Annotated in this window: 107 protein-coding genes, 1 tRNA gene and 1 riboswitch (2 of these 109 cut by a window edge); of the genes, 58 read left to right on the top strand and 50 right to left on the bottom strand. The window is 68.9% G+C overall.

Annotated features, from left to right (window positions below):
* On the bottom strand, positions 1-824 hold the 5' portion of the coding sequence (locus tag ACFQU4_RS05475; RefSeq protein ID WP_377487852.1) for a LysR family transcriptional regulator. It extends 52 nt beyond the left edge of the window; only the first 824 of its 876 coding nucleotides appear in the window; it begins with the start codon at positions 822-824; the stop codon falls past the left edge of the window.
* Positions 825-885: 61 nt separating this feature from the next.
* Between ACFQU4_RS05475 and ACFQU4_RS05470 the strand changes: the two genes are divergently transcribed.
* On the top strand, positions 886-1,800 hold the full coding sequence (locus ACFQU4_RS05470) for a zinc-binding dehydrogenase (protein ID WP_377487850.1): 915 nt from the start codon (positions 886-888) through the stop codon (positions 1,798-1,800).
* A 2-nt stretch (positions 1,801-1,802) separates the two neighbouring features.
* Complete coding sequence (locus ACFQU4_RS05465) at positions 1,803-2,642, top strand: LLM class F420-dependent oxidoreductase (protein WP_377487848.1); 840 nt, start codon at positions 1,803-1,805, stop codon at positions 2,640-2,642.
* A gap of 10 nt (positions 2,643-2,652) precedes the next feature.
* Here the strand turns inward: ACFQU4_RS05465 and ACFQU4_RS05460 are convergent, their stop codons facing one another.
* Positions 2,653-3,900 carry a GNAT family N-acetyltransferase gene (locus tag ACFQU4_RS05460; protein ID WP_377487846.1) on the bottom strand — a complete coding sequence of 416 codons (1,248 nt, stop codon included), beginning with the start codon at positions 3,898-3,900 and terminating at the stop codon, positions 2,653-2,655.
* A gap of 107 nt (positions 3,901-4,007) precedes the next feature.
* Complete coding sequence (locus tag ACFQU4_RS05455) at positions 4,008-5,285, bottom strand: alpha-L-fucosidase (protein WP_377487844.1); 1,278 nt, start codon at positions 5,283-5,285, stop codon at positions 4,008-4,010.
* Positions 5,286-5,586: 301 nt separating this feature from the next.
* On the opposite strand from ACFQU4_RS05455, the gene ACFQU4_RS05450 reads away from it, so the two are divergent.
* Complete coding sequence (locus tag ACFQU4_RS05450; RefSeq protein ID WP_377487842.1) at positions 5,587-6,549, top strand: hypothetical protein; 963 nt, start codon at positions 5,587-5,589, stop codon at positions 6,547-6,549.
* Between the two features lie 90 nt (positions 6,550-6,639).
* On the opposite strand, the gene ACFQU4_RS05445 is transcribed toward ACFQU4_RS05450, so the two are convergent.
* The 8 genes from ACFQU4_RS05445 to ACFQU4_RS05410 form a co-directional block, all read right to left on the bottom strand.
* Complete coding sequence (locus ACFQU4_RS05445; RefSeq protein WP_377487840.1) at positions 6,640-7,056, bottom strand: type II toxin-antitoxin system VapC family toxin; 417 nt, start codon at positions 7,054-7,056, stop codon at positions 6,640-6,642.
* A complete protein-coding gene (locus ACFQU4_RS05440) occupies positions 7,053-7,325 on the bottom strand; it encodes a type II toxin-antitoxin system VapB family antitoxin (protein WP_377487838.1) in 273 nt (90 codons plus the stop codon). Before ACFQU4_RS05440 ends, ACFQU4_RS05445 begins: the two co-directional genes overlap by 4 nt.
* Positions 7,326-7,357: 32 nt before the next feature.
* A complete protein-coding gene (locus ACFQU4_RS05435; protein WP_377487836.1) occupies positions 7,358-8,284 on the bottom strand; it encodes a carbohydrate ABC transporter permease in 927 nt (308 codons plus the stop codon).
* Between the two features lie 2 nt (positions 8,285-8,286).
* On the bottom strand, positions 8,287-9,222 hold the full coding sequence (locus ACFQU4_RS05430) for a carbohydrate ABC transporter permease (RefSeq protein WP_377487834.1): 936 nt from the start codon (positions 9,220-9,222) through the stop codon (positions 8,287-8,289).
* Between the two features lie 5 nt (positions 9,223-9,227).
* Positions 9,228-10,646, bottom strand: a complete 1,419-nt coding sequence (locus ACFQU4_RS05425) for an extracellular solute-binding protein (RefSeq protein WP_377487832.1) — start codon at positions 10,644-10,646, stop codon at positions 9,228-9,230.
* Positions 10,647-10,790: 144 nt separating this feature from the next.
* A complete protein-coding gene (locus tag ACFQU4_RS05420) occupies positions 10,791-11,927 on the bottom strand; it encodes a Gfo/Idh/MocA family protein (protein WP_377487830.1) in 1,137 nt (378 codons plus the stop codon).
* 13 nt (positions 11,928-11,940) lie between these two features.
* Positions 11,941-12,510, bottom strand: a complete 570-nt coding sequence (locus tag ACFQU4_RS05415) for a GNAT family N-acetyltransferase (protein ID WP_377487828.1) — start codon at positions 12,508-12,510, stop codon at positions 11,941-11,943.
* A gap of 71 nt (positions 12,511-12,581) precedes the next feature.
* Entirely contained in the window at positions 12,582-12,752 is a 171-nt protein-coding gene (locus tag ACFQU4_RS05410; RefSeq protein WP_377487826.1) for a hypothetical protein, read from the bottom strand.
* A gap of 141 nt (positions 12,753-12,893) precedes the next feature.
* On the opposite strand from ACFQU4_RS05410, the gene ACFQU4_RS05405 reads away from it, so the two are divergent.
* From ACFQU4_RS05405 to ACFQU4_RS05390, 4 genes are read left to right on the top strand one after another with little or no spacing between them, the layout of a single operon-like run.
* The gene (locus ACFQU4_RS05405) at positions 12,894-14,246 is read left to right on the top strand and encodes a PLP-dependent aminotransferase family protein (protein WP_377487824.1); all 1,353 of its coding nucleotides are present in this window, start codon (positions 12,894-12,896) and stop codon (positions 14,244-14,246) included.
* A gap of 33 nt (positions 14,247-14,279) precedes the next feature.
* Positions 14,280-15,272: a D-alanine--D-alanine ligase gene (locus ACFQU4_RS05400; protein WP_377488775.1), complete on the top strand. Its 993-nt coding sequence runs from the start codon at positions 14,280-14,282 to the stop codon at positions 15,270-15,272.
* Complete coding sequence (locus ACFQU4_RS05395; protein ID WP_377487822.1) at positions 15,269-16,021, top strand: SURF1 family protein; 753 nt, start codon at positions 15,269-15,271, stop codon at positions 16,019-16,021. Before ACFQU4_RS05400 ends, ACFQU4_RS05395 begins: the two co-directional genes overlap by 4 nt.
* A 2-nt stretch (positions 16,022-16,023) precedes the next feature.
* Complete coding sequence (locus ACFQU4_RS05390) at positions 16,024-16,386, top strand: DUF3817 domain-containing protein (protein ID WP_377487820.1); 363 nt, start codon at positions 16,024-16,026, stop codon at positions 16,384-16,386.
* 6 nt (positions 16,387-16,392) lie between these two features.
* On the opposite strand, the gene ACFQU4_RS05385 is transcribed toward ACFQU4_RS05390, so the two are convergent.
* The 10 genes from ACFQU4_RS05385 to rpmH form a co-directional block, all read right to left on the bottom strand.
* Positions 16,393-16,866 (bottom strand): hypothetical protein, encoded by a 474-nt coding sequence (locus tag ACFQU4_RS05385; RefSeq protein WP_377487818.1) that lies wholly within the window; start codon positions 16,864-16,866, stop codon positions 16,393-16,395.
* Between the two features lie 118 nt (positions 16,867-16,984).
* Positions 16,985-17,929, bottom strand: coding sequence for a ParB/RepB/Spo0J family partition protein (locus ACFQU4_RS05380; RefSeq protein WP_377487816.1), 945 nt, complete (start codon positions 17,927-17,929; stop codon positions 16,985-16,987).
* Positions 17,926-18,699, bottom strand: a complete 774-nt coding sequence (locus ACFQU4_RS05375) for a ParA family protein (protein ID WP_377488772.1) — start codon at positions 18,697-18,699, stop codon at positions 17,926-17,928. The genes ACFQU4_RS05380 and ACFQU4_RS05375 overlap by 4 nt, the downstream gene beginning before the upstream one ends.
* Positions 18,700-19,497: 798 nt before the next feature.
* Complete coding sequence (locus ACFQU4_RS05370; RefSeq protein WP_377487814.1) at positions 19,498-20,352, bottom strand: phosphotransferase family protein; 855 nt, start codon at positions 20,350-20,352, stop codon at positions 19,498-19,500.
* Between the two features lie 2,982 nt (positions 20,353-23,334).
* A complete protein-coding gene (rsmG, locus tag ACFQU4_RS05365) occupies positions 23,335-23,955 on the bottom strand; it encodes a 16S rRNA (guanine(527)-N(7))-methyltransferase RsmG (protein ID WP_377487812.1) in 621 nt (206 codons plus the stop codon).
* The gene (locus tag ACFQU4_RS05360) at positions 23,952-24,563 is read right to left on the bottom strand and encodes a protein jag (protein WP_377488769.1); all 612 of its coding nucleotides are present in this window, start codon (positions 24,561-24,563) and stop codon (positions 23,952-23,954) included. Before ACFQU4_RS05360 ends, rsmG begins: the two co-directional genes overlap by 4 nt.
* Before the next feature lie 107 nt (positions 24,564-24,670).
* On the bottom strand, positions 24,671-25,690 hold the full coding sequence (gene yidC, locus ACFQU4_RS05355; RefSeq protein ID WP_377488766.1) for a membrane protein insertase YidC: 1,020 nt from the start codon (positions 25,688-25,690) through the stop codon (positions 24,671-24,673).
* A gap of 45 nt (positions 25,691-25,735) precedes the next feature.
* Positions 25,736-26,029: a membrane protein insertion efficiency factor YidD gene (yidD, locus tag ACFQU4_RS05350; protein ID WP_377487810.1), complete on the bottom strand. Its 294-nt coding sequence runs from the start codon at positions 26,027-26,029 to the stop codon at positions 25,736-25,738.
* Positions 26,026-26,394: a ribonuclease P protein component gene (gene rnpA / locus ACFQU4_RS05345; RefSeq protein WP_377487808.1), complete on the bottom strand. Its 369-nt coding sequence runs from the start codon at positions 26,392-26,394 to the stop codon at positions 26,026-26,028. The genes yidD and rnpA overlap by 4 nt, the downstream gene beginning before the upstream one ends.
* A 15-nt stretch (positions 26,395-26,409) precedes the next feature.
* The gene (gene rpmH / locus ACFQU4_RS05340; RefSeq protein ID WP_377487806.1) at positions 26,410-26,547 is read right to left on the bottom strand and encodes a 50S ribosomal protein L34; all 138 of its coding nucleotides are present in this window, start codon (positions 26,545-26,547) and stop codon (positions 26,410-26,412) included.
* Between the two features lie 520 nt (positions 26,548-27,067).
* Between rpmH and dnaA the strand changes: the two genes are divergently transcribed.
* The 3 genes from dnaA to gnd all read left to right on the top strand — a co-directional run bounded on the left by dnaA (position 27,068) and on the right by gnd (position 31,272).
* The gene (gene dnaA / locus ACFQU4_RS05335; protein ID WP_377487804.1) at positions 27,068-28,633 is read left to right on the top strand and encodes a chromosomal replication initiator protein DnaA; all 1,566 of its coding nucleotides are present in this window, start codon (positions 27,068-27,070) and stop codon (positions 28,631-28,633) included.
* A gap of 550 nt (positions 28,634-29,183) precedes the next feature.
* The gene (gene dnaN, locus ACFQU4_RS05330) at positions 29,184-30,344 is read left to right on the top strand and encodes a DNA polymerase III subunit beta (protein WP_377487802.1); all 1,161 of its coding nucleotides are present in this window, start codon (positions 29,184-29,186) and stop codon (positions 30,342-30,344) included.
* Between the two features lie 31 nt (positions 30,345-30,375).
* Positions 30,376-31,272, top strand: coding sequence for a phosphogluconate dehydrogenase (NAD(+)-dependent, decarboxylating) (gene gnd, locus ACFQU4_RS05325; protein ID WP_377487800.1), 897 nt, complete (start codon positions 30,376-30,378; stop codon positions 31,270-31,272).
* Positions 31,273-31,536: 264 nt separating this feature from the next.
* Here the strand turns inward: gnd and ACFQU4_RS05320 are convergent, their stop codons facing one another.
* A complete protein-coding gene (locus tag ACFQU4_RS05320) occupies positions 31,537-32,016 on the bottom strand; it encodes a GNAT family N-acetyltransferase (protein WP_377487798.1) in 480 nt (159 codons plus the stop codon).
* Between the two features lie 48 nt (positions 32,017-32,064).
* Between ACFQU4_RS05320 and recF the strand changes: the two genes are divergently transcribed.
* The 3 genes from recF to ACFQU4_RS05305 all read left to right on the top strand — a co-directional run bounded on the left by recF (position 32,065) and on the right by ACFQU4_RS05305 (position 34,693).
* A complete protein-coding gene (gene recF, locus ACFQU4_RS05315; protein ID WP_377487796.1) occupies positions 32,065-33,204 on the top strand; it encodes a DNA replication/repair protein RecF in 1,140 nt (379 codons plus the stop codon).
* 73 nt (positions 33,205-33,277) lie between these two features.
* Positions 33,278-33,763: a DUF721 domain-containing protein gene (locus ACFQU4_RS05310; protein WP_377488763.1), complete on the top strand. Its 486-nt coding sequence runs from the start codon at positions 33,278-33,280 to the stop codon at positions 33,761-33,763.
* Between the two features lie 51 nt (positions 33,764-33,814).
* Positions 33,815-34,693: a TerC family protein gene (locus ACFQU4_RS05305; protein ID WP_377487794.1), complete on the top strand. Its 879-nt coding sequence runs from the start codon at positions 33,815-33,817 to the stop codon at positions 34,691-34,693.
* A 71-nt stretch (positions 34,694-34,764) separates the two neighbouring features.
* Here ACFQU4_RS05305 and ACFQU4_RS05300 read toward each other — a convergent pair whose 3' ends face one another.
* Positions 34,765-35,862, bottom strand: a complete 1,098-nt coding sequence (locus ACFQU4_RS05300; RefSeq protein WP_377487792.1) for a glycoside hydrolase family 172 protein — start codon at positions 35,860-35,862, stop codon at positions 34,765-34,767.
* Positions 35,863-36,083: 221 nt separating this feature from the next.
* On the opposite strand from ACFQU4_RS05300, the gene ACFQU4_RS05295 reads away from it, so the two are divergent.
* From ACFQU4_RS05295 to ACFQU4_RS05250, 10 genes are all read left to right on the top strand, one after another.
* Positions 36,084-37,070, top strand: a complete 987-nt coding sequence (locus tag ACFQU4_RS05295; protein WP_377487790.1) for a LacI family DNA-binding transcriptional regulator — start codon at positions 36,084-36,086, stop codon at positions 37,068-37,070.
* Between the two features lie 123 nt (positions 37,071-37,193).
* Complete coding sequence (locus tag ACFQU4_RS05290; RefSeq protein ID WP_377487788.1) at positions 37,194-38,201, top strand: NADP-dependent oxidoreductase; 1,008 nt, start codon at positions 37,194-37,196, stop codon at positions 38,199-38,201.
* 19 nt (positions 38,202-38,220) lie between these two features.
* Positions 38,221-39,087 carry an alpha/beta fold hydrolase gene (locus ACFQU4_RS05285; protein ID WP_377487786.1) on the top strand — a complete coding sequence of 289 codons (867 nt, stop codon included), beginning with the start codon at positions 38,221-38,223 and terminating at the stop codon, positions 39,085-39,087.
* A gap of 36 nt (positions 39,088-39,123) precedes the next feature.
* Complete coding sequence (locus ACFQU4_RS05280) at positions 39,124-39,846, top strand: SDR family oxidoreductase (RefSeq protein WP_377488760.1); 723 nt, start codon at positions 39,124-39,126, stop codon at positions 39,844-39,846.
* A gap of 44 nt (positions 39,847-39,890) precedes the next feature.
* Positions 39,891-40,502 (top strand): TetR/AcrR family transcriptional regulator, encoded by a 612-nt coding sequence (locus tag ACFQU4_RS05275; protein ID WP_377487784.1) that lies wholly within the window; start codon positions 39,891-39,893, stop codon positions 40,500-40,502.
* Between the two features lie 75 nt (positions 40,503-40,577).
* Complete coding sequence (locus ACFQU4_RS05270) at positions 40,578-43,079, top strand: GH116 family glycosyl-hydrolase (RefSeq protein WP_377487782.1); 2,502 nt, start codon at positions 40,578-40,580, stop codon at positions 43,077-43,079.
* A gap of 33 nt (positions 43,080-43,112) precedes the next feature.
* Positions 43,113-44,783, top strand: coding sequence for a hypothetical protein (locus tag ACFQU4_RS05265; RefSeq protein ID WP_377487780.1), 1,671 nt, complete (start codon positions 43,113-43,115; stop codon positions 44,781-44,783).
* A 139-nt stretch (positions 44,784-44,922) separates the two neighbouring features.
* Positions 44,923-46,281 (top strand): hypothetical protein, encoded by a 1,359-nt coding sequence (locus tag ACFQU4_RS05260; protein ID WP_377487778.1) that lies wholly within the window; start codon positions 44,923-44,925, stop codon positions 46,279-46,281.
* On the top strand, positions 46,278-46,907 hold the full coding sequence (locus tag ACFQU4_RS05255; RefSeq protein ID WP_377487776.1) for a hypothetical protein: 630 nt from the start codon (positions 46,278-46,280) through the stop codon (positions 46,905-46,907). The genes ACFQU4_RS05260 and ACFQU4_RS05255 overlap by 4 nt, the downstream gene beginning before the upstream one ends.
* Positions 46,904-47,623, top strand: a complete 720-nt coding sequence (locus tag ACFQU4_RS05250; RefSeq protein WP_377487774.1) for a hypothetical protein — start codon at positions 46,904-46,906, stop codon at positions 47,621-47,623. Before ACFQU4_RS05255 ends, ACFQU4_RS05250 begins: the two co-directional genes overlap by 4 nt.
* Here the strand turns inward: ACFQU4_RS05250 and ACFQU4_RS05245 are convergent.
* The gene (locus ACFQU4_RS05245; RefSeq protein WP_377487772.1) at positions 47,620-48,321 is read right to left on the bottom strand and encodes a hypothetical protein; all 702 of its coding nucleotides are present in this window, start codon (positions 48,319-48,321) and stop codon (positions 47,620-47,622) included. The genes ACFQU4_RS05250 and ACFQU4_RS05245 overlap by 4 nt on opposite strands.
* Positions 48,322-48,666: 345 nt before the next feature.
* Between ACFQU4_RS05245 and gyrB the strand changes: the two genes are divergently transcribed.
* The 3 genes from gyrB to ACFQU4_RS05230 all read left to right on the top strand — a co-directional run bounded on the left by gyrB (position 48,667) and on the right by ACFQU4_RS05230 (position 54,712).
* On the top strand, positions 48,667-50,757 hold the full coding sequence (gyrB, locus tag ACFQU4_RS05240) for a DNA topoisomerase (ATP-hydrolyzing) subunit B (RefSeq protein ID WP_377487770.1): 2,091 nt from the start codon (positions 48,667-48,669) through the stop codon (positions 50,755-50,757).
* Positions 50,758-50,837: 80 nt separating this feature from the next.
* The gene (gene gyrA / locus ACFQU4_RS05235) at positions 50,838-53,471 is read left to right on the top strand and encodes a DNA gyrase subunit A (RefSeq protein WP_377487768.1); all 2,634 of its coding nucleotides are present in this window, start codon (positions 50,838-50,840) and stop codon (positions 53,469-53,471) included.
* Between the two features lie 653 nt (positions 53,472-54,124).
* A complete protein-coding gene (locus tag ACFQU4_RS05230) occupies positions 54,125-54,712 on the top strand; it encodes a DUF3566 domain-containing protein (protein WP_377487766.1) in 588 nt (195 codons plus the stop codon).
* A 96-nt stretch (positions 54,713-54,808) separates the two neighbouring features.
* On the opposite strand, the gene ACFQU4_RS05225 is transcribed toward ACFQU4_RS05230, so the two are convergent.
* The gene (locus tag ACFQU4_RS05225; protein WP_377487764.1) at positions 54,809-55,624 is read right to left on the bottom strand and encodes a phytanoyl-CoA dioxygenase family protein; all 816 of its coding nucleotides are present in this window, start codon (positions 55,622-55,624) and stop codon (positions 54,809-54,811) included.
* A gap of 71 nt (positions 55,625-55,695) precedes the next feature.
* Between ACFQU4_RS05225 and ACFQU4_RS05220 the strand changes: the two genes are divergently transcribed.
* From ACFQU4_RS05220 to ACFQU4_RS05190, 7 genes are all read left to right on the top strand, one after another.
* Positions 55,696-56,508: a helix-turn-helix domain-containing protein gene (locus ACFQU4_RS05220; RefSeq protein ID WP_377487762.1), complete on the top strand. Its 813-nt coding sequence runs from the start codon at positions 55,696-55,698 to the stop codon at positions 56,506-56,508.
* Positions 56,509-56,581: 73 nt separating this feature from the next.
* Positions 56,582-56,655: transfer RNA gene (locus ACFQU4_RS05215), tRNA-Ile, on the top strand.
* A gap of 93 nt (positions 56,656-56,748) precedes the next feature.
* Complete coding sequence (locus ACFQU4_RS05210; protein WP_377487760.1) at positions 56,749-57,462, top strand: VOC family protein; 714 nt, start codon at positions 56,749-56,751, stop codon at positions 57,460-57,462.
* A 2-nt stretch (positions 57,463-57,464) separates the two neighbouring features.
* Entirely contained in the window at positions 57,465-57,938 is a 474-nt protein-coding gene (locus tag ACFQU4_RS05205) for a GNAT family N-acetyltransferase (protein ID WP_377487758.1), read from the top strand.
* A gap of 94 nt (positions 57,939-58,032) precedes the next feature.
* A complete protein-coding gene (locus ACFQU4_RS05200; protein ID WP_377487756.1) occupies positions 58,033-58,884 on the top strand; it encodes a hypothetical protein in 852 nt (283 codons plus the stop codon).
* On the top strand, positions 58,877-59,305 hold the full coding sequence (locus ACFQU4_RS05195) for a PIN domain-containing protein (RefSeq protein ID WP_377487754.1): 429 nt from the start codon (positions 58,877-58,879) through the stop codon (positions 59,303-59,305). Before ACFQU4_RS05200 ends, ACFQU4_RS05195 begins: the two co-directional genes overlap by 8 nt.
* Positions 59,306-59,474: 169 nt before the next feature.
* Entirely contained in the window at positions 59,475-60,431 is a 957-nt protein-coding gene (locus ACFQU4_RS05190) for a hypothetical protein (protein WP_377487752.1), read from the top strand.
* A 24-nt stretch (positions 60,432-60,455) separates the two neighbouring features.
* Here ACFQU4_RS05190 and ACFQU4_RS05185 read toward each other — a convergent pair whose 3' ends face one another.
* Positions 60,456-60,893, bottom strand: coding sequence for an HIT family protein (locus ACFQU4_RS05185; protein WP_377487750.1), 438 nt, complete (start codon positions 60,891-60,893; stop codon positions 60,456-60,458).
* 82 nt (positions 60,894-60,975) lie between these two features.
* Here ACFQU4_RS05185 and ACFQU4_RS05180 point away from each other — a divergent pair, with 82 nt between their 5' ends.
* On the top strand, positions 60,976-61,548 hold the full coding sequence (locus ACFQU4_RS05180) for a DinB family protein (RefSeq protein WP_377487748.1): 573 nt from the start codon (positions 60,976-60,978) through the stop codon (positions 61,546-61,548).
* Entirely contained in the window at positions 61,548-62,579 is a 1,032-nt protein-coding gene (locus ACFQU4_RS05175) for a hypothetical protein (RefSeq protein WP_377487746.1), read from the top strand. The genes ACFQU4_RS05180 and ACFQU4_RS05175 overlap by 1 nt, the downstream gene beginning before the upstream one ends.
* Here ACFQU4_RS05175 and ACFQU4_RS05170 read toward each other — a convergent pair.
* The gene (locus ACFQU4_RS05170; RefSeq protein ID WP_377487744.1) at positions 62,539-63,507 is read right to left on the bottom strand and encodes a phosphotransferase enzyme family protein; all 969 of its coding nucleotides are present in this window, start codon (positions 63,505-63,507) and stop codon (positions 62,539-62,541) included. The genes ACFQU4_RS05175 and ACFQU4_RS05170 overlap by 41 nt on opposite strands.
* Positions 63,508-63,690: 183 nt before the next feature.
* Here ACFQU4_RS05170 and ACFQU4_RS05165 point away from each other — a divergent pair, with 183 nt between their 5' ends.
* Entirely contained in the window at positions 63,691-64,209 is a 519-nt protein-coding gene (locus ACFQU4_RS05165) for a hypothetical protein (RefSeq protein ID WP_377487742.1), read from the top strand.
* Between the two features lie 2 nt (positions 64,210-64,211).
* On the opposite strand, the gene ACFQU4_RS05160 is transcribed toward ACFQU4_RS05165, so the two are convergent.
* On the bottom strand, positions 64,212-64,841 hold the full coding sequence (locus ACFQU4_RS05160) for a hypothetical protein (RefSeq protein ID WP_377487740.1): 630 nt from the start codon (positions 64,839-64,841) through the stop codon (positions 64,212-64,214).
* Between the two features lie 189 nt (positions 64,842-65,030).
* Here ACFQU4_RS05160 and ACFQU4_RS05155 point away from each other — a divergent pair, with 189 nt between their 5' ends.
* The gene (locus ACFQU4_RS05155; RefSeq protein ID WP_377487738.1) at positions 65,031-66,755 is read left to right on the top strand and encodes an ABC transporter ATP-binding protein; all 1,725 of its coding nucleotides are present in this window, start codon (positions 65,031-65,033) and stop codon (positions 66,753-66,755) included.
* Here the strand turns inward: ACFQU4_RS05155 and ACFQU4_RS05150 are convergent.
* On the bottom strand, positions 66,749-69,250 hold the full coding sequence (locus ACFQU4_RS05150) for a glycoside hydrolase domain-containing protein (RefSeq protein ID WP_377487736.1): 2,502 nt from the start codon (positions 69,248-69,250) through the stop codon (positions 66,749-66,751). The two genes, ACFQU4_RS05155 and ACFQU4_RS05150, sit on opposite strands and share 7 nt — an antisense overlap.
* 70 nt (positions 69,251-69,320) lie before the next feature.
* Entirely contained in the window at positions 69,321-69,647 is a 327-nt protein-coding gene (locus ACFQU4_RS05145; RefSeq protein ID WP_377487735.1) for a hypothetical protein, read from the bottom strand.
* Between the two features lie 113 nt (positions 69,648-69,760).
* Positions 69,761-69,873, top strand: a riboswitch (SAM riboswitch).
* A gap of 213 nt (positions 69,874-70,086) precedes the next feature.
* On the opposite strand from ACFQU4_RS05145, the gene ACFQU4_RS05140 reads away from it, so the two are divergent.
* Complete coding sequence (locus ACFQU4_RS05140; RefSeq protein ID WP_377487734.1) at positions 70,087-70,569, top strand: cysteine dioxygenase; 483 nt, start codon at positions 70,087-70,089, stop codon at positions 70,567-70,569.
* Entirely contained in the window at positions 70,566-71,027 is a 462-nt protein-coding gene (locus ACFQU4_RS05135) for a rhodanese-like domain-containing protein (protein WP_377487732.1), read from the top strand. Before ACFQU4_RS05140 ends, ACFQU4_RS05135 begins: the two co-directional genes overlap by 4 nt.
* Here the strand turns inward: ACFQU4_RS05135 and ACFQU4_RS05130 are convergent.
* From ACFQU4_RS05130 to ACFQU4_RS05110, 5 genes are all read right to left on the bottom strand, one after another.
* Positions 70,978-72,159: a DUF418 domain-containing protein gene (locus ACFQU4_RS05130; RefSeq protein ID WP_377487730.1), complete on the bottom strand. Its 1,182-nt coding sequence runs from the start codon at positions 72,157-72,159 to the stop codon at positions 70,978-70,980. The genes ACFQU4_RS05135 and ACFQU4_RS05130 overlap by 50 nt on opposite strands.
* A gap of 83 nt (positions 72,160-72,242) precedes the next feature.
* Positions 72,243-73,244, bottom strand: coding sequence for a LacI family DNA-binding transcriptional regulator (locus ACFQU4_RS05125; protein ID WP_377487728.1), 1,002 nt, complete (start codon positions 73,242-73,244; stop codon positions 72,243-72,245).
* Between the two features lie 15 nt (positions 73,245-73,259).
* The gene (locus ACFQU4_RS05120; RefSeq protein ID WP_377487726.1) at positions 73,260-74,144 is read right to left on the bottom strand and encodes a carbohydrate ABC transporter permease; all 885 of its coding nucleotides are present in this window, start codon (positions 74,142-74,144) and stop codon (positions 73,260-73,262) included.
* Entirely contained in the window at positions 74,141-75,127 is a 987-nt protein-coding gene (locus ACFQU4_RS05115) for a carbohydrate ABC transporter permease (RefSeq protein ID WP_377487724.1), read from the bottom strand. Before ACFQU4_RS05115 ends, ACFQU4_RS05120 begins: the two co-directional genes overlap by 4 nt.
* Complete coding sequence (locus ACFQU4_RS05110) at positions 75,127-76,461, bottom strand: ABC transporter substrate-binding protein (RefSeq protein ID WP_377487722.1); 1,335 nt, start codon at positions 76,459-76,461, stop codon at positions 75,127-75,129. Before ACFQU4_RS05110 ends, ACFQU4_RS05115 begins: the two co-directional genes overlap by 1 nt.
* Before the next feature lie 503 nt (positions 76,462-76,964).
* Here ACFQU4_RS05110 and ACFQU4_RS05105 point away from each other — a divergent pair.
* The 4 genes from ACFQU4_RS05105 (at position 76,965) to ACFQU4_RS05090 (ending at position 83,156) form a co-directional block, all read left to right on the top strand.
* Positions 76,965-78,521, top strand: a complete 1,557-nt coding sequence (locus ACFQU4_RS05105) for an alpha-N-arabinofuranosidase (RefSeq protein ID WP_377487720.1) — start codon at positions 76,965-76,967, stop codon at positions 78,519-78,521.
* A 34-nt stretch (positions 78,522-78,555) separates the two neighbouring features.
* The gene (locus tag ACFQU4_RS05100) at positions 78,556-80,793 is read left to right on the top strand and encodes a family 43 glycosylhydrolase (protein WP_377487718.1); all 2,238 of its coding nucleotides are present in this window, start codon (positions 78,556-78,558) and stop codon (positions 80,791-80,793) included.
* A gap of 97 nt (positions 80,794-80,890) precedes the next feature.
* Complete coding sequence (locus ACFQU4_RS05095; RefSeq protein WP_377487716.1) at positions 80,891-81,817, top strand: glycoside hydrolase family 43 protein; 927 nt, start codon at positions 80,891-80,893, stop codon at positions 81,815-81,817.
* 22 nt (positions 81,818-81,839) lie between these two features.
* Complete coding sequence (locus ACFQU4_RS05090; RefSeq protein ID WP_377487714.1) at positions 81,840-83,156, top strand: family 43 glycosylhydrolase; 1,317 nt, start codon at positions 81,840-81,842, stop codon at positions 83,154-83,156.
* Positions 83,157-83,500: 344 nt separating this feature from the next.
* On the opposite strand, the gene ACFQU4_RS05085 is transcribed toward ACFQU4_RS05090, so the two are convergent.
* On the bottom strand, positions 83,501-84,004 hold the full coding sequence (locus tag ACFQU4_RS05085; protein ID WP_377487712.1) for a GNAT family N-acetyltransferase: 504 nt from the start codon (positions 84,002-84,004) through the stop codon (positions 83,501-83,503).
* Positions 84,005-84,075: 71 nt separating this feature from the next.
* Between ACFQU4_RS05085 and ACFQU4_RS05080 the strand changes: the two genes are divergently transcribed.
* Positions 84,076-84,603 carry a hypothetical protein gene (locus ACFQU4_RS05080; RefSeq protein ID WP_377487710.1) on the top strand — a complete coding sequence of 176 codons (528 nt, stop codon included), beginning with the start codon at positions 84,076-84,078 and terminating at the stop codon, positions 84,601-84,603.
* Here ACFQU4_RS05080 and ACFQU4_RS05075 read toward each other — a convergent pair.
* A complete protein-coding gene (locus tag ACFQU4_RS05075; protein ID WP_377487708.1) occupies positions 84,576-85,811 on the bottom strand; it encodes a DUF418 domain-containing protein in 1,236 nt (411 codons plus the stop codon). The two genes, ACFQU4_RS05080 and ACFQU4_RS05075, sit on opposite strands and share 28 nt — an antisense overlap.
* 102 nt (positions 85,812-85,913) lie before the next feature.
* Positions 85,914-86,930 carry a LacI family DNA-binding transcriptional regulator gene (locus tag ACFQU4_RS05070; protein WP_377487706.1) on the bottom strand — a complete coding sequence of 339 codons (1,017 nt, stop codon included), beginning with the start codon at positions 86,928-86,930 and terminating at the stop codon, positions 85,914-85,916.
* Between the two features lie 162 nt (positions 86,931-87,092).
* Here ACFQU4_RS05070 and ACFQU4_RS05065 point away from each other — a divergent pair, with 162 nt between their 5' ends.
* The 5 genes from ACFQU4_RS05065 to ACFQU4_RS05045 are packed head-to-tail and all read left to right on the top strand — an operon-like array spanning position 87,093 to position 91,827.
* Positions 87,093-88,289, top strand: a complete 1,197-nt coding sequence (locus ACFQU4_RS05065; protein WP_377487704.1) for an ABC transporter substrate-binding protein — start codon at positions 87,093-87,095, stop codon at positions 88,287-88,289.
* On the top strand, positions 88,286-89,197 hold the full coding sequence (locus tag ACFQU4_RS05060) for a carbohydrate ABC transporter permease (protein ID WP_377487702.1): 912 nt from the start codon (positions 88,286-88,288) through the stop codon (positions 89,195-89,197). Before ACFQU4_RS05065 ends, ACFQU4_RS05060 begins: the two co-directional genes overlap by 4 nt.
* Complete coding sequence (locus ACFQU4_RS05055; protein ID WP_377487700.1) at positions 89,197-90,015, top strand: carbohydrate ABC transporter permease; 819 nt, start codon at positions 89,197-89,199, stop codon at positions 90,013-90,015. Before ACFQU4_RS05060 ends, ACFQU4_RS05055 begins: the two co-directional genes overlap by 1 nt.
* Positions 90,016-90,050: 35 nt before the next feature.
* Entirely contained in the window at positions 90,051-90,830 is a 780-nt protein-coding gene (locus ACFQU4_RS05050) for a ThuA domain-containing protein (RefSeq protein WP_377487698.1), read from the top strand.
* Entirely contained in the window at positions 90,823-91,827 is a 1,005-nt protein-coding gene (locus ACFQU4_RS05045) for a Gfo/Idh/MocA family protein (protein ID WP_377487696.1), read from the top strand. The genes ACFQU4_RS05050 and ACFQU4_RS05045 overlap by 8 nt, the downstream gene beginning before the upstream one ends.
* Here ACFQU4_RS05045 and ACFQU4_RS05040 read toward each other — a convergent pair.
* Together ACFQU4_RS05040 and ACFQU4_RS05035 are read right to left on the bottom strand one after the other, a co-directional pair.
* A complete protein-coding gene (locus tag ACFQU4_RS05040) occupies positions 91,811-92,197 on the bottom strand; it encodes a hypothetical protein (RefSeq protein WP_377487694.1) in 387 nt (128 codons plus the stop codon). The genes ACFQU4_RS05045 and ACFQU4_RS05040 overlap by 17 nt on opposite strands.
* Positions 92,194-92,718: a PadR family transcriptional regulator gene (locus ACFQU4_RS05035; RefSeq protein WP_377487692.1), complete on the bottom strand. Its 525-nt coding sequence runs from the start codon at positions 92,716-92,718 to the stop codon at positions 92,194-92,196. Before ACFQU4_RS05035 ends, ACFQU4_RS05040 begins: the two co-directional genes overlap by 4 nt.
* Positions 92,719-92,831: 113 nt before the next feature.
* Here ACFQU4_RS05035 and ACFQU4_RS05030 point away from each other — a divergent pair, with 113 nt between their 5' ends.
* Positions 92,832-93,659: a phytanoyl-CoA dioxygenase family protein gene (locus ACFQU4_RS05030; protein ID WP_377487690.1), complete on the top strand. Its 828-nt coding sequence runs from the start codon at positions 92,832-92,834 to the stop codon at positions 93,657-93,659.
* A 7-nt stretch (positions 93,660-93,666) separates the two neighbouring features.
* Here ACFQU4_RS05030 and ACFQU4_RS05025 read toward each other — a convergent pair whose 3' ends face one another.
* Both ACFQU4_RS05025 and ACFQU4_RS05020 read right to left on the bottom strand, forming a co-directional pair.
* Positions 93,667-94,047: a hypothetical protein gene (locus ACFQU4_RS05025; RefSeq protein WP_377487688.1), complete on the bottom strand. Its 381-nt coding sequence runs from the start codon at positions 94,045-94,047 to the stop codon at positions 93,667-93,669.
* 16 nt (positions 94,048-94,063) lie between these two features.
* Positions 94,064-94,954 (bottom strand): SDR family oxidoreductase, encoded by an 891-nt coding sequence (locus ACFQU4_RS05020; protein WP_377487687.1) that lies wholly within the window; start codon positions 94,952-94,954, stop codon positions 94,064-94,066.
* Between the two features lie 105 nt (positions 94,955-95,059).
* On the opposite strand from ACFQU4_RS05020, the gene ACFQU4_RS05015 reads away from it, so the two are divergent.
* The 3 genes from ACFQU4_RS05015 (at position 95,060) to ACFQU4_RS05005 (ending at position 99,033) form a co-directional block, all read left to right on the top strand.
* Complete coding sequence (locus ACFQU4_RS05015; RefSeq protein WP_377487685.1) at positions 95,060-95,668, top strand: TetR family transcriptional regulator; 609 nt, start codon at positions 95,060-95,062, stop codon at positions 95,666-95,668.
* 135 nt (positions 95,669-95,803) lie between these two features.
* Positions 95,804-96,112 carry a hypothetical protein gene (locus tag ACFQU4_RS05010; protein ID WP_377487683.1) on the top strand — a complete coding sequence of 103 codons (309 nt, stop codon included), beginning with the start codon at positions 95,804-95,806 and terminating at the stop codon, positions 96,110-96,112.
* A gap of 74 nt (positions 96,113-96,186) precedes the next feature.
* Positions 96,187-99,033 (top strand): AAA family ATPase, encoded by a 2,847-nt coding sequence (locus tag ACFQU4_RS05005; protein WP_377487681.1) that lies wholly within the window; start codon positions 96,187-96,189, stop codon positions 99,031-99,033.
* 182 nt (positions 99,034-99,215) lie between these two features.
* Here ACFQU4_RS05005 and ACFQU4_RS05000 read toward each other — a convergent pair whose 3' ends face one another.
* From ACFQU4_RS05000 to ACFQU4_RS04980, 5 genes are all read right to left on the bottom strand, one after another.
* Positions 99,216-101,696 carry an ABC transporter permease gene (locus ACFQU4_RS05000; protein ID WP_377487679.1) on the bottom strand — a complete coding sequence of 827 codons (2,481 nt, stop codon included), beginning with the start codon at positions 101,694-101,696 and terminating at the stop codon, positions 99,216-99,218.
* A complete protein-coding gene (locus ACFQU4_RS04995; protein WP_377487677.1) occupies positions 101,697-102,485 on the bottom strand; it encodes an ABC transporter ATP-binding protein in 789 nt (262 codons plus the stop codon). It lies immediately after the preceding gene.
* A gap of 111 nt (positions 102,486-102,596) precedes the next feature.
* Positions 102,597-103,256 (bottom strand): response regulator, encoded by a 660-nt coding sequence (locus tag ACFQU4_RS04990; RefSeq protein WP_377487675.1) that lies wholly within the window; start codon positions 103,254-103,256, stop codon positions 102,597-102,599.
* A gap of 10 nt (positions 103,257-103,266) precedes the next feature.
* Positions 103,267-104,532 carry a sensor histidine kinase gene (locus ACFQU4_RS04985; RefSeq protein ID WP_377487673.1) on the bottom strand — a complete coding sequence of 422 codons (1,266 nt, stop codon included), beginning with the start codon at positions 104,530-104,532 and terminating at the stop codon, positions 103,267-103,269.
* Positions 104,533-104,676: 144 nt separating this feature from the next.
* Complete coding sequence (locus tag ACFQU4_RS04980; RefSeq protein ID WP_377487671.1) at positions 104,677-105,291, bottom strand: hypothetical protein; 615 nt, start codon at positions 105,289-105,291, stop codon at positions 104,677-104,679.
* A gap of 70 nt (positions 105,292-105,361) precedes the next feature.
* Between ACFQU4_RS04980 and ACFQU4_RS04975 the strand changes: the two genes are divergently transcribed.
* Genes ACFQU4_RS04975 through pyrH form a run of 3 tightly spaced genes read left to right on the top strand, consistent with a single transcriptional unit; the run spans position 105,362 to position 106,543 of the window.
* Entirely contained in the window at positions 105,362-105,502 is a 141-nt protein-coding gene (locus ACFQU4_RS04975) for a DLW-39 family protein (protein WP_377487669.1), read from the top strand.
* 28 nt (positions 105,503-105,530) lie between these two features.
* On the top strand, positions 105,531-105,821 hold the full coding sequence (locus tag ACFQU4_RS04970) for a hypothetical protein (RefSeq protein WP_377487667.1): 291 nt from the start codon (positions 105,531-105,533) through the stop codon (positions 105,819-105,821).
* Positions 105,821-106,543 carry a UMP kinase gene (pyrH, locus tag ACFQU4_RS04965; RefSeq protein WP_377487665.1) on the top strand — a complete coding sequence of 241 codons (723 nt, stop codon included), beginning with the start codon at positions 105,821-105,823 and terminating at the stop codon, positions 106,541-106,543. The genes ACFQU4_RS04970 and pyrH overlap by 1 nt, the downstream gene beginning before the upstream one ends.
* 6 nt (positions 106,544-106,549) lie before the next feature.
* Here the strand turns inward: pyrH and ACFQU4_RS04960 are convergent, their stop codons facing one another.
* Positions 106,550-108,910, bottom strand: coding sequence for a phosphoketolase (locus ACFQU4_RS04960; RefSeq protein WP_377487663.1), 2,361 nt, complete (start codon positions 108,908-108,910; stop codon positions 106,550-106,552).
* 84 nt (positions 108,911-108,994) lie between these two features.
* Between ACFQU4_RS04960 and ACFQU4_RS04955 the strand changes: the two genes are divergently transcribed.
* On the top strand, positions 108,995-109,504 hold the full coding sequence (locus ACFQU4_RS04955; protein ID WP_377487661.1) for a 2'-5' RNA ligase family protein: 510 nt from the start codon (positions 108,995-108,997) through the stop codon (positions 109,502-109,504).
* Here ACFQU4_RS04955 and ACFQU4_RS04950 read toward each other — a convergent pair.
* A complete protein-coding gene (locus tag ACFQU4_RS04950) occupies positions 109,427-110,542 on the bottom strand; it encodes a hypothetical protein (protein WP_377487659.1) in 1,116 nt (371 codons plus the stop codon). The genes ACFQU4_RS04955 and ACFQU4_RS04950 overlap by 78 nt on opposite strands.
* Before the next feature lie 78 nt (positions 110,543-110,620).
* Between ACFQU4_RS04950 and ACFQU4_RS04945 the strand changes: the two genes are divergently transcribed.
* Positions 110,621-111,613 carry an LLM class F420-dependent oxidoreductase gene (locus ACFQU4_RS04945; RefSeq protein WP_377487657.1) on the top strand — a complete coding sequence of 331 codons (993 nt, stop codon included), beginning with the start codon at positions 110,621-110,623 and terminating at the stop codon, positions 111,611-111,613.
* Here ACFQU4_RS04945 and ACFQU4_RS04940 read toward each other — a convergent pair.
* A protein-coding gene (locus ACFQU4_RS04940) for a nuclear transport factor 2 family protein (protein WP_377487655.1) crosses the window boundary here: on the bottom strand, positions 111,556-111,811 show its 3' portion. The gene runs 290 nt beyond the window's last position; 256 of the gene's 546 nt are visible here — the last part of the coding sequence; its start codon lies off the right edge, out of view; its stop codon occupies positions 111,556-111,558. The genes ACFQU4_RS04945 and ACFQU4_RS04940 overlap by 58 nt on opposite strands.

Here is a 111,811-nt window from a genome sequence, read left to right as displayed (position 1 = left end):
GCCGGTCTGCGGTCGCCGGATCGCCAGACGACCGCCAGTTCGGCCGGGGGCAGGTCCAGGACCGGCCGGTAGACGATGTCGCCGCGTTGATGGACGGTGCAGCTGCCGGCCGGCTGGAGCAGCACCCCGTCGCCGGCGGCGACGAGTTCGTACGCCTCGTCGGGAGTGGCGGCCTCGCCGGCGATCGTGGGCGGATCGGTGCGCCGGTCCATGGCGAGCCAGGCGTCCCGCAGCGGACCGGCCGAGGAGGGCCGTGCGACAACCGGTTCGTCGACGATGTCGGCGAACCGCAGGGACGTCCGCGCGGCCAGCCGGTGCCCGACGGCGAGAGCAACACTGCGATCCTCGACAGCGATCCGGCGGGTCTCCAGACCCTCGGGTACGGGGAGCCAGGCGAGCGCCACGTCGACGGTGCCGTCCGTCAGCCCGACGGCCGGGTCGCCCCACGGAACCTGGCGAAACTGCAGACGCCAGCCCTCCAGGCGTTCCTGCAGGGTGGCGGTGATCGTGGGGATGAGCCCACGTCCGATCCGGGAATGGAACCCGACGGTGAGCGTGTGGCCGGCCAGCCGTACCTCCTCGGTGGCGGCCTGCCACTCGGCGACGAGGGCCCGGGCCCGCGGCAGGAATGCGGCACCGGCAGCCGTGAGCCCCACCGTGCGGTGTCCGCGGGTGAACAGCGTGGCCCGCAACTGCGCCTCGAGTTGCCTGATCTGTTTCGACAACGCCGGCTGGGAGACGAAGAGCCGCTCCGCGGCCCGGGTGAAGCTGAGATCCTCGGCGACCGCGAGGAAGTAGCGCACATCCTGCACGCGCACGTTCATAGCCAAAGGTTATGCGAACGGGTCTTGGACAGGGATCGACAGCCGAGCCCAGGCTGGATCCATGCGAGCCATCGTCCATGACCCGGCAGCCGGCCTGCGGATGTCCGAAGCGCCGGAGCCAGAGCCGGAACCGCATCAGGTGCTGATCGACGTGCGGGCCGCCTCGCTCAACTTCCTCGACGTCGCGTACCGGGACGTCAATCTCGCTGCCGGTGACATCCCGGGTGTCGACGCTGCCGGGATCGTCCGCACGCCGGCCGCGGATGGCTCCGGCCCGCCGGCAGGAAGCCGAGTCGTCTCCTTCGCGATGGGTGGGGCCTGGGCCGAGCATCGGACTGCGGCCGCCGCCGACACCGCCGTCGTGCCCGATGGCGTGGAGCTGACCACGGCCGCCGCGCTGCCCGGCGCCGGCGTCACCGCACTGCAGGCCCTGCGTCGGCTCGGACCGCTGCTCGGCCGGCGGGTGCTGGTCACCGGGGCCTCCGGCGGGGTCGGCCGGTTCGCCGTACAGCTTGCGGCGCTGTCCGGGGCCGAGGTGGTCGCCGCCGTCGGCAGCACGGCCCGCGCGACCGGCCTGACCGGGCTCGGCGCCCGCGAGGTCGTCACCGACCTGGCCGACGTCCGCCGGCCGGTCGGCGGAGTGATCGAGAACGTCGGCGGTCCCCTGCTCAGCCAGGCGTTCGGGCTGCTCGACACGGGTGGGCTCGCGGTCAGTGTGGGCCAGGCGTCCGGTCGCCCGACCATGATCGACTTCGAGGCCGAACGTCGCCGTGGCATGGCTGGGCGCCGGGTCGAGGCGTTCATCATCCAGCTCGGGATCGCATCGGACCTGGCCCTGCTGCTCGACCTGGTCGCCGACGGCGCCCTCGACCCACAGATCGGCCGCCGGGAGTCCTGGCTGCAGTTCGCCGCAGTGGCCGATGATCTGCGCAGCCGCAAGATCATCGGCAAGGCGGTCCTGGAGATCGGAGCCTGATCATGCAACTGGGCGTGAACGGATTGAACGCGAAGGCGGCCCACCCGCCGCAGGTCACCGCCCGGCTCGCCCGGCTCGCCGAAGACCTCGGCTACACCTCGTGGTGGGTCGGCGAGCACGTCGTCCTACCCAGCCCACGGACGCCGGACACTCCGATGGACCCGCGGGACCCGATCCTCGACCCACTGGTCCACCTTGCCTATGTCGCCGCCCTGACCCGGCGCATCGAACTGGGCACCGGGATCGTGATCCTTCCGCAGCGCAACCCGCTGGTCCTCGCCAAGCAGGCCGCGAGCCTCGACGTGCTCAGCGGCGGGCGCCTGTTCCTGGGCGTCGGCGCCGGCTACCTCGAACCCGAGATGACGGCGGTCGGCGTCCCGTTCGCCGAGCGTGGCCGCCGCACCGACGAATATCTCGACGCCATGGTCCAGCTCTGGACGGCCGACTTCCCGACGATGGACGGCCGGTACGTGAGGTTCTCCGACATCGACGCCCATCCACGACCGGCCTCCACCGGTGGCCCGCGGATCGTCGTCGGCGGTCGCAGCGACGCCGCCCTCCGCCGCGCCCTCACCCGCGCCCACGGCTGGATCGGCGTCGGCACCCCCGACGAACTCGCCGCGGACCTCGACCGCCTGGACGCCCTCGCCGGCGAACAAGAACGTCCTCAACGACTCGGCCCGCTGGAGATCACCGCCCTACAGCTCCAGCCGGTGAATCAGGCCACCGCCGACCGGTTCGCCGACCTCGGCGTCGACCGGCTCCTGGTCTACCCACTCCCCCTGGCGGACCCCGACGACATCGCCCGATTCCTCGAACAACACGCCGGGCTCGCCAGCTGACGCACGGCGGCTAGAAGTCGTCCGGGCAGTGCGGGGCGCGCGGCCAGGAGAAGGCGGTGGTGACGGCCTGGACACTGCCCGGCGTGTGCTCGCCGATCAGGCCGGCCCGGTGCAGCGCGGTCAGCGGGGTGCCGCCGAGATAGATCGCGCCGAGGTCGCGCACGGTCAGGCTGAGGTCGGCGGACGCGTCGGTCCGGGTCACCTCGGCGCCCTCCGGCCCGGCCTGGACCCGGTACCGCCCGGCCAGGTCCGGCAGGAACGTGTCCGCGACGTCGAGGACCAGGTCGAGCTCGGCGGTGTACTTCCGGGCCGCAAGCGCCCGCGGCAGATCCGTCAGCCGGGCGTAGGTCGCGTCGTGCAACTCCGTCTTGATCGCCCGTTGGTCGGCGACCAGCTGGCGCAGCGGTTCATCGGTGGGCACGCTGTGGAAGCGGAACTTGCGGATCAGGTCCAGGTCGAGCAGGAACCGCCACAGCCGGGCATAGCCCTGCGGGGTGGCGGCATCGAGCTCGTTGATCATGACCTCGCCGCCGTCGTCGGTCCACTTGGTCCGGAACGCGGCGTAGCCGTCCGGGGTGCCGTCGGCCGCGAAGTGCAGCAGATAACGCCGTTCCGAGGCTCCGCGGCGCCGGTTCTCCGGATCGTGGGCGATCGAGTCCCACTCGAGCTTGGTGCGGTTCAGGGCGCCGGGCCGGTCAGCCAGGAAGCTCTCCCGTACGCCCGGGGCCACCGTCAGCGCCTCGTCCTTGGTCACCTCGTCGACCGACCCTTCGCCGAGGTCGACGCCGGGCAGGAAGGTCATGTCCCGGGTCGCGCCGGAGACGCTCAGGTGCGAGGTGGCCCGGCCGTAGCCGAACCGCCCGTAGATCAGCGACTCGGAGGCCCAGAGCAGCGCCAGCGGCTCGGTGCCGCGGGCGATCACGTCCTGGGTCAGCTGGTGCCGCATCATCTCGGTCAGCAGGCCGCGCCGGCGATAGCCGGGCGCCACCGTCACCACGGTCACCGCCGCCACCGGGACCGAGCCGCCCGGCGTCGTCATCACCCGGGTACACGCACCGGCACTGGACACCCACCGGTCGTCGACCGTGAACCCGAAGTTGCGCTCCGGTTCGATCTGATCAATTCCGGGTCCCCAGTCCTCCGCGCTGAAGGTGTCGTGGAACCCCCGCGAGACGGCCTTGAGGTAGGCGTCCCGGGTCTCTTCGGTGACGGTACGGAGTTCCGGGGTCGCCCGATGCGGCGCAGTACGTGCAGACATGCCGACAGTCAACCCGATGAATCAACCCCCTGCACGCCATTTCCGCGGCTGGGGTCGGGGCGGGTGCGGGGCCTGCCGAGGACCCGCGCACCCACCACCGAACGGGCCTACTTCAGGAAGATCTCCACCACGGGCACGGCGACGTTCGGCGGCCGTACCGGCAGCGACAGGGTGACCGTACCCTCGGCCTCGGCGCCGCGGCTGGTGTTCTGCGCCTGCGCCTGCGGATCCGCTTCCTTGAAGAAGATCTCCGACGCGTCGTGCAGGAACTGCGCGTACTCCACGTGTCCGCCGAGACCGGCCAGATGGACGTGCTTCAGCGGCCAGGAGAACAGGTGCAGGTAGAGCCGGTCACCGCGCTGGGTGTAGCGGCAGTCCACCGGCGCGGTGAACTCGGACGGGCCGGCGCCGTAGATCGACTTGTCGTGGTACGTCATCCAGTCGCCGATCTCGGCCAGGCTCTCCCGGGCCCGGGGATCGATCTCGCCGCGGCCGGTCGGCCCGACGTTGAGCAGCAGGTTGCCGCCCTTGGAGACGCCGTCGATCAGCATCTTGATCAACAACTCCGGCGACTTGTAGTCGTCGTTGTCCCGGTCGTAGCCCCAACTGCCGTTGAGGGTCTGGCAGGCCTCCCAGAGCACCGGCTTGCCGTCGCGCAGCATCGGGCCGCTCGGCTGGTACTGCTCCGGCGTGACCAGGTCCCCGGGGATGTCCAGCCGGTCGTTGATCACGATGTTCGGCTGCAGCTCCCGGCAGAGCGCCATCAGCTTCTCCGAGTCCCAGTCCTCGTGGCCCTTGCCGGGCGCGCCGCCGTTCGGGTGTTCCCGGCCGGGGTAGGAGAAGTCGAAGAACAGGTAGTCGATCTGGCCGTAGTCGGTGAGCAGCTCACGGACCTGGCCGTGCAGGTACTCCCGGTAGCGGGCCATGTCGCGACCCTCGTTCTGCTCCGGGATGTTGTCGTCCTCCCGGCGCGGATTGATCAGGTCGATCGTGTAGTCGGGGTGATGCCAGTCGATCAGCGAGTGGTAGAAGCCGACCTTCAGCCCGGCCGCCCGCAGCGCCTCGACGTACGGCCGGATCGCGTCCTTGCCGTGCGGGGTGTTGGTGATCTTGTAGTCGGTCAGCTTGCTGTCCCAGAGGCAGAAGCCCTCGTGGTGCTTGGTGGTCAGCACGACGTACTTCATGCCGGCCGCCTTGGCCGTCGCCGCCCACTGCTCCGGGTCGTACAGGTCGGCCTCGAAGTAGCGCAGATACCGCTCGTAGTCGGCGATCTGGGTCTGCTCCCGGTGCATCACCCATTCGTGCCGGGCGGGCAGGGCGTACAGACCCCAGTGGACGAACATTCCGAACCGGTCGTGGGTGAACCATGCGTGGTCGTGCGTCATCGCCTACGCTCCTCAGAAATTCATCAGATGATTGATGCCGATTCAATCAAGAATCGTGTCGATCCGCCAGTAGTTCGCCGTCCTGAATTGAATTCGTCGGACGCCCGCTGAACCTCAGGGGAACTGTTTTGCGGACCTGTTGACGGCCACTTAGGGCCGGGTTACCTTCAGTCGACGCTCTGTCGCTCGCGGGACATGCAACCGATAGCAAGCGTCAAGTCTGTGGAAACTTCCATCGCGCACTGTCGCCCTGTCACAGCGCGCAGCTGCGTCGTTCAGTTCACTAGGGGGAAAGTCGATCATGAAAGCGCGTACTGTTCTTGCGCTGGCCTCGCTGGCCGGAATCGCACTGGCCGGAGCCGTCACCACCACGGCCTCTGCCGATCTCGTCACCCGTTGCATCGGCACCGGCGGCGCGGTCACCGTTCCGGGCGATCTCGTCGTTCCGGCGGGCAAGTCCTGTGTCCTCGAGGGCACCACGGTGGAAGGAAAAGTGACCGTCCAGGCCGGGGCTGACCTGGTCGTCACCGACGGCGTCTTCAAGGGTGTCGTCGTGGTGGCCGAGGACGGCTACCTCGATGCCTACAACACCACCGTGGCCGGCAAGGTCACCAGCCGCGGCGGCTACGGTGCCACCTTCGCGGCGTCCACGCTGTCGGCCGGTTACGCGGGCCTGGCGCCCGCCGACGAGACGATCGTCCCGTTCGCGTACTTCGAGGACAGCAAGATCACCAAGAACGTGCAGTCCGCCTCCGGCGAGCTGTACGTCGGCGGCAGCAGTGTCGCCGGTTCGGTGTCCGGCACCGGCACCGCGTACGCCGACGTGATCGACTCCACCCTGACCGGTGGCCTGACCGTGACCGGCAACGTCGACGGCTCGGTCGTCTGTGGCACCGAGATCGACGGCGCGGCCGCGTTCGACGGCAACGGGACGGTCCAGGTCGGTGGTGGCGGCCTGATCGACGACTGCTCCGACGTGAACTACTTCGGCGGCAACGTCACCATCGCCAACAACAACGGCGGCGTCTCGGTGATCGGCAACATCATCCGCGGCAACCTCGGCGGCGAGGGCAACGATCCGGCGCCGGTCGGCGCGGACAACCGGGTTCGCGGCGCGCTGTCCGGCCAGTTCGTCGACCTGCAGCCGCCGGCCGCCGCCCGCCGGGCGGCTCCGGAGGATCGGCTGGTCGAGCTCAAGGGCAAGGTCGCCGAGCGCAAGGCGGCCGCGGTGACCGATGGTCAGCAGGCCGGCAAGGCCTTCTGATCCTCTGTCACTGACGGAGGCTTTCTGAAACCCGAGATCCCCTGCGGCGCGGTGCACCCGAGCCGCAGGGGATCTTCTTTCTGATCTTGGTCAGGACTCTCTGTCCACAAGATCAACATCGGTCTGTGGAAAGTCGTCGCCGAGACAGAGCAGCGGCTCGCCGGCCAACCGGGCGACCGCGTACGTGAGGCAGTCACCGAAGCTCAGGGCGGCGGGATGGCGGCCCTTGCCGTAACGGGTGAACGCGTCCACGGCGAGGCTCCAATGTTGATCACCGAGCGGAACGATCTCGGCACCCGACTCCTCGACGAACCTGGCCAACAAGGTCTTGCCCGGCAGCCCGAGGCGAGCCACCAGGACGATCCCTGTTTCGACCAGGGTCGCTGCGCCGATCCGGATCGTCGTGGCGGTGCTCAGCCGGTCGATCAGCCTGCGGCCCTCGGGCTCGGCGGTCAGCACGGCGATCAGGGCTGACGAGTCCACCACCATCGCTGATGGCGTGGTCACACGCCGTCAGCCCCGATCCCGAGCAGCTCCTCCCGCTCGGCCTTCGTGATCTCCACTCCCCGGACCTCGACCGGAAGTTGCGGCCAGGCCTCGTCGACCAGAAAGCGACGCAGCCGATCCGCCCGAGCGCCGCGTTGATGTTCCCGCAGCACCCGCTCGAGCCGTTCCTCGAGCGCACTTCGGATCGCCCCGGTCTTCGTGTCCGACGTGAGGCGGGCGACCTCGGCAGCCAACTCCTCGGTTCTGGCGTCCTTGATGTTCAGTGCCATGGTGTAAGGGTAGCTCGATTGGTGTAGTTCCACTACCCCTTGACGCCGGTCAGGGTGATGCCCTGGATGAACGTGCGCTGGGCGACGAAGAACAGGATGATCACGGGCAGGACGGCGAGCGTGCTGACCGCCATCAGCGGGCCGAACTCGGTCGCGTACTCGCCCTTGAAGAAGTTCAGGCCGAGCGAGATCGTGTAGAGGTTCGGGTCGGTCAGGTAGATCAACGGGCCGAGGAAGTCGTTCCAGGACACCAGGAACTGGAACAGGCCGACCGCCACCAGCGCCGGTTTGATCAAGGGCAGGATCACCCGGGTGAAGATCTGCCACTCGTTCGCCCCGTCGATCCGGGCGCTCTCCGACAGTTCCTTCGGCAGCGTCCGGAGGAACTGCCGGAGCAGGAAGATGTAGACCGGTACGCCGAGCCAGTGCGGCAAGATCAACGGCACCCAGGTGTTGGTCAGCCCGAAGGTCCGGAAGATCTCGAAGGCCGGGAACATCGTCACGTAGAACGGGATCATCATCGTCGCCAGGATGATCACGAACAGCACGTTCCGGCCCGGCCACTCGATCCGGGCCAGCCCGTACCCGACCATGGCCGAGGAGATCACCGCACCGATCACCGAGAGCAGCGAGATGATCACTGTGTTGAGGAAGTACTGGGCCAGCGGGAACAACTGACCGGCCTGGGCGAAGTTGTCGAAGGTGATCGCGTCCGGGATCCAGACGATCGGGCTGGCGTTGAGATCGGCGGCGGTCTTGAAGGCGCCGGTCGCCATCCAGATCAACGGGATCAGAAAGATGATCGACAACCCGATCAGCACCGCGTGCTTGGCCAGACCGATCAGCAGCCGGGACCAGAACGGGCGGCGCCGCACTTCAAGATCACGGCGACCCACGTCGGCCAGGGTCTGCTGGCGCTGCTCACCGAGGACGGCGTCGTCCGCAACGGTGTTGGACATGATCAGTTCCCCCCGTAGTAGACCCGGCGACCGACGGTACGGAAGACGATCACCGCACAGACAGCCGCGAGGACGAACAGGACCCAGGCCATCGCACTCGCGTAGCCGACCTTGAAGAACGCGAAGATGTTCTGGTACAGGTACATCCCCGCGACCATGGTCGACCCGGCCGGGCTGCCGGTGCCGCTGGTCAGCACGAAGACCTCGGTGAAGTACTGGAAGCCGGCGATCAGGCCGGTCACCAACGCGAACAGCAGATGTGGCGACATGAACGGCAGCGTCACGTGCCGGAACCGGGAGAACACCCCGGCGCCGTCGATCTTGGCCTGTTCGTAGAGCTGCACCGGCACGTCCTGCACACCGGCGAGCATGATCACCATCAGATTGCCGACACCCCAGACCGCCATGATGATCAAGGCCGGCTTGGCCCAGTCCGGATCGGCGAGCCAGGAGGGTCCGTCGATGCCGACGCGTTCCAAGATCGAGTTCAGCACGCCGTACTGCGGGTTGAACACGTAGGACCAGATCACCGCGGAGGCGACCAGCGGCACGATGCTCGGGATGAAGAAGATCACCCGATAGACGGATCGGCCGCCCACGTTGAGGTTCAGCAGCAGCGCCAGCGACAGCGCGGTGATGATGCCGAGCGGAACTGACCAGACGAGGATGTAGACGGTGTTCCCCATCGCCTGCCAGAAGATGGAGTCACCGAACAGGTCGGCGTAGTTGTCGAAGCCGAGCCAACGGCCCGGGGTGAGCATCGTGCCGGAGGTGAAGCTCGCCTGCAGCGAGCGGAGCACCGGATACGCGGTGAAGATCAACAAGCCGGCGATCGCCGGTGAGCAGAAGATCAAACCCCACTTGATGTTGCTCTTGGTCTGACGAGACATCGGCCGGCGGTTGACCGCTCGGGTCCGGTCCACGGTGGCGGTGGCCATGTTGATCACCCGACCCGTTCGAATCGTTCGGCCTCGCGGAGGCTGAGTTCCTTGACCCGTTGCAGGGCCTGCTGTGCCGTCCGCTGTCCGTACACGGCGGCCATCACCTGGGTCTCCATCTGCTGGTGGTGGAACTCGCTGACCGTGATCAACGGCCGGGTGTGCTCCATCTTGCTCAGCGTCTCGTGGTAGACCCCGGCGTCCGGGTCGCTCGCGATCGCCTGGTTCACCGGAGCCTTCGCGTACCCGACCGGGAAGCCGATGTTGTCCCACTGGGTCTGGGTTCCCTCATCGGAGATCGCGAACCACTTGAGGAACTCCCAGGCGGCGTCCGGCTCCTTCGCCGCGGCCGGGATGAAGCCCGACCAACCACCGAGCCAGGCACCCTCACCGGGCCGGCTGGCTCCCGGCGGCGCGTACGGCAGCAGGGTGGCGCCGATCTCGATCTCCGGGTGCAGTTGCTTGATCTGCAGCAGGTTCGGCGTGACCAGGCAGGCCATGCCGAGCTTGCCGGTCGAGAAGGGGTGCAGCTGCAAGGACGGCGGGGCGATCGCGGCCGCCTCGGCACCGCCGATGCTCTGGGCCGACTTGGTCATCCACTCCAACGCCCTGATGTTCGGCTCGTCGTCCGTGGTCGCCTCGTTGGTGCCGTCGTTCCAGAACTTGCCACCGAAGGAGTAGCCCCAGGTGAGCATCGAGTTGCCGCCGCCGTACTGGTTCCACGGCATGATCCCGATCTGGGTGGCCTGGCCGCCCTCCACCCGGTTGATCTCCGCCGCCATCTGATCGATCTCCTCGATCGTGGTCGGCGGGCGTTCCGGGTCGAGGCCGCACTCGGAGAACAGTCCCTTGTTCCAGAAGAACGGGAAGTTCGCGTCGGCGTCCCACTGCACGCTCCAGACCCGGTCCTGGTAGGCCATGCTGGCCGCGCAGACCGGGAAGAAGTCCTCCAGCAGCACGCCGTCGCGTTCGAAGTACGGCGTCAGGTCCTTCATGATCCCGAGCGAGGTCCAGCTCGGCGCCAGCGCGGCGTCGCAGAACCCGATGTCCGGGGCCTGGCCGCCGGCGATCGCCGTGAACAGCTTCTGCTGGATCGTGCTGCCACCACCCGGCGTCGGCGCGAAGGTGACCCGGACCGCGATCTCGTCCTGGGAATCCTCGAAGGCCTTGGCGCACTGGACCAGGCCGCTGCCGACCGTGGAACCCCAGATGTTGTAGATCTCGATGGTCTTCTTGCGGCCGGGTGCGGGCTCCTTGTTCGGCCGCACCGCCGTCGCGTCGCGTCCCGAACTGACCACCGAGCAGCCGGCGCCCGCTCCGACGGCGAGGCCGGCGGTGAGCAGGCCCCCCGCTCGCAGCAAAGAGCGCCGGGACAGTGGCGGTCGTTCGGTCGATCCCCGGTCCGGGCTTGCAGCATGGGTCACCGGCACGCACCCCCTCGTACGTCGATCCACGATTGAATCGTTTTGATCTTGAGTTCAAAACAGTAGGCCAGAGGATCTCGGCGGGTCAATAGCCCACGGAGGCGCCTTCGCTGCGGACCGCTGATACCTTTCAGCGGCTCGTCGTCAGCGAGTGAAGGGTGCGCCGAGCGCGGTGAACGTCGCGTGCTCGTAGGCGGCCCGGCGGACCCAGGCGTCGATCCCGGGGATCATCATCCGCTGCTCGCCGTCGGCCTCGACGAGTTCGGTCACCGACGGATCGAGCGGCCGCGGCTCCCCGGCGGCCACCGCGTCGACGACTCGCATGAAACCGCCGGTGTCCAGCAGCGGGCAGAGCAGCGGCTCGCCGGTCGCCCGGTGCGCGAGCAGGTTGTCCAGCAGGCTGGTCCGTTCGTAGGTCAGCGTCTCGGCCGGCGCCCCGGTCAGGTCCGTCGCGGCCCGGAGCTCCACCCGGTCCTGGGTGTAGAAGAACCGGGCCGCCTGCTCGGTGCCGACCACCTCGACGTACGGCGCCTCCTGCGACTGCTCCGCGCAGAGGGTCAGACCGAGCGTGACCCGGGTCCCGTCGTTCGTCACCACCCGGACCACCGAGGTGTCGTCCGACTCGATCGCATTGGCCCGGAACAGGTCCACCTCGACCTCGGCCAGTTCGTCGGCCCGCTGTGCCCGGGCCAGCCGGAGTGCCGCGGAGGTCGCGTGGGCCAGCGGGTTGGTGATCACCCCGTCCATCACCGGCACGCCGTCGATCGTCCGGCGGCCGGCCCAGGCGGAGCGTTTCCAGTAGCTGAAGGTACGGAGCCAGACTCCGACGCCGGAGATTCCGACCAGCTCGCCCAGCCGGCCCGAGTCGATCATGGTGTCGAGCGCCGGGAAGGCCGCCGAACCCAGGCTCTGAAAACCGATCTGGACCACCCGGCCGGTCTCCGCGGCGACCTCGAGCAACTGGTCGAACTGCTGCATCGTGGCGACCGGCGGCTTCTCCAGCAACACGTCGGCACCCGAGCGCAAAGCCGCCTCGGCGAACGGCAGGTGGGTGTGGATCGGGGTCGCGATGGTCACGATCTCGGGCCGGGTCCGGTCCAGCAGTTCGGCGACGTCGGTGAACACCGGGACGCTCGGATCGAGCCGTCCGCTGTCGTCCGGCTTGGTATCGCAGACGCCGACCAGGTCGATCCGGTCCTGCCGCTCGGTGGCCGCCCGAAGATGGGACGCCCCGTACCCGTGAATTCCGACGACCGCGAGCCGCGGCAACCCCTCCGCCATGGCCCGTACTCTCTCAGATGCCGTGCGAACCCTGAGTCGGTACCCCAGCTCGGTCCGAGTCGAACCGCGCCGGTTCGTAGCTCGCCGGCTCCGGCGGTGCCGGCCTCGCCACCAGCCCGGCCAGGCGGCCGATCACCGAACTCAATTCGAAGCGCCAGCGGGCCGTCGAGCGGAGTTCCATCCGGAGCCGCGGGGTGATCGGATGCGGCCGGCTCACCTCGAACCCGACCGCGGTCAGCCAACCGACCGGCAGCAGGACGGTGGCCCGAGTGCCGTTCGTCGTCGCCACCGTCGAGCCGAACGCCTCCAGCGCACGGATCGAGCGGCGCACTGCGAAGGCGGCCGCGGAGCGGACCAGTTGCTTACCGACGCCGTGCCGGCGATGGGGTTCGGCGACCCAGCCGGTGATCAGGACCGCCGCATCCCGGCTCGCGCCGACCGCGAAGTCCGAACCCGCGGGCAGCAGGTCCGGCGGAGCCACCAGCAGGAAGCCGATCACCTCACCCGCGTTGACCGTCATCACGCCGCACGCACCCCAGCGGCCGCAGACCTGTTCGGCCCAGGCGGCATCGACGCCCGGCATCGCTTCGAGGCAGGTGGGCGGCAGTCGGTTCAGATCACCCGCGGCGAGCAGGCGGGTCCGCCGGGAGCGCATCAGCGGGGCCCGGGGTCGGCGAAGCCCGGAGCCGGGCGGGGTCGGGTCAGGCCCGCCGCGAAGCCGATCAACAGCCCGAACGCGAGCCCAGTCAGCAGCCAGCCGAACCACCGGCGCAGCCGAGGCCCGCCCGTCGTGGGCTGCACCGCCGGTCGCCGCGCCCTGTTCATGCGGCCCATGCTAGTACCGCCGCACACCCGAAGCTGTGCGTCTGGCGGCGTCCGGGTGCGCGCGGATTTGGGCGCGTCGCCGTACCAGGGCTGTTGCGAGATGGACTGTGGCGGAGCGCCGACGTGGTGCACCCTGGTGGGGTGACCTCCTCCCCCGAACCCCCGAGCCAGTCCGCTGAGCCTCCGGTCCGGCGTCGCGACACCAGGCTGGACCACTACGTCGACCGGTACGCGGTCCGGACCCACGGCATGACGGCGTCGGCCATCCGGGCACTGTTCGCCGTGGCGAACCGGCCGGAGGTGGTGTCGCTGGCCGGCGGGATGCCGAACATCGCCGATCTGCCGCTCGACGTCGTCGGGAATTCGCTGCAGCGGCTGGTCCTCGACGACGGCCGGGTCGCGATGCAGTACGGCAGCGGCCAGGGCGAACCGTTGCTGCGGGAGGCCATCTGCGAGGTGATGGGCCTGGAGGGGATCGCCGCCCATCCGGACGACGTGACGGTCACCGTCGGCTCCCAGCAGGGGCTGGATCTGGTCACCCGGCTGTTCTGCGACCCGGGCGACGTCGTGCTCTGCGAGGCGCCGTCCTATGTCGGCGCGCTCGGTGTCTTCCGGGCGTACCAGTGCGAGGTACGCCACGTCGGCATGGACGCCGAAGGACTCTCGCCCCAGGCACTCCGGGAAGCACTGGAGGTTCTGCGCCAGCAGGGCAAGCGGGTCAAGTTCCTCTACACGATCCCGAGCTTCCACAACCCTGCCGGCGTCACCCAGTCCGAGCAGCGCCGCCGGGAGATCCTGGCCATCGCCCGCGAGGCCGACCTATTGCTGATCGAGGACAACCCGTACGGGCTGATCGGATTCGATCATGAGCCGCTGCCCACGCTGCGGTCACTGGAGTCGGAGCTGGTGATCTACCTCGGCACGTTCTCCAAGACCTTCGCCCCCGGGTTCCGGATCGGCTGGGTGCTGGCGCCGCACGCCGTACGCGAGAAGCTGGTGCTGGCCCAGGAGTCGGCGACCCTCTGTCCACCGGTCTTCTCCCAGTTCGCCGTGGCCTCCTACCTCCGTGATCATGACTGGCGCGGCCAGATCAAGGTGTTCCGGGAGATGTACCGGGAACGCCGGGACGCCATGATCGCCGGGCTCGCCGACCACCTGCCGGCCGGTTGCACGTGGAACACGCCCGCCGGCGGCTTCTTCGTCTGGGTCGGGCTGCCGGCCGGGTTCGACTCGCAGGCGATGCTGCCCCGGGCGGTGAGCGCCCGGGTCGCCTATGTTCCCGGGACCGCCTTCTACACCGACGGTTTCGGCAGCCGGTTCATGCGGCTGTCGTACTGTTATCCGACACCGGAGCGGATCATCGAAGGCACCCGACGGCTGGGCGAGGTGCTCAACCGGGAGGCCGCCCTGCACGAGACCTTCGGTACGGTCGGGGCGGCGGACCCGACCGGGCCCGCGTTGCCGTACCAGGCACCGCGACCGAACCAGAGTTGATCATGACGGAGTTGATCATGGTGATGGATGATCATGGAAAATGATCATGAACGGAGGGATCCGGTGACCGACGTCGGGACCGTCGTCGTACTGGCGGGTGGCCTCTCGCACGAACGTGAGGTGTCGCTGCGCTCCGGTCGGCAGGTTGCCGAGGCTCTGCGCGACGAAGGGCTCGAGGTGATCGAGTCCGACGTCGACCCGGGTCTGGTCGAGCGGCTGGCCGGACTTCCCGAGGCCGTCGTCTTTCCCTTGCTGCACGGCGAAACCGGCGAGGACGGTGCGCTGCGCGAGGTCTTCAACCTGCTCGACGTCCCGTTCGTCGGTTCCGACGGCGCCGCCTGCCGGGTCGCCTTCGACAAGTCGATCGCGACGACCGTGGTCGCGGACGCGGGACTCGCCACGCCGGAGCAGGTCGCGTTGCCGCACGAGATCTTCCGTGAGCTCGGCGCTCAGGCCTTGGTCGCCGCCCTGGGCAAGCGAATCGGTTTCCCGATGATGATCAAGCCGTCTCGCAGCGGGTCCGCCCTGGGCTGCAGCAAGGTCGCCACCGCGGAGGAGTTGCCGGCGGCGATGGTGGCCGCCTTCGCGTACGGATCGGTCGCCGTCGTCGAGAAGTTCATCGACGGCACCGAGGTCGCCGTGACGGTGATCGACCGCGGCGACGGCCCGGTGGCCCTGCCCGCCGTCGAGATCCGGCCCGATTCCGGGATCTACGACTACGCGGCCCGCTACACGGCCGGCGCCACCCGCTTCCTCTGCCCCGCCGACCTGCCGGACCCGGTGTCCCAGCGCTGTTCGGAGGTCGCGCTCGCCGTACATCGCCTGCTCGGGCTGACCGACCTGTCCCGGACCGACCTGATCGTCCGCCCCGACGGCGTCCCTGTGTTCCTCGAGGTGAACGTCGCTCCGGGCATCACCGAGACCTCGTCGGTGCCGCTGGCGATCGAGGCCGCCGGCTGGAGCCTCGGCGAGACCTGCGCGGACCTGGCCCGGGCGGCGGCCCGGCGGCATCGGGATCGTGGATGACCGTCGTGTCCGAGGTCGCCGGCCGCTCCCGCCTGCTGCTCGTCCAACGGGTCGGCATCATCCTGCTCGGGCTGGCGCTCGCCGCCGCGATGTGCGTCCTCGGCGTCTGGCAGGCGCGGGTCTATCAGTCACAGGGACTCGGGGCCGCCGCGCAACGCGCAGCCGAGCCGCCGCGGCCGTTGACCGAGGTGGCGCCCGTCGGCGCGACCGTCGCCGACGGGTATGGCCGGACGGTGACCTTCACCGGCCGCTACCGGCCCGACCTGCAGCTGCTGGTCCGGGCGGAGGACGACCCCGAGGTACGGGTGCTGACCGGATTCGAGTTGTCCGACGGCACCCTGGTCGCCGTGGTCCGTGGCTCACTGGCCGCCGGTGAGACCCAGGCACCGGCGCCGCCGAGCGGCACGCTGACCCAGTCCGGTCTGCTGTTGCCGTCCCAGGACTCCGGCGAGAACGACCCGGACGCACCGGGCGTGATCACGGCCATCCGGGTGCAGCGGCTCGCGCAGCAGTGGCCGGGCTCGCTCGTCAACGGGTACGTCACCCTCGCCCCTGCCGAGGCGAACAGCCAGGGCATCGCGCCGTCTCCGTACCGGCTCCCCGATGCGCCCGGGCGATTGCGCAACGGGGCCTATGCCGTCCAGTGGTGGGTGTTCGCCGCCTTCGCGATCGGGATGGCCATCAAGGTCTCCCGGGATCTCGGTCGGCCCCGGCCGGTGACCGGCGAGAACTACGACGTAGAGTCGTAGTCATGCGCGGTGCGTTGCTTCGGTATCGGATCATGGCCTACGTGGTCGGGGTCCTTCTGGTGATCCTGATGTGCGTCGGTGTCCCGATGCGTTACATCTGGCACGACGAGACCGTGGTGACCTGGACCGGTATGCCGCACGGCTGGCTCTACATGATCTTGTTGATCACCGCATTCGACCTCGGCCGGCGGGCGAAGTGGACCTGGAAGCGGCTGATCTTGATCGCGCTGGCCGGGACCGTACCCTTCCTGTCCTTCGTCGCGGAACGCTCAGCCACCAAGGACGTCAAGGCAAAGCTCGCCAAGCTCGAGGCCGCCGAAGCGGCCGGTCCTACGGAGTCCGAGGTCGCCGAGCCGGGTCGCTGACCTTGATCAGCCGGCGTCGATGCTCAGCACCGTCGTCCGCATGATGCCCGTTCCGTCCGGAACCTCGTAGCGGACCGGCATGCCGGGATATGCCGGCGCAAACCAGAACGTCTGCACCTCGGCGTCCCTGGTCGCCCTGGTGTCGTAGCGGACGCACTCCAGCCGGCCGAGCGGAAGCTCCACCAGCTCGTTGCGGACCTCGGTGCGATCGGCGGGAAACGACCCGTGTCCCTGCAGTTCGCGCCAGGTCACCCGGCTGGTCGACACGTCGTCCGGGTCGTCGGCGTTCCACCGGTCCAGGGTGGCGCCGGTGTCGTCGCCGTCCCGGAAGCGGTTGAGCCGTTCGAACGTGGAGCCGTCGGGGCCCTCGACCAACAGCCGGATGGTTTTCCCGGACCGACTGGACTCTCGGATCTCCTCCGCCGTGAACGGTGTCGGGAGCAATCCAGGACCGAGCACGTGCTTGTCGGAGGCCTCCATCACGCTATTCTCCGCCTCCCCCGCGATCCTGCCCAGCCTCGGCGAGAACTTCCCAAAGGCCAATTTGTCGACTTATTGATAGATCGTGATATCTGTATGTGGCTAGATCTGTTTGTGGCTACTCTTGGCCGGCGTCAGGTTCGCTGCCCGGCGTGGACAGGCCCATGGCCGCGACGATCCGGTGCAGGTCGTCGACGGTGGCGAACTCGACCACGATCTTGCCCTTGGTCTTGCCCAGGTCGACCTTGACCCGCGTCTCGAAGTGGTTCGACAGCCGGTCGGCCAGCTCCGCCACCTTCGGCGCGAACGGCTTCGAGCGGCGCTTCCGTACCGGCTCGTCCTCGCCGGTCTCGCCCAGGGCGACGAGTTCCTCGACCGCCCGTACCGATAGGCCTTCGGCCACCACCCGCTGAGCCATCCGCTCCTGGGCCGCTTGTTCCTCCACCGCAAGGAGGGCGCGGGCGTGCCCCGCGCTCAGGACGCCAGCAGCGACCCGGCGCTGCACGGTCGGGGGCAGCTTCAGCAGTCGGATCGTGTTGGAGATCTGCGGCCGGGACCGCTTGATCCGCTGGGACAGCTCCTCGTGGGTGCAGCCGAAGTCCTCCAGCATCTGCTGGTACGCGGCCGCCTCCTCCAGTGGGTTCAGCTGGGACCGGTGCAGGTTCTCCAGCAAGGCGTCCCGGAGCAGGTCGTGGTCCTTGGTCTCCCGGACGATCGCCGGGATCTTCTCCAGCTTGGCCTGCTGCGAGGCCCGCCACCGGCGCTCCCCCATGACCAGCTCGAACTTGCCCTCGCCGATCGGCCGGACCACGATCGGCTGGAGCAGCCCCACCTCCTCGATGGAGGCCACCAGCTCGGCCATCGCGTCCTCGTCGAAGACGGTACGCGGCTGCTTCGGGTTCGGCGTGACGGCGTTCGCGTCGATCTCGGCGAAGTACGAACCCTCCGGCACCGGGTGCGAGGGAGCCGGCTGCGGCGACTCGGCGGCCTCCCGCGGTTCGGTGCGCTGGAACAGCTCACCCAGTCCGCGTCCCAGTCCACGACGCTCGGCCCCGACGCTCATGAATTCTCCTTTGCTCCGCGGCGAGCGATCTCGATCGCGGCCGCAAGGTACGACTCGGCGCCGGTCGATTCCGGCTGATAGGTCAGGACGGTCTGCCCGTAGCTCGGTGCCTCGGAGATGCGGACCGAGCGTGGAATCACCATCGGCAGCGTCTGCTCGGCGAAATGCGCCCTTACCTCGTCGACCACCTGGGCCGCAAGCTTGGTGCGGGCGTCGAACATGGTGAGCAGCACCGTGGACAACTCGAGCTCGTCGTTCAGTTCGCCCTTGACCAGGTTGATCGTCTGCATCAGCTGCGAGACGCCCTCGAGCGCGTAGTACTCGCATTGGATCGGGATCAGGATCTCGTTCGCCGCGACCAGGGCGTTGAGGGTGAGCAGTCCCAGCGAGGGCGGGCAGTCGAAGAACACGTAGTCCGCCGGGTGATCCTTGAGGTACGTGCGCAGTGCCTTGTTCAGCCGGCCCTCGCGGGCGACGACCGACACCAGCTCCACCTCGGCTGCGGCGAGGTCGACCGTGGCCGGGAGCACCCGAAGATTGGGAGCCTCCGGCGAGTCCACGACCAGGTCCTCGATCGCGTCGCCGTCCAGAAGAACCTCGTACGTTCCCCGGGTACCGCTGCCGTGCTCGACGCCGAGCGCGGTGGACGCGTTGCCCTGAGGGTCCAGGTCGATGACCAGAACCGAGAGCCCGCCGATGGCGAGGGCCGCGGCGAGATTCACCGTGGTCGTCGTCTTCCCGACGCCACCCTTCTGATTCGCCACCACCATGACCCGCGTTTCGGGCGGCGCCGGCAGCGGGCCGATCAACGGACGAGCCGGTGCCGCCTCGGCTTCCTCCTCGGTCACCGCCTCCGGTTCGAGTCCGGGCGTCTCGTCGACCACGTCGGCCGGCGCTTCCTCGGTGAAGGACGGTCCCGGCGGCGTCACGACCTGGTCGCTCTCGGGCTCGGTCGTGGGGGCCGATGGGTAGTCGTCCACCTGCTGCTCGGGCTGTTCGATCGCCGGTGCAGGGTCGGTGACAGCCGGAGCGATCGACTCGGTTGGAGCCGTGAACTCAGGGGCCACTTGACCCGGCCCGGCCTCCGGCGCGAGCGTCGCAGCCTGCGCGATGTTCTCGGAGGGCAGCTGCGTCACCTCGGGCACGTCGACGATCTCGACCGCCAGTGGCGTGGTTGCGTCGTCGTGCTCGGCTGAATTGAGTGGCGGAACCGACCGGGTGAGTTCCCGTGGTTCGGCGGCCACGCCGTTCGTCGCCGGCCCTGGTTCGCTCGGCGTACCCGTGTCTGTCGCGACCACGGTTGCTGGCAAGTCATCGCGGGCCACTCCATTGGTCGGAGGTACGGATCCCGAGGTCATTGTTTCCCGTGAAACAGTGGGCCATCCCAGTGACTTCGCGTCATGCGTGACCCCGGGCCAACCCAATCCACCCGGGGCGGCTGGGCGATTCCCCCGCCGCAATGCCACCATCCCAGTTCCCTGCACGTTCGTCCTCCCCTACCGACAGGCCAACGTTACTGGACCACCACTGACAACTGCGCCATCCACACCGGCACACACAGTGGCATCTCACTGACGGGGACGATTTCCGTCAAGAAGCCGGGCGATCCAGCCGTCGAGCCGTTCTCGCAGCACCTTTCCGGTGATCTCCGGCCTGCCGATTCCTTCGTAGTTGACCGCCCAGGTCTCGACCACCCCGTCGGCGCTCCGGGCGGCATCGAGGTCCCAGGCCCGGACGTCGTCGATCTCCACCCCTGCCTGCTCCTCGTACACACGGAGGAAGTGGTCCGCCGACTCGGGCGATCCCAGCAAGACGAGATCCTGGCGGCACCAGGCAACGTCGACGGCTCGCGGACCCTGCCGCGCCCCCGACCAATCCACGACGCCGGTCAGCGTCCCGTCCCGCCAGAGGGCGTTCCCGCACCAGAAGTCGTAGTGCACGAGCACCGCGCCCGACCGCTCCTGCTGGTCACCCTTCTCACCGTCCACCTCGACTGCCGGTCCGTCGCCAGTCGGCCGGGTTCCCGGAACACGACGAAGACCCCGACCGTCGATCGTATGGATCTTCGCGAGGGCCGAGCCCAGCTGCGCCGCGATCTCAAACGGCGACAGGTCGGGGCTCGGCGGCCCGCCATCGAGCTTGGTCGTGACGATGATCGGCGCCTCGGTCTGCCCCGCGTCGTACGCCACGAGGCGAGGAGCCAGGCCACCCAGCGAACCAAGACGATCAAGAACTCGCACCTCCTCGACGACCGCCGGATCGCCAATAGGAAAGCGCCGCACGACATACTCCGTCCCACCCGCGTCCCGTGCCATGGCGGTCAATGCGTGAGCGCCACCGCTCAGGCGCCCCACAAGTTCGAGGCGCCGGCCGAGCACCTCACTCGCCCGACCGATCAGCCCGTCAAGCACACCGCCGCCCATGGACGCAGCCTTCCATGTCCGCGCGCCAGACCCTCTGTACCTCCCGGCCCCTGGATCCCCAAAGGGGGTTGGGGATCGCAGCGCCATGAGATCTGACTGCTGTCCCCTCGTCGACCGCGAGCCACCGCAAGATGAGTGCCAACGGAGACCCCGGGTTGTCCGGGGTTCAGTACGTCACTGCGGGCGCGCACCCGGGCTCAGCAGGACTCACTTCGACAAGCCACTTTCCCCGTCGTCCCCCCACTCGGAAGCCCTCCACCGACAGAGCCAGCTATGCGGCTCGCTGGGCGCAAGGCCCATGACTCCCGCGGCCGTCCTCCTTGTCCGGCTATCCAACTTGCCGGGCGACACATCCCGGAACGCGAGGAGGCGGCTGACTCGTTCACCTCGCGCGACGACTCCCCTTCTTCCACACGCGTCGCCCGTGGCCCGACTCGACCGAAGTCCCCTCCCGATCGTTCATCCTGTCCCGCTCGGCTGCGAACCCCGAGGCTCAGTTGTCGACGATCATCCCAAGCTCCAACTTCCCCAAGAACCATCGGTTCTCGGCGAGATCTCGTGATCCCGTCTGCGATCAGAAGCCGGCCTCATGTCACACGGCACCCTCGCGGAATGTGGCGGCGGTTCCACGTGAAACAGCCGGGCTCCGCGCCCGGCGACGCCGTGCAACGCTTGCGTCGATCACCGTCTCGGCAATGCCCGAAGACGGTGAGAGCTGAATCCAAGCCAACCTCCTGAGCGCCTCACACTCGAGGACCCAGAGGACCGATCGCCAGCCACAGATGGGCGTGCCGAACCTCCATGGAACTCGCACACCCATCGGCACGCACAACTGCTCTGGCCTGAACCCAGAGCAGGCACAGCTAAGGGCGAGTGGGTCACTCCGATGGTCGACTACTCCGCTAGGTGAACCTGGGGCAGGGCGACTAGGTCGCTTGGTCGGGCAAGGCCCTGGGCACGCCTTCGCCGTACCGAACCGATCGACCGGCGAAGCCTGCGAAAATACGACGGGGCGGACGTAGCCCCACCTGACATCGGCGCCGGATTCACCTACCACGGGGACCTGCGGGGCGTCGGAACCTGACGCCCGAGCCAGCCCACGGTGGGTGCCCGCACCCGCCACTACCGTCGAGCGACGCCTCTCCTCGCCCGGCCAGGCGCCTCACGCCACTCGTCACGCCACGTGCTCACTTCCCAGTGGCAACGACAGAATGCGGCACTACGCGCGCCTCGGAGTCGATGGAACCGGACCGATCGCTTGGCGTTGGGGCACGCACCGGGCGCGCGACCCCGCAGATCCCCGTCCGCCGCGCGCGGTTCTCGAAGCACGCCAGCCCGGTTCCACCAGAACAGCCAATGGACGGGCGACAGTAGCCGGCCGGAGCTGAACATCGCAGACGACCGCAGCGGGCCCGCAGGCTCGACGCCGACCAGGTCCGCGCCCACCGCACCGAGCGCCCGAACCACCGCAAGCGCGGACGCCACCACGTCTCGGCGTACACGCTCCGGCCGATCGACGTGCACAGGGGCACGGCCCGGTGTGTACGGCCCGGCGCCCGGCACGCGTGAACTCCGCGGCCGGGAGCACTCGCCGGCCTTGAGGAACAGCCCAGACCGACGATCGGAAACGTCACGGGCCACGCCGAGTACGAACCCTCCAGGCCTCACATTCAACTAAGCACGGCCGCCACAAATTCGGCATTAGTCGCACTCGTCCGATCGGTGCCCCGTACCGCGCCAGCACCACTGCCAGCACGACGTGGATGCACCCAAGCGCAGACTCCCAACACGAACATGCGTCCGCTCACCGTCCACGCGCTGCGGGCGGGCTCTTCAATCACCTAACCGCTTGGCGTCGGGCCGTCCGACCTGCGAAGGCGGTAGTGCCGAGCAACGAGTCGTCGTCCCACTCCGACCGGGTCAAGCCGGAGCAGCAGGTCCGCCGAGCGGTGCAGACGGCACGCGGTGACTCGATCCTTGCCTGACATCGACAGTGACCCAGGAGAGTGCAGCCTCGACAGCCGGTCGCGGAACGGTCCGCATGCGGGCAGGCCTGGAAGCTGATCCGGGGAGTCCTCACGCCGGGCCGAATCGAGAGTCCCGACTCGTTGCGCCAGCCAGTCAGACTGGCGCAATTGACCGAACGGGCGACCGTAGCCGACCTCTCCTGGACATCGCGGGCGACCGCGGGCAGCGCCCCGACTTCGGGCCGACCAGGTCTGCGCCCACTGATCCGATCAAGCCCAACCCCCAAGTCAGCAGGGCGCCAATACTCTTCTCAGGAGACGGACGGCAGGACAAGGACGGCCGTCTCAGTCGGCCGGAGACACCATCCTCCTTCTCCCCTGTCGCCTCCAATCACATCTCTGCCTCCACTTCGAGCCCCAGCGGGCTCAGCCGGCGGATCTCTCGCCGAGCCGATACCGAATCCGGAAGCCGACAATCGTCTGTGCACGGCGGCCGGCGCACCCTCCGCGTCCGCAGGCAACCCGTCCACCTCGAGGTGATCGAGAGACGCAGGCCAGACCGGAGACCACAGCCGAGATCTACTCGGTCCCAGGCGGGCCAGCACGAACCCGTCGATCATCAGCTGCGGATCCAGGACCAGCGTCATCGCGATCATGACCCGCTGCCGCATCCCGCCGGACAGCTCGTGCGGGAACGCACCGGTCCACCCCGACCAGCTCCAGCAGCTCCTCGCAACCGCCGTGGCAGGGCACACGTTGCAGCAAGCCGGGCGGCGCTCAGTCAGCGGAGCAGGGAGGTCCACCCTTGGGACTCAATCCACGAGGTTGCGCCGGCGGTTGGCTCCGAGTGTGTGCCGGCGCAGCCAGAAGCGCACCGCAGAGGACCCAAGATCATTCCGGCTTGGGTTGGTACCCCCAGTGGGACTATCCGTCCTTGTTGATCATGACGAAGTCCCTTGCAAACAAGAGAAGTCTTTCCGCACACAGCCCAACGAAGAGGCCGTGAACAAGATCCTCAGCGCCGCAGCCGGGGTGCCATGCGGACCACGGTCGCGGTCCCACCGAGTGCGTCGTCACCGACCGTGACGACCTGCGCCGCCAGCTCGTGTTCGGCGAGGACAGGGCGGGCTTCGGTGATCTCGCGCTCCGCCGAGCTCCCCTTCATCGCCAGCAGCTGACCGGCATCCGTACGCAACGGTGCGCACCAGCCGATCAGCCGGCCCAAGGGCGCGACGGCCCGGGACAGTACGGTCCCGTACCGAACTCCGTGTTCCTCCGCCCGACCCCGGCATACGGTCACCCGTGGTGCCAGGCCGAGCTCGTCGATCACACCCTGGAGAAACGTGACCCGGCGGAGCAGCGGCTCCAGGAGGACGACCTCTAGGTCGGGCCGGCTCAGGGCGAGGGGAATTCCCGGCAGACCGGCACCGCTGCCGACGTCCACCACGGTCGTACCCTCCGGCACCAGCTCCCGGACGGCGGCCGAGTTGAGGATGTGCCTCGGCCAGATGCTGTCGGCCTCACGTGGACCCAGCAAACCCCAGGCGATACCTCGATCAATCACTATATCGACATATCGCTCTGTCAGTTTGTTGTTATCCCCGAAGACCTGATCCAGCGTCGACGGATCGATCACGCGCTCGGAAGGACCACGACGCGCCGGTTCGGCTCCTCGCCCTCCGACTCGCTCACCAGACCCGCGGCCGCAACCACGTCGTGCACGACCTTCCGCTCGAACGCGTTCATCGCCGCCAGGGCAACCCGCTCCGAGCTCTCCTTGACCTCGGTCACCGCGTCGCTGGCCAGATCGGTCAGTTCCTTCCGGCGCCGCTCGCGGTAGCCGGCGACGTCCAGCATCAGTCGGCTCCGGTCGCCGGTCTCGGTCAGTACAGCCAGCCGAGCCAATTCCTGCAGCGAGTCGAGGACCTCCCCGTTCGACCCGACGAGCACGTCGGTGTCGGTCAGGATCGACACGTGGGCCCGGTCGCCGTCGACGAACGTGTCCAAGTCGCCGTCGAGATCGGCGATGTCGAGTAGTTCCTCCAGGTAGTCCGCCGCCACCTCAGCCTCGACCTCGAGTCGGCTGGTCGGCCCGGCATCCTCGGAGTCATCATCCGAATCGTCGTCGGAGTCGTCGTCCTCGGAGTCTTCCTCGTCGTCCTCGAGTTCGTCCGACTCCGCGGCCTCGGCAGCATCGGCGTCCAACTCGGCAGCCGGAGCAGCCGCGTCCTCGTCCGCCGCCACCTCGGGTACGTCGACCTCGGCGCGCACCTGTTCCTCCGACGCGGGATCCGCCACCGTCGCCTGGTCGATCTGCTGGGTGTCGTTCACTGGTCCTCCTGGTTGTGCGCTCAACGCTTGCGCTGTGATCTGGTCTGCCGACGTGGCTGCTGTCGAGCCACCCTCGGCGTGTCCGGCTCCACCGGTACCGTCGCCGGCTCGGCGCCCTTGCCGTTCCGCCGTGCGACACCGTTCGGCGCCGACGTCTTGTCCTTGTCCGCCGGCGTGACCGGCTTGCCCTTCGCGCGCCGCCGCGCTTCCCACGCCTCGTACGCCGGCGTACCCGGGGACGGGTTGCGGCGGATGACGTAGAACTGCTGGCCCATCGTCCACAGGTTCGAGGTGAACCAGTAGATCAGCACGCCGACCGGGAAGTTGATGCCACCGACGGCGAACGCCAGCGGGAACACGTACAGCATGATCTTCTGCTGCTGCGCGAACTGGCCCTGCAAGGCCTCCGGCGGCATGTTCTTCCGCATCAACTGCAGCTGCGTGATGAACATGGTCACGGTCATCGCGATGATCAACAACACGCAGACGATGTGGATGCTGGTGATGCCGTTGTCGAAGCCGACAACCATGAACGTGTCCGAGATCCGCGCCCCGAAGATCTCCGCGTTCTGCAGGGAATCCAGCAGCGGCCGGCGATCCTTCAGCCATTGACCGCGCGGAATCCCGTGCGCAGCACCGTCGAGCACCCGGAACAAAGCAAAGAAGATCGGTGACTGCAGCAGCAGCGGCAGGCAGGACGCCATCGGGTTGGCGCCCTCCTCGCGATAGAGCTTCATCGTCTCTTCGCCGAGCTTCTGCCGGTCGTGGCCGTACTTCTTCTGCAGCTCCCGCACCTTCGGCTGGATCAGCTGCATCTGCCGGGACGACTTGATCTGCCGGACGAACAGCGGGATCAGCAGCACCCGGATGATCACCGTCAGGCAGACGATCGACAGCACCCAGGTCCAGCCGTTGTCTGCACCGAGCAGCGGCGACCACAGGTAGTGGAACAGCACCAGCAGCCCGGAAACCGCCCAGTACAAGGGCTGCATCAGAGTGCTGCCGAAGTCGACGATCGGCTGGTACCAGGCCGTCTCCATCGGTACGAGCAGGGGGATCAACCCGTCAATCACGACAACACCTCATCACCGGCACGCACCATGACCATGGGGCTCCATTGTTCTGGCCTTTTCGGCCCGTTCGCGCATCTCGCGCTCGAATTCAGGGGTTCCCGGTACGGGATCGAACCCACCCTTGGCCCAGGGGTGGCAGCGCACCAGGCGCCGGGCCGCATACCAGGATCCGCGCAGCGCACCGTGCACCTCGACCGCCCGGAGCGCGTACGCCGAGCAGGTCGGCCAGTAGCGGCAGACATCGCCGTACAGGGGGCTGATCAACAGCCGATACGCCTTCAACAGGCCGATCAACACATACTTCATGGCCGGATTCGCTTCTTCTCGTTCAGCCCAGCATGCCAGGCCGACGAAAGATCCTCGATCACGCGGTCCGAACGGCCGGCGGCCGACGGGAACGCACGGATCACGATCCTGGCCTGGGTGGGCTCGTCCTCGAGCAACCGGGCGACGCCGTGCCGAAGCCGGCGCTTCACCCGGTTCCGCTGCACGGCGTTGCCGACGTTGCGGCCGACAATCAGGCCGATCCGCGGACCGGTTGCGGACGTTGACTCCGCGTCGCCGGGCTCAGCCACGTACAACATCAGGGTCGATCGACGAATCCTGCGTCCGGTCGAGATGGTCGCCCGGAACTCTGCGGACGCACGCATCCGCAGCCGGGCGGGCAACATCTGACCGCACCCCGGTCAGCCCGAGAGTCGCGCGCGCCCCTTGCGGCGCCGCGCCGCCAGGATGGACCGGCCGGCGCGAGTACGCATCCGCAGCCGGAACCCGTGGGTGCGGCTCCGACGACGATGGCTTGGCTGGAACGTGCGCTTGCTCACGGGACTTCTCCCATATCTATAGTGCTGAAACCTGTCCCGCGGTCTACCGAGTGGAACGCACGGGCACAACGAACGGGGCGCCGGGGTCCCGGCAACCGGACCAACGGTACGGGGCCTGAGCGTTCCCGGTCAAACCAGCGAGACCGAGCTCACGCACCACAATGAGTGCCAACCGTCCAGCCGACACGCCGACGAGATGAACAAATGCCGCGGCGCGGGTTGCAGAAGCATGACGGCCATTGCTAGCGTCCTGCATCGCAGGAGATGCGGGATCGACTGCTACTGGGCTGCTGCGCCCCCGGACGGAAACACATTCGGCTCATCGAACCGCCCCTGGACTCGGGACTGGGCGAAGCTTTGCTTTGTCTTGTTCACAGCTTGTGGATAAGTGTGTGGAAGCACGGCTAGTCTGATCAGCAGTCCGACCGGCCCCATGGCCGCAGGCACAACATAATGTGGCGGAGTGATCTTCAACGAGCCGGGAGCTGGACGTGCGTGAGTCATCGGCAGCGGAGCTGACATGAGTGAGCCCGACCGCTCCGCCGATGAGAGCCTCCTCGCCTGGCAGCAGGTCCATGCGGAGGCCGAGCCGCGGCTGCGTCCCTGGTGGATCACCAGTCGGCCGTTCGCGCTGCAGCAAGATCAGTTCGTTGTCGCCGTACCCAACAACTTCACTCGGGACCAGCTGGAGAGCCGGTTCCGGGACGAGATCGAGTCGAGCCTGCGGCGCCGCTTCGAGCGACCGATCCGGCTCGGCGTCGTTGTGGACGACACCCTGGAGACCGCGCCGCCGCTCGACCTGGAGCCGCCCGACTCGGATCGCCTCGACGACGACCTGGACGCCGGTCCCCAGCGCGACCGCGATCCGCTCGATCCCTCCGGACTGGACCGCGACCAGCTGGATCGCGACCGGCTCGACGACGAGCAGCCGCAACGCGAGGGGACCTTCTCCTATCCGGAGCCGGCGCCCGAACGACCACAGCTCGCCGGTCTGCATTCGTACGACGGCGACGGCCGGTCCAGCGGTGAAGGCCGCGGCCGGCTCGACAGCAACTCCCGGCTGAACCCGAAGTACTCCTTCGAGACCTTCGTCATCGGCGGTTCGAACCGGTTCGCCCACGCGGCCGCCGTGGCCGTCGCCGAGAATCCGGGCAAGTCGTACAACCCGCTGACCATCTACGGCGAGTCCGGTCTCGGCAAGACCCACCTGCTGCACGCGCTCGGTCACTACGTGCGCAACTACTTCGACCGGGTCCGGGTCCGCTATGTCTCGACCGAGGAACTCACCAACGACTTCATCAACGCGATCAGCCAGAACAAGGGCGCGGAGTTCCGCCGCCGGTATCGCGACGTCGACGTGCTGCTGATCGACGACATCCAGTTCCTCGAGGGCAAGGAACAGACGCAGGAAGAGTTCTTCCACACGTTCAATACGCTGCACAACGCGCAGAAGCAGATCGTGATGACGTCGGACCGGCCGCCGAAGCTGCTGGAGAACCTGGAGCCGCGGCTCCGCAGTCGGTTCGGCTGGGGACTGATCACCGATGTGCAGCCGCCCGACCTGGAGACCCGGATCGCGATCCTGCGCAAGAAGGCCGCCCAGGAACGGCTGACCGCCGGCTCGGACGTGCTCGAGTTCATCGCGAGCAAGATCCAGACCAACATCCGCGAGCTCGAAGGCGCCCTGATCCGGGTGACCGCGTTCGCCAGCCTGAACCGGCAGCAGGTCGACATGGCGCTGGCCGAGGTGGTGCTGAAGGACCTGATCCCCGAGGGCGGCGAGGCACAGATCACCAGCGGCACGATCATGGGCCAGACCGCCGCCTATTTCGGGCTGACCATCGACGACCTGTGCGGGCAGAGCCGTACCCACGCGCTGGTCACTGCCCGCCAGATCGCCATGTATCTGTGTCGCGAGCTGACCGACCTGTCGCTGCCGAAGATCGGGCAGCAGTTCGGCGGCCGCGACCATACGACGGTGATGCACGCCGATCGCAAGGTGCGCAACCTGATGGCCGAGCGCCGCAGCATCTTCAATCAGGTCACCGAGCTGACCAACCGGATCAAGAACCAGTCCCAGCGCTGACCACTCCATCGCCTCGCCTCTCCGTACGGAGCAGGCGGGGCGTTCGCGCGCCCGGATTCGGAAGGTTAAAAATCACGTACCCAGGTCAATCCGGCCGCGGAGGAATCTCACACAGCTGGGGAAAGAACTGTGGACAACTGTGGAACCGGGCCCGAAGTATCTGGACGACCGGTGGACGCAGCCGCGTGAACAACAGTCTTTCCCAAGATACTCCCCGTGTAATTTTTGTCGTTCCACAGGATTGTCCCGGCCTCGAATTACAAGCTGACCAGGTACGACAGGTAGTTTTCCCCAGTCTGCACAACTGCTACGACCACGACCAGAAGACAAACATCACCTCAAGGGCTGAAGTCACCCGGCCACCTGGTTGTGCACAACCCCGGACCGGCTTTCCTCGCCCGCTTCACACCGCAGCCATCGTCGGTATGATCGTCGGGCATTCGCCCGGCCGGCCCGGATCGCGTACGGCAGCGCACCCCCATCGACATCGACAAGCCACGCTCCCGACCGCCAAGCTCCGCGACCGGGCCACACCGCACAGGAGGAACCCGTGAAGATCCGACTCGAGCGTGATGTGCTGGCCGAGGCCGTCCAGTGGGCGGCTCGAAGCCTGCCCACCAGGCCGAGTGTGCCGATCCTGGCGGGCCTGCTGGTCCGTGCCGACGCGACCGGGGTGACGTTCTCCAGCTTCGACTACGAGACGTCCGCGCAGATCCACGTCAACGCGACCGTGACCGACGAGGGCGAGGCCCTGATCTCCGGCCGCCTGCTGGCCGACATCTCGCGCTCGCTGCCGGCCAAGCCGGTCGACATCGTGTCCGACGACAGCAAGATGGAACTCACCTGCGGCAGCGCACGGTTCACCCTGCAGGCGCTGCCGGTGAACGAGTACCCGTCGCTGCCGTCGATGCCCGAGTCCACCGGGTCGCTGCCCTCGGACGGGTTCGCCCATGCCGTCGCCCAGGTCGTCGTCGCGGCGGGCCGGGACGAGCTGCTGCCCGTCTTCACCGGCATCCGGATCGAGATCGAGGGCGACCAGGTCTCGCTGCTGGCCACCGACCGCTACCGGATGGCGCTCAAGGAGATCACCTGGGCTCCGCAGTCGCCGCAGACGTCGGCCAACGCGCTGGTCCCGGCCAAGGTGCTGTCCGACACCGCGAAGTCGATGACCGCGGGCGAGAAGGTGACGCTCAGCCTGGCCTCGACCGGTGCCGGCGACGGGATCATCGGGTTCGAGGGCGACGGTGCCGCCGGGCGTCGGCAGACCACCACCCGGCTGCTGGACGGCGAGTTCCCCAAGGTCCGGCACATCATGAACTTCGCGCCGGCCCTGACCGTCCGGGTCAACACGGCCGAGGCGATCGCGGCCGCGCGCCGGGTCGCGCTGGTCGCCGAGCGGAACACGTCGCTGCGGATGTTGATCAACGAGAGCTCGATCACCCTGGAGGCCGCGACCGGCGACCAGGCTCAGGCCTCCGAGGCCATCGAGGCCGTGGTCGAGCAGCTCGACGGCGGCGAGATCGCGGTGCCGGCGGCGGGCTTCAACCCGACCTACCTGCTCGACGCGCTCGGCGTCTTCGACACCCCGTACGTCAATCTCGCCTTCACCGCCCCGAGCAAGCCGTGTCAGCTGACCGGCCTGCCCGAGCTGGACGGCGAACCGCTGACCGACTACCGGCATGTGATCATGCTGATGCGGCTACCGGCCTGACCTTCATCCCCCGACGACTGCGAGGACTTCGATGCAGCTGGGACTCATTGGACTGGGCAAGATGGGCGGCAACATGGCCACCCGGATCCGCGCCGCCGGTCATGAGGTGATCGGGTACGACACCAATCCGGAGATCTCCGACGTCAAGGATCTGGCCGAGCTGGTCTCCCGGTTCTCCGACGGTCCGCGGGTGGTCTGGGTGATGGTGCCGGTGCAGGCCCTCGACTCGGTGATCAAGGAACTCGCCGGTCTGCTGGCGCCCGGCGACATCGTCGTGGACGGCGGCAACACCCGCTGGGACGGGGACGCCGCGCGGGCGGAATTCCTCGGCAGCAAGGGCATCAAGTTCATCGACTGCGGTGTCTCCGGCGGGGTCTGGGGCCTGGAGAACGGCTACGCCCTGATGTGCGGCGGCGACGCCGAGGATGTCGCGGTCGTCCAGCCGATCTTCGACGCGCTCAAGCCGGAAGGCGAGTTCGGCTTCGTGCACGCCGGCTCCCACGGCGCCGGCCACTTCGCCAAGATGGTCCACAACGGCATGGAGTACGCGATCATGCAGGCCTATGCCGAAGGCTGGGAACTGCTCGAGACCGCCGACGTGGTGACCGACGTTCCGGCCACCTTCAACTCCTGGCGCGAAGGGACCGTGATCCGGTCCTGGCTGCTCGATCTCCTGGTCCGGGCGCTGCAGGAGGATCCGCAGCTCACCGAGATCAGGGGCTATGCCGAGGATTCCGGCGAAGGCCGATGGACCGTGGACGCCGCGATCGACCTGGCCGTCCCGGTGCCCGCGATCTCGGCCGCTCTATTCGCGAGGTTCGTCTCCAGGCAGGTCGACTCGCCTGCCATGAAGATGGTCGCGGCGATGCGTAATCAGTTCGGGGGGCATGCGGTCCAGAAAGAGGCCGCACAGATCGACGAGATCTGATCCATTCCCGCGGGTGGGCTGGAGGGGTGGGTGCGCGGACAACCATCCGCCCGCGATGGTCTGGGTGCCGCTGCCGCAGTACTGCGATGCGGGCTCCCGCCAGGCCCGTCCACGTCCGCGCACCCACCCCTCCAGCCCACCCGCTTCCGGGTCAGAGCTCGTGGGGGGGGGAATCGGTCTTGAGCCGACCGTCGGTGTGGTCTGGGCGGCACGTGTCACCGCGCGTTGATCATGATCGGACGGCCTAGGGTCCGCCGGTTGGTTTCACGTGGTGAGTGACTTCGCGTAGCGGTGGCAGGGGACGGGGATCGGGCCGTTCGGGCCGGGGGCCTGGTGATCGAACGGGCCCTCGTCGGTCCAGCCGTTCCGTTCGTAGAAGCGGCGGGCGCGGGTGTTGCCGGCGACGACGGCTAGCCAGGCGTGATCATGGCCGGCGGCGGCGACTCGGCGTTCGGCCTCGGTGAGCAGGGCGGCGGCGACGCCGGTGCCACGGCCGGCCGGGGCGACGTACACCTGCTCGACCTCGTCGTTGTTGATCATGATGAAGCCGGTGATGGTGCCGTCCAGGTCGGCGACGCTGGTCTCCTCGACCAGGGCGGCGGCGCGGGTGTCGAACGATTCCCGGGTCCGGACCTCGAGCAGGGCGTCCGGCACTCTGCCCCGGTGGGCCTCCTGCCAGCCGTCGTACCAGATCTGGGCGACGGCGGCGGCGTCCTCGGGACGGGCCAGTCGGATCTCAGTCACGACGGCAGCGTAGATCGTCGGCGGCGGTCGCACGGCTAGTCTGGCCTCGTGTACGTCGACCATCTGCAGCTGGCCGATTTCCGGTCCTACGCCGCGGTCGACATCGCGCTCGATCACGGGGTGACGACCTTCGTCGGGGCCAACGGCCAGGGCAAGACCAACCTGGTCGAGGCGGTCGAGTACCTGTCCACCTTGTCCTCGCATCGGGTCTCCACCGACCTGCCGCTGGTCCGCGCCGGTGCCGAGCGCGCGATCGTCCGCGCCGGGGTACGGGCCGGGATCGAGGACCAGCGCCGGCTCCTGCTCGAGCTGGAGATCACTCCCGGCAAGGCGAACCGGGCCCGGCTCAACAAGTCCCCGGTGTCGCGGCCGCGGGAGATCGCCGGCGTGCTGCGGACCGTCGTCTTCGCGCCCGAGGACCTGGCGATCATCAAGGGCGACCCGAGTGAGCGGCGCCGCTTCCTGGACGAGCTGCTGGTGGCCCGGTGGCCCCGGTTGGCCGGCGTCCGGGCCGACTACGACCGGGTGCTCCGGCAGCGCAACACGCTGCTCAAGTCGCTGGCCGGCCGGGCCCGCGGCGGCCGCAAGCCGGGCCCGGAGGCCGAGTCGACGCTCGAGGTGTGGGACTCGCACCTGGCCCGCAACGGCGCCGAGCTGCTGGCCGCCCGGCTGTCCACACTGACCGACCTGATGCCCCAGGTGTCGAAGAGCTACGCCGACATCGCGCCGACCAACAACGACGCGACCGCCGAGTACAAGGCCTCCGCTGACCTGACCGGCGCGACCGAGGCCGAGGCGCTGAACGAAGCGCTGCTCACGGCCATCCGGGACCGCCGCTCCGACGAGTTGCAGCGCGGGGTCTCGCTGGTCGGCCCGCACCGCGACGACATCGTGCTGTCGCTCGGCTCGCTCCCGGCCAAGGGGTACGCCAGCCACGGCGAATCGTGGTCGTACGCGCTGGCCTGCAAGCTGGGCAGCTTCCAACTGCTGCAGGACGACGGGATCCAACCGGTGCTGGTGCTGGACGATGTCTTCGCCGAACTGGACACCATGCGCCGGGAACGGCTGGCCCGCGGTGTGATCGGGGCCGAGCAGGTGCTGGTCACGGCGGCGGTCGGCGCCGACGTCCCGGCCGAACTGGCCGGCACCCGGTTCGCCGTCGCCGGCGGCGAGGTCACCCGTGACTGACGCCGAGCCGGATCCGCCGCGGTCCGGCCCGGCCGTCCCCGATCCTGCCGGCGATGATCATGATCCGACCGGTCTGAACCTGGCCCGCAACGTGGCCCGGGCGATCGGGGCCCAGTCCCGTCGGCTCCGCCGCCGTCCGGGGGGCGGCCGGACCAGCCGCCCGGAACCGGTCGAGCCGCAGTCGTCCGGTGCCCGACCGGACGATCGGGATCCGCAGCTGCTCGGCCGCGCGATCGATCGGCTGGTGGACAGCCGGGGCTGGACGACGGAGGTCAGCGTCCACCTGCTGCTGTCGAAGTGGCCGGCCCTGGTCGGTCCGACGAACGCCGAGCACACCCACCCGGAGAGCTACGTCGACACGGTGCTCACCGTCCGGGCCGACTCGACGGCCTGGGCCACGTCGCTGCGTTCGATGGCGCCGCAGCTGGTGGCGACCCTGAACAAGCAGCTCGGCGACGGCACGGTGACGAGGATCCGGGTGCTCGGACCGGATGCGCCGTCCTGGAAACACGGTCGCCGGTCGGTTCGTGGACGCGGTCCTCGGGATACGTACGGCTGAATCTCAGCATGATCACAGGTGCGTCGGCTCATCCGTCGCTATCCTCCGCTGGTGGATTTCTCGCTGGACCTCGGTCCCGAACTGCTCATTGCGTTCCTGACTCTGTTCGTCCTCGAAGTCGTACTCGGCGTGGACAACGTGATCTTCATCTCGATCTTGGCCAGCAAGCTGCCGAAGGAGCAGCAGGCCAAGGCCCGTAACCTCGGACTCTCGCTGGCCATGATCATCCGAATCGGACTGCTCTTCGGGGCGTCCTGGATCATCAGCCTGAAGGCGGACCTGTTCACCATCCTGGGGATGGGATTCTCCGGCCGCGACCTGATCTTGATCTTCGGCGGACTGTTCTTGATCTACAAGGCGGTGAAGGAGATCCACGAGAAACTGGAGGGAGCCGAGCCGGGCCACGGCACGAAGGCGGCTCGGGCCCCGTTCGCCTCGGTGATCGTGCAGATCCTGCTGCTCGACATCGTGTTCTCGTTCGACTCGGTGATCACCGCAGTCGGCATGATCGACAACCTGTTGGTGATCATCGCCGCCGTGGTGCTGTCGTTCGGGATCATGCTCTTCTCGTCGCGCTACATCTTCAGCTTCGTCAACAAGCACCCGTCGGTGAAGATCCTGGCGCTGTCGTTCCTGGTGATGATCGGCATGTTCCTGATCGTCGACGGCTTCGGCGTGAAGGTCGACAAGGCGCTGATCTACGTACCGATGGCCTTCGCGATCGGCGTCGAGGCGCTCAACCTGATCTACCGGGGCCGGCAGCGCCGCAAGCTCGAACAGCCGGACGACGCCGTACACCTGCGCAATGCGGCGTCCCGCGCCGATGACCAGGAGGCGCTGGCCGCGTCGAACGGTGAGAGCGACGGCTCGGTGGGCCTGTCCAACCGGCCGGTCAGCGGCAGCCAGAGCCAGGACCGCTCGTTCCCCTGATCCATCCCGCAGATCCCTGAGCCTGTCGCTTCGGCAGGCTCAGGGATCGTTCCTTTTCCTGCTTCGGACGGTCAGGCGTTGCCGGCCGGCGGATGACCGCTGCCGTCGTTGATCTCCATGGCGTCGAAGGTCGGTGCCGGTGGCCGGTTCGTCGACGGCCGGTCCAGGTAGAACCAGGCGGTCGAGGCGATGTCGTCGTGCAGCGGCAGGTAGCGCCAGCCGCTGTGCCAGCCGAGGGCCTGGATGTCGACCTTGCGCAACCCGGTCGAGAAGTGGATCGGGTCCGGTACGTGCCAGCGGTACATGCCGAACCGCTGCTGGCTCCGGTACAGACCGTCCGGCCGGATCACCTGCGGCATGCCGAGGTACGGGGTGCTGAAGGCCGCGTAGCCCTGGCCGGGCACGTCGAAGTTCCAGGCGCCGCCGAAGTAGTCCTCGGTGCCGGTGCCGCAGATGGTCGGGAACTCCTCGTCGTCGTCGAGGAAGAACTTGATCTCGCCCTCGCCCCACCAGCCCGGCGAGTTGACGCCCCAGGCCAGGTAGGTGCCGACGTAGTGCCCGCTGCCCTCGACCCCGTCGACCAGGACGTGCGTGGTCCGGTCCGGCAACGGATTGCTGCGCCGCCATTGGGCGTGCAGGTAGCCGGTGCCGTCCACGTCACCGCCCACCTCGTACGTCACCTGGTAGTAGACGATCAGCTCGGCGTCGGTCGTGTTCTCCAGCGTCAGCAGCGCGGACTTCCGGAACGGCATCGGCCAGTACGAGTTGAAGCCGCCGTTCGGATTCGCCGCGACCATGGCCGAGCTGACCTGGTCGAAGACGCCCCAGCCGCTGCAGAAGAAGTCGCCGTACGGGACCTCGATGGCGGGCTCGGCGGCACCGTCCCAGTAGGCACGCAAGATCAACTCCCGCCAGTGATCACGATGGGTGGTGATCCAGATGTGGGTGATCTTGCCGGCCTGGTCGATGTCGGCCAGGGTGAACGTCTCACCGGGCTTGATCGCCACACTCGGCGAGACCTTCCAGCCCTGACCAAGATCACGCGCGGCGCGCGCGCCGGTGCCCTCGGTCGCACGACCACCGCCACCGCGGGAGCCGTCGAAATTCTCGGGGCTGATCGAACGTGTTTCAACCTGTCGCAGCGAGGCGAGCGAGCCGAAGTGGGACACGTACTTCTCCTTGTTGTCGGGTCCGCAAATTCAAACACGCACGTGTAATCGATTTCAACGGCAGGGTGGCTGCCGGTAAAGTGCCCAGTGACCGAATAAGTGGGCACGGGCGATGAGGAATGCGGTGTTGTCGCCGCCCATCGGCGATACTGCGAGACAGCGATGGCGGAGCGGGACGGCGCCGCGTGCCGACGGGGTGAACCGAACCGGGAGGTCAGGGAATGGCGACGATCTTCGAAGTAGCCGCCCGTGCCGGGGTATCCCCGGCCACCGTGTCCCGGGTCTACAACGGCACTCCGGTCTCGGAGGAGAAGGCCCGGCTGGTCCGCCAGGCGGCCGAGGAACTCAACTTCGTGCCGAACCGGACCGCGCGGGCCCTGCGCCGGCAGGCGTCCGAGGTGATCGCCCTGATCATCCCCGACATCGAGAACCCGTACTTCACCTCGCTCGCCCGCGGGGTCGAGGACGTCGCCCAGGCAGCCGGCTACTCGGTAGTGCTCTGCAACAGCGATGACGATCCGGCCAAGGAAGCCACCTACGTCGACATCGCGGCGCTGGAGAACATGGCCGGCGTGATCATCGCCGCCGTGTCAGAGCAGCCGCGGATCGAGCGCATGACCGGCCGCGGCCGGCCGGTGGTGGCCGTCGACCGGCCGATCAACTACGACGTCGACGCGGTCGTGATGGCCAACCGGGACAGTGGTGAGGTCGCGGCCCGGTCACTGATCGAGGCCGGCTACACCCGGATCGCCTGCATCACCGGCCCCGAGGATGTCGGCACCGCTCGGGAACGGGCGGCCGGCTGGGCCGCCGTCGTCACCGAGCAGGGCCAGTTCGATGATCCCCTGGACTACCTGCGGCACGCCAACTTCCGGGTCGAGGGCGGCCGGGACACCATCGCCGAGCTGCTCGCCCTCGATCCCCCGCCGGATGCCGTCGTCGCCGCGAACAACCTGATGGGCGTGGGTGCCCTGCAGGTGCTCTCCGAGCGCGGCCTGACGCCGCCGAAGTTCGGCGTCGCCGTGATCGGCGACCTGCCCTTCACCACCCTCACCCCGAGCGCGATCACCCTGGTTCGGCTGCCGGCCCGGGAGATGGGCGTACGGGCGGCGAAGCTGCTGCTGGAACGGATCGGCGGGGACGCCGAACCGGCCCGCGAGGTCGTCCTCTCCCACAGCGTGGAGCCGGCGACCATCTCGCATCGCTGACGGCCGCCACTCGGGTTTCGCTCGCCATCATCTGCTCGCCAGGGCCTTGGCTTGACAAAAATACTGAGTAAGCTCAATATTGAGTTCAGTCAGATAATTGGTCGAGCGAGAGCGTGAGAGCCGATGCGAGCCTTCGTGGTCACCCAGTACAAGAGTCCGCTCGTGGCGGCGGAGGTTCCGGAGCCCGACGTCGGCGAGCACGACGTCCTGGTCCGGGTCGATGCGGCCGGGCTCAATGCGCTCGACGAGAAGATCCGGGCCGGCGAGTTCCGGCAGATCCTGCCCTACCGGTTGCCGCAGATCCTCGGCAACGACGTCGCCGGCACCGTGATCGGCCTCGGCGCGAAGGTGCGGGGCTTCCGGGTCGGCGACGAGATCTACGGTCGGCCCGACCAGCGCCGGATCGGTACGTTCGCGGACCGCATCGCGATCGCCGAGGACGACCTGGCCCTGCGGCCGGCGACGATCGGCATCGAGGAGGCGGCATCCCTGCCGCTGGTGGCGCTGACCGCCTGGCAGGCCCTCGTCGAGCGGGGCAACCTGCAACCTGGCCAACGGGTCCTCGTCCACGCCGGTGCCGGCGGGGTCGGCACGATCGCGATCCAACTCGCCAAGCACCTCGGCGCCACGGTCGCCACGACGGTCAGCGCAGGCAACGCCGACTTCGTCCGTGAGCTCGGGGCCGACGTCGTCATCGACTACCGCAGCCAGGACTTCGAAGAACTGCTGGACTCCTATGACCTGGTGCTGGACAGCCTCGGCGGGGAGAACCTCGAGAAGTCGCTCCGGGTGCTGCGACCGGGCGGCCGGGTGATCGGGATCGCGGGGCCGCCCGACCCCGCCTTCGCCCGCGAGCTCGGTGCGAACCCGCTGCTGCGGCTGGCGATGACCGTCCTCAGCGCCGGCGTCCGTCGCCGGGCCAGGCGGCTCGGCGTCAGCTATGAGTTCCTCTTCATGCGCGCCAGCGGTGATCAACTTCGCCGGATCGCCGGCCTGGTCGACTCCGGCGTCCTGCGCCCCGTCGTCGGACGGATCTACGACTTCGACCAGGCCGCCGAGGCCGTCCAGGACCTGGGCCGCGGCGGCATCCGCGGCAAGGCGGTCCTCAGCAAGCACGTCAGCCAACCATGATCAAGATCAGGAGCACACCATGACCATCCACAGGGATCCGCCGGGCGGAGTCAGCACCGCCTACCGGGATGCGCCGACCCGCACGCTCAAGGCCGACGGCGTTCGCTATGCGTACCGGGAGCTGGGGCCGCACGGCGGCGTCCCGGTCGTCTTCTTCGTCCACCTCGCCGCGAATCTGGACAACTGGGATCCCCGGATCATCGACGCGGTCGCCGCGCGGCACCACGTGATCACCTTCGACAACCGCGGCGTCGGAGCCTCCAGCGGCAAGGTTCCCGACAGTATCGAAGCGATGGCCGACGATGCCTACACCTTCATCGAGGCGCTCGGCTTCGACAAGATCGACATTGTCTCCTTCTCGCTCGGCGGTTTCATCGCACAGGACCTCGTGATCAAGCATCCCGGGCTCGTCCGCCGACTCGTCCTGACCGGCACCGGGCCGCGAGGGGGCCGGGACATCGACAAGGTCCCCGGCACCACGTACCTCGACCTGCTGCGCGGAGCGCTGGCCCGGTCGGATCCGAAGGAGTTCCTCTTCTTCAACCGCAACGCCACCGGGAAGGCCGCCGCGAAGGCGTTCCTGAACCGGCTCCAGGAACGTCGCGCCGACCGCGACACGAACGTCACGATCAGGGCGTTCCAGACCCAGCTCACGGCGATCAAGAAGTACGGTCGCTCGGCTCCGGCCGACCTGTCCATGATCACGCAGCCGACCTTGATCGCCAACGGCGACCACGACCGGATGGTGCCCTCGGTGCTCTCCGAGGACCTGCACCGCCGGATCGACGGCTCCGAACTGATCATCTACCCCGACTCCGGCCACGGCGGCGTCTTCCAGTACCACCACGAGTTCGCCACCGCAGCCGTCGACTTCCTCGACCGCTGACGGTTCCGCAACCAGGCCAACAGAGAGAACGTGATCATGTCCTTCCTCAACGGAGCAGTCGTCCTCGTCACTGGAGCCAACGGCGGCATCGGTACCCACTTCGTCCACCGGGCACTCGAGCGCGGCGCGGCGAAGGTCTACGCCACCGCCCGGAAGCCGCGTGCCTGGGACGACCCGCGCATCGTGCCGCTCCCGCTCGACGTGACCGATCCGGAGTCGATCGCCGCGGTCGTACCGGCGGCGTCGGACGTCACCGTGTTGATCAACAACGCCGGCGCCACACCGCCCACCGCCAGTCTGCTGGAGGTGACCGAGGAAGACCTCCGGGCCAACCTGGAGATCAACTTCTTCGGCCCGGTCCTGCTCGCCCGCGCGTTCGCCCCGATCCTTGCGGCGAACCCGCGGCCGCATCTGGTCGACGTGCACTCGATCGCGAGCTGGTACGCGTTCGGCGGTGCCTACAGCGCCTCGAAGGCGGCGGTCTGGTCCGCCACCAACTCGCTGCGGCTGGAGCTCGCGCCCCGTGGCGTCCACGTCACGGGGGTCCACATGGGCTATGTCGAAACTCCCATGGCCGCGCACGCCGCCGGACCGAAGCTGCAGCCGGCAGAGCTGGTGGCCCAGGTCTACGACGCGGTTGACGCCGGTGCCTACGAGGTCATCGGCGATCAACTCACGGCCCAGGTCAAGGCGGCCCTGAGCGGCCCGGTCGAAGGGCTCTATCCGGAGCTCCGCCAACTCGACGCCGTGGAAAACTAGCGGTCAGCACGAATCGGGCCCCCAGCAGGAGAAGGACGGCATCCATGCCAGTTGGATCGCGAGCGGTCGGTCGGCGCGAGCGGAACAAGCAGGAGAAGCTGGACCGGATCACCGCCGCCGCCCGGGAACTCTTCGCCGAGCGCGGCGTCGACGAGGTCACCACGCAGGAGATCGCCGACCGGGCCGACATCGGCGCGGGCACGCTGTTCCTCTACGCCAAGACCAAGGGCGAGCTCCTGCTCCTGGTCCAGAACGACAGCTACGCGGACGCACTCGAGCGGGGCCGGGCCAAGGCCGGCACCCTCACCGACCCGCTCGAGGCGGTGATGGCGATCGTCCGCCCGGTCGTCGAATGCAACCGCAAGCAGATCGACAACGGGCGCACCTACCTGCGCGAGATCGTCTTCGGCGACCCGGAGGAGCCGCACCACCGCGACGCCCTGGCGCTGACCGGGCAGACCGAGGAGGCCATGGCCGACGTGCTGGGTCGTGATCGGCGCCTCGGCGCCGAGCAGGCCCGGACCCTGGCTCACATCGTTTCCGCGATCATGTTCGTCAGCCTGGCGGCGACCCTCAACGCCGGCCGCTCGGTGGACGAGCTCGTCCAGGAGATCAGGGACCAGCTGGAAGTCCTGCTCCGACCGATCGGTGATTGACCCCTCGTACCGCGTGTCCCTCCCAGCGAGACCACGCCCTTGACGACTGAAATCGATTTCGACAATGCTGGGGGCGTGCCAACAGAGCAGCCAGCTGACCTTCACCTCGCTTCCACACATCCACTGGGCCCGGACGCGTCCGTAGCGGCCTTCCCGCTCGGCGGAATCGGTACCGGGAACGTCTCCATCGGGGCCCGCGGCGACTTCCGCGACTGGGAGTTGCAGAACAGTCCCGGCAAGGGCAACCTCCTTCCGTTCACGTTCTGCGCGATCGACGTACGGCCCGCCGACGGTGCCGCCGACGAGGCCGTGACCAAGGTGCTCGAGGCCCGGTTCCCCGGTCCGCACGAGGGTGAGGATGGGTACGGCTGGGGCCGGGTCGCGGGCCTGCCGCGGTTCGCGTCGGCCGAGATGCTGGGTCGCTATCCCCTGCTGGCGATCGACTTCGCCGACGACCGGGTTCCGGTCCGGCCGTCGCTCGAGGCCTTCACGCCGCTGGTGCCGCTCGACCCGGCGGAGTCAGGTCTGCCGACGGCGGTCCTGCGCTACCGGGTGCACAACCCGACCGACCGGGCCCAGCAGGTCACCCTCGCCCTGTCGCTGGCCAGCCCGGTCGGCATGGACGGGTGGCGGCACAACGGCTTCCCCACTTATCCGACCGCGCCGAGCGTGGACTACCGCGAGGCCGACGGGATCCGCGGACTCACCTTCACGGCGGCCGGCCCGACCGACGCGTTCGGGTACGGCACCGCGACGCTGACCACCCTCCACGACGACGTCTCGGTGAAGCCGCAGTGGCTGGCCGGCCACTGGTCCGACGGCGTCCAGGCGTTCTGGAACGACCTCACCGACGACGGCCGGCTGGAGGCCGAGACCAAGGAGAGCTACGACGACCAGCCGCCCACCGGAGGCGCCCGGATCGGCAGCCTCGCGCTGCATCGCACGCTGGCTCCGGGCGAGACCGGCGACTTCGAGTTCGTGCTGTCCTGGCACGTGCCGAACCGGCACCGGGCCTGGGACGCCGGCGGCGAGCTCTACGACCAGGTGGTGCTGAACCACTACGCGACCCGATTCACCGACGCCTGGGCGGTGGCCGGTCACGTACACGAGCACCTGCCGGTCCTCGAGGCGAGCACCCGTGGCTTCACGGACGCGCTGTTCGACTCGACGCTGCCGGCCGAGGTGATCGACGCCGCCGCGGCCAGCCTGTCGGTGGCGCGCAGCACGACCTGTTTCATGATCGACAACGGGACGCCGGAGGGCCAGTTCCTGGCCTGGGAGGGCAGCTTCGACCGCGACGGCAGCTGCCTGGGCACCTGCACCCACGTGTGGAACTACGCCCAGACGCTCGCCTACGTGTTCCCGAGTCTGGAGCGCAGCGCCCGGCGCAACGAGTTCCTCACCGAGACCGACGAGGGCGGCCGGATGCACTTCCGCAGCCAGCGGGTGTTCGGCGGCAGCAAGCCCTGGGACTTCGCCCACCCGGCGGTCGACGGTCAGCTCGGCACCGTGCTCCGGATGTATCGGGAGTGGCGCTTCAGCGGTGATGATCAATTCCTGACCGACCTCTGGCCCAAGGTTGCCGAAGCGGTCGATTTCGCCTTCGGCTATTGGGATCCGGACGGCGACCTGATCTTGGAGTCGGTGCAGCACAACACGTACGACATCGAGTTCTACGGGCCGAACCCGCTCGGCAGCGTGATGTTCTACGGAGCCCTCCGGGCCGCAGCCGGGATGGCCGAGAAGGTCGGCGACCAAGATCGCGCCAAGCGCTACGCCGATGCCGCGAGCACCGGCGCGAAGGCGATGGACGAGCTGCTCTACAACGGCGAGTTCTATGTCCAGAAGCTCGACGACGTTGACGCCTACCGCTACCAGTTCGGGATCGGGGTGCTCTCCGATCAACTGCTCGGCCAGTTCCTGGCGCACCTCGCCGGTCTCGGTCACCTGCTCGACCAAGATCATGTCCGGTCCGCGATCAAGGCCGTGTACGACCACAACTTCCGGTCCGATCTCTCGGAGCACGTCAGCGTCCAGCGGACGTACGCGCTGAACGACGAGGCCGGTTTGATCTTGTGTTCCTGGCCGGACGGCGGCCGTCCCAAGCTCCCGTTCGTCTACAGCGACGAGGTGTGGACCGGCATCGAGTACCAGGTCGCCGCACATTTGATCTTCGAAGGCTTCGTCGACGAGGGGCTGACCCTCACCCGTGCGGTACGGCAGCGGTTCACCGGCCGCAACCGCAATCCGTGGAACGAGGCGGAGTGTGGCAACCACTACGCCCGCTCGATGGCCAGCTGGGCGTTGATCATCGCCTGCTCCGGCTTCGACTGGGACGCCGGCACCCGCCGGCTCGCCTTCGCCCCGGTCGTCGGCGATCAGGAGCAGCCGTTCCGTACCCTCTTCACCACCGGCACTGCCCAGGGCCGGGTCACCATCACCGGCGAGAGCGCCGAGCTGACCGTGGACCACGGCAGCCTCGACGTGGCCGAGCTGGTGATCAACAACCGGAGCTTCATCCCGGATGATCAAGGTCCGGTTCCGGCCGGACGCACGGTCCGCTTCACCGCGGCCTGAAGATCAACGGCAGATTCGACAAGGAGATCAACGATGTCAGCGAACACCAGCTATGCGGTCCCGGCGCCGCTCGACCGACCCGCGGCGGCGCCCAACACCGCCTACCTGATCGCCAGCGGTGATCTTCGCGAATCCGCCAACACCGCCGGCTGGCCGATCCAGCAGCAGCTCGAGGCCGGGGTCGTCGAGGCGTTCAAGAGCCAGGGCTGGACAGTGGTCCGGGCCAACCCGGTCGACCCGGTGACCGGGCACGGCTTCATCAGCAGCCAGCGGATGGGCCTGGAGGTGTTCAAGCAGATCCCAGTGGACGCGCCGTTGATCGTGGCCGAGGCGGTCTGGCAGTACAGCCACCACGTGCTGGCCGGCCTGCGGACCCATCAGGGCCCGATCCTCACCGTGGCGAACTTCGCCGGCGACTGGCCCGGCCTGGTCGGGCTGCTCGGCCTGAACGCCGGCTTGACCAAGATGGACAAGCCGTACAGCACGATCTGGAGCGTCGACTTCTCCGACGACCACTTCACCGGCGCGATCGCGGAGTGGGTGAAGAACGGGACGATCACCCACGACAGCGGCCATGTGCACCCGGTGACCGGGTTCGCCGAGGGTCCGGAGAAGGTGCTCGGCGAGGCGCTGGCCGACCAGCTGGCGGTGGAGAAGGCGATCATCGGCGTCTTCGACGAGGGCTGCATGGGCATGTACAACGCGATCTTCGACGACGAACTGCTGAACCAGCTCGGCATCTACAAGGAACGCCTCTCGCAGAGCGCTCTCTACGCCGAGATGCTCAAGGTCGACGACGCCGAGGCCGACCAGATCGGCGCCTGGCTGACCGGCAAGGGGATGACGTTCAAGCTCGGTACCGACGAGAAGACGGAACTGACCGAGGCGCAGCTGCGCTGGCAGTACAAGATGTACATCGCCGCGCTGCGGATCGCCGACGACTTCGGCTGCGACGCGATCGGCATCCAGTACCAGCAGGGCCTGAAGGACCTGGTCCCGGCCAGCGACCTGGTCGAGGGCCTGCTGAACAACGTCGACCGGCCGCCGGTGACCACCCGCGACGGTTCCCGGGTGATCGCCGACGGCGCGGCGTTCCCGCACTTCAACGAGGCCGACGAGGGCGTCGCGGTGGACACCCTGGTGACGAACCGGATCTGGACGGCGATGGGCCTGGATCCGGCGAACACTTTGCACGACGTCCGCTGGGGCGAGGACTACGACGGCCAGTTCGTCTGGGTGTACGAAATCTCCGGCTCGGTCCCGGCCTCCCACCTGGGCGGCTACGACAAGGCCGAGGGGTGGCGCCAGCAGCCGGTCTTCTTCCCGGCCGGCGGCAGCACGATCAACGGCGTCTCGAAGCCCGGCGAGATCGTTTGGTCCCGGGTCTACATCGCCGACGGCCGGCTCCAGGTCGACCTCGGCCGGGCCAGCGTGGTCGAGCTGCCGGCGGAAGAGACCGAGCGGCGCAAGCAGGCGACCAACCCGGAGTGGCCGATCATGCACGTCGTGCTGCACGGCGTCAGCCGGGACCAGTTCATGGCCCGGCACAAGGCGAACCACGCCCAGGTCGCGTACGCCCCGGACGCCGACACCGCCGACCGCGCCCTGGTCGCGAAGGCGGCCCTGTTCGCCCGGCTCGGGCTGCCGGTGCACGTCTGCGGAGATCTCGGGGAGGTCGGCCGGTCGCTGATCCAGGCCGGCTGAGGCTCACACCACGCGCACCTGGGCCTGTCGATGGGTCTGCGGGTCCCCTCGACAGGTTCAGGACGCGTCGGAGGTCCGCTCCGAGACACCGGGGCGTGTGATGCGCGGTGACCGTCGACCCGAATAGGATGCGTGGGCGATGAACCCGCTCAGCCAACTCTGGACCGATATCCGGATCCTGATCGTGGACACGATCAAGGTCTGGTGGCGGCTGTTTCCCCAGTTGGCGGTCATCTACCTGCTCGGCTGGCTGGGATTCCAGGTCGCGCTCAAGTTCGCCGCCTTCGTGGAGGGCCAGAACGTCTGGCTGACCATCGCGATCTTCTCGTTCGGCTTCCTGACCAAGCTGGTCCCGATCGTGCTGATGCTGCGGTTGGCCGGCCGCGAGCTCGGAATCCGGGAGATGATCCCGGAGGAGGACAACAAGCAGGACGACCGGGACAACTCGATCACCCACCTGCTCGCCGTCACCCTGCTCCCGTTCATGGGCATCTACGCGGCGTTCGGCCAGCTCAACGACGCCGCCAACGAGCTGTGGATCAATCAGATGGTCCGCAACAGCGCGCTCGGCAGCGACACGGTGCTCAACCACCTGGCCAACATCGCCAACGACCAGCCGCTGCTGATGCTGGCCGTCGTCGTCGGCGCCTACGTGGTCCGCCGCGGCGTGGACCTGCTGCACGACAAGACCGGCTGGCGGGTGCTGGGCATCGGCGTCGCGCTGCTCGAGGCCTTCTTCATGCTGGTCGTCGTCTTCGGTGGCATCCGGCTGATCCAGCAGATCATCAACTGGGTGATGAGCCGAGCGTTCGTCGGCTGGCTGGCGACGGCGCGGGACGCGATCCGGGACGTGCTGGCCCTGCTGCCGTTCCGGGTGCCGGAGCTGATCGACCAGCTGGTGCGGTTCTACCTGGACAACGTCTGGCCGTCGTTCTGGGAGGTGGTCAGCCAGCCGATCATCTGGCTCGCCGTCGCCGCCCTCGTCTTCGGCACCCACGTCATGTCCGTCGCCGAACTCTGGCGGAGCCGGCGACCGCTGGCCAGCCGTCTGCGCGGCGCGACGTCGTTCGACGACCGCGGCGACCGGCGCCGGCTCCGCGGCATCAAGCCCCCGTCGGCGCCCGTGCAGCGGTTCTTCGTCGAGTTCAAGGAAGCCGTGCTCGGCGACATCGACGACAAGTACCTGCCGACGATCAACTCGGTCCGGCTGATCCTGCGGGCCGGCGTGATCTTCCTCGGCGCGTACGTGATCGTGTACGCGATCCACCAGATCCTGAACAACTACCTCCGGCTCCTGGTCAAGGGCATCGTCGGCGGTCACGACATCGACTTCTGGGTGCCGTTCGACCCGCTCCTGGACCTGATCTACAACCTGCCCTTCGAGCCGCTCCGGATGTGCCTGCTCGCGGTCGCGTTCCGCCGCTGCCTGGAACTGTTCCGGGCCCGCGCCCACCCGACCGACCGGCTCCCGGCCCCGGCACCCCAGGTGGTGGCATGACGACGACCTCACCGCCCTCCAGCCAGGAGCGGATCCGGCTCCGCAACCAGCGGCTGCAGCGATCGAAGCTGCTCGCCGTGGTGGCCGTCGTCGCCTGCATCCTGGTCGCGACCATCGGGACCCGGCTCAGCGACCCGGAGAAGGAGTTCCGGGTGATTCCCGGAAAGCTGGACGAGAAGGTCATGATCAACGGCGCCGAACTGACGGTGAGCGACGTCCGGGTCGGCCAGATCCTCATCCAGGATGAGGCGATCGAGGCCAAGGCCACCGGCATCTTCGTCCAGATCCAGATCGATCTGGCGAACCCGACCGGCACCGACAAGGCGATCCTGGGCCACTCCCGGCTGCTCTCCGGTGACCGGGTCTACAAGACGTACAGCTCCCTGAACAACATCGGAGCCGAACCGGGCTACGGCGAGACGACCGACTTCCTCTACGAGGTCGACCCGGCCGCGATCGACGACCTGACCCTGGAGATCTGGACCCAGGGCTTCCTGTTCGGCTACCACGACCGGGTCCGGGTCCACCTGGGCATCACCCCGGAGAACGCCGACCGGTGGCGCGAGGCCGCCCAGGGCGGGATGCTCACCGAGCGACGGATCTCGGCCTCGAGGGTGCTCCAGTGAGTACGCCGGAGCACGGGCCGCAGCAGCCGGGCGACTGGCACCTGCACGACCGCCGGCCGCAGGCTCCCGTACCGCAGAACCCCGTACCCCAGAACCACGGGCCGGCCCCCGAGCCCTGGTCGCAGCCTCAGCAGGAACAGGCCGTGTCGGGCCGGCGCCCGCTGACGGCACGCGGCCGCTCCTGGCTGATGCTCGTCACCGTCGGCTGCCTGGTCCTGATGTATCTGGTCATCTGGCTCTGGTACTCCGACACCCACATGCACGACCGGTTCGTCCAGCTGCCGCCCGGCCAGCCGTCGGAGCCCACGGTCAACAAGGCGCAGTACCGGGTGCACCAGATGTTCGTCACCGAGCGGTTCGAGAACCCGGACTACGCCGACCAGCCGTACGTCGCCGAGGCCGGCACGGTGTTCGTGGCGGCGGAGATCGAGATCCTGCGGGTCGAGGAGGGCGAGCACTTCTACTGCCAGGCCAACCTCGCCGTGAAGGGGAACCGGCAGCTGGAGCCGCGGTCGGAGGTCTACCTCGATCACCTGAAGGACAGCAAGGTCCCGGTCGACTGCAAGTCCGACGAGATCAAGGTCGGGGTGCCGTACCGGTTCGTCGAGATCTACACGGTGCCGAAGCAGTTCGCCGACGAGATCTTCGGCATCGCCGTCCAGTACACCGGCTACGGCGCACCGTTCCAGGTGGTGCAGCCGCCGCTCCCCCGCTAGGAGTCCTTCTTCTCCGGCAGCACGGTGATCGGCAGGTCGTAGCGGAACACGTACCGGGTGTTCTTCCAGCCCTTCTCGCCGGTGTCCAGGAGGAGCGCGTTGCCCTCCTCGAGGCGGTGCACGGCGAACAGGATCTTGTCGGTCGGCTGGTAGTGCTCGCTGAACTGGAACATGACCTGGTACGGAACCGGCGGCAGGCCGGGCGTGAGATTGGACGGATGGTTCCCGACCTCACCGGTGCCGATCTCGGAGTCGCCCGCGTCGGGCTCCTCGACGGTCTTCGGATCCTTCGCCGCGAACATCGTGTTGCTCGGCGAGATGGCCTCGTCGCCGGTGGTCCGGGCCGTGCCCAGGACGACGACCTCCCAGGACACCTTCCCGTCGCTGTCGGTGGTCTTCTGCGCGGTGGCCTTGCTGAACACGAACTCGTACGGGCCGGACTCGATGGCCTGCCCCGGCTGCACCCGTTCGTCGGTGTCGGTCCGCACCTTGAAGCCGCCGAGTGCCCAGATGCCGACGAAGAGGAGCGCGATGACCAGGACGACGAGGAGGGCGCGGACCGGACCCGGCAGTCGGCGCTGCTCCTCGGGCTCCGGCTCAGGCGGTCCCCATTCGGTCGCGACCGGCGTCTCGTCCAGCCGCGGCGCCTGGAAGGCGGGCGGCCCTGGGATCCCGGGCGGGGATTGCTGCTCCGACACGCGCAGCAGTGTAATGGCGGGCGGTCCGACGAGGCTCGGCACGGGCTCGGGCGTGATTCGCTGAAACGGCCTCAGAACGCCGTGGAGGGATCGGGCGTGTACGGGGACTGTCACCCACACCTGCAAATCGGGCAGATCCGCCTCCGGCAGTCTGTGGATGGCCATCTGAGGTCGAGACCCGGCCGCTGTGGAAGCGGAACCGCGCGGAAAAGCGCTAGGATGGAGAGGACAAGTTCTACGGTTCCGCTGCGGCTTCGTCAGTCGGATCCGAAGTGTTTGACCGCGCCGTCCGCACGGGGTCCGAGCGCCCCACGCCCGTGGACGGCGCCTGTGTGACAGGAGCCTATGCGCGTGACCGATCACGAGACCGTGACGCCCGACCAGAATCCCGATGGCACCGACCAGGCCAACGGAGCAACACCGGATCTCTCCCAGGTCCAGATCCCGGTCTCCGATCTCGAACCGGCCCCCGGACTCGGCGTCCCCGGTGACTACGACTCCGAGTCGATCACCGTACTGGAAGGCCTCGAGGCCGTCCGTAAACGCCCCGGCATGTACATCGGCTCGACCGGCGAGCGCGGCCTGCACCACCTGGTCACCGAGATCGTCGACAACTCGGTCGACGAGGCGATGGCCGGCTTCGGCAAGGAGATCGACGTCCGGATCCTGGCCAACGGCGGGATCCAGGTGTCCGACAACGCGCGGGGCATCCCGGTCAAGGAGCACCCGACGGAGAAGATGCCGGCGGTGACGCTGATCCTCACCGTGCTGCACGCCGGCGGCAAGTTCGGCCAGGGCGGCTACAAGGTGTCCGGCGGTTTGCACGGCGTCGGCGCCTCGGTGGTGAACGCGCTGTCGCAGAAGTTCGAGGTCGAGGTGAAGCGGGACGGCTACCGGTGGACCCAGTCCTTCACGCTGGGCGTGCCGGACGGGCCGCTGGAGCAGCACGAGGCGACCGAGGAGACCGGCACCACGACCCGGTTCTGGGCCTCGGAGGACATCTTCGAGACGACGACGTACAACTTCGACACCCTGGCCACCCGGTTCCGGGAGATGGCGTTCCTCAACAAGGGTCTGCAGATCAACATCACCGACGAGCGGCCGGACCGGCTCGACGAGGACGGCAAGAAGTTCTCCGACAGCTTCCGGTACGACGAGGGCCTGATCGACTACGTGCGCTACCTGACCGGCAGCAAGGAGCCGGTGCACACCTCGGTGATCGCCCTGGAATCGGAGCGGCCGGAGCAGGGCCTCGGGCTCGAGGTCGCGCTGCAGTGGAACACCTCGTACCAGCCGTCGGTGCACACGTTCGCCAACGCGATCAACACGCATGAGGGTGGCACCCACGAGGAGGGCTTCCGGGCCGCGCTCACGTACACGGCGAACAAGTGGGGCGAGAACTGGGGCATGATCAAGAAGCCGGAGGACAAGCTGTCCGGCGACGACATCCGCGAGGGCCTCACGGCGATCATCTCGATCAAGCTCGAGGAGCCGCAGTTCGAGGGCCAGACCAAGACCAAGCTCGGCAACACCGAGGCCCGGTCCTTCGTCCAGCAGGCGGTGAACTCCGCGCTCGGTGACTGGATGGAGCAGAACCCGGCCGAGGGGAAGATGATCATCCGCAAGGGCCAGGCCGCGGCGATCGCCCGGATCGCGGCCCGCAAGGCGCGCGAGGCGGCTCGCAACCGCAAGGGTCTGCTCGGCGGCGGCGGGCTGCCGGGCAAGCTGAGCGACTGCCAGTCGACCAATCCGGAGGAGTGCGAGGTCTTCATCGTCGAGGGTGACTCGGCGGGCGGCTCGGCCAAGGGCGGCCGCGATCCGCGGATCCAGGCGATCCTGCCGATCCGCGGAAAGATCTTGAACGTGGAGAAGGCCCGGATCGACAAGATCCTGCAGAACAACGAGGTCCAGGCGATCATCTCCGCCCTCGGCACCGGTGTGCACGAGGACTTCGACATCGACAAGCTCCGCTATCACAAGATCATCATGATGGCCGACGCCGACGTCGACGGTGCCCACATCCGGACGCTGCTGCTGACGCTGATGTTCCGGTTCATGAAGCCGTTGATCGAAGCCGGCCACGTCTACCTGGCCCAGCCGCCGCTGTTCCGGATCCGGTGGACCAACTCGCCGCACGAGCTGGCCTACTCCGATGCGGAGCGGGATGCGCTGCTCAGGGTGGGGGTCGAGGAGAACAAGAAGCTGCCGGCCCCGAACAACAACCCGATCCAGCGCTACAAGGGTCTGGGCGAGATGGATGCGGGCGACCTCTGGCTGACCACGATGGACCCGGACAACCGGATCCTGCTCCAGGTCACGCTGGACGACGCGGCCCGCGCGGACGAGATGTTCTCGATCTTGATGGGTGAGGACGTCGAGCAGCGCCGGGTGTTCATCCAGCGCAATGCCAAGGACGTCCGGTTCCTCGACATCTGACCCTTTTCCGTACGTGCCCTGAGCTTCCTTCGACAGGCTCAGGACACGTGTCGCAACAGAAATGATCATGGAGTGACTGAATGAGCGACATCGCACCGCCGGCGGACCGTCGGGAGCCCGTCGATCTGCAGGAGGAGATCCAGAAGTCCTACCTCGATTACGCGATGAGCGTGATCGTCGGACGGGCTCTGCCGGATGTCCGGGACGGACTGAAGCCGGTGCACCGGCGGATCCTCTACGCCATGTACGACGGCGGTTACCGGCCCGACCGGGGCTGGAACAAGTGCGCTCGCGTGGTCGGCGAGGTGATGGGTCAGTACCACCCGCACGGTGACAGCGCGATCTACGACAGCCTGGTCCGATTGGCCCAGCCGTGGGTGATGCGGGCGCCGCTGGTCCAGGGTCAGGGCAACTTCGGGTCGCCGGGCAACGACCCCGCGGCGGCGATGCGCTACACCGAGTGCAAGATGGCGCCGCTGGCCATGGAGATGGTCCGCGACATCACCGAGAACACGGTCGACTTCAAGCCGAACTACGACGGCAAGGAGCAGGAGCCGGTCGTCCTGCCGAGCCGGTTCCCGAACGTCCTGGTCAACCCCTCGCCGGGGATCGCGGTCGGGATGGCGACGAACATCCCGCCGCACAACCTGCGCGAGGTCGCCGCCGCGGTCCAGTGGTACCTGGAGCATCCGCAGGCGACCGACGAGGAGCTGCTGGACGCCGCGATCGAGCGGATCCCCGGCCCGGACTTCCCGAACGGCGCGCTGATCGTCGGCCGGGAGGGCATCGAGAACGCGTACCGGACCGGTCGCGGTTCGATCACCATGCGGGCCGTGGTCGACATCGAAGAGGACAAGTCCGGCCGGGCCATGCTGGTCGTCACCGAGCTGCCGCACATGGTCAACCCGGACAACCTCGCGGTCAAGATCGCCGACCTCGTCAACGCCGGCCGGGTGACCGGCATCGCCGACATCCGCGACGACACCTCGACCCGGACCGGGCAGCGGCTGGTGATCGTCCTCAAGCGGGACGCGCAGCCGCGGGTGGTGCTGAACAACCTCTACAAGCACACCCAGCTGCAGGACAACTTCGGCTGCAACATGCTGGCGCTGGTCGACGACGTGCCGCGGACCCTGCGGCTGGACCAGTTCATCTCCTACTGGGTGGCCCACCAGATCGAGGTCATCCAGCGCCGTACCCAGCACCGGCTGGACCAGGCGGAGAAGGACGCCCACATCTACCGCGGCCTGGTCAAGGCGCTGGACGCGCTGGACGAGGTGATCGCCCTGATCCGGCGCAGCCCGAGCACGGACGAGGCGCGGGACGGCCTGATGGACCTGCTGGAGATCGACGAGGTCCAGGCCGTCGCGATCCTGGACATGCAGCTGCGCCGGCTGGCCGCCCTGGAACGGCAGCGGATCATCGACCGGCTGGCCGAGATCGAGACCCGGATCGCCGACCTCAAGGACATCCTGGCCAAGCCCGAGCGGCAGCGTCAGATCGTCGGCGACGAACTGACCGAGATCGTCGACAAGTACGGCGACGACCGGCGCACCCAGATCATCGCGGCCGACGGCGATCTCGGCGCCGAGGACCTGATCCCGGACTCCGACGTCGTGGTGACGATCACCCGCGGCGGGTACGCCAAGCGGACCAACACCGACCAGTACCGGGTGCAGAAGCGTGGCGGCAAGGGCGTCCGGGGCGCGTCGCTGCGGGTGGACGACGAGGTCGACCACCTGTTCGCGACCACCAACCACCACTGGATCCTGTTCTTCACCAACAAGGGCCGGGTCTACCGGTCGAAGGTGTGGATGCTGCCGGAGGCGGGCCGGGACGCGAAGGGCGGGCACGTCGCCGGGCTGCTGTCCTTCCTTCCGGACGAGGAGATCGCCCAGGTGCTGGCGATCCGGGACTACCAGGCGTATCCGTACCTGCTGCTGGCGACCAAGCACGGACTGGTCAAGAAGACCGTTCTGTCCGCGTACGACTCACCGCGGCAGGCCGGCGTGATCGCGATCAACTTCCGCGAGGAGGACGACGAGCTGATCGGCGCCGAGCCGTGCGGACCGACCGACGACGTGCTGCTGATCTCCCGCAAGGGGCAGTCGATCCGGTTCGCGGCCAGCGACGAGCAGCTGCGGCCGATGGGCCGGGCCACCTCGGGTGTCACCGGAATGAAGTTCCGCGCCGGCGACGAAGTGCTCTCGATGACCACCATTCGGGAACAGGCCGAGGAGGACGATCTGTTCGTCTTCACCGTCACGGACGGCGGATTTGCGAAGCGGACTAAGGTCTCCGAATACCGTCAACAGGGCCGCGGCGGATTGGGTATCAAGGCCATGAAGCTGGCCGAAGATCGCGGATCTTTGGTCGGAGGGCTGGTTGTAACGGACAATGACGAGGTGATCGCCATCAAGGCCAGTGGTCAGATCACCCGGAGTGCGGTGGCTGAAGTGCCGGTCAAGGGCCGGGACACCATGGGTGTGAAGTTCGTTGGCGTACGCGAGGGGGATTCGGTGGCGGTCATTGCGCTGAATCCTGAGACAACAGCAGAAGCGGCCGAACTGGACGCAGAGTCCGCGGACGCCGACGATCAGACGGCAGTGGGCGAATCGCAGGACGTGTCCCCCGAGGCCGTGACAAACACCCCGCAAGCAACGGATGCTGGTGACGAACCAGAAGCCGGCGGGGCTGAGGAGGATGAGACGTGAGCGAAGCCAACCGGAGCCAGATTCCCCGTGAGGGAATCCCTCCTCGGGGTGCGGGACCCGGTGGAGGTGAGAGCCCGGCTAACGCCGCTCGGGGTCAGAACAGTGCCGGATCACCCAACCGGACCGGTCGAGTAGCGACCGGACCGCGGCCGGCCACCGGTCCGCGCCCGGTGCCGGCTCCGGGGCAGCCGTCCCCGAACGGGAACGGCAACGGCAACGGGGTGAACGGCAACTACGGCCGGAACGGGTCCGGTCAGGCCGGCCGTCCCGGCGCTCCGCGGCAGGGGGGTCCGCAGCCGGGTTCGGCGCAGTCTCCGCAGCCGCGACCGGCTCCGGCGCGTCAGCCGGCGCCGCAACCAGGTGCCTCCAAGGAGTCGCTGCGGAACAAGCTCGGCCTCGGTCAGAAGGCTCAGCCGGGTGGTGCGGGCGCACCGCGACCGGCCGCCGGTTCGCCGTCCTCCGGCGGCACTCCGGCTCCGGCTCCTCGTCAGCCGACGGCTCGGACCGGTGGAGCGGGTGCCGGCGCTGCCGGTGGTGCTGGTGCGGCTGCGGCTGCTGCTGGAACGCGGCAGCCCGGTACGCCCGCCGCTCGGGCGAACCAGCCCGGCGTCACGCGGCCGGGTCAGCAGGGTGTCCGGCCGCCGCAGAGCCCGGTGGCGCGGACCGGTCAGCCTGACCCGTCCCGGCCCGGCACGGCCAAGGTGGACCCCGGTCGCCCCGGCACCGGGCCCGCGACGCAGGTCCGGACCGCTGAGACGCTCAACGTGGGTTCGCCGGTGCGGCCCGTCGGCACCGCGGCTTCGGCCGGTTCGCCGAACGAGCGGTCCCGTACCGAGCTGGGCCTGCCGCCGAAGGCCGGTCAGGCCCGCCGGACCCGCAAGGCGCGGCTCCGGCTGTCCCGGCTCGACCCGTGGTCGGTCATGAAGACGTCGTTCCTGTTCTCGATCTCGGCCGGCATCGTGCTGGTGGTCGCCGTGTACGCGATCTGGACCGTGCTGCAGGGCTCCGGCCTCTTCGAGTCGGTCAACCTGATGATCGGGTCGGTCACCGATGCGCCGAACGACAGCACGCCGTTCCGGATCGAGGAGTACGTCAACACGGCGAAGGTGATGGGGGTCGCGGCGCTGATCGCCTGCGTCGACGTGGTCATCCTGACCGCGCTGGCCACGCTCGGCTCGTTCCTCTACAACCTCGCCGCCACCATGCTCGGCGGCCTCGAGGTCACCCTCGCCGAGGACTGATCCGCAACGCTGCCTGAGCTTGTCGAAGGCAAGCCCGAACAAATCGAAGCGCCCTGAGCCAGAAGGCCCAGGGCGTCTCGCTTTCGTACGTGAAGGTCAGTGTCCTTCGGCCATTCCCCAGCCGACCCCGCACGGCCCGCCCGCGGCCGACTCGTCGATCCACACCTCGTCGCCGCCCGGCGTCAGCAGCGGCTGGTAGAACGTCGCGATCTCCACGCTCGCCTGCGGGATGTAGTGGAAGATCAACGACCGGCGGAACCGGTCCGAGCTGCTGTTGGCCAGCGACCCGTGCACCGTGCTGCCGTGGAAGAAGAGCACGTCACCGGCCCGCATCTCGGTCTGTACGGTGCTCAGGCCCGGCGGGATCGACACCTGGACGGCGGAGAACGACTCGTTCAGGTCGGCCGGCTCCGGGCACTCGAGGTCGTACACGTGGGATCCGGGCACCACCATCAGTCCGCCGTTCTCGGCGTCGCAGTCGTCGACCGCGATCCAGGCGGCGAGGCAGGTCTCCGGGTGGGCCTGCAGAAACATGTTGTCCTGGTGCAGCGCCTGGCCACGGGCGGTCGGCGGCTTGAAGTAGAACATCGACTGGGCGGCGAAGGTCGGGCCGAGCAGTCGCTGCACCCGTTGCATCAGCCGGGGGTCCAGCATCCAGGACCGGGCCAGCCGCCCGACCTCGAGATCGGGCCGCCGGTGCGGCTGGACGAACCGCGGATAGCGGGCCAGCGGATCGTCCACCGGCACCCCGTCGTCGTGCCCGATCGAGTTGTCCCGCTCCACCTGGTCGGTGAACGCGACCTTGATCGTTTCGATCTCCTCAGCGGTGAGCAGCCCCGGAACGTGAACCACTCCATTGCGGCGGTAGGCGTCGACCAGGTCGGCGTCCTGATCAAGCAAGATATGTGACATAAAACTGATCATCGGGTTCGATCTCGTACCGAGCCATGGAACGGACGGCCGACTTCATGGAAGATCGTGCTGTGGGCATCACGCGGGTCGAGTCGCATACGCCGCAGGTCGACGCGGTCGAGGCCGGTCACCTGTCGGAGGGGGCGGACTACGCGACCTACCGCAGCCGCGGCACCACCGACTGGCTGCTGATCCAGACCCTGGGCGGAGCCGGCCGGTTCGGCGTCGGGACGACCGAGGTGATCGTGCACCCGGACTCGGTCGCCCTGTTGCGGCCCGGAACCGTGCACGACTACGGCTCACACCATGATCACTGGGAACTCCTCTTCGCCCACTTCCACCCGCGCGCCGAGTGGCTGGCCCTGCTGGACTGGCCCGAAGCGGCCCCCGGCCTGCGCGTCCTCGACCTCTCCCCCACGCTGACCGGCCGGGTCGCCGACGCCCTGTCGCTGGCGGCCCGGAACTCGCTCAGCGGTCTCGCCCGCGGCCGCCTGTTCGCCGTCAACGCGCTCGAGCTGGCGCTGCTCTGGTGCGACACCCAGAACCCCGCCGAGGGCCGGATGGACGACCGCGTCCTCGCCGTGATCGAACACGTCGGACGCCACCTCACCGATCCGCTGACCATCGCCGACCTGGCCGCCGTCGCCAACCTCTCCGCCTCCCGGCTCGGTCACCTCTTTGCGGAGCAGGTCGGCAGCAGCCCCCAACAGTACGTCCAGGCCCGCCGGATCGACCTGGCCAAGCAACTCCTCGATCTGACCACCCGCCCGATCGCCGAGATCGCCGCCGAAGTCGGCTACCCCGACCCGCTCTACTTCTCCACCCGCTTCCGCCGCCAGGTCGGTCTCAGCCCGTCCGCGTACCGGCTCCGAGACGGCCGCTGAGATACCGATTTGAGCAAGGTCTCCGGAAGGACTAATCTGTCCGTTCGTGCCCACTCGGGCACTCCGCAGTCGCGGGCCTATAGCTCAGACGGTTAGAGCGCTGCCCTGATAAGGCAGAGGTCAGTGGTTCAAGTCCACTTAGGCCCACCCCGGAACCCCTGACGGTTCCAGCTTCGCCCTTCATGATCATCAACCCTGAAACGGGTCGCCACCGCGACGAGTTCAACCTAGGGTTCAGGCATGGTTCTGTGGCTGGAAGCAGTGAGCTTCGACGTGGCGGATGCGCCCTCGGTGGCGGCGTTCTGGGCCGGGTTGCTCGAACGGGACGTCGTGACGGATCCCGGCGGCGTCCTGGTGCCCGGTGACGATACGCAGGTCGGGCTTCGCTTCGTCAGTTCCGCAAACGAACGGGTCGGCCGGTCGAAACTGCATCTGCACCTGACCAGCAGCAGCGCGGAGGACCAGCAGCGAACGGTCGAGGCGGCGCTTCGGCTGGGCGGGCGCCATCTTGATGTGGGCCAAGGGCCCGACGAACCCTTTGTCGTGTTGGCCGACCCGGGCGAGAACGAACTGTGTGTGATCGAGGCGGGGAACAACTACCTGGCCGGCACCGGTCGCCTCGGCGAGGTCACCTGTGACGGGACCCGGGAGGTCGGTCTGTTCTGGCGCGACGCGCTGGGCTGGCCGCTGGTCTTGAACGACGGCGACCAGACGGCGGTTCAGTCGCCGCTCGGCGGGACCAAGATCTCCTGGGACGCCTGGGGTGTTCAGAAGGTCGAAGCCGGGAGCGAAAGGACCTGGCAGCGCTTCGAGCTGGTGACCGCCGACGTCGCCGGTGAGTCGGAGCGACTGGTCTCGCTCGGCGCGACCCGGCTGTCCGATTCGGCGGACGGAGTCGCGCTGGCCGACCCGGACGGCTACGAGTTCAGGCTTCGTCCCGGCACCCAGCGCTGATCTTGACGGCCCCACTGATTCGGCTGGCCAGTTCTGACGACGCCCCACACCTGGCCGCGCTGCGTCGCAGCTACGGAACGGAGCGTCATCCCGGGTCCGACCCGGACCCCGACTTCGAGCGCCGGTTCTCCGAGTGGCACGACCAGACACAGGACTCGTGCGTGACCTGGCTGGCCGTTGCCGAGACACAACCCGTCGGCATCCTCAGCATGTTCGTGTTCCCCCGAATGCCGATGCCGGGCCGCGAGGTCGGGAGGCTGGCCTACCTCAGCCTCCTGTACGTCACGCCGGACCACCGGAACCACGGCCTGGGCCGGCAACTTCTCGATGTCGCCTTCGCCTACTCGTACGCGAACGACATCTTCAAGATCCTGCTCCGGCCAACTGACCAGGCTCTCGCCCTGTACCAACGAGCCGGCTTCCGCTTCGCCGACCAGTACCTGGTCTGGAGCAGTGCCGATCAGGCTCGCGCCTGACCTTGCGGCGCCCCTACCGTCGCCGGTGTCGGAGCGGCGCCCTAAGGTCGAGGACGATGATCACGGTGCTGTTCCACGGAGGAGTTGGCGGGAGATGACGCGCGAGTTCGAGATCCGTCTCCTCGGGCATCCGAGCCGGGTCGGCACCTTGCTGGCGAGCGATGCGCTGGCGTTGATCAAGGCGTTCAAGGAGCTGACCTATCGGCTCACCCGAGCGGTCGCCGAACGGCCCGGGCTGGGCCGCACCGACGCTGCCCTGGAGCGGCTCGGCACCGTACGGGTCGCGTTGGCGGAGAGCAGCCCGCGCGTGATCTTCGTCGTCGGCGACGAGGCCGCTCTCGATCTTGAAGATCCGATCAGTACCGGGGTGGACGAGGCGTTCTGGGAGCTGGCCGAGGGGATCCGGCTGAACAGCCGGCCGGGGCTCGTCTCCGATTCGGTGGCGGACGCTGTTGATCAACTCGTCGTGGCGCTCAGCAAGGCCGCGAAGGGAGCCGAGCTCACGGTGCCCGGGCACGGCCGGGTCGAGGTGAGGACGAACCTGCTCAGTCGCGATCCCTGGCGGCGACAGATTCCAGGCGGCACCGGCGAGTCCGGCATCCACGGCGTCCTGGAAATGGTCGACCTGCGGACGGCGCGGTTCCGGCTCCGCGACGCGGCCCAGAACGGGATCGACCTGATCGACGTACGGAATGCCGAGGTGGCCGCCCACCTGGTCGGCGAGGCCGTCACCGCGACAGGGGTCCTGGCGCTCGGCCGAGGTACGGGTCATCATCGGATGGAGCAGGCCGTCATCGCGGAACGGCTTGACCTTGATCAAAGTCTGGGCGGCCCGGCAGATTCGTTGGGCGAACTCGTCCAGGCCGCGGCCAGGAAGCCCGCCCCGCCGCCGATGGAGCTGGCACCCGAGGAACTGGACGACTTCCTGGCGGCCCTCGATGGCTGACGAGTTCGTTCTGCTCGACACCGACGTCTGGAGCCGCGTCGTCCTCGGCCGTCGGGACTCGGATCCCGAGGTCGTGACCTGGCGGCGGATGCTGGTCGGAAAGCAACCGGTGATCGCCGCCCAGACCGAGGCCGAGCTGCGGTTCCTGCCGCGGGCGAACCGGTGGAGTGACGAGAGCACGGAACGGTTCACGGCTCATCTCGAGGCCACGCCGACCGTGCCGGTCACCGCCGAGGTGATCATCGCCTGGGCGGACCTCCGGGCGAACTGTCGAGCCCGAGGGCATGGCCTGGCCGACAAGGCGCACGTGGACGACGCCTGGGTCGCGGCCACCGCCCTGGCCCACGATCTGCCGCTGCTGTCCGGCGACCAGCTCTATCGTGGGCTCCCCGAACTGCGGCTCCTGAAGGCCGAGGACTAGGGCGACGAGAGGTCGGATCGGACCTCCGCTCGGAGACGGTCTGCTGAGCCACAGGTGAACCTCAGGGAAACCTTGGCGGCAACGTCTGCGACGTAGCAGAAGCTGTGTCAGGCTCAACGCCGGCAGGCGCTCGGGCCTGCCGCTCTTCATCACTCGAGGTAGGTCGTTCATGAGGCTTTTCGTCCGGCTGCTCGTTCCGCTGATCGTCGTCGGCGCGGTGCTCGCGCCGACCGCGGCGCACGCCAATCCGTCCGGTGCCCCCGTCGTGGTCGGGCAACTGTGGGACGGCTACGTCGACGGCCAGCCGAACACCGCGCTGCCGCTGAGCGTGATCGATCAGCCGTCCGGCCTCGGTGCCAGCCGGGTCAATCCTGATGTGCTCTACGTACAGAGCGAGAAGGATCGGCAGACCATGATCGCGGTGTCCGAGCACGACGGCGAGGTGCTCGGGAAGTACACGGTGCCGATCCCGAACGTGTACGACTGGGAGGACATGGCCGTCGGCCCCTGCCCGGCCGGCAGCTGCGTCTTCGCGGGCGACATCGGCACCAACAGCGGGTACGCGGAGAAGCCGGACAACATCATGTCCGTGGTACGGGTCCGCGAGCCGGACCTGGCGTCCGGGCAGACCAGCGGCACCCTCACCGGCGACTACTTCCCGTACGTCTACCCCGACGGCCGCCGGCCCGACGCCGAGGCGCTCGCGGTGCACCCGGTCACCGGCGAGATCTACGTGATCTTGAAGACCAGCAGCGGAACCAGCCCGGTCTACAAGTTCCCCGACCCGCTGCCGGAGCCGGGTGTGATCAGCACGCTGATCAAGGTCGCCGACCTCACCCTGCCGATCATCGACGGCAAGGCGAACTCGGCCCAGGTCACCGCCGCGGCGTTCCATCCGCGCAAGAACCGGCTGCTGATCCGGACCTACACGAAGGTCTACGAGTTCCGCTCCGAACGCCAGTCCTGGTTGCCGTTCACGGGCGAGCGGGTGGAGCTGACCGACACGGTCGAGACCCAGGGCGAGGCGATCGAGTACGAGGCCGACGGCACCTCGTACTTCACGCTGTCGGAGAAGGTCGCCCCGCCGTACACCCTGAAACGCGTCGACCTGAGCCACCGCGGCTGACTCCGCGGTGGTGCCGAACCGGCGTCAGGCTTGTGACCCGGGCTCGCGCAGCGCCAGCCGAAGCGTGTCCGGCCAGGAGTCGGCAACCGGGTGACGCGACCTGCCGTTCAGCCAGGTGTCCAGGCCGTCCCCTTCCCAGCGTGGAACGACATGGAAGTGCAGGTGGTCGACGGACTGGCCGGTGCGCGGACCACTGGCATTCAGCACGTTGACCCCTGGCGCAGCCAGGGCGTCGGCCAGGCTCCGGGCCACCCGCTGGACCAGCAGGATGGTCTGCTGCAGCGCCTCGGCTGACGCGTCCTGCACGCCGACGACGTGCTCGGCCGGGATCACCAGCGTGTGCCCGGGAGCGATCCGTCCGGACGGCAACGGCAGCAGCGCGGAGGCATGATCACCGCGGTACAGCCAGGTCGCGGGTTCCTCGTCGCGAAGGAGAGAGCAGAAGACGCACGGTCGGGACACCCCGTCATGATCAGCAGGATCGCCCGCCCGATCAAGGGGATGACCTCGGTGAAAACTTCCTTCGGCGTGAAAGTCTGGGTGCATGGTGTCCACGCCCAAGGACGTATTGAAGGACTACCTGCGGGGCGCTCGAGACGTGCTCCTGTGGAAGCTCGAAGGTCTCTCCGAGCGCGACATGCGGCTGCCCCGGACGCCGACGGGCACCAACCTGCTGGGCATCGTCAAACATGCGTTGAACACCGAGGTGATCTACTTCGGTCCGACCTTCGGTCGCGAGTGGCCCACACCTGACGAGCTCGTCTCGCCCGATGATCTTGATCCGTTGGCCGGTTGGCACGCGACCGAAACCGAGACGGCCGCCGGAATCGTCGACCTCTACCGACGGGTGCAGGCCTTCGCCGACGAGACGATCGATGCACTGCCGTTGGACGCGATCGGCCACGTCGCCCATTGGGGCGACGCGGAGGTCACCCTCCACGCGATCATGGTCCACAAGACTGCGGACCTGCAGCGCCATGCCGGCCACGTCGACATCCTCCGGGAGCAACTCGACGGTCTGGTCGGCTTGCTTCCGGGTCACACCAACCTCCCGGACACCACCGACTGGCCGGCCTACACGAAGCGCTTGACGGCCATCGCCGACAAGTTCCGTTAGTGGTGCATCACCGGGAGTTTGTCGGGGAGGTGTGCGCGGCGTTCGGGCTCGGGGCGCCGCGGTCGATCCGGGCGATCGGGGGCGGGGCGAATCTGGTCTGGCGGCTCGAGTCGGAGGCCGGGATCCAGGTCGTCAAGGAGTTGCCGGCGGACTCGGCCGACGTGCTCGGGCGGGCGGCGGAGTTCGAGCGGGGGGTGTTCGGGGCCGGGGTGGTGCCGATGGCCGAACCGAGGGCGGATCGGGAGGGGCGGCTGCTGCGGCCGATGCGCGGGTCTCGCGGGGAACCGGCGTTGGTACGGGTGCATCGCTCGGTCCAGGGGCGGGAGACCGGGCGGCCGGTGGCTGCGGCGACGGCTCGCGCGGCCGGACGGTCACTGGCCCGTGTTCAGGCGTTCGGGGCAGTCTGGGACGGGGAGGTCGGGTCGTTGCCGGACAGGCGGGTGTGGCTGCGGCCGGACCGGGAGACCTTCGACGCCTTCGCCGGGTCGCGGCCGGAGTTGATCAAGGACGGCTGGGCTGCCCTGGTCGAGGCGGAGGAGCTGGTCTCCGAGTGGGCCGACGGGGCCGAGGATGGGATCTCCACGCACTGTGATCACAAGCCGGAGAACAGTCTTCGGGACGGCGAGAAGTTGATCATTCTGGACTGGGACGAGGCCGGGGCGTGCGATCCGCGGATCGAGGCGGTCGAAGCGGCTGCGCGCTGGGCGTGGGCCGGGAGCGCCGGTCCGGATGCCGGGCATTTCGCCGACTTCGTGGCGGGCTATCGCGACGAGGGTCGACCGTTCGAGCCGCTGCGGCGGGCGGACTGGGCGAAGTGGGTGGCCGGGATCGCGAGCTGGTACGAATTCAAGGCACAACGATCACTGGGTCGGTGGGCGGCCGTCGCGTCGGCCCGGGACGATGAGGCCGAGGCGGCGGCTCAGACGCTCGGCTGGCTCCGGGACACGCTGCGCCGAATCCCGCAGTGGACCACCATGATCAACAACGCGCTCAGTCCAGCGCCGGGCCGAGCTCGGCCCAGCGATCGGTGAAGGGCACGTACGGGCCCGGTTCCAGGAAGGCCCGGGCCCGGTCGTTGCCGTGCCGGTAGATCTCGTCGAACACCCAGTGGCCGTGGAGTTGATCAAGGGAGTAGTTGTCGGCTGCCCGGTCGAGATCGCGCCGGGAAACGTCACGCACGCTGCGGTAGCCGGCCAGCAGTGCCGCCGAGAGGTCCGGGTGGAGGCGGCAGGAGAGATCGAGGGTGCGGACGAGCTCGTTGGCAGGCCAGCGGGTCTCCGTCTTGTCCCAGTCGATCACGTCCGACACCTCGTCGCCGGTGAAGAACAGGTTCGACTCCTGGTAGTCGCCGTGCACGGCCTGCATCGACTCCGTGGGTACGAGGTGCCGGACCGGATCGGGATGGCCGGACAGCCAGTCCAGCTTGGTGCGCAGGTGTTCCTCGGCCCAGCGGTCCGGCTCGCTCCGCACCGGACTCTCCACGACCAGGCTCAGCAGCTCGGACAGTTGATCTTCGGTACGCGAGCGATCCACCGGGGTCGGCGGCCGTGCCGGCGGAGCCGCGGAGCAGTCGGCCAGGGCGAGATGCAGCCGGGCCAAGGTCCGGCCCATCGCTCCGGCCTTGGCGACGGTGAGTTGATCACGGTCCACCTGGGTGCCGCGGGCGTGCGAGAACAGCGAATAGAAGGTTCCGCCGCGGGACACGACCACGTCCCCGGCCGGGGTGCGCAGGGCACTCGGTGTCGGTACGTCTCGGCTGATCGCGTGCGTGATCACCGCATGTTCCCGCTCGATCAGCGACCGGTCGGTCCGGCGGTGCCGCCGCAGCACCACCCGGCGGACGGCGGTCGTCACGACGAAGGTCTCATTCATCGTGCCGCTGGCCGCCCGTTCCACCGAGATCACCGGCTCGAGCTGCCAGGCCGCGAACACCTCCGTCAACGGGTCGCTCTCGATCATGATCAGGCGGCCCCGGCTGGGGCGACGGTGGGGTCCGCGCCGGACCCGGTTCCCGAGATGGTCACCACGGCACGGTACTGCGCCGGCAGCGACTTCTCGCGTTCCGACCCGGCGCGGGTCACCGGCCACTACGCTGTCTGCCCTGATCAGAGCGCCTTCGGCGGAACAGAAAGGTGGTCGGCGATGGAGCTGCCCCAGGGTCTCGAACGGCTACCGGGAGACGGTGACGCGGTCGGGTCGAAGGTGCATCCGGCGTTGGTGGTCCTGCTCTGGGTCGGTGCGGTGCTGCTCGCCGGACTCGGCGTGCTGCTGTTGTTCGTGAAACCGGCCGGTCCACCACGCCCGGGCTCGGAGATCCCGCTCTGGGCGCCGTTGATCTTGATCGGGTTCGGGGTCCTGGTCGGATTGCTGGCCGTCGTTTCCCCGCGCGGGCCCAAGATCGTCATCGACGACGAGGGCGTGCACAGTCGGGCGGTGTTCGGCCGGGCCACGATCCGCTGGGAACCGATGCAGGACGTCGCCCTGAGTCAGCCGCGTGGCAACGCGATCTGGTTCACCGCTCCGGGCGGCATCGTCAAAGGGGGCAAGGTGACCCGGATGAAGCGGATCCCGTTCAACGTCTCCGGTCTCCGGGTCCGGCCGGCCGACCTGCACGCGTACGTCCTCGGCCGCGCCCGCGGTCGTCGTACGCCGGCGAGCTGACCTCACACCGGATCCCGGAACTCCGGCGCGACCCAGGGCTTCGTGAGCCGGATGGACTGGATCACCAGCGGGTGCAGCAGTTCCGGGGACGGGATCGGCTCCGGCGCACCGGCCCGGGCGCGCAACACCCGGGCGGCCAGGTCGAGGACTTGATCATGGACGGTACAGCCGGTCAGCATCAGCACGAAGGAGCGGGCCAGACTGAACCAGGGGCGCTCCGGATCATCGCCGATGATCAACTGCGTCTCCTCGCCGGACCGGCAGTGCAGCGCAGGTCCGGAGGGATCGATCGTGATCTTCCACTCCGGTGCCCGGGCCCGGTAATGATCATGGTACGGATCGTCGGGCGCGACCGCGATCACGTCGCCGAGCCACTGGCCCTGGAACTGGTCGGCCGTGGCGTCGACGATGGTGCCGTCGTCCCGGACGTTCCAGCAGTGCACCCAGCTGATCAGCGAATCCAGCAACAGCAGATAGCCGCACCGCCGCTGCCAGCCGAACTCGGCCTCGAGCGCCTCCGAGACATGTCCGCAGCGGCCGTCGTTCGGCCGGCCGTCCCGGAGCCGCACCTCGGCCCGCACCGCCAGGATGCGGCGGCGGATCTCCGGATCGGTCGGGTCGGCATCGTCCACCCGCTCATCGTCCCGCGGGCACCCGCGTCTGTAAAACGGCTTCCCTCCCGGGGATCGGCGCTGTTAGCGTGCCCTGGTCAGGTGTGAAGGGGGTGACGACCGTGTCCGATCGAGTGACAGCGTTGCCCGAGAGCCGCACCTAGACCCTGACACCGAGCCGGGGCCGCTGCGAAGCGAATCGAGGTCTCGGTGAATCCTTCTCTCCTGCTGCGGCTCTGGCCGCGGCTGATCAGGCAACGGCTCCGGCTGCTCTGCTACCTGGCGGCGTTGCTCCTCGCCGCCGGACTGGCCGTCACGGTCCCGCTCGTCTTCCAACGCCTGGTCGACGACGGGCTGCTGCCGGGCCGGGTCGACACGGCCCTCCGCTGGACCGGCCTTGCGCTCGGCATCAGCGTCCTGGCGGCGGCCGCGAACGCCATCGCCAACGCGACCGGCGCGGAGCTCGGCGCCCGCATCTCCGAACGACTCCGCGCCGAACTCTTCGCGCGGATCCAGACCCAGCCGTACGCCTTCCATGCCCAGTCGAAGGCCGGCGCCGTGGTCTCCCGGCTCACCCGCAGCCCGGTCGAGGCGCAGGGCGTGATCCAGACGATCTTCGGCACCCTGGTCGGGCAGGGCGTCCTGTTGATCACCGCGGTGATCACCCTGGCCCGGATCGATCTGGTCGCGGTCGTCATGGTCCTCGCCATGGTGCCGTTGTTCCTGCTGCCGATGCGGGTGTTCACCCGGCGCCTCTTCGCGGCCGGCCGGGAACAGACCGCGACGACCAGCGAGCTGGAGCACTTCCTCACCGAACGCTGCAACGTCGAGGGCGCCGTGGCCCGGCACCTGTACCAGTCCGGGGTGGCCGAGACCTCGGCGTTCACGGCCCTGATCGCACGGCTGCGGATGATCTTGATCCGTCGCAATCGCACCTTCTACGGCTCCCAGTTCCTCACCACCACCCTGGCCGCGGTCGGCGTCGGGATGGTGTACGGAGCCGGCGCGATCAACGGCGCCTCGGTGGGCCAGGTCGTGGCCATGGCCGCCCTGGTCAAGATGATCTACGACCCGTTGATCATGATCAGCATCCAGGGACTCGGGCTGAGCGGCGGGCTGATCGCGCTGGAGAAGGTCTTCGAACTCCTCGATCTGCCGGCCGAACCGACCACCGCCGGCCGGGCGTTGCCGGGCCCGGCGACCCGGCTGACCTTCGACGGCGTCTGGTTCCGGCACCCGGCTCCGGGCACCGCGACCCTGCCGGACCTGGCCGCCGAGTCGGCCGAACCCGGTGATGATCAGGACTGGGCCGTCACCGACCTGAGCTTCGCCCTGGTGCCGGGCGGGATCACCGCCCTGGTCGGAGCCAGCGGTGCCGGGAAGACCACCACCGCGATGCTCGCCGCCGGCATCCATCGCCCCACCCGGGGCCGGATCATGATCGACGGGCTCGACCTCGCGGAGCTCTCGGCGGCCGGTCGGCACCGGGCGATCGGCATGGTCACCCAGGACGTGTACGTCCTGCACGCCAGCCTCCGGGACAACCTCACCCTGGCCCGGCCCGGCGCCGACGATGATCAACTTCGTCGCGCGCTGGCCCGGGCCCAGCTGGCCGAGCTGGTGGACGGCCTGCCCCAGGGGCTGGACACCGTGGTCGGCGACCGCGGCTTCCGGCTGTCCGGCGGGGAACGTCAGCGGCTGAGCCTGGCCCGGATGTTCCTGGCCCAGCCCGACATCGTGATCTTGGACGAGGCGACGGCGCACCTCGACGCACTGACCGAGGCCGCCCTGCACCGGGCGATCACCGAGGACCTGGCGGGCCGTACGCTGCTGATCATCGCGCACCGGCCGAGCACGATCGAGAACGCCGATCGCACCGTACGGCTCGTCCAGGGACGGCTGTGCCCTTCAGACTCAGGGCGCGGCGGTCAGTAGACCTCGATCTCGTCGATGAAGACGCCGTCGTCCTTCTCCGTGAACGTTCGGGTGAAGGCGATCTTCACGTGCTTGGCATCGACCGGGGCGAAGCGGACCAGGTAGCGATTGCCCGAGGCGTCGTTGGGCCGGGTCAGCCCGCCCCGGTCGGTCCAGGTCGAGCCGTCGGTGCTGGTCAGCACCTGTACGGTGTCCGGACGGTAGCCGGAGTACTCGACGTAGCCCTGGACCGCGACCTCACTCACCTTCTTGGCCGCGGCGAAGTCGAAGGTCACGCTGAAGTCCTTCGTCACGTTCGGCCCGCCCTGGATCAGGTACGGCCGACCGTCGCCGAAGTTGTCGGACACGACCCCGTCCGTGGACTCCCGCAGACTGACGTCGTCGAACACCTTCGGGTCCTTCGGCGGCTCCCACGACTTGTGGTACGTCAGCCCACCGACCAGGTTCGGCCGTCCGACCGGGGCGCCGGCGATCTTGAAATCGACCAGTCCCGGTGCCGCGGCCTTCAACCGGACGTAGCGCGCCTTGGCGTTCAGTCCGACGAACTCCTCGCCGCCCTTGGACCCGGTCCTGGTGCCGGCATCGACCCAGTTCTTCCCGTCGTAGGAGGTCTGGATCGTATAGGCATCCGGATGCGAGTCGCCCCAGGTGACGAAGACCCCGTCCACCTGGTGCTGGGCACCGAGATCGGCAGCCGCACCGGTCTTGATCACGTTCGCCAGGTTCCGGGCCGCCAGCGGCTTGCCCGCGGCCGCGTCCAGGACGAGCGCCCGGATCCGTTCCAGATAGGTGACATCGCCGGTGAAGGTGCCCGGCTTGCTGGCCAGCGCCTTGGCCAGGTCGGTGGCCAGCCCCGGGTGCTTCTGCTTGAGGATCTCGATGACCTCCCAGTCCTCGATGCCGTCCCGCAGCGACTCCAGTCGCAGCGTCCGCTCCAGCAGGTCCTTGTGCTCCTTGTCGACGTTGACCGTCCAGAAGTCGCCCTTCACCTCCTGGTCGTCCATCGAGATGTTCCAGTTGTTGAAGGCCCAGTGCAGATGCCCGTTGGCACCGCGCGCCGCGGCCAGCCAGCCGATCAGGCGCTGGTAGTACTGCGGCTGGTCGACGAACCGGTTGAGGAAGCCGAGGGTCGGGATGTTGCAGTTGTAGAGCCAGAGATCCTTGCCCTCCGCACGCGCCTTGTCCCAGGCGGCCGGGTGGGTCTCGTAGTTGAGCAGGTTGGGGATCACGATGTCCTCGTACGCGCTGACCTCGCTGGCCACACCCTCGTGGAAGGTGGCGTCGCCGATCTTGACCTCGGGCCAGACCGCCTTCACCTTCTCGTAGATGCCGAGCCAGCCCGCCTTGCCGACGGCGCCCTGCGGCTCGTCACCGACGTGCATCCACCAACGGTCGGCCCAACCCTTGGCCTTCACATGATCACGCAGCGCGGCGACGTACTGCTTGATGTACTGGTCGGCCTCGGTGGAGTCCCAGTCGACGTACTTCTTGATCAACTTCCCGTCCGGGCCGGTCGCCAGCGTCTCGACGTCCCACTTCGACCAGTAGCCGGGACCGCCGCCCATCCAAAGGCCCTCGAGCCGGCTGACGGTGCCGCGCTCGGTGAAGAACTCGACCACCTCGTCGACCCGGCTCCAGTCGAAGTGCACCGTGCCGTCGGGATCGACCTTGGTCTTCTCCCCCTGCATGAGCAGGGTGCTCATCGGCAGGGTCAGGTTGTTGTTGCGGTAGTCCTTGCGGATCCGCGCGTAGTCCTCCATCAGCTTCCACCACTCGGGGCTGAACGGGGAGAAGCCGTAATTGGCGAGCATCGTCTCCACCGGCGGCTCCTGATACGAGACCGTACCGAAGAACAACGTCCACTCGACGTCGGTGAAGCCGCTGTCCTTGGCGTCCGGGATGGTCACCGGCCGGACGTTGATCGACATGGGCAGGCTCAGGTTGCCCTGGTCGGTCTCCAGCGTGACGGTGCCGCGATAGACCCCGCCGGCGGCGTCCCGCGGCACGTTGACCCGGACCCAGATCGGCTGGGTCCGGTTCGCGCCGACCTTGATCGACGGCGTGTTCGACAGGCCGTCCGGGAACTCGTCCGGCGCCGGCCGGCTGGGTGCGTAGACGTACTGCTTGCTGCCGTTCTTGTCGAAGACCGAGTTGTGGTTCAGCGAGGTGAACTTGACGAAGTTGTACGTCAGGTTCGACGCCGCGATCGTGTTCCGGCCGGCGGTCAGCGCGCCGAACGAGACCTTCTTGATCGTGAACTCGCGGTCCCAGCGGACCACCACCTGGCCGGCCTCGAACTCGTTCCGGGCCGAGTCCAGGGCGAGCGCCGAGGCGCCGCCGGTGTCGTCCGGCAGCGAATCCGGAAAGACGTGCGTGGACGCGCGCGCTGCCCAGAGCAACGGCTTCGCGGCCGATTGGGCCGCCGGTGCGGTCAGCGCGGTCGCGACACAGGCGACGGCGAGCACCAAGGCGGCGAACAACGGGAACGGCTTCATCGGCTGACTCCCTACAGTCGGTGGAGACCTCATTGTTGGAACCGGCCGAGCACGGCGACAAACAACCCGACTAGACCACTGGCTCCCCCTCCGGCGGCGGGTCGCGATCGGGCCCCGGGTCGATCAGCCGGCGGACGTCTCCGGCGGGCAGCCAGACCCGCTGCCGACGGCGGTCGTGCAGCTCCACCAGGACCACCGGCCGGACCCAGCGGGTGACGTGGCCGCGGACCCACTCCTCCCCGTCGCGCGCCCAGACGACCCGGGCCTCGACCTCGACCCGGGTGTGGTCGCTGAGGTAGCGGGCGGTCTCCCCGGCCGGCCACTCCTCGTTCTCGACCCGCTGTTGCTCCTCCGGAGAGAGCTTCTCCCACCAGAACGAGTCCCTGACGCCTGCCATGGCGTAAGTATCGAACACCTGAGCGATTTTTCCAACCGGGGAGGCGTCCGTGATGTGGGACACAGCGGAACCTGGTTGAATCCGGCGCCGGTCGTCGTGGATCATCGTCCACAGGTCATGAGTGTCAGCGTCAAGCCCCGGCTCGCTGACCGGCAACCCTCGCGGAAGCGGGTGGGGTGCTCCGGGTGAGGACCTGGTCCGGCAGAACGTCGGGCAAGCCACTTCCACGACATGCGGAGGCACGATGATGACGAAGGGAACAGCGGAACCGCTCTGGCGGGATCCCGCGGCGGCGTTCCGCTCCCGGCTCCATGTTGATCTTGCTCGGACGGCGAGTGCCGTCTGTTGTCGAATGCGCTGACCGCGACCTTCGACAACCCCGCCCAGCCCAGTTCACCCGTACGGCGGCCTGAGGCTCGGCCCTGCCCCGAGGATGATCATGTCCGAACTCGATTCCCCGAACCCACACCTGGTCCAGCACGCTCGGATCATCGCGGCGACGCCGCGGCTCTGGCACTCCGCGGTCACGTTCGACCCGGACAGCCGCTTCCGTACCCATCTCCACTCGGCGCCCGACTACGAGGCGTGGCTGCAGACCTGGCTGCCCGGCCAGTCGACCGACTGGCACGACCACGGCGCCGGCAGCGGCGTCATCCTGGTCCTGCAGGGCACGCTGCTGGAGCACCTGGCCTGGGACGATCCGACCCGGCCGGCCCAGATCGATCCCGAGCCGATCACGCACGAGGCCGGTCGGCCGACGGAGTTCGGCCCGTTCCACATCCATCGGCTGGTGAACAGCTCGTCCGATCCGGCGATCAGCCTGCACCTGTATCCGCCGACGCTGGTCGAGGCCAGGCGGTACGCGCGCTACGGCGATCTGCTCGACTCGGTGGACGTACGGCTGGTCGGGGCACCCCGGTGACCCTCTCCGCCGCCGGTACGGTTCTCACCGCGCCACCCGGCCGGATCGCGTCGCGGCTGCCGGCGCTGACCCCGGCCGAGGCCAGGCACGCCTGGGATGCCGGCGCCACCGTGATCGACCTCCGGTCCCCGGCCGAACGGCGGGGCGCCGGCGACCTGCCCGGTGCGTTGCTGCTCGGCGCCGAGCAGGTGGCCGAGCTCGACCTCTCGGACGAGACGACCGTGATCCTGGTCTGCGGCGCCGGCGACCGGTCGAACCGGTTGGCCGAGGTGCTGCACCGGCGCGGACGCGGCAACGTCACCTGGGTCAGCGGCGGCTACCGCGGCTGGCTGGAAGCGATCTGGCGGCAGTGGTCGGAGATGCTGGTCTGCGATCCCGGCACGCCGGCCGGACGCTTCGCGCGCCTGATCACCCACCCGAGCTCCGCGCCGGCTCGGCGACCCGGCGCGGCCGGTTGACCAGCCGGCGGAGCAACCACTCCGCCGGACCGGCCCGGTTCGCGGCCTGCAGGAGGTTGGCCACCAGGGCGGCGACCAGCCAGGCGGTCAGTCCGATCAGCAACGCTCCGGCCGGCCCGACCCGGGCTCCGAACCCGAGGAACGCGGTCGACGACAGCAGGATCAGCGTCGCCTCCATGACGATGTAGCAGGTCAGCGAACGCCGTCCGATCGCGGTCAGCGGCCGGGTCCAGCGCGCGTCGGCGGAGACGTGCCGGCCGATCAGCCCGAAGATCGCGGCGTACGCGAAGCCGCCGGCCAGTCCGGTCGTCACGTGGAGGGCCTGGGCCCACCAGCCGTGGCCGGGCGCGAGCACGCCGGCGCCGACCAGGGCCAGCGGTACCGCGCCGAGGATCGAGACCGGCAGCCCGACGGCGACGATCCGGCGCAGCAGGCCCAGGTTGCGCTCCGGTTCCTCGAGCAACCGCCGGCGGGCGGCCCAGGCGCCGACCAGCACGGCCAGCGCGATCGGGAACAGTGTGACGTTGATGATCACGCCGAACACCCAACTGGTCAGTCGGTACACCAGGTCGGCCGGTGCGTAGCCGAGGTGACCGAGCGCCATCGCCGGAGTCTCCTCGGCCGGACCGGCCGACAACGCGAAGCCGAGCAGGATCGACGTGATCACGGCGACCCCGGCCAGCACGATGATCACCCGGCGCAGGGCCCGGTCGTCGCGGACCAGGACGCCGGCGATCAGCAGCGTGATCACTCCGTACGGGGCGAGGATCTCGACCGGCGTGACCAGCAGGGCCATGCCGAGGCCGAGGATCAGCATCCACCGGCCGCGGCGCCGGACCCGGGCCCGGATCTCGTCGTCCGGTTCGCCGCGCCGTCGCCGGCTCTCGATGATCAACACGAGGCCGTACCCGAGCAGGGCGGCGAACAACGGGAAAGAACGGCTGAAGACGAAGAAGGTCAGGCCGAGGTTGGCCAGCTGGTCGGCCAGGCCGCTGGCCGGCCGGACCCGTTCGTCGACGTTCACCAGCGCCTGGCCGGTGATCAACAACGGCGCGTGGGCGAGCGCGATCAGCAGCAGCATGAAGCCGCGGGCGAGATCAGGGGCGAGCATCCGACCGGGTGAACTGGGCATGACACCAGCCCAGCAGGAGAAGGGATTCCGCACGAGCCCCCGATCGGCCATAACCTCGGTCCGATCGTCCAGAGATCAGGGAACTAGCGGCCCATCGAGCTCTCGCGCAGGCGCAGGGTCCAGGGCACGGCGACGGACTCCGCGGGCCGGTCCGGGTCGGCGATCCGGGCCAGCAGCAGCCGCAGCGCCTCCGCGGCGAGGAACTCGAGGTCGGCGGCGACGGTGGTCAGGGTCGGGTTGCCGAAGCGGCCCTCGGCGATGTCGTCGAAGCCGGCGATGGCGATCCGGCCGGGCACGTCGACCCGGGCCTCGACGCAGGCCCGGACCGCCCCGATCGCCATCAGGTCGTTGAAGCAGAAGACCGCGTCCGGCGGCTCCGGCAGCGCCAGTAGGTGTTCCATCGCCTGTTTGCCGTCGATCCGGTCGTAGTGGGCGACCCCGATCACCAGCTCCGGCCGGTACGGCAGCCCGGCGCCGGCCAGGGCCTGCCGGTAACCCTCCAACCGGACCGACGCGGTGCCGGCCACCGACTCCCGACCGATCGCGGCGATCCGGGTCCGGCCCAGGGAGATCAGGTGGTCGGTCATCGCCCGCGACGCGGCCACCGAGTCGACCGCGACATGATCAAATCCCGGCGGTACGGCCCGCTCGCCGAGCAGCACCAGCGGCAGATCGTCGGCGCGGTCGGCGATCTCGTCGGCGTCGACCGCGAGCGGCGAGAAGATCATCCCGTCGATCACGTGCGACCGCATGCCGTTCAGCACCAGCCGTTCGGCCTCCGGCTCGGCGCCCGTCGCGTCCAGCAGCAGCAGCGAACCGAGCTTCGCTGCCGCAGCGCTGAACCGGGCGCCGAGTTCGGCGAAGTACGGCGAGTCGAGCTGGGGCAACGCCAGCGCGATGAAGCCGGCCCGGCCGTGCTTCAACTGCCGCGCGCTGACGTTGGGCCGGTAGCGCAGCTGCTCGATCGCGGCCTGCACCTTGGCCCGGGTGGCCGGGCTGACGTGTTCGTACTCGTTGACGACGTTCGACGCCGTCTTGACGCTGACCCCGGCCAACTCCGCGACATCCTTCAGCCGGGCAACCATGCCACCCTCCGCGGCTCAGCCCTTGATGCCGCTGGTGGCGACACCCTCGATCACGTAACGCTGGACGAAAGCGTACAAGATCAACACCGGGATGGCGGCGACGGTCGCACCGGCCATCACCACCGGATAGTCGACCGCGAACGCACCGCGCAGGCTGGACAGACCGGCCGGCAGCGTCATCCGTTCCGGTGAGAACAGGACGAAGATCGGCCAGACGAAATCGTTCCAGTTGCCCAGGAACGCCAGCACCCCAAGGGTGACCAGAGCCGGCCGCGAGATGGGAATCACGATCCGGGTCAGGATGGTCCAGGTGTTGGCGCCGTCGATCAGGGCGGTCTCCTCCAGCTCCCGTGGGATGGACAGGAAGAACTGGCGCAGGAAGAACACCCCGAACGCGCCCGCCGCCCCCGGCACCACCAGCGCCAAGATCGTGTCCAGCCACATCAGCCGGTCCATCAGCAGATAGTTCGGCATCAGGAAGACGAAGCCGGGGATGAACATCGTGCCGATCAGGGCCACGAAGATCACGTTCCGGCCGCGGAACTTCATCCTGGCCAGCGCATAGGCGGCCATCGAGGCGATCGCCAGCACGAGCAGCGAGTGCAGGACTGCCGCGACGAGTGAGTTGAACGCCCAGAGCAGGACCGGATTCTGAGCCTCGTTGAAGATGATCTCGAAGGCGCGGAAGGTGATCTCGTCGGGGATGAACGTGATCGGGATCCGGCGGGCGTCCGCCTGGGTGCGGAACGCGGTGAGGAACATCCACAGGATCGGCGCGACGAAGATCAGCGTCAGCAGCACCAGTCCGACCCAGAAGAGCGGACCGTTGCGATCACGGCGATGCGCCCTGCGGTGGGTTCGGACCGGCTGGGTCTGGGTGTCCTTGGTCGTGGTCGTCATGGCTTGCGCTCCCTCAGAGCCAGGAAGTTGATCACGGCGATGATCGCGAGGCAGATCGCCAGGACGTAGCTCATCGCCGACGCGGTGCCCATCTTGAACTCGCGCAGGCCTTCCTGGGTCATCACCATGATCGCGGTACGGGTGCTGTCACCCGGGCCGCCGTTGGTGACCAGGTAGGACTGCCCGAACATGTTGGCGCTGGCCAGAATGGTCGTCGTGATGATGAAGATCATCACCATCCGGAGGCCGGGCAGGGTGATGTGGATGAGCTTGCCCCACCAGCCGGCGCCGTCGATCTCGGCCGCCTCGTACTGCTCGTTCGGGATGCCCTGGATGCCGGCCAGGTAGATCACCGTGTTGAAGCCGAGGGTCCACCAGACCGTCATCCCGACGAGCGCCACCCAGGCCCACGGCTGGGTCTGGGTCCAGCCGATCGGCTCGTACGGAGCCAGCGGCAGCACGACGTCGAGCAGCCGGTAGAAGAACTCGAACACGGCGTTGATCAAGCCGAAGTCGGTTTCCAGCAGGTAGTTGAACAACACACCGACGACGGCGATGCCGAGCACGAACGGGGCGAAGATCATCGCCCGGAAGAACGTCCGGGCCGGGAACCGGCGGTTCAGCAGCAGCGCCACGGCGAGCGGGATCACCACCAGGAACGGCACGCTGGCCACGGTGAAGATCCCCGTGTTCGACATGCCGACCCAGAACCGTTCCGAGATCACCGACTCGGGATCGAACAGGTCGATGTAGTTCTGCGCGCCGACGAACGGCCGCTGCGGCAGCAGGTAGTCCCAGTCGTGCAGGCTGATCCAGACGCCGAAGATCGCCGGACCGATGACGAACGTGAGAAGCAGCAGGACGTACGGCGCGCACAACGCGTACGGCGTCAGCGGGTGATGCAGCCGAAGCTTGCCGCGCCGGCTCTGCTGGGCCCCTGCTCCCGTCCCGGTTTTCGCCTTCTCCTGGACGGTGGCGCTCATCAGCCGTACTTCTTCTTGTTCGACTCGAGCAGCTTGTTGCCCTTATTTGCGGCCTCGGCGAGCGCGTCGGGGATCGGCTTCCGCCCGAGCATGGCGTTGCTGACGCCCGGCCCCCACTCCTCCATCACGTCGGAGATGCCCGGCACCGGCGGAACGAACCTGAGGTAGTCGACCTGCTTGGCGAACTCGTTCACGTTGGTGAGCTTCGCGAACTCGGGCAGCTCACGCACCGAGTTGCGGGCCGGCACCATGCCGGCGCCCGCCCAGGCGATCGACTGCTGGGAGATCCAGTTGACGAAGAAGCGGGCGGCCTTGGTCTTGTTCTCGTCCGCCTTCTGCTGCCGGGGCAGCACGAACTGGTGCGAGCCGGACCAGGTGAACTGCTGCCCGCCGATCACCGGGATCGGGGCACAGCCCCACTTGAGCTTCTTGTTCTCGCTCAGCGGCGTGGTCATCCACGGCCCGTTGATCATGAACGCGCCCTTGTCGTTGTTCAGCGACACCTGATCACCGTCGCCGGCGGAGTTCTTCGGGCTGTAGCCGTTGTCGATCAAGGACTTGAGCCAGCTGATGGCCTGGACCGCCGGTTCGTCACCGAAGCCGACCGCGGAACCGTCGTCGGCGACCATGTTGCCGCCGAACTGGTAGACCAACGACTGCGACAACAGTCCACCGGCACTGAGTGCGGAGACCCAGAAGCCTTGCACACCCTTGGACTTGCACTGGTCCAAGATCGCCATGAACTCGTCTTCGTTGGTCGGCGGCTTCTCCGGATCGGCGCCGACCTTCTCGAGCACGGTCTTGTTGTAGTAGAGCCCGGCCGGGTGCACGTCGAGCGGGATGCCGTAACGCTGCCCGTTGTACATGCCGCCCTGCCAGGCCAGCGGGATGAAGTCCGCTTCGGTGAGATTCAGGGCGGTGGCCACGTCGTCCAGCGGCTGGATCACCTGTCGGGCGGCGTTGGTCGCCAGGGTGTCGGCGTGCATGATGCCGACGTCGGGGCCCTTGCCGGTGCTGACCGCCGCCGGCAGCTTCTGGTAGTACTCCGCCCACTCGATCGTCGTGGTGGTGATCTTGATGTTCGGGTTCTCTTTGGTGAACGTGTCCGTCAGCTTGCGCATGATCGGGCCGTCGCCACCGGTCAGGCCGTTCCAGTACGCGAGCGTCACCGGCGGGCCGTCGTAGCCACTGGCACCGCCGTCGCCGCTGGGCGGCGCCTGCTGGCCGGGCCGGCCGGCCGAACCCGGGCCGCAGGCGGTCAGCCCGAGGGCCGCCGCGCCGATCGCGCCGCCGAGCAGGCCACGTCGACTGATTGATCCTGAGGGCCCGCTCATGCGGGGAATGTTGGAACCGAACGGGTTGGCCTTCGCCATGTCTTCCTCCCTGAAGCATGTGAACCCGGGCGATGATCGTCGAACACGCCGTGCGACAGCTGCGTGCCGGCGGTCCCCGCGGCAGGCCGGCCAGCAATGATCACCCGGACTTACAACGATTACTCGGGACCATACCTGGCACCCCATCCGGCCGCAACGGTCCGCACCGAGCCTCCTGACGGCCGAACCTGGGACGGCCGACCGATCCGATCCGCACCGAATCGCCACCGGAACCGCGGTGTCGTCAGGAATAGGGCTCTGACCTGCGGTTTCACGACGGTAGAGACGGCGGATCGACCCGGACGATCCTCTCTTTGGACCTTTACAACGATTACGAATCGGGCCTCAGTGGCCTTGATGAAGCGTTCCGGCGCCGCGAAACGGATCTTTACAACGGTTAACCCCGGCTGTGAGAATGACGCCCTGGTGGCCGCCATCGGGCGGGCCGGGTTCGAGGAGGAACGTTGACCGATCACCAGCAGCCAGGCGGAGTCACCGGGGCACCGGTGCCGGCACGGATCAAGATCGATCCGGACTTCCGGGTCGGTCCGCTGAACCGGCGGATCTTCGGCTCCTTCGTCGAGCATCTCGGCCGGTGCGTGTACACCGGGATCTACGAACCGGATCACCCGACCGCCGACGAGTACGGCTTCCGTGCCGACGTCGCGGACCTGGTCCGCGAACTGGGCCCGACGATCATCCGCTACCCGGGCGGCAACTTCGTCTCCAACTACCAGTGGGAGGACGGTGTCGGCCCGCGCTCGGAGCGGCCGGTGCGGCTCGACCTGGCCTGGAAGACGATCGAGACCAACCAGGTCGGCACCGACGAGTTCCTGCAGTGGTGCCAGCGACTTGATCTTGAACCGATGATGGCGGTCAACCTCGGCACCCGCGGGATCACCGAGGCCAGCGAGTTGCTGCAGTACTGCAACGCCGAGGGTGGCATCGAGCTCGCCGACCGGCGGGCCAAGAACGGGCATGCGGACCCGTACGACGTGCGGGTGTGGTGCCTCGGCAACGAGATGGACGGCCCGTGGCAGATGGGCTTCAAGACGCCGGAGGAGTATGCCCGGCTGGCCGAGGAGACCGCCCGGGCGATGAAGCGGTTCGACGAGAAGCTCGAGCTCGTCGCCTGTGGTTCGTCGAACCGCTCGATGCCGACCTTCGGCAGCTGGGAGCGGATCGTGCTGGACCGCTGCATCGACCTGGTCGATCACATCTCGGCGCACGCCTACTACGAGCCGATCGACGGCGATCATGACTCGTTCCTGGCCAGCGCCGAGGACATGGACCGCTTTATCTCCTCGGTGGTGGCGACCGCCGATCACGTTGCGGCCGCGCGCAAGTCGGACAAGAAGATCATGGTCAGCTTCGACGAGTGGAACGTCTGGTTCCAGAAGCGCTGGGAGGGCGAGCAGAAGCTCGAGATCCGGGAGACCTCGGCGCTGATCGAGGACGTCTACGACGTCGAGGACGCGGTCGTCATCGGCAGCCTGCTGATCGAGTTGATGCGGCACACCGACCGGGTCGCCATCGCCTGCCAGGCCCAACTGGTGAACGTGATCGCCCCGATCCTGACCGCGCCCGGCGGAGCCGCCTGGCGGCAGACGATCTTCCACCCGTTCGCGCTGACGGCGAAGTACGCCCACGGCGTCGTGCTGAACCCCGCGGTCAGCGGACCCGGCATCGACACCGACCGGTACGGCGAGGTCGGCGCGCTGCAGGCGACCACGGTGTGGAACGCCGACGCGGGGGAGTTGGTGATCTTCGCGGTGAACCGGGACCGGGTCCGTGATCTCGACCTGACCGTCGACCTCGGCGCCTTTGCCGATCTTCGGATCGTCGAGCACCTGCACATCGCCGACGACGACCGTCGCGCCCACAACTCGCCCGAGCAGCCGAACCGGGTTGTTCCGAAGCCGGGCACCTCGACCTTGAGCGACGGGCGCCTGACCGGCGTCCTGCCCGCCGCCTCCTGGCACTGCATCCGCATCGCCACCAGCACTCGCTCCGAGGGCTGACCTGCCCCTTTTTCGAACGCCGAGGAGATCAACGATGATCAGACCCCGCTCGACCCATCCACTTCGAACCCTCTTGATCATGGCCGCCACGGCGGCCATGATCGCCGGGCTCGCCCTGGCCGGCCCGGCCGCGGCGGAGGAGGCCAAGCCCGGCCGCTTCACGAACGCGATCAGCGAAAGCTTCGCCGACACCTTCGCCGATCCGTCGGTGATCTTGGGCAAGGACGGCTGGTGGTACGCGTACTCGACCGCCGACCCGCTCCGCTCCGGCGACCCGTCGGGGATCATGCACATCGCCCGGACCAAGGACTGGATCACCTGGGACTACCAGGGCACGGTCTTCAACGAGTCGAACCGGCCCTCCTGGGCAGCGCCGAACTCGTTCCTGTGGGCGCCGGACATCCGTTACATCCAAGGCAAGTACGTGCTCTACTACACGGTGATCGACACCGTGCTGAACGCGGGCGAGGACGAGGCGATCGGCGTCGCGACGGCGCCGACCCCGACCGGACCGTGGACGCCGACCGATGCACCGGTGATCGCGCCGCGGGCGAGTGGCGGCACCTTCCTGGGCACCATCGACCCGGCCGGCTTCACCGACGTGAACGGCGACTCCTACCTCTACTTCGGCGGCTACCACGGTGGCATCTGGGCCAGCAAGGTCAGCGCCGACGGACTGACCGCGACCGGTGAGCTGACCCAGGTCGCGATCGACAACCGCTACGAGGGCGGCTACGTCGTCCGGCGCGGCGGCTGGTACTACCTGATGGGTTCGTCGGCGAACTGCTGTGCCGGCCCGACCACCGGCTACACCGTGTTCGCCGGCCGGTCGAAGAGCCCGCTCGGCCCGTTCGTCGACGCCGACGGGATCCCGCTGCTCGACTCGCACGTCGGCGGCACGACCATGATCACCCAGAACGGCAACCGCTGGATCGGCGCCGGTCACCACGCGATCGCCACCGACGCCGAGGGCCGGGACTGGATCGTCTACCACGCGATCGACCGGAACGAGCCCTGGCTGAACAACCCGTTCGGGATCAACCGGCGGCCGATGCTGCTGGACCGGATCGACTGGATCGACGGCTGGCCACGGGCCCGGGCCGGGGCCGGGCCGAGCGACGGTCCGCAACCCGCGCCGGTGACCACCTCGGGGCTCGGGATCGTCGCCCGCGACCCGGCCGCCGACGGCTTCCTCGGGCTGCGTCGCGGCCCGGAAGATGATCAAGCAGGCGCGACCGCCTTGCTGGACGGGGGAGCGCGGACCAAGGCCGACGCGCCCCGGTCGAAGGCCCGGGTGCGGTTCGATTTCCGTACCGACGAAGAGTTCTCGGTGGTGCTCGGAGCCGGCGCGCATCGGGTGGTGGTGTCGGTCGAACCGGGCGACGAACTCCGCGTGGTGGCCGGCCGGAGCACCGGTTCGGCGAAGCTGACCGAGTCCGACACCTGGCGGACCGTGATCATCGAGGTCGACGGAGAACGGGTGACGGCGTCGGTCGGCGAGTCCGACCTGGCCGACCCCGGCGCCGAGGTACGGCTGACCGCGCGGGACCTGCGACTGCCGGCGGCGCCGGTGATCCTGGCCGGCGACGCGGTGATCGACAACCTCACCGTACGGGCGGTTGCGGAGCAGGCCCGCAGCCTGGTGCCGACCCCGCAGACCGGCCGGCTGCTCTGGTCCGACGAGTTCGACGACGACGCCCTGGCCGGCTGGAACTGGCTCCGCGAGGACCCGGCCGCCAAGATCAACAGCGGGACGTTCGACTGGCCGGTCCAGGCCGGTGACCTGGTCGGAACCAGCAACCAGGCGGGCGCCCTGTTGCGTACCGCTCCGAAGGGTCCGTGGATCGTCGAGACGAAGCTCGAACTCGATCTCGGTGCCGACACGGTCCGCAACTACCAGCAGGCCGGCCTGGTGGTCTATCGCAACGACAACGACCTGGCCCGGCTCTGCAGCGTCGCGATCTGGAACACCCGGCAGGTCGAATACGGGCGGGAGCTGGTCGGCAACGCCGAGGGCCGGCTGTCGTACGGGGCGGCCATGATCGGCACCCCGGCGAAGACGACCTGGCTCCGGCTCGCGTACCAGCAGAACGCGGCTGGCGAGCACCTCTACCGGGCGGCCAGCTCGAGGGACGGCCGGAACTGGACCTGGGGTGCCACCTGGGCGCTGCCGGCCGGCGAGGCACCCAAGATCGGCCTGGTCGCCCACGGCGGCGCCAGCCCGGCCACCGTCGCCTCGTTCGACTACCTGCGGTTCTATGCCGTGGGCTGAGTTCCGCCGCGCGATCCCGGCCATGATCATCACGGGAGTGTTGATCATGGCCGGGTGCACGAACACGCAACGACCGATCGATACTGAGGAGTCACCGGTGGGTTTCACCAACCCGGTCTACGCCAGCAACTTCCCCGATCCGCTGATCTTGACCGGGCCGGACGGTGGCCCCGCCGAGGACGGCAGGTACTGGGCCTACGCCACCAACGGCAACGGGGCCAACGTGCAGACGCTGACCAGCACGGATCTGATCACCTGGGAACAGGGCCCGGACGCGCTGCCGCAGCTGCCGGACTGGAGCACTCCCGGCAAGGTGTGGGCGCCGGAGGTGATCAGGCACTCGGACGGCCGCTACCTGATGTACTACACGACCCGGGCGCCGGACCCGAGCCACCAGTGCGTCGGCCTGGCGATCGGTGACGCCCCCGGCGGCCCGTTCGTCGATGATCATGACGGGCCGCTGATCTGCGAGTCCGATCAGGGCGGCAGCATCGACGCGCACCCGTACGTCGACCGGGACGGGAATCGCTACCTGTACTGGAAGAACGACGGCAACCACGTCGGTGTGGACAGCTACATCTCGGTGCAGCGGCTGGACGAGACCGGCACCGAGCTCGTCGGTGAACCCCGGCAGCTGTTCAAGCAGGACCAGCCGTGGGAGGGACCGCTGGTCGAGGGACCGTTCCTGTGGGAGCGGGACGGCACCTACGTCATGTTCTACTCCGGCAACGGCTTCACCTCGCCGGACTACGCCGTCGGCATCGCGACCGCCGACAACCCGCTCGGGCCGTTCACCAAGCAGCCGGAGCCGATCCTGGTCGGCAACGACGTCGCCGCCGGACCGGGCCACAACGCCTTGTTCGCCAAGGATGGCCGGGTCTGGATGGTCTATCACGGCTGGGCCCCGGACGCCGTCGGCGAATCGATTCCGGGCCGGATGATGTGGCTCAGCGAGGTCACCTTCGGCGACGACGGCACCGTGACCGTCGAACCGCCCCGTACCGACTACCCGATCCGCCCCTGACCACCATCGCGAGGAGATGATCATGCGCATCCGTACCGCAGCCATCGCCGGAGCGGCCCTCTGTCTGGCCGCGACGTTGCTTCCGGCGAGTCCCGCCCACGCCGCCGGCACCGTCGCCCCGGCGGTCCAGATCAACCGCGACTTCCCCGATCCCGACATCGTCTTCGACGGCACCACCTGGCACGCGTACGCCACCAGTTCGGGAGGGATCGGCACCGTTCCGCACGCCACCGCGCCGGGCCCGGCCGGACCGTGGACCGTGGTCGGTAACGCCCTTGATCACAAGCCGGCCTGGGCCCGGGCCAACCACGGCTTCTGGGCACCGGACGTCTCCCAGCGGCCCGACGGCAGCTGGCTGCTCTACTTCACCGGGCGGCACACGGCCAGCGGCCGGATGTGTCTCGGCGCCGCGACGGCCGCGAGCCCGAACGGCCCGTTCGTGCCGACCAGCGAGGACACTCCGCTGGTCTGCAACGCGGACGAGGGCGGCGACATCGACCCGTCCAGCTTCGTCGACAGCGACGGGAAGCGTTACCTGCTGTACAAGAACGACGGCAACGCGGTGCAGCAGCCGGCCATCCTCTGGCTGCAGGAGGTGGACGCGACCGGCCTCAACTTCATCGGCGACCGGACCGAACTGCTCCGCAACAGCGCGCCGACCGACCAGGGCGTGATCGAGGCGCCGACCCTGGTGAAACGACCGGAGGGGTATGTCCTCTTCTTCTCCGCCGGCGTCTATACGAAGGGCACGTACCACACGAGCTATGCGCGGTCGGCGACCCTGCGAGGGACCTACACCCGGGCCTACCGGCCCCTGCTCACCACCGAGACGGTGGACGGTGCCGTGAACGGACCCGGCGGCCAGGACGTGATCGACAACCGGATCTGGTTCCACGGCCACCTCGCCCAGGGCGGCCGCGGAATGTACACCGCCAAGCTCGGCTGGTTCGGCGGCAACCCGGTCATGCGCGGCTCCCGGGTCCGGTACGAGGCCGAACGCGGCAAGCTCAACGACTGCGTCGTCCGGGCGTCGTCGACCGCCTCCGAGGGCGAGGTCGTCGCCAAGATCGACAACCCGACCTCGTGGGTCGAGTCCACCGTGCACGTGCCGGTCGGCGGCGACTACACCGTTCACATCAGCTACGCCGCCGGGTACGGGGACGCCAGCCAGGCCCTGTCGGTCAACGGTGCGAAGCCGGTCACCGTGAACTATCCGGACCGCGGCTGGGAGAACTGGACCGAGGTGTCGGTCAACGTCCGGCTCAGGGAAGGGGCCAACACCCTTCGACTGACGCACCTCAGCCGGTGGGCCGAGATCGATCAACTCGAGGTTGCCTAGTCGAGAGGGACGGGACCCTCGTTGGGACTCTTGGGGGTGTGTGCGCGGACAACCATCCGCCCGCGGTGATCTTGGGCGCTGCTGCCGCGGCTCTGCGTCGCGGGCTCCCGCCAGGCCCGTCCACGTCCGCGCACACACCCCCAAGAGTCCCGCTTCCGGTCGTTGGCCCGTGGGGGAACGGACCAGAGCCGAGCGGTGAGGTGGTGGCGCCGACTGCTGAACCGATCGCGCACGTGGTGCCGAGGGGTAGGCGTCGTCGTGTCCGAATCCACGGGTGGCGGGTTCGGCTCACGGCGGTGCTGTCGTCAAACTCCTCAGTTCAACATTCCATCCGGTATTGACGTCTAGCGCTCCGTCTGTGGAGGAATGGCGACAGCCACCTCCGGGTCGTCGCCTACGGGGAGGAACAACCGCACGTCGTCGTAGCTGGTGTCCCGATCGCGGAGGCCTGCGGGGAACCGTGCCCATTCGGTGAAACCGAGGCCGCGATAGGCGTTCTCGGCATGCGTACCACCACGGACGCCGAGCTCGAGCGTCTCCGACGACCACTCGGCGCGGGCGAAGGCGGCACAGCCCGCCACCAGCTTTCTGGCCACCCCGGTGCCTCGGTGATCGACTCTGATGACGAACCCACCGATCTCGGCCCGGTGCCGCTCCATCCGGTGCCGGTGCCGGGTCAGGGTGCAGGTGCCGATCACGATGTCGTCCTGGTCGGTTGCCACGAGGAGCACCCGGTCCGGCCCCTGCGGCGGATCAAGCCACCCACGCACGACGTCGACCGGTGTGCCCGAGAAGCACGCTTGCTGGAGTGCCTCCGCATCGTCAGCCCTGCCCACGCGAATCGCCACCACGGCAGGCTAGACGGGCCGCCGGCTCTCTCTCGCCCGATTTATCAGTGCCTGCCCGGTACCGTGATCGCATGTCGACGCTGATGTTGCCGTTCCGGGCCAGAGGTCGGGACGGGCGGATCGTGATCAAGGTCCGGGCCAATGACGATCCGTACGCGACCGGTCATGATCTGGTGGCGAAGAACTTCGATCATGAGGCGTTCCAGGGATTTCCGGTGCTCACCGCCGAGGTCGAGTATCCGGGCGAGGGGCCCGCGGGATGGTTCTCCTGGATCCAGTTGATCCGGCATGTCCGGGACGGGGCGACCATCGACGAGGAGATCGACGGGCAGCCGCTCTACGTGCAGGGCTATCACCCGACCTTCGCCGATGCGCCGGCGAACCCTGATCATCTCGATCTCGACTGGCGGGCCGACGCGTTCCTGGTCGACATCGTCGGCCGCGAGCTTTCCCCGATCGTCGGGTTCAGCTGGGGCTACCGGCGCTTCCACGACGACCGGACCGAGCTGCTCCCGCTCGAACCCGTCGATGCGGAGGCCTGGCCGCGGCTCAAACGGCGGTTGGAGCAGGACTACGACGGGTGGACCGCCGTCTCCTGAGGCTGCCGATCCGGTGGCCCCGAGCCTGTCGTGATCTTGGTCCGGTAGACGAGCCGGCGGAGCAGCCACTCGGCCGGACCACGAACGCCGGTCCGCTCGAGCGCGACGGCGAGGGCGAGCGAGAGCAGCCAGGTGATGATTGCGATCAAGGCCGCCTGCCACTGGGTCAGCCAACCGCCCAGGCCGAGCCCCCAGGCGCTCAACAGTGGGGCGAAGATCACCGACTGAAGCAGGTAGCCGGACAGCGACCGCCGGCCGAGGGCCGTCAGTGCCCCGACGGCGAGACCGGCCAGTCGGGTCGGAGTGATCCGGGCGGCGATCAGGGCGAATCCCGCCGCGTACCCGAGCGCAGCGAACAGGCCGGTGAAGCCGTGCAGCAGCATTGGTGACCACGGCGGAAGGTCCAGCACACCGTGGTGCACCAGGACCGACGGGGTGGCCCCGGCCCAGCCGATCATGATGCCGGCAACCATGACCCGGGTCAGCAGCCGCCGGTGGGCTGCGGGCGACTCGAGGATCCGATGCCGGGCGCAGAGGACGGCGATCAACACCGCCAGCGGCACCACGAGGCCCAGCACCCCCTGCCCGAGCGTCACCGGCAGCCACAGCTGGAGTCGCGGCAGTACGGAGTCGAGGTAGGGCGTGATCGCGGCCGGCTGCGGGCCGGCCAGCTCCAGCGCTGCGGCCCCGCGCGGCATGATCATCCCGGCGGCCAGGGCCGCGATCGCCAGCAGGGCAAGGATTCCGCCGAGCACGCCGATCCAGATGATCAAGGTCCGGTCCCGGCGGCGCAGGAAGAGTCCGACGAAGATCAGTCCGATCAGGCCGTAGGCGCCGAGGACGTCGGCGTACCAGAGCAGGGCGGCATGGACCGCGCCGAACCCGATCATCCACAGGTGTCGTCGCTGCAACAGCCGTCGCGCCGCTCGCTCGTCCTGCCCGCTCCGTTGCTGGCGCGTATACAGCTGCCAGATGCCGTACCCGAAGAGGAACGCGAACAGGGGATAGCTCCGCGCGTCGATCACCGTGATCGCGATGCTCTGCCAGAGCGCCTCCAGTCCGGAGGTGCCGTCCCGATGGGCGCTGAGGCCGGACGTGGGCGCCCCGTACAGGTACCAGGACACGTTCGCCAGGGCGATCAGCAGCAGCATCAGCCCGCGAGCAAGATCCGGCGCGACGATCCGCCGGGCCGGCGCCGATCCGTCCATCCGACCCTCCACCTTCCGAGAAACTTACGATGTAAGTGACTATAGACTTACGACGTAAGGTTGATCAAGGCGAGGGTCGGTGGATCTGCGGCGGCAGGAGGTTCAGGACCGGGGCGGAGCTGCGGTCGAGGAGCCGATCTCGAGCCGGCACGGAATGAGTTGTGGGGGTGGCACGCTGCCGCCGCCCACCAGGGCGATCAAGGACTCGACGCCGAGCCGGCCGAGTTCCGGCCCGGGTGACCGCATGATCGTCAGTGCGGGATCGCTCAGCGACGGCAGCTCGCGGGAGGCGACCAGGGGGAGCACCGAGATCTCGCCGGGGATGTCGCGGCCGATCCGGCGGAGCTCGGAGACCAGGCCCAGGGAGGCGTACTCCTTCATGATCAACACGGCCGTCACGTCGGGATGATCATGTTGCAGCCGCCCGGCCAGCTCACGGCCGGCGGCGGCTGTCGTGCCGCAGTGCAGGATGATCGGCTCGAAACCGTACGCCTGCGCGGTGTCCCGGAAGGCCGCCTCGCTGCGCACGTACGGGCCGTAGTCGATCATGCCCGGGTCGGAGCGGTCACCGGAGACCAGGACGAGGTGGCGGTGGCCGAGCCCGTGCAGATGATCGACCGCATCCCGGATGGTGGCGTCGAAGTCGATGTCGACGTGCACGTACGGGGTCGGGTCGGCGGTCCGGCCGATCAGCGCGAACGGCATCCGGGACGCCTCCAGCACGGCGACCCGCGGGTCGTCCAGCTGGACCTCCATCAGCAGCACCCCGTCGACCAGGCCCTCGCCGATCAGCTCCTTCAGCTCGGCCGCGTCGTTGCTCACCGGCCAGAGCACCAGATGGTGATCGAGCCGGCCGGCCGCCGCGGCGGCGCTGGTGAAGAACTCCAGCGAGGACGAGCTCAGGTCGTGATCGAGGGCGGGGTAGGCCATGGCCAGGATGTGGGTGCGCCGGCTGGCCAGCGCACGGGCGACCGCGTTGCGGCGGAAACCGAGCTCGTTCATCGCCTGCTCGATCCGGGTCCGAGTGGCGGCGGAGACCGGCTTCGTGTCGTTGACGACGAAGGAGACGGTGGCAATGGACACCCCGGCTCGATCCGCGACGTCACGCATGGTCACCATCCGCCCATCCTTCCTCTCGCCCGGCGGCGGATCCCTTGACAGTGCCGATCCGCTCGTTGCAGTATCGACCCTGCGTGCTAGTTAAGCGCTTTACCGGTGCCCGAACCTCAGGACGGGCGGCGGTCGGCGGGGCGCTTCGACGTCAGCGAAGGGGCTGTTGCGATGTCCAGGTTGCGGGTGGCCGCGGTGCTGGCCGCGGCGCTGCTGACGGTGCTGCCGGCCTGCTCGCCGGCCGGCCGGGCCGACGGGGATCCGAACCGGCTCTCGGTGCTCGACTACTACAACGACGAACCCGATCACACCCTGATCCAGCAGGGTCTGGACCGCTGCGCCGGCCGGCTGGGGGTGACGCTGGACCGCGAGTCGGTGCCCGGCGACGACCTGATCGCGAAGGTGCTGCAGCGCGCATCCTCCGACACGCTGCCGGACGTGCTGATGCTGGACAACCCGGACGTGCAGCAGATCGCGGCCGCCGGCGCGCTGGTCCCGCTGGCCGACGACACCGAGGAGTACGCCGACGGGGTGGTGGCGGCGACCACGTACCAGGGGCAGAACTACGGCCTGGTTCCCGTGGTCAACACGATCGCGCTCTTCTACAACACGGAGTTGCTCCGCGAGGCCGGCGTCGAGCCGCCGCGGACCTGGGCCGAACTGCGGGAGGCGGCGCGCACGCTGACCACGCCGGACCGGTACGGCATCGCGTTCGACGCCGACGCCAGCTACGAGGGCGCCTGGCAGTTCCTGCCGGCGATGTGGACCAACGGCGGCGACGAGACCGACCTGACCAGCCCGCAGGTCGCCGAGGCGCTGCGGCTCTGGGTCGACCTGGTGCAGGACGGGTCCGCCTCCCGCAGCGTGATCAACTGGTCCCAGGGGGACGTAAAGGACCAGTTCGTCGCCGGCAAGGCCGCCATGATGATCAACGGTCCGTGGAACATCCCGTCGATGAGCGAGACGCCGGACGTGAAGTGGGACGTCGTCCAGTTCCCGGTCCGGGAGCAGGGTCAGACCCCGGTGGCTCCGCTCGGCGGTGAGGCCTGGACCGTGCCGCACACCGGCCGGGACGCCAAGCAGCGCAAGGCGGCGGAGTTCGTCAGCTGCCTCAGTTCGCCGGAGAACCAGCTGGACTGGGCCAAGGCCCGCTACACGGTGCCGACCCGGACCGCGCTGATCGAGGACGACGTCGCCGAGGTGCCGGTGATGAAGCCGTTCGCCGAGCAGGTGATCACGGCCCGGGCCAGGACCGGCAAGCTGGGCCCGGACTGGCCGGACGCCGCGAAGATCATCTACGAGTCGATCCAGTTGGCGCTGACCGGCCAGGTGGCACCGGAGGACGCGTTCCGGACGGTGATCGGATGAGCACCGTGACCGCACTGCGGCAACGGCACCAGCTCAAGGACCGGCTGGCCAAACTGGCCTTCGTGCTGCCGGCCGGGATCGCCATGCTGCTGCTGTTCGGCTACCCGATCGTGCAGAACCTGATCATGAGCCTGCAGGCGTACGATCTCCGGACGTTCTTCACCGGCGCGGCGCCCTGGGTCGGCCTGGCCAACTATGCGACCGTGATCAATGACCGGATCTTCTCCCGGGCCTTGATCAACACCGCCCTGTTCACCGCCGGCTCGCTGGTCTTCCAGTTCGCGATCGGGATGGCGCTGGCGGTCTTCTTCAAGAACCGCTTCCCGCTGGCCCCGACCCTGCGAGCCCTGTTGTTGCTGCCGTGGCTGCTGCCCTTGATCGTCTCCAGTGCGACCTGGCGCTCGATCCTGGAGGCCGACAGCGGGATCCTGAACCGGAGCCTGCGAGCGATCGGGATCATCGACGACCCGATCCCGTGGCTGGCCTCGCCGTCGGTGGCGCTGATCTCGGTGATCATGGTCAACATCTGGGTCGGGATCCCGTTCAACGTGACGCTGCTGTACGGCGGGCTGCAGGACATCCCGGACGAGTTGTACGAGGCCGGCGCACTGGACGGAGCCACCGGCTGGCGGGCGTTCTGGCAGATCACCTGGCCCAACCTGCGGGCCGTGGTCGGGGTGGTGCTGGTGCTCGGCGTGGTCTACACGCTGAAGGTGCTGGACATCATTCTCGGCCTCACCGGCGGCGGTCCGGCCAACGCGACCCAGACCCTGGCCACCGTCGCCTATCAACGCTCCTTCGTGGAGTTCGAGTTCGGCCAGGGTGCGGCACTCAGCAACATCCTGATCGTGATCGCGCTGCTGTTCGCGGCCTTCTATCTGTGGCGGACCCGGAAGGAGGCCCAGTGATGCGCCGGGACACGACGCTGCGCCGCGGGCTGCTGACCGCGGTCGGGGTGCTGATCCTGTGCCTGATGTTGTTCCCGGTCTACTGGATGATCAACGCCTCCTTCCAGACCGGCGGCAACACGCTGTCCGGCGCGATCTTCCCGCTCGAGCCGACGCTGGAGGGCTACCGGTCGGCGATCGAGGACCAGGGCCAGAACCTGATCACCAGCCTGATCATCGCGGCCGGCACCGTGGTGTTCAGCCTGGCGCTGGCGGCGCCCTGTGCGTACGGCCTGGCGCAGTTCCGGTTCCGCTGGACCGGTGTCGCCCTGCTGGCGATCCTGATCTCGCAGATGATCCCCGGCATCGTGATCGCCAACGCCCTCTACACCGCGTACGAACGGATCGGCCTGCTGAACTCGATCCCCGGCCTGATCCTGGCCAACTCGACCGCCTCGATCCCGTTCGCGGTGTTGATCATGCGGTCGTTCATGCTGGCCCTGCCGCCGTCACTGGTCGAGGCGGCCCGGGTGGACGGCGCCAACCAGTTCCGGGCGTTCGTCTCGGTGGTGCTGCCGGTCAGCCGGAACTCGTTGATCACGGCGGGCCTGTTCACGTTCCTGTTCTCCTGGAGCGACTTCCTGTTCGCGCTGACCCTGACCACGACGGCCGATCTGCGACCGGTCACGCTCGGCATCTACGAGTACCTGGGCACCCAGGTGCAGAACTGGAGCGCGGTGATGGCGACCGCCGTGCTCTCCGCGATCCCGGCGATCGTGCTGCTGGTCGCCGCCCAGAAGTACGTGGCCGCCGGGATCGCCGGCGGCGCCGTGAAATGATCAGACCACGAGATGATCAAGAGAGGCAGGACCGCATGGCTGCACCGGTACGGGTACTCGTCTGGGGCGAGAACCGGCACGAGCAGGTCGAACAGCACGTCCGGGACATCTACCCGAACGGCATGCACACCACGATCGCCGAGGGGATCAAGGAGCGGCTCGGCGACGGGGCGGAGGTGAGCACGACGACCCTGGACGAGCCGGACCACGGCCTGACCGACGAGGTGCTGGCCAACACCGACGTCCTGGTCTGGTGGGGCCACGCGGCGCACGGCGAGGTGTCCGACACCGTGGTGGAGCGGGTGCACGAGCACGTGCTGTCCGGCCTCGGGCTGTTGGTGCTGCACTCGGGCCACTGGTCCAAGATCTTCGGCAAGCTGATGGGCACCACCTGCACCCTGCGCTGGCGCAGCGAACAGGACCGGGAGCTCGTCTGGACGGTCAACCCGACCCACCCGATCGCCCAGGGCGTGCCGAACCCGATCATCATCGACCAGCAGGAGATGTACGGGGAGTTCTTCGACATCCCGACGCCGGACGAGCTGGTCTTCATCTCGTCCTTCACCGGCGGCGAGGTGTTCCGGTCCGGCTGCACGTTCCGCCGCGGCCACGGCAAGATCTTCTTCTTCTCGCCCGGTGATCAGGACTACCCGGTCTACCACCACAAGGATGTCCGCACCGTGATCGCCAACGGGGTCCAGTGGGCCCGGCCGGAACTGGAGCGGAAGATCCCGATCCTGCTCCGCTACGAGACCGACGACTTCTTCAACGGCCACGGCTACACCGGAGCGATCAAGGAACCTGCCGATGGCTGAACCACTCCGGTTGATTCAGGCCGGCGCCGGCGGCATGGGCCGGGCCTGGTTGCGGACGATCGCGGGCAACCCGGACGTCCGGCTGGTCGGGCTGGTCGACCTGGACCCGGCGGTGGCCGAGGCCGCGGCCGCTGATCATGGTTTCCCGGGGATCGAGATCGCGACCTCGGTGCCGGAGCTGTTGCAGCGCACCGAGGCCGACGCGTTGATCAACGTCACCGTGCCGGAGGCGCACCGCCCGGTGTCCGAGCAGGCCCTCGACCACGGTCTGGCGGTGCTCTGCGAGAAGCCGCTGGCGCCGTCGGTCGCCGAGTGCCGGACCATGATCGACGCCGCGGCGGCGGCCGGCCGGCTGCTGATGGTGTCGCAGTCCCGGCGCTACTTCCGTACCCTGCATGCCTTCGAGCGTCAGCTGACCCGGCTGGGCCGGCCGGAGCTGCTCACCTGCGAGTTCTTCAAGGCGCCGCACTTCGGCGGCTTCCGGGACGCGATGGCCGAGCCGCTGCTGGTGGACATGGCGATCCACCAGTTCGACCTGGCCCGGAAGCTGATCGGGGCCGAGCCGGTGTCGGTCCGCTGCCGTTCCTTCAACCCGTCCTGGAGTTGGTACGCGGGCAACGCGGCGGCCGAGGCCACCTTCGAGTTCGACGACGGTGCGGTGTTCACCTTCGTCGGCAGTTGGTGCTCACCCGGACTGGAGACCTCCTGGAACGGCAGTTGGCGGGCCAGCACGGCCGCCGGCACGGCTCGCTGGGACGGTGATCATGCTCCGGTGGCCGAGTTGGCCGACGGCACCGCGATCCCGTCCGAGGTCGGCACCGAGCCGGAGCAGATCGCCGGCAGCCTGGCCGAGTTCGTCAACGCTGTCCGGACCGGCGAGGCACCGCAGAGCGAGGCCCGTACCAACATCAACAGCGTCGCCATGGTCGAGGCCGCCGTCCGCTCCAGCCAGACCGGGGCGACCGTCGGCCTGGCCGACCTCATCCCGTCGGGCTGAGGGCGACGATCAGGACGCTCGCGCTGAGCAGCGTGCTGACCGGCACCTGGACCAGACGTTCGTCGCGGCTCCGGGAGATCGCGTTCGGCACGATGCTCAGCGTGCAGTAGCCGAACAGGATCCAGGTCAGCACGATCACGGCGGGCAGCGTGCCGCCCGGCAGGACGCCGGCCGGGCTCAGCAACAGGGTGGCGAAGCCCGCATAGAGCAGGACGGCGGCACCGGCGGCGAGCTTGAGCCGCCTCGGCAGCACCCGGTGCCGGCCGCCCCAGGCGATGGATCCGAGGGGTGCGCCGGCGATCAGCAGCACCTGCATCACGGCCAGCCCGGCGAGCAGGGCGAGGGCGACGATCAGGGCGGCCGTGATCATCTTCGGGTCCCGCTCGCCTCGGCCACCAGCTCGGCGAGCCAGTCGACCAGCCCCTGGCCGGCGCCCAGGCCGTAGTCCAGCACCCGCCGCGGAAAGCGGCCCGTTTCATGATCGGCTTCGAGGGCCGTCTGGACCTCGAGCAGCGACCGGTGATCGGCGACGGCTCGCTGGTGGAGCACCCGCAGCACCTCGCGGCGTTGATCTTCCTCGTCGAGGAGGCCGAGCAGGAACACCCGGGCCAGGGCGGCCAGCTCGGTGTCCTCGGCCGGTCCGGGCGTCCGCATCCAGTGCCGCCAGGTGCGCCGGCCCTGCGGGGTGACCCGGTAGAGCTTCTTCCCCCGGGCCGAGCCGGACGCCTCGACCACGGCGACCTCGCCCGCGTCGGCCAGCTGCCGCAGGGCCCGGTGAATGCTGCCGAAGCTGGCCGCATAGATCTGCGAGATCCCGGCGTCGAACCGGCGGTGCAGGTCGTACAACGTCTGCGGCTGCGCGATCAACAACCCCAGGATGAAGAACTTCACGGCTCCAATATATCTCCGAGATACGTCAAGCCAAGGGTGCGGCCGGATCTTCCAGGTGCCGCGGCGGGATCGTCCATGGTTCACCGGTGATCACTCGGCCGAGAATGGTGATCATGACGAGCGTGCAGTCCGAGCGGACCCTTCCGCTGAGCGACGAGGAGTTCCGGGCCTGGGAGGCCGACGGCTATCACGTGGCCCGCGGCCTGTTCTCGGCCGACGAGGTCGGGGCGATCCGGGACCGGTTCGACCGGATGGCGGAGCGGCGGGAACCGATCGAGGGGCACTGGGCGTACGACCCGGCGGCGACCGACGTCCTCGGCCGGTATCCGCGGGTCATGCACCCGCACGAGATCGACCCGGCCAACGTCGACGTCTACCTCGACCGCCGGGTGCAGCGGGTGCTGCGGCAGTTGATGGGCGAGGAGGTCATCGGCTGCCAGACGATGTTCTACTTCAAGCCGCCGGGCGCCCGCGGCCAGGCCTTCCACCAGGACAACTACTACCTGCTGGTGCAGCCGTACACCTGCATCGCGGCCTGGCTCGCCGTCGATCGCTCGTACCCGGAGAACGGCGGCCTGCAGGTCTGCCCGGGCACCCACACGATGGACCTCGAATGCCCCGCGGACGCGGACCTGTCGACGAGCTTCGTCGACGACTACGTGGCGCCGCCGCAGGGCCACGAGCCGGTCGGCCTGGACCTGGCCGCCGGCGACATGCTGTTCTTCACCGGCAGCGTGATCCACGGCTCGGGCCCGAACGCCACCGAGAACGAGTGGCGCCGCTCCTTCATCAGCCACTACATGCCGGTCAGCGCGACCCACATCGGCGGCTGGTACCTGCCGCACATGATGGACTTCGACGGCAACCCGGTGACCCGCGAGACCAACGCCTGGGGCGGCCCCTGCGGCGAGGAGAGCCCGCGCTTCCGCGGCTTCCACTGAGCCCCGGTCAGCCGAGCAGCACGCCCCGGCCGGCGTAGAACGCGGCGAGCCGGGCCCAGGACACCTCGGCGGATTGCGCTGAGACGCCGGGCAGCCCGGACGGATTGTGGATCAGCAGCCCTTCCTCGTCGGCTCCGACGGCGAGGACGAGATGACCTCCCCGCGACGGCGGCGCCTCGGTCTCGGCGTGCCGGATCATCCGAAGGCAGGCCACGCCGCAGGTTCTCGGCGCCCAGAACGCGTACTCCTCGCGACTCTCCGCACCCGAGTCGCGCCACCGCGGATCGTCCGCCGCCGAACTGGTCCCCGCGATCAGGGCGGGGATCAGCTCGGCGGACTCGTACTGCGCGTAGTACGGCACGTTGTGCGTCAGCACGGAGCGGGTCATGGGGACCCAGTGTGGATCACCGGTCGGCGCCGACCAACGGTGGCACCAGGGTGGCCAGCCGGGTCTTCAGGTCCGGCGCCATCTCCCGGTCCCGGTCGGTCTCCGACGGCATCGCGTCGAAGATCAACTGGAAGCGCTGCTCGAGCACCGGGGCGATGTAGCGGTCGGTGATCACGTACAGCTCGCCGGACCGGACCGCGGCGAGCACCTGCCGGCCGACCACGTCGGGCGACAGCCCGCGCTCCTTGAGCAGCGTCTCGGCAACCGACACCCGCGGATCGTCCTCGCTGCCTTCGATCCGGGCACTGTTGCGGATCACGTCGGTCGCCACGAAGCCGGGACAGAGCACCGTGATGCCGATCCCGTTCTCGGTCAGTTCGGGCTGCTGGCGCAGCGACTCGGAGAGCCCGACCACGGCGAACTTGCTGGTCGCGTAGGTCAGGTTCGGGCTCGCGATCAGGCCCGCGCCGGAGGCCGTGTTGACGATGTGGCCGGGGCCGCCGCGGGCGATCATCCGCGGCAGCACGAGCTGGATGCCGTTGACGACGCCGCCGAGATTCACGCCGAGCACCAGATCCCAGTTGTCCCAGGTGAGGTCGCCGGCCTTCGCGATCGTGCCGAGTCCGGCGTTGTTGCAGAGCACCTCGATCGGCCCGAACCGGTCCTCGACCTCGTCGACCAGCCTGCCGTACGCCGCTCGGTCACGGACATCGAGCCAGTAGCCCGCCGCCGCGTCCGGTCGTCCCGCCAGCTCCGTCAACTCCGCCGCGGCGGCGCTCACCCGCTCCTGGTCGAGATCCGCCAGGACCACGGTCGCTCCGGCCTCGACGAAGGCCCGCGCCATGCCGAGCCCGATGCCCTGCGCGCCACCCGTGATGAAGACCGTGCGGCCCGAGATTTCCCTCATCTGTCCTCCTCGTCGTGTTCGTACCTCCAGAATACTGACAGTTACTCTCATTTAAAAGTCACTGTCACATTGCTTCGGTCTGGTCGGGTGGAGAGAATGGCGGGCATGAATCCGCCCGGGCTGCGCGAGCGCAAGAAGCAGCGCACCCGGACCGCGATCCAGCAACAGGCGCTGCGGCTCTACCGGGAACAGGGTTACGCCCGCACCACCACGGAGCAGATCGCCGAGGCCGCGGAGGTCTCACCGAGCACGTTCTTCCGCTACTTCCCGACCAAGAACCACACGGTGCTGTACGACCGCCTCGATCCGCTGGCCGTCGACGCGATCCTGGCCCAGCCGCCCGACGTGCCGCCGCTCCGAGCCGTGCGGAACGCCCTGCTCGAGGTGCTGAACGGCCTGAATCCGGACGAACTCGCGCTCGAGGCGAGCCGCTGGCGGCTGGTCAGCGACGTGCCGGAGCTGCGAGCGGCGGCCTCGGCCCAGATCGAGACCACCATGCCGATCTTCGCCGAGGTGATCGGGCAGCGGGTCGGCCGCCCCGCCGACGACGAGGCCGTGGTCGCCTGGACCGGTGCCGTGGTCGGCGCGATCGTCGCCAGCCTGTTCGCCGCGTTCGACCGCGACGAGTCCGACCTGATCGGTGCCGTACACCGCGGGCTGGGCTATCTGGAGACGGGGCCGGGGTCGCTGACCGGGCCGGATCAGGCACCTTAGCCGCCGCCTTAGGTACCTTAGGCCGCCCGACTGAGGTACCCGGTCGCAAAGATCGGGCAGTTGACTCATGTCCCGCAGGGGGTCTTAGACCGAGTCTGGATACATCGAGAAAGAAACGATGTGGAAGGTACTCCGATGAGCCTCAACAGTGACTACTTCATCACCGCCGTAGTGACGCAGCGGGTGGCCGAGCTTACCGCGGAGGCCGAACGGGACCGGCTGGCGCGCGAAGCCCTGGCGGGCCGCCCGAACTGGCTGCAGCGGCACTTCGCCGGCCGGCGCCGGCGCAACCGGGCCGGGTTCCAGCCCACGCCGGAGCCCGCCCCGCAGCAGGCGCCGACCCAACAGCAGGAGCCGGCCTCGCAGCCCGAGCCGGTCGAGACCGGACCGAAGGCCTCGGCTCGGCGCGAACTCGTCGGGTCCGGACGGGTCAACGGGATCTGAGCGGCCGGGGTTCGCCGTGGTGACACGATGGACGCATGGCATTCCGGTCCGGCAGCACGAGATTCGGCCATAACATGCCGAAGCGGATGGTGGGCCGGGAGCCGCAACTCGAGGAGTTGCAACGCCTGTACGGAGCCGCCGCCGGTGGCAGCAGTCGACTGATCCTGGTCGGCGGCGACACCGGCGGCGGCAAGACCACGTTGGTGCACGCCTTCGCGAGCCGGCTGGCGGGCGCCGACGTCGCGGTCGAGCTGACAGAGTGCGTACCCCTGGAGGGGCTGGCCTATGCACCGATCAGCCAGCTGCTGCGCCGGATGATCGACGTACACGGGGCCGACCGGGTGCTGGCCTGGGCCGGTGCGTCCCGGGGCGGGCTGTCGGCGTTGCTGCCGGACCTGGTGGCGACCCCGGTGGCGCCGGAGACGCTGCGGCTGCAGTTGTACGAGGCGGTCGCGCATGTGATCGAACAGGCCAGCCGGGTCCGACCGCTGGTGCTGATCATCGAGGATCTGCACTGGGCCGACCAGTCCACCCGGCAACTGCTCGGCTTCCTGACCCGTGCCCTGGTCGACGCGCCGGTGCTGATGATCATGACCTTCCGCCGGGACGAGCTGACCCGTCGCCATCCGGTACGGACATTCCTGGCCGAGATCGGCCGGCTGCCGCAGGTGCGCCGGATCGAACTGCCCCGGCTGAACCGGGACGAGGTCGCGGAGTTGTTGATCAACCTGATCGGCCGGGATCCCGACCAGGCCATGATCGACTTGATCTTGCAGCGCAGCGAGGGTGTGCCGTACTTCATCGAGGAGCTGGTCCGGTCCAGCCAGGACGGCCGGGACTGCCTTCCGGACAGCCTGCGGGACGCCCTGGAGCTGCGGATCCAGGCGCTGTCCGACGAGACCCAGGCCGTGCTCCGGATCGCGGCGATCGGAGGCATCCGGGTCGATCACGCGCTGCTCGAAGGCGTCGTCCGGGTGAGCGGGCGGACCACGGCGGCCGAGCTCGACGACGCCCTCCGGGAGGCCACCGACGCGCAGCTGTTGCGGACCGACGAGACCGGGTACGTGTTCAGCCACGCCCTGTTGCAGGAGACGATCAGCGAGGACGTGCTGCCCGGTCAGCGGGCCCGGCTGCACGCCAACTATGCAACGGTTCTGGAGGCCATGACCGAGCTCCCGGAACGGATCAGGCTGACCGAGATCGCGCGGCACTGGTTCGGCGCCCATGATCAGAAACTGGCCTTCTCCTGGGCCTTGCGCGCGGCCCGGACGGATGACGTCGCCGCCCACGAGTCGCTGTTGATGTACGACCGGGTGCTGGAACTGTGGGACCAGGTGGCGGAGCCGGAGGCGATCGCCGGCGCCCGGACGAGCGTGCTGCAGGCGGCGGCGGAACAGGCCCTGGCCGCGGTCGAGCCCGAGCGGGCGCTGGCCCTGATCAACGAGTCGCTGGCCGAGTCCGCGGCCGATGATCATGAGGGTACGGCGGCCCGGCTGATGATCAAGGCACGTCTGTTGGCGACCGTGATCCGTCCGGGCAGCGTCGCGGCCGCCCGGCAGGCGATGGCGTTGGTGCCGGCCGAACCGCCGACGCCGCTGCGGGCCGAGGTGCTGAACCGGCTGGCGATGGACCTGATGCTGGAGCAGGGCGACCGGACCGAGGGACTGGCCGTCGCCCGGGAACTGATCGACCTGTCCCGGCGGCTCGAGCTGCCGGTGCTGGAGTCGCACGGCCACAACACGGTCGGCTGCCTGCTGGTCGCCGCCGGCGAGGAGGAGGCCGGGCTGGCCGAGCTGGCCCTCGCTGAACCGCTCGCCCGGGGCGACGCGTCGACCATGATCAGGTACTACATCAACGGCTCGGACACGGAGTACTGGTCCGGCCGGTACCGGGCCGCGGCGGCCACCGCCCGGGCCGGAATGGACGCCGCCCTGGGTCTCGGCCTCGACCGGACCATGGGTGCGATGCTGGCCGGCAACGCCGCCTGGCCGCTGATCGCCCTCGGCAACTGGGCCGAAGCCGGCCGGGTGGTCGACGCAGCGCTCCGGCTGGTGCCGCCGGCGAAGCACCGGACCCACCTGCGGATGATCCGGGGCTGGCTCACCCTCTGGTCGGGCGACGTGGCGGCGGCCGAGCAGGTGCTGGCCGAGTTCCGGTCCATGATCACCGAGGACCTCACCTCGCCGCAGTACGGGATGCTGGCGCTCGGCCTGGAGCTCTGGCTCGGCCGCTGGACCGACGATCCGGAACGGGCCTGGCGGGCGACCGGCCAGGTGCTGCGGAACTGGGACCGGCTGCACGGCGCCATGGTGTTCGAGCCGCTGGCCGTCGCCGCCTGGGCGGCCCGGCTGCTGGACGGCGGGTCGGGGGAGCGGGTCGAGGTGGTCCGGGATCGGCTCCGGCACAGCCTGCCGATGACGATCCGCGGCTACTGGGAGCCCGTCATCGAGGCCGAACTGGAGGGGACGGTCGAGACCTGGCGACGGGCCTGGACCGCGACCGCCGCCTCCTCCGCCCCGGTGGTGATCCGCCCCTATGTCGGCCTGCAGCTGGCCCGGGTGCTGGCCGACGCGGGCACGTCGGACGCCGACGTGATCACCGAGGCCACCACCGCCGCCACCGCCCTCGGCTCCGGCCTGCTGGTCGGGGCCCTCCGTGAGGCGGGCCGCCGGGCCGGCCTCGTACCCACTGATGAGAATGCCGCGCCGGCCGGCCCGCTGGACGGCCTGACCCCGCGCGAGCGCGAGGTGCTGACCCTGGTCGCGAAGGGCCGGACCAACGGTGAGATCGCCCGCGAACTGGTGATCAGTACGAAGACGGCCAGCGTCCACGTCTCGAACATCCTGACCAAGTTCGGCGTCACCAACCGAGGCGAAGCCGCCGCCCTGGCCCACCAACTCACCCCCGCCCAAACCCGCTGACCGGGCACTAAAGCAGGCGATCTGTCGGCGTGTCACTGCTCAAGTGCCCAGTCGGCGGTGCGGGAACCGAGCAGTGCGGTGGTGCCGGCAGGGGCGTCGAACCTGTCCCCTGAGCCTGTTGAAGGGCCAAGGCAGCTGTGGCCTGCCCTTCGACAGGCTCAGGGAGCGTGGTTGCCTTGGTCCTAGGTGGCCGCGGCGAGGGCAGCGGCCGGCGGCGTCCGGGCGGCCCGGAGTCCGGGCAGGATCGAGGCGACGGCACCGGCGAGCAGGGCCGCGACGACCACGAACACGGTCTGCGGCACCGAGATGGCATAGACCGTCGCGGTCATGTCGGACTCGCGGGCCAACGCCGACGTACCGAGGAAGCCGAAGCCGATCCCCGCGCCGACCCCGACTGCGGCCGCGACCAGCGCGAGGACGACCGCCTCGATCGCCAGCATCCGGCGCAGCTGCCGGCGTTCCAGACCGAGGGCCCGGAGCAGCGCCGACTCGCGTTCGCGTTCGATCACCGAGAGACCCAGCGTGTTGCCGACGCCGATCAGGGCGATCACGATCGCGACGCCGAGCAGGGCGGTCGCGCCGGCCAGCAGCCCGTCGATCAGCTGGTTCAGTTCCGCAGCCTGGGCGAGTGACCCGCCGATCACCACGCCCTGCCGTTGGTCGACGGCCGCGACGACTCCGGCGGACACCGCCTGGGCGGCGGACCGGTCCGTCGCCGAGGCCCAGACCGCGGCGACCGGCGCCTTCGGTGCGACGGCGGCGAGGGCCGACTCCCGGACCACCAGCATGAAGTCCTCCGGGATCCGGCTGAACGCCAGCCGGTACGTGGCCGTACGACCCCCGACCGTGACCGTGACCTGATCACCCTCGGCGAGACCGAGCAGCCGGGCCGTGTACGGGCCGATCAGCGCGCTGTCGTCGGAACCCAGCCGGTCCAGCCCGTCCCGGACCACGGTGCCGGCGTTCTCCCCGAGCCCGGCCAGCGTGACGTCCTGCGGCCCGTCCTCGCGCCCGGCGAGCGTGCCGCCGACCTGACGGACCGTGGTGGTGGCGCTGATCCCGGGCACGTCGGACAGCCCGGTGATCAGATCGACCGGCAGCGGCTCGGTTCCGGCCGACACCGTGACGTCAACCGGGAAGCGCAGCTGGGCATCGGCATCCGTGGTCGCCTTGACGCTGGCCGCGCCGACCTGCAACGTGACCACCAGGCCGACCGCGATCATGAGGGCCGCGCAGGTGGCCGCCGCCCGGCCGGGGTGGCGCAGCGTGTTCGCCGCCGCGACCCGGCTGACCGGCCCGAACCGGCGCAACACCACGCTGATGGCCCGCACCAGCAGCGGTACGTAGATCGGTGCCGCGACCACGATCCCGAGGCCGAGCGCGAACGCACCGGCGATCGCCGGCAGCAGCACCCCGCTCTGCGCGGTCAACGCATACCCGATCACCGCTCCGCCGGCCAGGATCAAGATCAACGCCAACCCGCCGATGATCATCGTCCGGCGCCGCTCGACCCGATGATCATCGACCGGGCGCAGGGCTTCCAGCGGCGTGATCCGGCTGGTCCGCGCGGCCGGGACGCCCGCTGCGACCACGGTGACCAGGACGCCGACGGCGGCGGCCAGGGCCAGCCGCAGCCAGGGCAGGGCCAGTCCGTTGCCGATCGAGCCGGACACGGCCGCGCCGATCGTGGCCAGCCCGATGCCCAGCGCGACCCCGGCGACCGAACCGACGACGCCGACCAGCACCGCCTCCGCGAGCACCATCCGGCGTACGTCGCCGCCGGTCGCGCCGACCGCCCGGAGCAGGCCGATCTGCCGGCGCCGCTGGGCGACCAGGATCGCGAACGTGTTGGCGATCATGATCCCGCCGACCAGCAGGGCGACCGCACCGAAGCCCTGCAGCAGGATCCCGTACGTGTCGACGCCGCCGGACAGTGCCAGCAGGGTCTGCTGGGCCACCTCGCCCGCGGTGGCGACCACGGCGGTCGACGGCAGGGTCGCCCGCAGCGACTCCATCACGCGACCGAGGTCGGCGCCCGGCGCCGTGGTGATCAGATAGCGGACCGGCCACTGGCCGGCGCTCCCCGGATCGGCCGCCTGCTGGGCCTGGAAGTAGGCGCCGGCAACGTAGCCGGAGTCCTGGATCCCGGAGAACAGGGACTGGGACTGGTCGACGATGCCGGTGATGATCATGGTGCGGCTCTGGTCGCTGCCGTCGTCGACGGACACCTCGGCGCCGACCTTGAGCCGGTGCTGTCGGGCCGTGGCCTGACCGACGGCGACCTGGTCGGCGCTCTGCGGCCAGCTGCCCTCGGTGAGTTCGGCCCAGCGCAGCGCCGGCGACTCGGGGACGGAGCTGATCCGGAGCACTCCGGCACCCTCCGGCCCGCGGAACTGGAGCCGGCCGGACCACAGCGGTTCGGCCACCGCCACCCCGGGGACGGCCCGGATCGCGGTCAGCTGGTCGGGGTCGGACGACTGGGCGTCGACCACAAGATCACTGGTGGAGACGGACTCGGTCGCGGCCTTGGCGACCGCGGCCTGTTCGGTCTCCAGGAAGGTCATACAGGCGGAGAGGAACGCGACGCTGATGGCGATCGCACCGAGCACGGCGACCATCCGGCCGGGCGCGTTCCGCAGTTCCCGCAGGGCGAGGCGCAACATCTACTGACCCAGCTCCCGCATCGTCGCCAAGATGTCCTCGGCGGTCGGATGATCAAGATCATCGACCAGTCGGCCGTCGGCCAGGATCAACACCCGGTTCGCGTAGCTGGCCGCGATCGGGTCGTGGGTGACCATGACGATGGTCTGGCCCAGTTCCCGGCTGGCCCGGCGCAGCTCGGCCAGCAGCGCGTGCCCGTTCTTGGAGTCGAGGGCGCCGGTCGGCTCGTCGGCGAACAGTACGTCGGGCTGGGTGATCAACGCGCGCGCGATGGCGACCCGCTGCTGCTGGCCGCCGGACAGTTCGCTGGGCCGGTGGTGCAGGCGCCCGGTCAGGCCGAGCGACTCGACCACGGCCTGGAAATGATCTTGATCGGCCTTGCGGCCGGCCAGGTCCAGCGGCAGCGCGATGTTCTCCGCGGCGGTCAACGCCGGCAGCAGGTTGAACGACTGGAAGACGAAGCCGATCTTGTCCCGGCGCAACCGGGTCAGCTCCCGGTCGCCGAGCCCGCTCAGCTCGTGCCCGCCGAGGAACACCCTGCCGGAGGTGATCGAGTCGAGTCCGGCCAGGCAGTGCATCAGGGTCGACTTGCCGGAGCCGGACGGACCCATGATCGCGGTGAACGTGCCGCGGTGGATGTTGACGCTGACCGAGTCGAGGGCCCGGACGGCAGTGGCGCCGGATCCGTACACCTTGGTCAGGTTGAGCGTCGACGCGATCACGCGCGGCAGTTCCTCGACCGGCGGTTCGGCGACGGCGGCCCGGCGTGCGGCTGCGGCAGGGGTGGACATCAGGCGGACTCCTCGATGGGTGACGTTGCACCACCGAACCTAGGAATGCGCCGCGATCCAGACATCGGAGCGCGGACCGGAGTCCGCTACGACCTCGGTCTGAACACCGGGCTACCGGTCGACGACCCCGACCTCGTACGCGAACAGGACCAGGCCCACCCGGTCCCGGATCTGCAGCTTCGACAGCAGCCGGCCGATGTGGGTCTTCACGGTGCCCTCGGCCATGTAGAGCTTGCCGGCGATCTCCGAGTTGGTGGCGCCGATCGCGATCTCCTCGAGCACCTCGATCTCCCGCGCCGTCAGCAGATCGAGCCGCTCGTCGGTCTTGCCCGGGAACGTCCCGGGCAGCTTCGGCACGACATGATCAAGAAGCCGCTTGGTCGCGCTCGGTGCGACCACGGCGTCGCCGGCCGCGACGTTGCGGATGGCCGACAGCAGGTCCTCCGGCCGGGAGTCCTTGAGCAGGAAGCCGCTGGCGCCGGCCTTGAGCGCGGCGAAGACGTACTCGTCGAGATCGAAGGTGGTCAGCACCAGCACCTTGACCGGATTGCCGGCGTCCGCCAGCCGCTTCGTCGTCTCGACCCCGTCCATCCGCGGCATCCGGATGTCCATCAGGACGACATCGGCCGGAGTCCGTTGCAGGGTGGCGAGTCCAGTCGCGCCGTCGGAAGCCTCACCGACCACTTCAAGATCGTCTTCGGCCTCGATCAGCATCCGGAAGCCGCCCCGCACCAGGGCTTGATCATCGACGAGGAAGACACGGATGGGCACGCTGGGACTCCTAGGACTGGACGTTCTGTTGAGGCGAGCCGGAGCGGAAACCGTCCAGCGGCAGGGACGCCCGCACGACGAATCCACCCCCGGGCCGCGGTTGTGCGCTGAGCCTACCGCCGTGCACGGCGACCCGCTCGGACATGCCGCGCAGCCCGTTGCCCCGTCCGTCGCCGACGGCGGCCGCGCCCCGTCCGTCGTCGCTGACCTCCAGTTCGATGGTGCCCGGCGTGTACGCGATCCGGACCCAGCAGCGGGCGTTCGGGCCGGCGTGCTTGAGCACGTTGGTCAACGACTCCTGGACGATCCGGTAGGCGGTCAGGCCGAGCGCCTGGTTGACCGCCGGCCGGTCGCCGTACTCGTTGAAGCCGGCCAGCGGGCTGGTCCGCCGGACCAGGTCACCAAGATCATCGAGCCCCGGCGTCGGTACGTACTCGGCGCCGGACTCCTCCGCCTCGCCGCGCAACAGCCGGACCATCTGGCGCATCTCGGCGAGCGCCTGCCGACTGGTCTCGGCGATCGTGCCGAGCACCTCCGGAGCCCGCTCGGGACGCTTGGCGGCGATCGCCTTGCCGCCCTCGGCTTGGACCACGATCACGGACAGCGAGTGCGCCACGATGTCGTGCAGTTCGCGGGCGATCCGCTGCCGTTCCGTCATCGTCGCGGCCCGTTCCCGCTGCGCCTCCTCGGCGATCAGCAGCCGCTGCCGTTCCAGCTCGGACTGGGCCCGCTGATGGGCGTTCTCGGCCCACTCGTTGCGGCGCCGGCCGAGCAGGTAGGCACCGCCGGTGATCGACGCGCAGGCGAACGCGGTGACGATCAGCAGCGCACCCTTGTCGACGTCGAAGCCGAACCGGAACACCCACCGCACCGGCCCGACCACGGACCCGAACATGGCCAGCGCGAGCGCGATCCGGCCCCAGCGGCGCTCGGTCCAGCGGGCCGCCGTGTAGACGATGATCGGGACCACGATGATCGCCATCACCGGTTCGCTGATCGTGGCCGCGATCATCAGCGCGAGCCCGGCGGCGGCGAGCACGGCCAGCCGGGGCAGCTGCCGGCGGATCATCACCGTGGCGGTCAGCGCGAAGGAGAGGGATGCGGCGATCAGGCCGTCGCCGGAGGTCAGACCCTCGTACCCCAGCAGGTACGGGACCACGCAGACGATCTGCAGCGCGACGCAGAAGCCGAAGTCGAAGGCCCAGTGCGGATCGCGGACCGTCGGCGGCGGTCCGGCCGGGGCGGGTCCGCTGAGCGGTCCGGGCACGGCGGTCATGGCGCAGCCCCCGCGGCGCGGTTCGGCGGTGCGCAGGAGTGGATCGGCGCGTGCTGGGATGACGTCATGACGGGGCCAGACTAGGAGCAGATCCCGGTCTGTTCATCGGTCCACGGTCGGAACCGGTGCGTGTCCGGGGTCGGATCAGCCGCCCTCGTCCTCGCGTTCGGCGGCGCCGGTGAAGGTGACCGGCTCGTTCACGTCGTCGCCGGGGTCGACCGTGACGGAGATCTGGCCGAGCGCACTGAACGGGACCGCGAAGCCGAGCGTCGCGGTCGCATCGTCGCCGGCCGGAATGGGTTCGCTGAACCCGGCCTGCAGTTCGCCGGTCTCGTCGACGATCAGCCTGGCGTCCTCGACGTCCTTGTACTGCACGGTGATCAGGCTGTCCTGGGCCGGGAACGGTTCGCCGCCGCCGTTGCTGATCAGCACGGCGACCACGATCAGTTCGCCGTTGGTCTCCTCGGCACCCTTCTCGTGGCTGCCGGCGTTACGGGCCAGCGGTGCGCCGGCGACCTCGATGGTCAGCCCGTTCTCGAACTCCGCGATGTCGTCGAAGGTGAAGGCGTCGTCGGAGAGGGTGGCCGACGCGGCGGGCGTCGAGGGCGCCTCGCTCGGCGGCGCAACCGGTGGCGGAGTCGAGGTGCAGCCGGCACCGAGCAGCAGCAGACCGGTGGTGAGCAGGGGTGCCAGGCGGCGGGTCAGCCACCGAGTGGAGCAGCGGTGGGCGGGTGCGGCGGTGGCCGCAGTGCGACTCATGGACACACGGTAATCGGAGCGCCGGAGACGCCGCGCATCGCCTCTCCCGAGTCCGGGCTATGGTGGCCGGGTGAAATGGAAGGTGTTGCTGGTAGTCGGAGCCGTGGTGGCCGGGGCGTTGATCGCGGCGCGGCGACGCAACCTCCAGATGCAGGCCGACGCCGAGCTCTGGGCCGAGGCGACCGACCCGGTGCCCAGTCCGCACCGGTAACCGGAAGCTCCTGATCGAGCAGCCCGCAGTGTCGAACGCACTGCGGCTGCTCCGCGACGCCCGCGTCGCCGAGGGCCGGGTGCACCGGCGCCTCCCGGCAGATTTGCGCCCGGTCGATCAAGATCACGTCGAGCTCACCTTGCGACATCACGCGGTGGCCTCGCAGTCGCTCGTCGTCAGGTACGGTGGCGGCTGGGAGTGGTGTCTGCTCGCGCTCGGAGCCGAAGCCGGAACCGAGTGCTGGACCGCCGACCGGCTCGACGATCATGAGCGTGCGGCGCTGGAGGCCCGGCGACGCGTGCTGGAAGGGGACGGCTGATGGCATCGCGCTACCGACGGGTCGTGCTGAAGCTGAGCGGCGAGGCACTCGCCGGCGGCGGCGACGGCTGGGGTGTCGACCCCGCGGTGCTGGACCGGCTCGCCGACGAGGTGCTCACCGTTCACGATCTTGGTATCGAGGTGGCCGTGGTCGTCGGCGGCGGGAACTACTTCCGCGGCCGGATGGCCGACACCTGGGGCATCGGCCGGGCCGAGGCGGACAACATCGGCATGCTCGGCACGGTGATGAACGCGCTGATGCTGCGCGGCGTGCTGACCGCGAAGGCGAAGACCGAGATCCGGGTGATGACCGCGATCGGGATCCAGAGCGTCGCCGAGCCGTTCATCCGGCTGCGCGCGATGGCGCACCTGTCCCGCGGCTACATCGTGATCTTGGCCGGTGGCATCGGTCAGCCGTACGTGACCACCGACTACCCGGCCGTGCAGCGCTCCCTCGAACTCGAGGCCGACGCGCTGCTGGTCGCCAAGCGCGGCGTCGACGGTGTGTACGACAGCGATCCCAAGATCAATCCGGACGCCCGCCGCTACACCGAGCTGACCTACGACGAGGCGATCCGGCGCGGCATCTCGATCATGGACGCGGCCGCCTTCGTGCTGGCCGGCGAGCAGGGCCTGGTGATGCACGTCTTCGACATCGACGGGCAGGGCGTCATGCAGCGGATCTGCGAGGGCGAGGACCTCGGCACCATCGTCCACCGCTGACCCCGGTCAGCCCTTCCTGGTCCAGCTCCAGTTCCGGATCTCCGGCAGGTCCTCCAGTTCCGCCACCACGTGGCGTTCATGATCAGCCAGGCGCTCCTCGCACCAGGCCAGCAGCTCCGATGCTCCCGGCGGGGTGCGCCGTGCGTTGTTGATCGCGTCCATCACGAGATGGAACCGGGAGGCGCGATTGCGTACCGTCATGTCGAACGGGGTGGTCGTGCTGCCCTGCTCGATGAAGCCGCGGACATGGAACCGGTCGGCGTCCGGACGGCCGTGCACCAGCTGGTGGATCGCGCCCGGGAAGCCGTGGAACGAGAACACGACGTCCACCTGATCGGTGAACAGCTCCCGGAAGTACGTGTCCGTGAGCCCGTGCGGATGATCACGACGGCGCGGCAACGCCATCAGGTCGATCACGTTGACGACCCGTACCTTCAACTGGGGCATCCGCTGGTTCAGGATCTCGGCCGCGGCGATCGTCTCCATCGTGACCACGTCGCCGGCGCAGCCCAGCACCACATCCGGGTCGCCGGTCCCGTCATCGTTGCCGGCCCAGGGCCAGATCGCCGCGCCGCGCTCGACCTGGTCCGCCGCCTCGTCGAAGGTCAGCCACTGCTGCTGCGGCTGCTTGTCGATCACGATCAGGTTGACGCAGGAACGTGAACGGAGGCAGCGATCGGCCACGTGCAGCAGGGAATTGGCGTCCGGCGGCAGGTAGACCCGGGACACGTCGCCGCGGTGCGTGATCACGTTCTGGATCAGCCCCGGCCCCTGGTGCGAGAAGCCGTTGTGATCATTGCGCCAGCAGGTCGAGGTGAGCAGGATGTTCAGGCTCGGCACCTTGGCCCGCCAGGGCAGGTGGTTCGCCTCCTCCAGCCACTTGCCGTGCTGGACGGTCTGCGACGCGCTGACCATCGCGAAGGCCTGGTAACTGGCGAACAGCCCGTGCCGCCCGGTCAGCGTGTAGCCCTCCAGCCAGCCGTGGCAGTTGTGCTCGCTGAGCACCTCCATCACCCGTCCGTCGGCGCTGATCTTGGTGTCGCCGGGCTCGACCCGTTCGGCGAACATCCGGTCCGAGACGTCGAACACCGCGCCCAGCCGGTTGCTGTTCACCTCGTCCGGGCAGAACAGCCGGAACGTGTCCGGGTTGCGGCGGTACAGCTCGGCCAGCAGTTCGCCGAGCCGTCGGGTGGACTCGACCGCCGTACCGAACTCGTCGCCGGTGACCGCGAACCGGCGCAGGTCGGGCAGGTCGAGATCACGGGTGAGCAGGCCGCCGTTGGCGTGCGGCGAGGCGCTCATCCGCAAGGGGCCGGCCGGGTTCGCCGCGAGCACCTCGGCGATCGGGGTGCCGGTCCGGTCGAACAGCTCGTCCGGACGGTACGAACGCAGCCAGGACTCCAGCTGGGCCAGGTGATCGGGGTTGTCCCGTATCCCCGACAGCGGGACCTGATGGGATCGCCAGGTGCCCTCGACCTGCTCACCGTCGACGACCGCCGGACCGGTCCAGCCCTTCGGGGTACGCAGGATGATCATCGGCCAGTGCGGCCGCTCGGCCGGCGTCCCGTGATCACGGGCGGACCGCTGGATCTCCATGATCGACGCGTGGCACTCGGCCAGCGCCGCGGCGAACCGGTGGTGCATCCCGGGAAGATCGGAACCGGTCACCTCGAGCACCCGATAGCCGTGGCCCTCGAGCAGGGAGCGGACCTCGTCGGGCGACTTGCGGCCGATCACGGTCGGGCCGGAGATCTTCGCGTCGTTGAGGTGCAGGATCGGCAGCACGGCGCCGTCCCGGACCGGGTTGAGGAACGAGATTCCCTTCCAGGACCCCTCCAGCGGCCCGGTCTCTGCCTCGCCGTCGCCGACCACGGCGATCGTCAGCAGGTCCGGGTTGTCGAACACGCTGCCGAACGCGTGCACCAGGGCGTAGCCGAGTTCGCCGCCCTCGTGGATCGAGCCGGGCGTGGTGACCGAGACATGGCTCGGAATACCGCCGGGCGAGGAGAACTGGCGGAACAGCCGCCGCATCCCGGCCTCGTCCCGGGTGACGTCCGGGAACACCTCCGTGTAGGTCCCTTCGAGCCAGCCGGCCGCGACCAGGGCCGGCCCGCCGTGACCGGGCCCGGTCAGGTAGATGGCCGACTGCCCGGACTCGCGGATCACCCGGGACACGTGGGCATAGATGAAGGACAGGCCCGGACTGGTTCCCCAGTGGCCGAGCAGCCGCGGCTTGATCTGCTCGGGCGCCAGCGGCCGCCGCAGCAGCGGGTTGTCGCGCAGGTAGATCTGGCCGACCGTCAGATAGTTGGCGGCCCGCCACCAGGCGTCGATGCTGGCGAGTTCCTGATCCGGCAGTTGGTTCATCGGGTCCCCTCGTCGTGTGATCCGAGCGCGCCTCCACCGTAGGTACCCGCGGCCGGATCTGGCTACACCCCTAGGCTTCAGGTCATGATCGCGATCGAGCTGTTCTTCGATCAACGGACCGACCAGGCGGTACGGGAGGTCTGGGAAACGCTGCAGCGGCAGGGGATCGCATCCCTGGCCTCAGCGCCGGCCCCGCAGCACCCGCATCTCACCCTCGCCGTCGGTGATCAACCGGACCCGAAGATCATCGCCCGGATCGCGGCCGAACTGCCGCCGCTACCCGAGATCCACCTGGACGCGGCCGGCTGTTTCCCCGGCCGTGGCGGAGTCGTCTTCCTCGCCGTACGGTTCACGCCCGAGTTGGCCGAACTGCACCGGGTGCTGCACACGGTGCTCGACGACGGTGCGGTACGGCAGCTTGATCAACTCCGGCCCGGTCGGCTGGTGCCGCACTGCACGGTCGCGAAGCGGCTGCCGGAACAGCAGGTCGGACCGGCCGTGGCCACCGCCCGGGCCTCACTGCCGATCAGCGGCACCGCCGTCTCGGTCAACGCCGTCGTGGTCGGCAGCGGGCAGGCGACGCGGATCCGGTGACGCGCCGGAGGCCAGCCAGCGGGCGGTACCCGGCCAGACCAGCGCCACCGCCAACGCGACCAGTGCGACCAGGGCGATGATCATGATCACGGCCAGCACCGCCGGATACCAGGCGACCTCCATCCGCTGGGTGCCGAGCCGGAGCGGTGCCCGCCAGCCGCCCGGGTTGATCAACAGGCACAGATAGAGCACCGGGAGCCAGCCGGCCACGACGATGCCGGCCGCGGGCGCCCGGGCCGGGCGCGGCGTGGTCGAGTGGAGCAGCCGGAGCGTGATCACGGAGGCCGCGCCGGCCACCACAAGGACGGCGAGCAGGATCAGCATCCGGCTGACGGTCCGCCACCAGAAAGTCCGCAGCGTAAAGGGTTCCGGGCCGAGCGCCGTGGCCCGGGTCAGCTGGTCGGCCACCGCGAGACCATTGGTGATCATGATCAGACCGGCGACGCCGACCAGGGCCGCCAGGGCCGGCGCCGCAAGCCGGACGCCGAACGGGCGGGCCGGGGCCGGCGGGACGACACCCGTCGCCCGGTCCGGATCGCGACGACCGGCGATGATCACGGCTCCGATCCGCAGCATGGCGATCACGACCAGCAGGATGCCGCGCGTCGGCTGATACCAGAACAGGCCGGGGGCGACCTCCGGCAGACCGGCGTCGCCGCCGCCGAAGGTGATCACGGTCAGCGGGTTGAACGCGATCGCGGCCGCCAGCAGCAACAGGTACGGCGCGGTGGCCACCCCGAGCAGCAGCAGCGCCGGGCCGCGACCGGCCGGCAGCCGGCGCGCGATCAGCAGGTCGGCGACCGAGCAGACCGCGGCGAAGCCGGCGACCACGATCAGGGGTTCCGGCGAGATCGGCACCATCGGAAGGTCGTACGGTGTGTCGTACCGGTCCTGCCCCGGAAAGGCCATCGGCTCGCCGAACAGCGCGACCAGGGTGACCATGACCACGTCGTTGATCAGCAGCATCAGCCAGACCAGCGGGGCGATCCGGAGCGCCCAGCCGGCCAGGCCGGTCGATGTCCGGGGCAGCTCGATCACCGACGCAAGCCTAGTCATCCCGGGGTCGGTGGAAGGGGACTTGCGTTCGAGCGCGCTCTAAGGTCTAGCGTCGCGATCATGACGAAAGCGCGACGCATCCGACTCGGCTATCAGATCCCCAACTTCAGCTATCCCGGCGGTACCGCCACCCTGTTCGACACCGTCGCGGCGCAGGCGCGGGAGGCCGAGGGGTCCGGTTTCGACACCGTGCTCGTGATGGACCACTTCTACCAGCTGCCCATGATCGGCAAGCCCGAGGAGCCGATGCTGGAGGCGTACACCACGCTCGGCGCGCTGGCCTCGGCGACCGAGACGATCCAGCTGTCCACCTTGGTCACTGGCAACACGTACCGGAATCCGGCGATGCTGGCCAAGACCGTGAGCACGCTGGACGTGGTCAGCGGCGGCCGGGCCGTGCTGGCCATCGGCGCCGGCTGGTACGAGCTCGAGCATGATCAGATGGGGTACGAGTTCGGCACCTTCGGCGACCGGTTCGAGCGGCTCAGCGAGGCCCTCGACATCATCGAACCGATGCTGCGCGGCCGGACGCCTGATCATGACGGCACCTGGTACCGCGCCAAGGGAACGCTGAACGAGCCCCGGTTCCGCGACGACCTGCCGATCATGCTCGGCGGCCAGGGCGAGAAGAAGACCTTCCGGCTGGCCGCCCGCTATGCCGACCACCTCAACATCAACAGCGCGCCGGCCGAGCTGCCGCGGAAGCTGGAGGTGCTGGCCGAGCGCTGCGAGGAGGTCGGCCGGGACTTCGCCGAGCTGGAGACCAGCGCACTGGCCATGGTGATCATGGACGAGAACGGCGACACCGCTCGTCGGCTGATGCGCGAGCAGCTGGCCAGGACCGGTGTCGACTTCGAGGCGCTGGACGATCAGTCCAAGGCCGCGATGACCGACCGGCTCTTCGTCGGTACGCCGGACGACGTGGCCGATCAGCTGCAGCGCAAGGTGATCGACACCGGCGTCGACGGCGTGATCATCAACATGGTCGCCAACGGTCACGTACCGGGCATCGTCGAACTGGCCGGGAAGACGCTGGCACCGCTGGTCGCCTGATCCTTCCCGGACCTGGTCCGGCGCCCGAACCAGGCCCGGACCGTCTGGATGATCACCGGCAGCAGGCCGCGCAGACCGAGCGCCCGGACACCGTCCAGCGGGCTCCAGTAGTCGCGCCAGGTGACGATCTCGCCGTCGCGGGCGCGGAGCAGTTGGACGTACCGGACGGAGTACGGGCGCCCGGTCGCGGTCACGACG

This window comes from Microlunatus sp. GCM10028923 (assembly GCF_042666975.1).
Classification (GTDB): domain Bacteria; phylum Actinomycetota; class Actinomycetes; order Propionibacteriales; family Propionibacteriaceae; genus Microlunatus.
The sequence above is the reverse complement of the archived record's forward strand: the minus strand, read 5'-3'. Positions and strand labels throughout refer to the sequence as shown.

What these genes read in the sequence shown, in the direction of transcription:
- ACFQU4_RS05470 (WP_377487850.1), top strand. Translation starts at nt 886, where the DNA reads ATGCGAGCCATCGTCCATGACCCGGCAGCCGGCCTGCGGATGTCCGAA.
- ACFQU4_RS05465 (WP_377487848.1), top strand. Translation starts at nt 1,803, where the DNA reads ATGCAACTGGGCGTGAACGGATTGAACGCGAAGGCGGCCCACCCGCCG.
- ACFQU4_RS05460 (WP_377487846.1), bottom strand. Translation starts at nt 3,900, where the DNA reads ATGTCTGCACGTACTGCGCCGCATCGGGCGACCCCGGAACTCCGTACC.
- ACFQU4_RS05455 (WP_377487844.1), bottom strand. Translation starts at nt 5,285, where the DNA reads ATGACGCACGACCACGCATGGTTCACCCACGACCGGTTCGGAATGTTC.
- ACFQU4_RS05450 (WP_377487842.1), top strand. Translation starts at nt 5,587, where the DNA reads ATGAAAGCGCGTACTGTTCTTGCGCTGGCCTCGCTGGCCGGAATCGCA.
- ACFQU4_RS05440 (WP_377487838.1), bottom strand. Translation starts at nt 7,325, where the DNA reads ATGGCACTGAACATCAAGGACGCCAGAACCGAGGAGTTGGCTGCCGAG.
- ACFQU4_RS05435 (WP_377487836.1), bottom strand. Translation starts at nt 8,284, where the DNA reads ATGTCCAACACCGTTGCGGACGACGCCGTCCTCGGTGAGCAGCGCCAG.
- ACFQU4_RS05430 (WP_377487834.1), bottom strand. Translation starts at nt 9,222, where the DNA reads ATGGCCACCGCCACCGTGGACCGGACCCGAGCGGTCAACCGCCGGCCG.
- ACFQU4_RS05420 (WP_377487830.1), bottom strand. Translation starts at nt 11,927, where the DNA reads ATGGCGGAGGGGTTGCCGCGGCTCGCGGTCGTCGGAATTCACGGGTAC.
- ACFQU4_RS05415 (WP_377487828.1), bottom strand. Translation starts at nt 12,510, where the DNA reads ATGCCGGGCGTCGATGCCGCCTGGGCCGAACAGGTCTGCGGCCGCTGG.
- ACFQU4_RS05410 (WP_377487826.1), bottom strand. Translation starts at nt 12,752, where the DNA reads ATGAACAGGGCGCGGCGACCGGCGGTGCAGCCCACGACGGGCGGGCCT.
- ACFQU4_RS05400 (WP_377488775.1), top strand. Translation starts at nt 14,280, where the DNA reads ATGGAAAATGATCATGAACGGAGGGATCCGGTGACCGACGTCGGGACC.
- ACFQU4_RS05395 (WP_377487822.1), top strand. Translation starts at nt 15,269, where the DNA reads ATGACCGTCGTGTCCGAGGTCGCCGGCCGCTCCCGCCTGCTGCTCGTC.
- ACFQU4_RS05390 (WP_377487820.1), top strand. Translation starts at nt 16,024, where the DNA reads ATGCGCGGTGCGTTGCTTCGGTATCGGATCATGGCCTACGTGGTCGGG.
- ACFQU4_RS05385 (WP_377487818.1), bottom strand. Translation starts at nt 16,866, where the DNA reads ATGGAGGCCTCCGACAAGCACGTGCTCGGTCCTGGATTGCTCCCGACA.
- ACFQU4_RS05380 (WP_377487816.1), bottom strand. Translation starts at nt 17,929, where the DNA reads ATGAGCGTCGGGGCCGAGCGTCGTGGACTGGGACGCGGACTGGGTGAG.
- ACFQU4_RS05375 (WP_377488772.1), bottom strand. Translation starts at nt 18,699, where the DNA reads ATGGTGGTGGCGAATCAGAAGGGTGGCGTCGGGAAGACGACGACCACG.
- ACFQU4_RS05370 (WP_377487814.1), bottom strand. Translation starts at nt 20,352, where the DNA reads ATGGGCGGCGGTGTGCTTGACGGGCTGATCGGTCGGGCGAGTGAGGTG.
- yidC (WP_377488766.1), bottom strand. Translation starts at nt 25,690, where the DNA reads ATGGAGACGGCCTGGTACCAGCCGATCGTCGACTTCGGCAGCACTCTG.
- yidD (WP_377487810.1), bottom strand. Translation starts at nt 26,029, where the DNA reads ATGAAGTATGTGTTGATCGGCCTGTTGAAGGCGTATCGGCTGTTGATC.
- rnpA (WP_377487808.1), bottom strand. Translation starts at nt 26,394, where the DNA reads ATGTTGCCCGCCCGGCTGCGGATGCGTGCGTCCGCAGAGTTCCGGGCG.
- dnaA (WP_377487804.1), top strand. Translation starts at nt 27,068, where the DNA reads ATGAGTGAGCCCGACCGCTCCGCCGATGAGAGCCTCCTCGCCTGGCAG.
- gnd (WP_377487800.1), top strand. Translation starts at nt 30,376, where the DNA reads ATGCAGCTGGGACTCATTGGACTGGGCAAGATGGGCGGCAACATGGCC.
- ACFQU4_RS05295 (WP_377487790.1), top strand. Translation starts at nt 36,084, where the DNA reads ATGGCGACGATCTTCGAAGTAGCCGCCCGTGCCGGGGTATCCCCGGCC.
- ACFQU4_RS05290 (WP_377487788.1), top strand. Translation starts at nt 37,194, where the DNA reads ATGCGAGCCTTCGTGGTCACCCAGTACAAGAGTCCGCTCGTGGCGGCG.
- ACFQU4_RS05285 (WP_377487786.1), top strand. Translation starts at nt 38,221, where the DNA reads ATGACCATCCACAGGGATCCGCCGGGCGGAGTCAGCACCGCCTACCGG.
- ACFQU4_RS05280 (WP_377488760.1), top strand. Translation starts at nt 39,124, where the DNA reads ATGTCCTTCCTCAACGGAGCAGTCGTCCTCGTCACTGGAGCCAACGGC.
- ACFQU4_RS05275 (WP_377487784.1), top strand. Translation starts at nt 39,891, where the DNA reads ATGCCAGTTGGATCGCGAGCGGTCGGTCGGCGCGAGCGGAACAAGCAG.
- ACFQU4_RS05265 (WP_377487780.1), top strand. Translation starts at nt 43,113, where the DNA reads ATGTCAGCGAACACCAGCTATGCGGTCCCGGCGCCGCTCGACCGACCC.
- ACFQU4_RS05260 (WP_377487778.1), top strand. Translation starts at nt 44,923, where the DNA reads ATGAACCCGCTCAGCCAACTCTGGACCGATATCCGGATCCTGATCGTG.
- ACFQU4_RS05255 (WP_377487776.1), top strand. Translation starts at nt 46,278, where the DNA reads ATGACGACGACCTCACCGCCCTCCAGCCAGGAGCGGATCCGGCTCCGC.
- gyrB (WP_377487770.1), top strand. Translation starts at nt 48,667, where the DNA reads ATGCGCGTGACCGATCACGAGACCGTGACGCCCGACCAGAATCCCGAT.
- gyrA (WP_377487768.1), top strand. Translation starts at nt 50,838, where the DNA reads ATGAGCGACATCGCACCGCCGGCGGACCGTCGGGAGCCCGTCGATCTG.
- ACFQU4_RS05225 (WP_377487764.1), bottom strand. Translation starts at nt 55,624, where the DNA reads ATGTCACATATCTTGCTTGATCAGGACGCCGACCTGGTCGACGCCTAC.
- ACFQU4_RS05210 (WP_377487760.1), top strand. Translation starts at nt 56,749, where the DNA reads ATGGTTCTGTGGCTGGAAGCAGTGAGCTTCGACGTGGCGGATGCGCCC.
- ACFQU4_RS05200 (WP_377487756.1), top strand. Translation starts at nt 58,033, where the DNA reads ATGACGCGCGAGTTCGAGATCCGTCTCCTCGGGCATCCGAGCCGGGTC.
- ACFQU4_RS05195 (WP_377487754.1), top strand. Translation starts at nt 58,877, where the DNA reads ATGGCTGACGAGTTCGTTCTGCTCGACACCGACGTCTGGAGCCGCGTC.
- ACFQU4_RS05190 (WP_377487752.1), top strand. Translation starts at nt 59,475, where the DNA reads ATGAGGCTTTTCGTCCGGCTGCTCGTTCCGCTGATCGTCGTCGGCGCG.
- ACFQU4_RS05180 (WP_377487748.1), top strand. Translation starts at nt 60,976, where the DNA reads ATGGTGTCCACGCCCAAGGACGTATTGAAGGACTACCTGCGGGGCGCT.
- ACFQU4_RS05170 (WP_377487744.1), bottom strand. Translation starts at nt 63,507, where the DNA reads ATGATCGAGAGCGACCCGTTGACGGAGGTGTTCGCGGCCTGGCAGCTC.
- ACFQU4_RS05165 (WP_377487742.1), top strand. Translation starts at nt 63,691, where the DNA reads ATGGAGCTGCCCCAGGGTCTCGAACGGCTACCGGGAGACGGTGACGCG.
- ACFQU4_RS05150 (WP_377487736.1), bottom strand. Translation starts at nt 69,250, where the DNA reads ATGAAGCCGTTCCCGTTGTTCGCCGCCTTGGTGCTCGCCGTCGCCTGT.
- ACFQU4_RS05145 (WP_377487735.1), bottom strand. Translation starts at nt 69,647, where the DNA reads ATGGCAGGCGTCAGGGACTCGTTCTGGTGGGAGAAGCTCTCTCCGGAG.
- ACFQU4_RS05140 (WP_377487734.1), top strand. Translation starts at nt 70,087, where the DNA reads ATGTCCGAACTCGATTCCCCGAACCCACACCTGGTCCAGCACGCTCGG.
- ACFQU4_RS05130 (WP_377487730.1), bottom strand. Translation starts at nt 72,159, where the DNA reads ATGCCCAGTTCACCCGGTCGGATGCTCGCCCCTGATCTCGCCCGCGGC.
- ACFQU4_RS05125 (WP_377487728.1), bottom strand. Translation starts at nt 73,244, where the DNA reads ATGGTTGCCCGGCTGAAGGATGTCGCGGAGTTGGCCGGGGTCAGCGTC.
- ACFQU4_RS05120 (WP_377487726.1), bottom strand. Translation starts at nt 74,144, where the DNA reads ATGACGACCACGACCAAGGACACCCAGACCCAGCCGGTCCGAACCCAC.
- ACFQU4_RS05115 (WP_377487724.1), bottom strand. Translation starts at nt 75,127, where the DNA reads ATGAGCGCCACCGTCCAGGAGAAGGCGAAAACCGGGACGGGAGCAGGG.
- ACFQU4_RS05110 (WP_377487722.1), bottom strand. Translation starts at nt 76,461, where the DNA reads ATGAGCGGGCCCTCAGGATCAATCAGTCGACGTGGCCTGCTCGGCGGC.
- ACFQU4_RS05100 (WP_377487718.1), top strand. Translation starts at nt 78,556, where the DNA reads ATGATCAGACCCCGCTCGACCCATCCACTTCGAACCCTCTTGATCATG.
- ACFQU4_RS05090 (WP_377487714.1), top strand. Translation starts at nt 81,840, where the DNA reads ATGCGCATCCGTACCGCAGCCATCGCCGGAGCGGCCCTCTGTCTGGCC.
- ACFQU4_RS05080 (WP_377487710.1), top strand. Translation starts at nt 84,076, where the DNA reads ATGTCGACGCTGATGTTGCCGTTCCGGGCCAGAGGTCGGGACGGGCGG.
- ACFQU4_RS05075 (WP_377487708.1), bottom strand. Translation starts at nt 85,811, where the DNA reads ATGGACGGATCGGCGCCGGCCCGGCGGATCGTCGCGCCGGATCTTGCT.
- ACFQU4_RS05070 (WP_377487706.1), bottom strand. Translation starts at nt 86,930, where the DNA reads ATGGTGACCATGCGTGACGTCGCGGATCGAGCCGGGGTGTCCATTGCC.
- ACFQU4_RS05065 (WP_377487704.1), top strand. Translation starts at nt 87,093, where the DNA reads ATGTCCAGGTTGCGGGTGGCCGCGGTGCTGGCCGCGGCGCTGCTGACG.
- ACFQU4_RS05060 (WP_377487702.1), top strand. Translation starts at nt 88,286, where the DNA reads ATGAGCACCGTGACCGCACTGCGGCAACGGCACCAGCTCAAGGACCGG.
- ACFQU4_RS05055 (WP_377487700.1), top strand. Translation starts at nt 89,197, where the DNA reads ATGCGCCGGGACACGACGCTGCGCCGCGGGCTGCTGACCGCGGTCGGG.
- ACFQU4_RS05050 (WP_377487698.1), top strand. Translation starts at nt 90,051, where the DNA reads ATGGCTGCACCGGTACGGGTACTCGTCTGGGGCGAGAACCGGCACGAG.
- ACFQU4_RS05045 (WP_377487696.1), top strand. Translation starts at nt 90,823, where the DNA reads ATGGCTGAACCACTCCGGTTGATTCAGGCCGGCGCCGGCGGCATGGGC.
- ACFQU4_RS05040 (WP_377487694.1), bottom strand. Translation starts at nt 92,197, where the DNA reads ATGATCACGGCCGCCCTGATCGTCGCCCTCGCCCTGCTCGCCGGGCTG.
- ACFQU4_RS05030 (WP_377487690.1), top strand. Translation starts at nt 92,832, where the DNA reads ATGACGAGCGTGCAGTCCGAGCGGACCCTTCCGCTGAGCGACGAGGAG.
- ACFQU4_RS05025 (WP_377487688.1), bottom strand. Translation starts at nt 94,047, where the DNA reads ATGACCCGCTCCGTGCTGACGCACAACGTGCCGTACTACGCGCAGTAC.
- ACFQU4_RS05020 (WP_377487687.1), bottom strand. Translation starts at nt 94,954, where the DNA reads ATGAGGGAAATCTCGGGCCGCACGGTCTTCATCACGGGTGGCGCGCAG.
- ACFQU4_RS05015 (WP_377487685.1), top strand. Translation starts at nt 95,060, where the DNA reads ATGAATCCGCCCGGGCTGCGCGAGCGCAAGAAGCAGCGCACCCGGACC.
- ACFQU4_RS05010 (WP_377487683.1), top strand. Translation starts at nt 95,804, where the DNA reads ATGAGCCTCAACAGTGACTACTTCATCACCGCCGTAGTGACGCAGCGG.
- ACFQU4_RS05005 (WP_377487681.1), top strand. Translation starts at nt 96,187, where the DNA reads ATGCCGAAGCGGATGGTGGGCCGGGAGCCGCAACTCGAGGAGTTGCAA.
- ACFQU4_RS05000 (WP_377487679.1), bottom strand. Translation starts at nt 101,696, where the DNA reads ATGTTGCGCCTCGCCCTGCGGGAACTGCGGAACGCGCCCGGCCGGATG.
- ACFQU4_RS04995 (WP_377487677.1), bottom strand. Translation starts at nt 102,485, where the DNA reads ATGTCCACCCCTGCCGCAGCCGCACGCCGGGCCGCCGTCGCCGAACCG.
- ACFQU4_RS04985 (WP_377487673.1), bottom strand. Translation starts at nt 104,532, where the DNA reads ATGACCGCCGTGCCCGGACCGCTCAGCGGACCCGCCCCGGCCGGACCG.
- ACFQU4_RS04980 (WP_377487671.1), bottom strand. Translation starts at nt 105,291, where the DNA reads ATGAGTCGCACTGCGGCCACCGCCGCACCCGCCCACCGCTGCTCCACT.
- pyrH (WP_377487665.1), top strand. Translation starts at nt 105,821, where the DNA reads ATGGCATCGCGCTACCGACGGGTCGTGCTGAAGCTGAGCGGCGAGGCA.
- ACFQU4_RS04960 (WP_377487663.1), bottom strand. Translation starts at nt 108,910, where the DNA reads ATGAACCAACTGCCGGATCAGGAACTCGCCAGCATCGACGCCTGGTGG.
- ACFQU4_RS04955 (WP_377487661.1), top strand. Translation starts at nt 108,995, where the DNA reads ATGATCGCGATCGAGCTGTTCTTCGATCAACGGACCGACCAGGCGGTA.
- ACFQU4_RS04945 (WP_377487657.1), top strand. Translation starts at nt 110,621, where the DNA reads ATGACGAAAGCGCGACGCATCCGACTCGGCTATCAGATCCCCAACTTC.